The organism is Deltaproteobacteria bacterium (assembly GCA_015233135.1).
Lineage (GTDB): Bacteria > UBA10199 > UBA10199 > JADFYH01 > JADFYH01 > JADFYH01.
Genome location: JADFYH010000005.1, coordinates 1 through 104,580 on the forward strand (window position 1 = coordinate 1; position 104,580 = coordinate 104,580).

94 protein-coding genes, 6 tRNA genes and 2 pseudogenes are annotated in these 104,580 nt (G+C 45.1%); 43 read left to right on the forward strand and 59 right to left on the reverse strand.

The annotated features are described in order from the left end of the window. The first annotated feature begins 225 nt into the window (after nucleotides 1–225). Nucleotides 226–1,170 carry a glycoside hydrolase family 16 protein gene (locus HQM15_02335; GenBank protein ID MBF0491603.1) on the forward strand — a complete coding sequence of 315 codons (945 nt, stop codon included), beginning with the start codon at nucleotides 226–228 and terminating at the stop codon, nucleotides 1,168–1,170. Here HQM15_02335 and HQM15_02340 read toward each other — a convergent pair. Continuing rightward, nucleotides 1,118–2,554 (reverse strand): VWA domain-containing protein, encoded by a 1,437-nt coding sequence (locus HQM15_02340; protein ID MBF0491604.1) that lies wholly within the window; start codon nucleotides 2,552–2,554, stop codon nucleotides 1,118–1,120. The two genes, HQM15_02335 and HQM15_02340, sit on opposite strands and share 53 nt — an antisense overlap. Before the next feature lie 277 nt (nucleotides 2,555–2,831). Between HQM15_02340 and HQM15_02345 the strand changes: the two genes are divergently transcribed. The 6 genes and pseudogenes from HQM15_02345 (at nucleotide 2,832) to HQM15_02370 (ending at nucleotide 12,504) form a co-directional block, all read left to right on the forward strand. Next, entirely contained in the window at nucleotides 2,832–3,557 is a 726-nt protein-coding gene (locus HQM15_02345) for a response regulator transcription factor (GenBank protein ID MBF0491605.1), read from the forward strand. Nucleotides 3,558–3,680: 123 nt separating this feature from the next. Then, complete coding sequence (locus tag HQM15_02350; GenBank protein ID MBF0491606.1) at nucleotides 3,681–5,603, forward strand: HAMP domain-containing histidine kinase; 1,923 nt, start codon at nucleotides 3,681–3,683, stop codon at nucleotides 5,601–5,603. Between the two features lie 96 nt (nucleotides 5,604–5,699). Next, a pseudogene (locus HQM15_02355) lies at nucleotides 5,700–6,033 on the forward strand (endonuclease domain-containing protein). A gap of 141 nt (nucleotides 6,034–6,174) precedes the next feature. Next, nucleotides 6,175–7,341, forward strand: coding sequence for an AAA family ATPase (locus HQM15_02360; protein ID MBF0491607.1), 1,167 nt, complete (start codon nucleotides 6,175–6,177; stop codon nucleotides 7,339–7,341). Between the two features lie 753 nt (nucleotides 7,342–8,094). Further along, a complete protein-coding gene (locus tag HQM15_02365; GenBank protein MBF0491608.1) occupies nucleotides 8,095–8,370 on the forward strand; it encodes a hypothetical protein in 276 nt (91 codons plus the stop codon). A 36-nt stretch (nucleotides 8,371–8,406) separates the two neighbouring features. Further along, nucleotides 8,407–12,504 (forward strand): hypothetical protein, encoded by a 4,098-nt coding sequence (locus HQM15_02370; protein MBF0491609.1) that lies wholly within the window; start codon nucleotides 8,407–8,409, stop codon nucleotides 12,502–12,504. A gap of 103 nt (nucleotides 12,505–12,607) precedes the next feature. Here HQM15_02370 and HQM15_02375 read toward each other — a convergent pair whose 3' ends face one another. From HQM15_02375 to HQM15_02395, 5 genes are all read right to left on the reverse strand, one after another. Continuing rightward, complete coding sequence (locus tag HQM15_02375; protein MBF0491610.1) at nucleotides 12,608–13,069, reverse strand: hypothetical protein; 462 nt, start codon at nucleotides 13,067–13,069, stop codon at nucleotides 12,608–12,610. Between the two features lie 147 nt (nucleotides 13,070–13,216). Beyond that, on the reverse strand, nucleotides 13,217–13,588 hold the full coding sequence (locus HQM15_02380) for a helix-turn-helix domain-containing protein (GenBank protein MBF0491611.1): 372 nt from the start codon (nucleotides 13,586–13,588) through the stop codon (nucleotides 13,217–13,219). Then, the gene (locus tag HQM15_02385; protein ID MBF0491612.1) at nucleotides 13,585–13,863 is read right to left on the reverse strand and encodes a hypothetical protein; all 279 of its coding nucleotides are present in this window, start codon (nucleotides 13,861–13,863) and stop codon (nucleotides 13,585–13,587) included. The genes HQM15_02380 and HQM15_02385 overlap by 4 nt, the downstream gene beginning before the upstream one ends. Before the next feature lie 362 nt (nucleotides 13,864–14,225). Continuing rightward, a complete protein-coding gene (locus tag HQM15_02390; protein ID MBF0491613.1) occupies nucleotides 14,226–14,543 on the reverse strand; it encodes a putative addiction module antidote protein in 318 nt (105 codons plus the stop codon). Next, nucleotides 14,540–14,875 (reverse strand): type II toxin-antitoxin system RelE/ParE family toxin, encoded by a 336-nt coding sequence (locus HQM15_02395; protein ID MBF0491614.1) that lies wholly within the window; start codon nucleotides 14,873–14,875, stop codon nucleotides 14,540–14,542. Before HQM15_02395 ends, HQM15_02390 begins: the two co-directional genes overlap by 4 nt. A gap of 259 nt (nucleotides 14,876–15,134) precedes the next feature. On the opposite strand from HQM15_02395, the gene HQM15_02400 reads away from it, so the two are divergent. Beyond that, a complete protein-coding gene (locus HQM15_02400) occupies nucleotides 15,135–15,758 on the forward strand; it encodes an NYN domain-containing protein (GenBank protein ID MBF0491615.1) in 624 nt (207 codons plus the stop codon). Nucleotides 15,759–16,138: 380 nt separating this feature from the next. Here the strand turns inward: HQM15_02400 and HQM15_02405 are convergent, their stop codons facing one another. The 3 genes from HQM15_02405 to HQM15_02415 form a co-directional block, all read right to left on the reverse strand. Beyond that, the gene (locus HQM15_02405) at nucleotides 16,139–16,606 is read right to left on the reverse strand and encodes a hypothetical protein (protein MBF0491616.1); all 468 of its coding nucleotides are present in this window, start codon (nucleotides 16,604–16,606) and stop codon (nucleotides 16,139–16,141) included. Further along, the gene (locus HQM15_02410) at nucleotides 16,560–16,808 is read right to left on the reverse strand and encodes a hypothetical protein (protein ID MBF0491617.1); all 249 of its coding nucleotides are present in this window, start codon (nucleotides 16,806–16,808) and stop codon (nucleotides 16,560–16,562) included. Before HQM15_02410 ends, HQM15_02405 begins: the two co-directional genes overlap by 47 nt. A gap of 413 nt (nucleotides 16,809–17,221) precedes the next feature. Further along, nucleotides 17,222–17,452, reverse strand: a complete 231-nt coding sequence (locus HQM15_02415; GenBank protein MBF0491618.1) for a transposase family protein — start codon at nucleotides 17,450–17,452, stop codon at nucleotides 17,222–17,224. An 84-nt stretch (nucleotides 17,453–17,536) separates the two neighbouring features. On the opposite strand from HQM15_02415, the pseudogene HQM15_02420 reads away from it, so the two are divergent. The 6 genes and pseudogenes from HQM15_02420 (at nucleotide 17,537) to HQM15_02445 (ending at nucleotide 24,250) form a co-directional block, all read left to right on the forward strand. Then, a pseudogene (locus HQM15_02420) lies at nucleotides 17,537–17,767 on the forward strand (transposase). A gap of 96 nt (nucleotides 17,768–17,863) precedes the next feature. Further along, nucleotides 17,864–18,808, forward strand: coding sequence for a J domain-containing protein (locus HQM15_02425; GenBank protein MBF0491619.1), 945 nt, complete (start codon nucleotides 17,864–17,866; stop codon nucleotides 18,806–18,808). Between the two features lie 174 nt (nucleotides 18,809–18,982). Then, on the forward strand, nucleotides 18,983–20,920 hold the full coding sequence (locus tag HQM15_02430; protein MBF0491620.1) for a penicillin-binding protein activator: 1,938 nt from the start codon (nucleotides 18,983–18,985) through the stop codon (nucleotides 20,918–20,920). 137 nt (nucleotides 20,921–21,057) lie between these two features. Next, nucleotides 21,058–21,999 carry a thiamine-phosphate kinase gene (thiL, locus tag HQM15_02435; GenBank protein ID MBF0491621.1) on the forward strand — a complete coding sequence of 314 codons (942 nt, stop codon included), beginning with the start codon at nucleotides 21,058–21,060 and terminating at the stop codon, nucleotides 21,997–21,999. Between the two features lie 8 nt (nucleotides 22,000–22,007). Then, complete coding sequence (locus HQM15_02440; protein MBF0491622.1) at nucleotides 22,008–23,099, forward strand: class I SAM-dependent RNA methyltransferase; 1,092 nt, start codon at nucleotides 22,008–22,010, stop codon at nucleotides 23,097–23,099. Further along, complete coding sequence (locus HQM15_02445) at nucleotides 23,096–24,250, forward strand: aminotransferase class V-fold PLP-dependent enzyme (protein ID MBF0491623.1); 1,155 nt, start codon at nucleotides 23,096–23,098, stop codon at nucleotides 24,248–24,250. Before HQM15_02440 ends, HQM15_02445 begins: the two co-directional genes overlap by 4 nt. Nucleotides 24,251–24,278: 28 nt before the next feature. Here the strand turns inward: HQM15_02445 and HQM15_02450 are convergent, their stop codons facing one another. The 5 genes from HQM15_02450 to HQM15_02470 all read right to left on the reverse strand — a co-directional run bounded on the left by HQM15_02450 (nucleotide 24,279) and on the right by HQM15_02470 (nucleotide 29,680). Further along, a complete protein-coding gene (locus HQM15_02450) occupies nucleotides 24,279–24,485 on the reverse strand; it encodes a ribbon-helix-helix domain-containing protein (GenBank protein MBF0491624.1) in 207 nt (68 codons plus the stop codon). Between the two features lie 6 nt (nucleotides 24,486–24,491). Then, entirely contained in the window at nucleotides 24,492–25,025 is a 534-nt protein-coding gene (locus HQM15_02455; protein MBF0491625.1) for an SPOR domain-containing protein, read from the reverse strand. Between the two features lie 132 nt (nucleotides 25,026–25,157). Further along, nucleotides 25,158–26,855: an arginine--tRNA ligase gene (locus HQM15_02460; protein ID MBF0491626.1), complete on the reverse strand. Its 1,698-nt coding sequence runs from the start codon at nucleotides 26,853–26,855 to the stop codon at nucleotides 25,158–25,160. Between the two features lie 6 nt (nucleotides 26,856–26,861). Further along, nucleotides 26,862–28,271 carry an insulinase family protein gene (locus HQM15_02465; protein ID MBF0491627.1) on the reverse strand — a complete coding sequence of 470 codons (1,410 nt, stop codon included), beginning with the start codon at nucleotides 28,269–28,271 and terminating at the stop codon, nucleotides 26,862–26,864. A 2-nt stretch (nucleotides 28,272–28,273) separates the two neighbouring features. Further along, nucleotides 28,274–29,680, reverse strand: coding sequence for an insulinase family protein (locus tag HQM15_02470; GenBank protein ID MBF0491628.1), 1,407 nt, complete (start codon nucleotides 29,678–29,680; stop codon nucleotides 28,274–28,276). A gap of 590 nt (nucleotides 29,681–30,270) precedes the next feature. On the opposite strand from HQM15_02470, the gene HQM15_02475 reads away from it, so the two are divergent. Further along, a tRNA-Met gene (locus HQM15_02475) sits at nucleotides 30,271–30,344 on the forward strand. A 67-nt stretch (nucleotides 30,345–30,411) separates the two neighbouring features. On the opposite strand, the gene HQM15_02480 is transcribed toward HQM15_02475, so the two are convergent. After that, a complete protein-coding gene (locus HQM15_02480; GenBank protein MBF0491629.1) occupies nucleotides 30,412–31,311 on the reverse strand; it encodes a zinc dependent phospholipase C family protein in 900 nt (299 codons plus the stop codon). Nucleotides 31,312–31,315: 4 nt separating this feature from the next. On the opposite strand from HQM15_02480, the gene HQM15_02485 reads away from it, so the two are divergent. Then, entirely contained in the window at nucleotides 31,316–32,071 is a 756-nt protein-coding gene (locus tag HQM15_02485; protein ID MBF0491630.1) for a uracil-DNA glycosylase, read from the forward strand. Nucleotides 32,072–32,179: 108 nt separating this feature from the next. Here the strand turns inward: HQM15_02485 and HQM15_02490 are convergent, their stop codons facing one another. Both HQM15_02490 and HQM15_02495 read right to left on the reverse strand, forming a co-directional pair. After that, nucleotides 32,180–33,103 carry a hypothetical protein gene (locus HQM15_02490; GenBank protein MBF0491631.1) on the reverse strand — a complete coding sequence of 308 codons (924 nt, stop codon included), beginning with the start codon at nucleotides 33,101–33,103 and terminating at the stop codon, nucleotides 32,180–32,182. Nucleotides 33,104–33,182: 79 nt separating this feature from the next. Continuing rightward, nucleotides 33,183–34,019, reverse strand: a complete 837-nt coding sequence (locus HQM15_02495; GenBank protein ID MBF0491632.1) for a 3-keto-5-aminohexanoate cleavage protein — start codon at nucleotides 34,017–34,019, stop codon at nucleotides 33,183–33,185. Between the two features lie 101 nt (nucleotides 34,020–34,120). On the opposite strand from HQM15_02495, the gene HQM15_02500 reads away from it, so the two are divergent. Both HQM15_02500 and HQM15_02505 read left to right on the forward strand, forming a co-directional pair. Next, nucleotides 34,121–34,267 carry a hypothetical protein gene (locus HQM15_02500; GenBank protein MBF0491633.1) on the forward strand — a complete coding sequence of 49 codons (147 nt, stop codon included), beginning with the start codon at nucleotides 34,121–34,123 and terminating at the stop codon, nucleotides 34,265–34,267. 20 nt (nucleotides 34,268–34,287) lie between these two features. Further along, complete coding sequence (locus HQM15_02505; GenBank protein MBF0491634.1) at nucleotides 34,288–34,815, forward strand: DUF4143 domain-containing protein; 528 nt, start codon at nucleotides 34,288–34,290, stop codon at nucleotides 34,813–34,815. 177 nt (nucleotides 34,816–34,992) lie between these two features. Here the strand turns inward: HQM15_02505 and HQM15_02510 are convergent, their stop codons facing one another. The 11 genes from HQM15_02510 to HQM15_02560 form a co-directional block, all read right to left on the reverse strand. Beyond that, on the reverse strand, nucleotides 34,993–36,426 hold the full coding sequence (locus tag HQM15_02510) for an AAA family ATPase (protein ID MBF0491635.1): 1,434 nt from the start codon (nucleotides 36,424–36,426) through the stop codon (nucleotides 34,993–34,995). 80 nt (nucleotides 36,427–36,506) lie between these two features. Further along, entirely contained in the window at nucleotides 36,507–36,872 is a 366-nt protein-coding gene (locus tag HQM15_02515; protein MBF0491636.1) for a 3-aminobutyryl-CoA ammonia lyase, read from the reverse strand. After that, the gene (locus HQM15_02520; protein ID MBF0491637.1) at nucleotides 36,865–37,131 is read right to left on the reverse strand and encodes a Txe/YoeB family addiction module toxin; all 267 of its coding nucleotides are present in this window, start codon (nucleotides 37,129–37,131) and stop codon (nucleotides 36,865–36,867) included. The genes HQM15_02515 and HQM15_02520 overlap by 8 nt, the downstream gene beginning before the upstream one ends. Further along, complete coding sequence (locus HQM15_02525) at nucleotides 37,125–37,367, reverse strand: type II toxin-antitoxin system Phd/YefM family antitoxin (GenBank protein MBF0491638.1); 243 nt, start codon at nucleotides 37,365–37,367, stop codon at nucleotides 37,125–37,127. The genes HQM15_02520 and HQM15_02525 overlap by 7 nt, the downstream gene beginning before the upstream one ends. Before the next feature lie 43 nt (nucleotides 37,368–37,410). Beyond that, the gene (locus HQM15_02530) at nucleotides 37,411–38,217 is read right to left on the reverse strand and encodes a cobalamin-dependent protein (protein MBF0491639.1); all 807 of its coding nucleotides are present in this window, start codon (nucleotides 38,215–38,217) and stop codon (nucleotides 37,411–37,413) included. A 33-nt stretch (nucleotides 38,218–38,250) separates the two neighbouring features. Beyond that, nucleotides 38,251–39,861, reverse strand: a complete 1,611-nt coding sequence (locus HQM15_02535) for a D-lysine 5,6-aminomutase subunit alpha (GenBank protein MBF0491640.1) — start codon at nucleotides 39,859–39,861, stop codon at nucleotides 38,251–38,253. Further along, the gene (locus HQM15_02540; GenBank protein MBF0491641.1) at nucleotides 39,858–40,163 is read right to left on the reverse strand and encodes a type II toxin-antitoxin system RelE/ParE family toxin; all 306 of its coding nucleotides are present in this window, start codon (nucleotides 40,161–40,163) and stop codon (nucleotides 39,858–39,860) included. The genes HQM15_02535 and HQM15_02540 overlap by 4 nt, the downstream gene beginning before the upstream one ends. Continuing rightward, a complete protein-coding gene (locus tag HQM15_02545) occupies nucleotides 40,145–40,387 on the reverse strand; it encodes an addiction module protein (GenBank protein ID MBF0491642.1) in 243 nt (80 codons plus the stop codon). The genes HQM15_02540 and HQM15_02545 overlap by 19 nt, the downstream gene beginning before the upstream one ends. A gap of 13 nt (nucleotides 40,388–40,400) precedes the next feature. Then, entirely contained in the window at nucleotides 40,401–41,672 is a 1,272-nt protein-coding gene (gene ablA / locus HQM15_02550) for a lysine 2,3-aminomutase (GenBank protein MBF0491643.1), read from the reverse strand. After that, nucleotides 41,669–42,697, reverse strand: coding sequence for an L-erythro-3,5-diaminohexanoate dehydrogenase (locus tag HQM15_02555; protein MBF0491644.1), 1,029 nt, complete (start codon nucleotides 42,695–42,697; stop codon nucleotides 41,669–41,671). The genes ablA and HQM15_02555 overlap by 4 nt, the downstream gene beginning before the upstream one ends. A 92-nt stretch (nucleotides 42,698–42,789) precedes the next feature. Next, nucleotides 42,790–44,232: a hypothetical protein gene (locus HQM15_02560; protein MBF0491645.1), complete on the reverse strand. Its 1,443-nt coding sequence runs from the start codon at nucleotides 44,230–44,232 to the stop codon at nucleotides 42,790–42,792. Nucleotides 44,233–44,510: 278 nt separating this feature from the next. Between HQM15_02560 and HQM15_02565 the strand changes: the two genes are divergently transcribed. From HQM15_02565 to HQM15_02590, 6 genes are all read left to right on the forward strand, one after another. Beyond that, nucleotides 44,511–45,386 (forward strand): hypothetical protein, encoded by an 876-nt coding sequence (locus HQM15_02565; GenBank protein MBF0491646.1) that lies wholly within the window; start codon nucleotides 44,511–44,513, stop codon nucleotides 45,384–45,386. Nucleotides 45,387–45,505: 119 nt separating this feature from the next. Beyond that, on the forward strand, nucleotides 45,506–48,136 hold the full coding sequence (locus tag HQM15_02570) for a DUF4215 domain-containing protein (protein ID MBF0491647.1): 2,631 nt from the start codon (nucleotides 45,506–45,508) through the stop codon (nucleotides 48,134–48,136). 57 nt (nucleotides 48,137–48,193) lie between these two features. Beyond that, a complete protein-coding gene (locus HQM15_02575) occupies nucleotides 48,194–48,883 on the forward strand; it encodes a response regulator transcription factor (protein MBF0491648.1) in 690 nt (229 codons plus the stop codon). Nucleotides 48,884–48,890: 7 nt separating this feature from the next. Continuing rightward, nucleotides 48,891–50,060, forward strand: a complete 1,170-nt coding sequence (locus HQM15_02580; GenBank protein MBF0491649.1) for a PAS domain-containing protein — start codon at nucleotides 48,891–48,893, stop codon at nucleotides 50,058–50,060. 177 nt (nucleotides 50,061–50,237) lie between these two features. Next, on the forward strand, nucleotides 50,238–50,462 hold the full coding sequence (locus HQM15_02585) for a hypothetical protein (GenBank protein ID MBF0491650.1): 225 nt from the start codon (nucleotides 50,238–50,240) through the stop codon (nucleotides 50,460–50,462). Between the two features lie 66 nt (nucleotides 50,463–50,528). Beyond that, complete coding sequence (locus HQM15_02590; protein ID MBF0491651.1) at nucleotides 50,529–51,629, forward strand: Fic family protein; 1,101 nt, start codon at nucleotides 50,529–50,531, stop codon at nucleotides 51,627–51,629. On the opposite strand, the gene HQM15_02595 is transcribed toward HQM15_02590, so the two are convergent. The 3 genes from HQM15_02595 to cysT form a co-directional block, all read right to left on the reverse strand. After that, the gene (locus tag HQM15_02595; GenBank protein MBF0491652.1) at nucleotides 51,626–52,693 is read right to left on the reverse strand and encodes a sulfate/molybdate ABC transporter ATP-binding protein; all 1,068 of its coding nucleotides are present in this window, start codon (nucleotides 52,691–52,693) and stop codon (nucleotides 51,626–51,628) included. The genes HQM15_02590 and HQM15_02595 overlap by 4 nt on opposite strands. A 123-nt stretch (nucleotides 52,694–52,816) precedes the next feature. Then, nucleotides 52,817–53,692 (reverse strand): sulfate ABC transporter permease subunit CysW, encoded by an 876-nt coding sequence (gene cysW, locus HQM15_02600; GenBank protein MBF0491653.1) that lies wholly within the window; start codon nucleotides 53,690–53,692, stop codon nucleotides 52,817–52,819. Then, nucleotides 53,689–54,516, reverse strand: coding sequence for a sulfate ABC transporter permease subunit CysT (cysT, locus tag HQM15_02605; protein ID MBF0491654.1), 828 nt, complete (start codon nucleotides 54,514–54,516; stop codon nucleotides 53,689–53,691). The genes cysW and cysT overlap by 4 nt, the downstream gene beginning before the upstream one ends. 453 nt (nucleotides 54,517–54,969) lie before the next feature. Here cysT and HQM15_02610 point away from each other — a divergent pair, with 453 nt between their 5' ends. The 10 genes from HQM15_02610 to HQM15_02655 all read left to right on the forward strand — a co-directional run bounded on the left by HQM15_02610 (nucleotide 54,970) and on the right by HQM15_02655 (nucleotide 64,670). Continuing rightward, entirely contained in the window at nucleotides 54,970–56,373 is a 1,404-nt protein-coding gene (locus HQM15_02610) for a porin (protein ID MBF0491655.1), read from the forward strand. 39 nt (nucleotides 56,374–56,412) lie between these two features. After that, nucleotides 56,413–57,423, forward strand: coding sequence for a sulfate ABC transporter substrate-binding protein (locus tag HQM15_02615; protein MBF0491656.1), 1,011 nt, complete (start codon nucleotides 56,413–56,415; stop codon nucleotides 57,421–57,423). 138 nt (nucleotides 57,424–57,561) lie between these two features. Continuing rightward, nucleotides 57,562–58,443 carry a serine acetyltransferase gene (locus HQM15_02620; protein ID MBF0491657.1) on the forward strand — a complete coding sequence of 294 codons (882 nt, stop codon included), beginning with the start codon at nucleotides 57,562–57,564 and terminating at the stop codon, nucleotides 58,441–58,443. A gap of 1 nt (nucleotide 58,444) precedes the next feature. Next, nucleotides 58,445–59,194 carry a Fic family protein gene (locus HQM15_02625; protein MBF0491658.1) on the forward strand — a complete coding sequence of 250 codons (750 nt, stop codon included), beginning with the start codon at nucleotides 58,445–58,447 and terminating at the stop codon, nucleotides 59,192–59,194. Further along, complete coding sequence (gene cysK / locus HQM15_02630) at nucleotides 59,191–60,138, forward strand: cysteine synthase A (GenBank protein ID MBF0491659.1); 948 nt, start codon at nucleotides 59,191–59,193, stop codon at nucleotides 60,136–60,138. Before HQM15_02625 ends, cysK begins: the two co-directional genes overlap by 4 nt. An 88-nt stretch (nucleotides 60,139–60,226) precedes the next feature. Further along, nucleotides 60,227–61,063: a transketolase gene (locus HQM15_02635; protein MBF0491660.1), complete on the forward strand. Its 837-nt coding sequence runs from the start codon at nucleotides 60,227–60,229 to the stop codon at nucleotides 61,061–61,063. Between the two features lie 110 nt (nucleotides 61,064–61,173). Then, a complete protein-coding gene (locus HQM15_02640) occupies nucleotides 61,174–62,112 on the forward strand; it encodes a transketolase family protein (protein MBF0491661.1) in 939 nt (312 codons plus the stop codon). Further along, the gene (locus HQM15_02645) at nucleotides 62,109–63,290 is read left to right on the forward strand and encodes a S41 family peptidase (GenBank protein ID MBF0491662.1); all 1,182 of its coding nucleotides are present in this window, start codon (nucleotides 62,109–62,111) and stop codon (nucleotides 63,288–63,290) included. Before HQM15_02640 ends, HQM15_02645 begins: the two co-directional genes overlap by 4 nt. A gap of 16 nt (nucleotides 63,291–63,306) precedes the next feature. After that, nucleotides 63,307–63,900: a glutathione S-transferase family protein gene (locus HQM15_02650; protein MBF0491663.1), complete on the forward strand. Its 594-nt coding sequence runs from the start codon at nucleotides 63,307–63,309 to the stop codon at nucleotides 63,898–63,900. 101 nt (nucleotides 63,901–64,001) lie between these two features. Next, nucleotides 64,002–64,670 (forward strand): transglutaminase domain-containing protein, encoded by a 669-nt coding sequence (locus HQM15_02655; protein ID MBF0491664.1) that lies wholly within the window; start codon nucleotides 64,002–64,004, stop codon nucleotides 64,668–64,670. Here the strand turns inward: HQM15_02655 and HQM15_02660 are convergent. The 11 genes from HQM15_02660 to HQM15_02710 all read right to left on the reverse strand — a co-directional run bounded on the left by HQM15_02660 (nucleotide 64,667) and on the right by HQM15_02710 (nucleotide 79,595). After that, on the reverse strand, nucleotides 64,667–65,884 hold the full coding sequence (locus tag HQM15_02660; protein MBF0491665.1) for a DUF1343 domain-containing protein: 1,218 nt from the start codon (nucleotides 65,882–65,884) through the stop codon (nucleotides 64,667–64,669). The genes HQM15_02655 and HQM15_02660 overlap by 4 nt on opposite strands. 102 nt (nucleotides 65,885–65,986) lie before the next feature. Further along, nucleotides 65,987–67,768: a carbon starvation protein A gene (locus HQM15_02665; protein ID MBF0491666.1), complete on the reverse strand. Its 1,782-nt coding sequence runs from the start codon at nucleotides 67,766–67,768 to the stop codon at nucleotides 65,987–65,989. Between the two features lie 118 nt (nucleotides 67,769–67,886). After that, a complete protein-coding gene (locus tag HQM15_02670) occupies nucleotides 67,887–69,020 on the reverse strand; it encodes a hypothetical protein (GenBank protein MBF0491667.1) in 1,134 nt (377 codons plus the stop codon). 21 nt (nucleotides 69,021–69,041) lie between these two features. Next, a complete protein-coding gene (locus HQM15_02675) occupies nucleotides 69,042–69,773 on the reverse strand; it encodes a fumarylacetoacetate hydrolase family protein (protein ID MBF0491668.1) in 732 nt (243 codons plus the stop codon). 22 nt (nucleotides 69,774–69,795) lie between these two features. Continuing rightward, nucleotides 69,796–70,560: a 4-hydroxy-tetrahydrodipicolinate reductase gene (locus HQM15_02680; protein MBF0491669.1), complete on the reverse strand. Its 765-nt coding sequence runs from the start codon at nucleotides 70,558–70,560 to the stop codon at nucleotides 69,796–69,798. Between the two features lie 23 nt (nucleotides 70,561–70,583). Then, entirely contained in the window at nucleotides 70,584–71,465 is an 882-nt protein-coding gene (locus HQM15_02685) for a 4-hydroxy-tetrahydrodipicolinate synthase (GenBank protein ID MBF0491670.1), read from the reverse strand. Between the two features lie 8 nt (nucleotides 71,466–71,473). Then, complete coding sequence (locus HQM15_02690) at nucleotides 71,474–72,295, reverse strand: diaminopimelate epimerase (protein MBF0491671.1); 822 nt, start codon at nucleotides 72,293–72,295, stop codon at nucleotides 71,474–71,476. Nucleotides 72,296–72,318: 23 nt separating this feature from the next. Beyond that, nucleotides 72,319–73,500, reverse strand: a complete 1,182-nt coding sequence (gene moeB / locus HQM15_02695) for a molybdopterin-synthase adenylyltransferase MoeB (GenBank protein ID MBF0491672.1) — start codon at nucleotides 73,498–73,500, stop codon at nucleotides 72,319–72,321. A gap of 95 nt (nucleotides 73,501–73,595) precedes the next feature. Beyond that, nucleotides 73,596–76,682, reverse strand: coding sequence for an efflux RND transporter permease subunit (locus tag HQM15_02700; protein MBF0491673.1), 3,087 nt, complete (start codon nucleotides 76,680–76,682; stop codon nucleotides 73,596–73,598). 127 nt (nucleotides 76,683–76,809) lie between these two features. Further along, the gene (locus HQM15_02705) at nucleotides 76,810–78,087 is read right to left on the reverse strand and encodes a TolC family protein (protein MBF0491674.1); all 1,278 of its coding nucleotides are present in this window, start codon (nucleotides 78,085–78,087) and stop codon (nucleotides 76,810–76,812) included. A 56-nt stretch (nucleotides 78,088–78,143) separates the two neighbouring features. Next, the gene (locus tag HQM15_02710) at nucleotides 78,144–79,595 is read right to left on the reverse strand and encodes a DEAD/DEAH box helicase (protein ID MBF0491675.1); all 1,452 of its coding nucleotides are present in this window, start codon (nucleotides 79,593–79,595) and stop codon (nucleotides 78,144–78,146) included. A 232-nt stretch (nucleotides 79,596–79,827) separates the two neighbouring features. Between HQM15_02710 and hpnH the strand changes: the two genes are divergently transcribed. Next, a complete protein-coding gene (hpnH, locus tag HQM15_02715) occupies nucleotides 79,828–80,847 on the forward strand; it encodes an adenosyl-hopene transferase HpnH (GenBank protein ID MBF0491676.1) in 1,020 nt (339 codons plus the stop codon). Between the two features lie 470 nt (nucleotides 80,848–81,317). Continuing rightward, entirely contained in the window at nucleotides 81,318–83,435 is a 2,118-nt protein-coding gene (locus tag HQM15_02720; GenBank protein ID MBF0491677.1) for a S8 family serine peptidase, read from the forward strand. On the opposite strand, the gene HQM15_02725 is transcribed toward HQM15_02720, so the two are convergent. Further along, on the reverse strand, nucleotides 83,432–84,616 hold the full coding sequence (locus HQM15_02725; GenBank protein MBF0491678.1) for an ATP-binding protein: 1,185 nt from the start codon (nucleotides 84,614–84,616) through the stop codon (nucleotides 83,432–83,434). The two genes, HQM15_02720 and HQM15_02725, sit on opposite strands and share 4 nt — an antisense overlap. A gap of 161 nt (nucleotides 84,617–84,777) precedes the next feature. After that, complete coding sequence (gene rnz, locus HQM15_02730; protein MBF0491679.1) at nucleotides 84,778–85,692, reverse strand: ribonuclease Z; 915 nt, start codon at nucleotides 85,690–85,692, stop codon at nucleotides 84,778–84,780. Nucleotides 85,693–85,743: 51 nt separating this feature from the next. Here rnz and HQM15_02735 point away from each other — a divergent pair, with 51 nt between their 5' ends. Further along, entirely contained in the window at nucleotides 85,744–85,980 is a 237-nt protein-coding gene (locus HQM15_02735) for a hypothetical protein (protein MBF0491680.1), read from the forward strand. Nucleotides 85,981–85,997: 17 nt separating this feature from the next. Here the strand turns inward: HQM15_02735 and HQM15_02740 are convergent, their stop codons facing one another. From HQM15_02740 to HQM15_02775, 8 genes are all read right to left on the reverse strand, one after another. After that, a complete protein-coding gene (locus tag HQM15_02740; protein ID MBF0491681.1) occupies nucleotides 85,998–87,272 on the reverse strand; it encodes an amidohydrolase family protein in 1,275 nt (424 codons plus the stop codon). Then, nucleotides 87,269–88,108: a pantoate--beta-alanine ligase gene (locus HQM15_02745; GenBank protein ID MBF0491682.1), complete on the reverse strand. Its 840-nt coding sequence runs from the start codon at nucleotides 88,106–88,108 to the stop codon at nucleotides 87,269–87,271. The genes HQM15_02740 and HQM15_02745 overlap by 4 nt, the downstream gene beginning before the upstream one ends. Nucleotides 88,109–88,166: 58 nt before the next feature. Beyond that, entirely contained in the window at nucleotides 88,167–90,623 is a 2,457-nt protein-coding gene (gene lon, locus HQM15_02750) for an endopeptidase La (protein ID MBF0491683.1), read from the reverse strand. A 65-nt stretch (nucleotides 90,624–90,688) separates the two neighbouring features. After that, nucleotides 90,689–91,942 (reverse strand): ATP-dependent Clp protease ATP-binding subunit ClpX, encoded by a 1,254-nt coding sequence (gene clpX / locus HQM15_02755; GenBank protein ID MBF0491684.1) that lies wholly within the window; start codon nucleotides 91,940–91,942, stop codon nucleotides 90,689–90,691. Between the two features lie 143 nt (nucleotides 91,943–92,085). Next, nucleotides 92,086–92,694, reverse strand: coding sequence for an ATP-dependent Clp endopeptidase proteolytic subunit ClpP (clpP, locus tag HQM15_02760; protein MBF0491685.1), 609 nt, complete (start codon nucleotides 92,692–92,694; stop codon nucleotides 92,086–92,088). 28 nt (nucleotides 92,695–92,722) lie between these two features. Next, nucleotides 92,723–94,009 carry a trigger factor gene (gene tig, locus HQM15_02765; GenBank protein ID MBF0491686.1) on the reverse strand — a complete coding sequence of 429 codons (1,287 nt, stop codon included), beginning with the start codon at nucleotides 94,007–94,009 and terminating at the stop codon, nucleotides 92,723–92,725. A 65-nt stretch (nucleotides 94,010–94,074) separates the two neighbouring features. Continuing rightward, nucleotides 94,075–94,154 (reverse strand) — tRNA-Leu (locus HQM15_02770). A 153-nt stretch (nucleotides 94,155–94,307) separates the two neighbouring features. Then, a tRNA-Lys gene (locus HQM15_02775) sits at nucleotides 94,308–94,380 on the reverse strand. A gap of 156 nt (nucleotides 94,381–94,536) precedes the next feature. Between HQM15_02775 and HQM15_02780 the strand changes: the two genes are divergently transcribed. From HQM15_02780 to HQM15_02795, 4 genes are all read left to right on the forward strand, one after another. Beyond that, a tRNA-Arg gene (locus HQM15_02780) sits at nucleotides 94,537–94,610 on the forward strand. 172 nt (nucleotides 94,611–94,782) lie between these two features. Then, nucleotides 94,783–94,856, forward strand: a tRNA-His gene (locus HQM15_02785). Nucleotides 94,857–94,888: 32 nt separating this feature from the next. Then, nucleotides 94,889–94,962: transfer RNA gene (locus HQM15_02790), tRNA-Arg, on the forward strand. An 87-nt stretch (nucleotides 94,963–95,049) separates the two neighbouring features. Further along, entirely contained in the window at nucleotides 95,050–97,236 is a 2,187-nt protein-coding gene (locus HQM15_02795; GenBank protein ID MBF0491687.1) for an acetate--CoA ligase family protein, read from the forward strand. Here the strand turns inward: HQM15_02795 and panB are convergent. From panB to pal, 6 genes are all read right to left on the reverse strand, one after another. After that, a complete protein-coding gene (panB, locus tag HQM15_02800; GenBank protein ID MBF0491688.1) occupies nucleotides 97,233–98,030 on the reverse strand; it encodes a 3-methyl-2-oxobutanoate hydroxymethyltransferase in 798 nt (265 codons plus the stop codon). The two genes, HQM15_02795 and panB, sit on opposite strands and share 4 nt — an antisense overlap. 39 nt (nucleotides 98,031–98,069) lie before the next feature. Further along, nucleotides 98,070–98,720: a deoxynucleoside kinase gene (locus HQM15_02805; GenBank protein ID MBF0491689.1), complete on the reverse strand. Its 651-nt coding sequence runs from the start codon at nucleotides 98,718–98,720 to the stop codon at nucleotides 98,070–98,072. A gap of 42 nt (nucleotides 98,721–98,762) precedes the next feature. Beyond that, nucleotides 98,763–99,602 carry a ribosomal RNA small subunit methyltransferase A gene (gene rsmA / locus HQM15_02810; GenBank protein ID MBF0491690.1) on the reverse strand — a complete coding sequence of 280 codons (840 nt, stop codon included), beginning with the start codon at nucleotides 99,600–99,602 and terminating at the stop codon, nucleotides 98,763–98,765. Then, nucleotides 99,599–100,624: a tRNA (adenosine(37)-N6)-threonylcarbamoyltransferase complex transferase subunit TsaD gene (gene tsaD, locus HQM15_02815; GenBank protein MBF0491691.1), complete on the reverse strand. Its 1,026-nt coding sequence runs from the start codon at nucleotides 100,622–100,624 to the stop codon at nucleotides 99,599–99,601. The genes rsmA and tsaD overlap by 4 nt, the downstream gene beginning before the upstream one ends. Next, on the reverse strand, nucleotides 100,624–101,451 hold the full coding sequence (ybgF, locus tag HQM15_02820) for a tol-pal system protein YbgF (GenBank protein MBF0491692.1): 828 nt from the start codon (nucleotides 101,449–101,451) through the stop codon (nucleotides 100,624–100,626). Before ybgF ends, tsaD begins: the two co-directional genes overlap by 1 nt. A gap of 75 nt (nucleotides 101,452–101,526) precedes the next feature. Beyond that, entirely contained in the window at nucleotides 101,527–101,976 is a 450-nt protein-coding gene (gene pal / locus HQM15_02825; protein MBF0491693.1) for a peptidoglycan-associated lipoprotein Pal, read from the reverse strand. A 134-nt stretch (nucleotides 101,977–102,110) separates the two neighbouring features. Here pal and HQM15_02830 point away from each other — a divergent pair, with 134 nt between their 5' ends. Beyond that, complete coding sequence (locus tag HQM15_02830) at nucleotides 102,111–102,914, forward strand: carbon-nitrogen family hydrolase (protein MBF0491694.1); 804 nt, start codon at nucleotides 102,111–102,113, stop codon at nucleotides 102,912–102,914. A 13-nt stretch (nucleotides 102,915–102,927) separates the two neighbouring features. Here the strand turns inward: HQM15_02830 and HQM15_02835 are convergent, their stop codons facing one another. Further along, the gene (locus tag HQM15_02835) at nucleotides 102,928–103,590 is read right to left on the reverse strand and encodes an MBL fold metallo-hydrolase (GenBank protein ID MBF0491695.1); all 663 of its coding nucleotides are present in this window, start codon (nucleotides 103,588–103,590) and stop codon (nucleotides 102,928–102,930) included. A gap of 11 nt (nucleotides 103,591–103,601) precedes the next feature. Between HQM15_02835 and HQM15_02840 the strand changes: the two genes are divergently transcribed. Continuing rightward, nucleotides 103,602–104,426, forward strand: coding sequence for a Nif3-like dinuclear metal center hexameric protein (locus HQM15_02840; protein ID MBF0491696.1), 825 nt, complete (start codon nucleotides 103,602–103,604; stop codon nucleotides 104,424–104,426). The last annotated feature ends 154 nt before the right edge of the window (nucleotides 104,427–104,580 follow it).

The following is a 104,580-nucleotide window of genomic DNA, read 5'->3' on the forward strand; positions in this document are numbered from 1 at the left end:
CCGAAATCTTCCGCTAGTTCTATCCGAACGATCAGTTCGTAGCTGATCATAGGCGAGGCTCCTTTCTTGTCCTTTTCAAACCAAGAAATCCTCGCCTTCTTTTTATCTCTAAGCAAAATTAAACTTTTCTTACTTTTTGCTCTTTTTTACCCCCAGTAATTAAATGCATCCTTTTAATTAAAACTTAGCAACATTTTTGGAAACCAGACGATACCTGCTTAGGTTATGAATATTTATGAATCCTTAGGCCTTTTGATTACTCGGGTTGTGTTAAGTGCGAATGAACAGCTGAACCCGCCTCATTCCGTTCACTGCCAGGCTGCGCCACAGCAGAGCAGCAGCTTTTTTACTGATTTTTCCCAAAACAATAGGGCGTGGAATCTTGATTTGCGTGGGGATAGGCAATCTCGCTTTTTTTGGGCTAATCCCGGGCGACTTTATTTGCAGGGGCGCTCCGTTTCGAATCCTTCTCCCGCGCTATCAGGGCCCAGTGGGGGAAGCGAAATTGTGAGTCGAGATTCCTTTGGTTATGGGACTTACCGTTTTCGAGTACAATTTTCCGTTTGTGACCGTGAAATTCGAAATGAAAACCTGATCAATGGACTATTTGTTTATTTGAACGATGGAATGGACCACGATCAAAATCATCTTGTGGACAATCGCGAAATTGATTTCGAGTTTGCTTGCGACGAGCCCCATTCCCTTTATCTCAGCTCCTGGACGGATTATAGCGATGAGACCCATCTGCGGAAAGTGACACGCAGAATTAATTTCGAAACAGGAGAAGTGGCACAAACGGCAAGAGGCGGAGAAGGGGCTTATGGCCTTGGTTCTCGTTTTAGAGAAATCCGGTTTCGACATCCTGAACTTTCACTGAATACCCAATTCAACGAAATGGGATTTCGTTGGACGCCTTCACTTCTGAGTTTTTTTATTGTGCTTGGAGGGCGAGAAGTAAATTTGTGGAATGTAAGGGAGCAGACCTTAATTCCTCTAGCCCCTGCACAGCTGCATTTCAATTTATGGTTCCCCGCTCAACATTGGGATACAGGGCAAGCAGCCCAATTTCCTCGAGAGGACTCCAATTTGTTGTTGGATTGCTTCAGTTTCTCTGCTTTTATCGCTGCTGCTGAATTCCCTCATAATGCAGGCCTTTCCCCAGGCTATTGAGGCTTTCTGCGGGTTTGCCGCTTCCATAAGCCTTGTCCATGTCTGACTTTATTTTATCCGCTGCATTCATTTGACCCGCCAGTGCGCTAGAAGGCGCGGCAGCATTGGCTTCCGAGACCTTCGATTTGTAGTCTTGTATTACTTTGTAGGCCCCTTGTGGATTCCCCTCGGAGATTTTCTTGGCGCTTTCCTGGAGGGCTCGTCCGTAATTGTTTTTGGTCCAGCTGTCTTCATACACCTTTTTGTTGATGGATTCTTCGGCCTCGTAACGTTGTGAAGGGTGCAGGCAGGCCACGTAAAGATCGGAGTTTATAAGGGGAGTCTGATAAAAAATTCCCTGCACATAAAACGAGAGGGCCATGTTTCCGATGGGTCGTGAGGGATAGGTATAAGAGTTGGGCAGGCCGAGGCTGAGGTAAATCACTTTTTTCTGTCCGTTGTAGAGATGCCCGGGTTGAACGGTGTAATGATTTCCCTCACGGCTGATGGGGTATCCGGAGGCATCCAGCAGTGAAATATCGGGAGGTAAATCGATTTGCAGCTGCAGGTTTGAGGCATAAATGGAAGAGGCCACCCGGAATTCTTCCGACAAAATATTGTACATGCCGCTGGGGTTTTGCAGATAGTGATAGCTGCCCCGTCCATGATCGGCAAGGTTGGAGAGCAGGTATTCATTAAAATCCAGCCCCACTCCAATGCTCGAAAGTGAAAACATCCCCTGTTCCTGAGGTCCATAACCATAAACAGATTGGGGAGAAACCAGGTTGGCCAGGGCTTCAGGATTCACAATTCCGCGATTGGCGAGGCCATCCGAAATGAGCAGTATCCTCTCCGAACGGTAGGGGCTGTTGTTTTCGCGTATCATCTGAAGGGCCGAACTTAAGCCCGCGGAGATATTCGTATTCCCCCGGGGATTAATCGCCCAGATCTTTTGCTGGAGCTGGGCTTTTTCCACCGCAGAAACCGGGCTCAAATAATGATGAACCTCGGCCGTATCATCGAAGGAAACCAGTCCGAAGCGATCTTCGGGAGACAGCTGTTGCACCAGCGTTTGCAGGGCCTGGTGAGCATATTCCATTTTATTAGCAGCGCTCATGCTGCCGCTGCGATCCAGTACCACCACGAAATCGGTGGGCCTTCGCTGCGACACAAAGCCTCGTGAATATTCCGGTGCATCCAGATCGATTTGCAGATAGACGACGCCGTCTGATCCTTGCAGGATCTTGCTCTGCGAAAGCGAGGCCCTGGCCCTGATTTGCGGGGTTTCCTTTAGAATCGTGTTTGATGTCTCCCTCACCGTTTTTGCCCCCGCACTGCAAGCCGGCAAAAGCCCTTGGGTGATGAGGAGGGTGAAGAGGCTAATTTTTTTTAATATTTTTTTCATGGTGTTTTCCTTTCTTGTTTTACACAATGCAGGAAGCCGTTTCAAAAAATGAGGCCTTTGATTGTAAAAAGAAGAGAGGGAGTTTTTACAAAGGTTTTACAAAGAGTGAGAATGGAGTTTGCTATATTTTGAGTGTATTTCCGCTTCCACCCCCTCTTGGGCTAAGAGGGGGCAGGGGGAGTTACTGTGAAAGAAAAGTACCTTAATTAAATTGGAATCAAATTGTTCATAACGCCCCCCAACCCCCTCTTAGCTTAAGAGGGGGAGATTAAGGATAATGCTTATGAGAGCCGAAAAAAATAAAATCCTGATCGCCGAAGACGAAGCCAGCATACGCCTGGGTCTCATTGATGTTTTCACCTATCACGGTTACGAAGTGACTGCGGTCGAAAATGGGGCAGAGGCCCTAAAACAGGCCCTTAGCGGAGCTTATCATCTGCTGCTTCTGGACGTGATGCTTCCTGAGGTGGATGGATTCAAGATTTGCGATGAGGTGCGAAAAAAAGACAGGGCCCAGCCCATCCTCCTGCTGACGGCAAAAGGGGATGAAGAGGATATCCTCCAAGGGCTCAAGCTGGGGGCGGATGATTATGTCACCAAACCTTTTTCGGTGCGGGAGTTGCTGGCACGTTGTGAGTCGGTGCTACGCCGGAGTCCTAAACTTCAGGTGGAAAAACAAAAAATTGTTTGGGGAGCTTTAACGCTGGATCCGCTCAATCTCACCCTGCAGACGCCGCAGGCAGAACTCGAGCTCACGCGGCGAGAGGTGGATTTGCTGCGTTACCTCATGAAAAACACCGCGCGTCCGGTGTCTCGGCAGGAGTTGTTGAAAGAGGTTTGGGGTTATCCCAATGCGCAGATGGATACGCGGACGGTGGATATTCATATTACGAAGTTGCGCAAGAAAATTGAGGTGGATGCAGAGAATCCAAAACTGATTATTACGGTGCGGGGGGAAGGATATAGGATGCCTCCATTCCCCTCTCTGCCATCTAAAAATTAAAACTGCAGTTTTTGATGCAATTAGATCTCCCTCCCCTCCTGGGGGGAGGGAGCAAATCAGATAAATTTCGACTGCAGTTTTAAAATTTAGGATAAGGAAAAGTTAATTCCCCTCTCCCTTGATATGAAAAAACTCCGCCTCCAATTTTTTGCCTTCTTTTTGTTGCTGCAGCTGGGCCTCCTCTTTCTGCTTTTGAATTCCTATCGTCAGATGGGCATCGAAGAAAAGAGTTTGTGGGAATCCGAAAGTACGAAGGTCTACAACCAGATGCAGGCGCAGATGAGCGATTTGCTGAATCTGGAGGACGCGCGTTCCTTTAAGGAATATCGTTTTTTTGGTGCGTCCGCCTTGTCCAATCTGGGTTATCCCAAAGGCTGGGTTGGCTATTTTCAGGTGGATCCCGATGGAAGTTTCAGCACGCCTTATCTCCCCGCTTCGGAGGAGGCGAAGGCCTTGCCGGATTATTCCCTGCGCCTCAATAAACAAAAGGAGATTGAAAAAAGCACCTCGGACTTTCGAAAGGGAATGAAGGGCGCCTTTGCCGATCGTTCGGTGAAGGGCGAAGGTAAACCGAAAGCAAGGGTCCTTCCCAATATCTATCCCAATCCGATCCGCAGAAAACAGCTGGAGAGCGCTGCTCCTGCTCCCTCGGCAATTCAGGGAGCAATGAAGGATAACGATAAGAAACTGGATTTTGCCCCTGCAGAGCTTGAGTCGCAAGTGGCCAGGCGCCAAGAGGCGGTGCCTGCGGGCTCTGTGAAGACTTTTGAGCAAAATTTTGTAGAATCCAAAAAGCCGATGCCATTAAAGTCGTTGCCCCTGGAAAAACCAAAACCACAAGTGTTTTTGGGTGATGTAGGCGGGAAAGTGGCTGCAACTGGGCAAGGGCTGGCCGAGGCAACGCCTCTTCGTGAAAAGGCCCCTTCCTCCGTGGTTTGGCTCGACCCCTTTCAGGCCAAGGTTTCGGGGGCCTCTCTCATTTTCTTTCGTCGGGTTTGGGTAGAAGAAAAAATGTATCTGCAGGGTTTTGTGCTGCAGGCCCAGCCCTTTTTTGAAGCGCTGATGCAAGGCAGTTTTGACAATTCCGATCTGCCGCGATTTTCCGGCGCTCGCTGGATGTATGAGAAACAGCCGCTTGCGCAGTATGGTCGTGTGGAGGCCGCTGCCAATCCGCAGAACATCCTCTATTCACACCCCATGGATTATCCCCTCGCCTCTATTCGCTGGGAAATCCTCGGGAGATCCTGGCCGCAAATTTCCACGCGTCTTTACCTGAATCTTTTTTCGGGGGGATTGTTTTTGTTTGCCACCCTGGGCCTGTTCTGGATTTACCGTTCTTCGTCCGAGCACATCCGCCTCTCCCAAAAAAGGCAGGATTTTGTCGCCGCCGTCAGCCACGAACTCAAGACGCCTCTCACGTCCATCCGTATGTACAGCGAAATGCTGGAAGACGGTTGGGTGAAAGATGAAAGTAAACAGCAGGAGTATTACCGCAACATTCACCAGGAAAGCGAGCGCCTGTCGCGTCTCATCGAAAACGTCTTGCAGATGGCCCGGCTTGAGAAGCAGACCTGTCCCCTCAACCTCATCCGCCAAAGCCCGCTACAGGACTTGCAGGCCTGGGAAAGGCAATTTGCCGAACTGGCGGCCCGCGAAGGTTTTGTTTTTCGTTTGAATATAGAAGGGGAGCTTCCTGCCATCCAATACGAGCCCGAGGCCCTCAAAGAGGTGCTGCTGATTCTGCTGGAAAACAGCATCAAATTCTCCCGCGCCTCCGCCGGGAAAAATCTCAGTTTGCAGGTCAAAGGCGGCCCATCCTTTCTGCAGCTGATTTGGAGAGACCAAGGCCCGGGCGTGCCGGCCAGGGAACTGAAGCAGATTTTCGAAAAATTTTACCGCGTTGAAAACGAACTCACCCGCAAAACCAAGGGCACCGGCATCGGCCTGGCTATTGCGCAAGCCACGGTGCAAGCCATGGGTGCCAAGATTGAGGCCAGAAATGCCGAAGGGGGAGGGCTGGAGATTGAGATTCGCTGGGGAGGGTGAGGGGGATAAAATAAAAATTCCCTATATTTCAAATTAAAAGTGAACTAAAGACGATTCCCCTCTCCCCTTGGGGGAGAGGGCAGGGTGAGGGGAAAAATGAGTAAATTGATTTGTCTTTCAAAATCTCTCAGGAAAAACTCAACTCATACAGAAAACGATCTCTGGTATTATTTAAGATCGAGGCGATTAAATGGATTGAAATTTAGAAGACAGCATCCTCTTGGACCATACATTGTAGATTTTGTATGTCTTGAGAAGCTCATTGTTATTGAATTGGACGGTGGGCAACATGCTGCAGCTCAAAATAAAGATAAGAAACGAGATGAATGGTTGAAAGCAGAAGGATACCAACGTATTACATTTTTGGAACTCTGAATTTTATGAAAATCGTGAAGGGGTGTTGAGTCAAATTTTAGCAGCAAGTGAATGAACCCCTCACCCTGCCCTCTCCCACAAGGGGAGAGGGGATTATTAAAAGTCCACTTTTAAAATTTAGCAATTCAACAAAAATAAGTATGTTCGATTTTAACAAATACTTGCAAAAAATCGACATACTTACCTACAATGTTTTATGCCTCACCAACGCGCCAGACATGTCCTTCCTCTCCTCTTGAAACGCCTTAAATTGTGGCCTGTGCTGGGAATTCTGGGCGCTCGCCAGGTGGGTAAAAGCACCCTGTTGCGTGACCAGCTTGCAACCCATATTGAGGCCCTCTATCAAACCATGGACAACAAAGAGTTGCGCAGTCAGGCTGAAAAACGGCCCAATTATTTTCTGGATAGGGAAGTGGAAAAAACGCTCATTATTGACGAAGTCCAAAAAGCCCCCGATCTGTTTGATGCGATCAAGGTACGGGTGGATGAAAAACGCAGACCGGGTCGTTTTCTGTTGTCAGGATCCACCGAGTTTTCGCAGAAAACGGGCATTCGGGAATCGCTGACGGGACGCATTGGCATCTTCAGGCTTTACCCGCTTACCCTGGCAGAAAGTGAAGAAAAAAAGTTTTCGAACCCCTGGGTGAGTGGGCATTTTTCAAGCCCTGCTGTTCCGTTTAAAAATCTTCAGCGAAGAATGCATCAGGGAGGAATGCCCGGGATTTGTTTTTTAAGAAGTGAAGAAGAAAGGCGTGCTGCTTTTGATTCGTGGCTTGAAACCACCTGTTATCGGGATATTCAGCAAATTCGGGGGGCGAAAATCAGCGGGGATCTGGCGATGGAAATTTTGTCCATCCTTCCCCAGCTTGAGGAACCCACGCTGGCTGAGATTTCGCTGGCCTTAAGAGTGGATTCCAGAAAAATAAAAAATCATCTGGATGCACTGGAGAGTGTTTTTGTGCTGAACCGACTGAACGCCCACCGACTCGGAACAGGCAAGGCACAGTATTATCTTTTCGATTCGGGTCTCTGTTATCATTTGGGGGGAAGCCCTCGTCTGTTGCTCAAAACCTGGCTCTTCAATGAATGTCTTGCCCAGTTTGAATATAGCGGAGTGAAGGTGAAGGTTTGCCATTATCGATCCTCCCGAAAATCCAGCATCGATTGGGTGCTGGAACGGGAAAGGCAAAGGAGCGCCTATATTTTAACTGAAGAACAGGCTCCGGGAACCTATGTGTTTCGTGCTGCAGAGGCCTTTCTCAAAAAAGCCCCCCAGACAAAGGTGTTTGTGCTGGCCCCGGTGGATAAACCTTATCCGGAAACAAAAAATATCCAGGTGCTTCCCTATGGAGGCCTGGGGTAAATCACCTAAATCCGTCAGTAGATGGATTTAGCAATCCCCCCTCTCGAAGGGAGAGAGCCCCATTCTATAGTTTTTTCCAAGATGTAAAAAAGCAATGCAAAATTACATTAGTGATGTAATTTTGCATTTATCGTTCACCTTGCGCGATATTTGTAATAACTTGAGTTCCGCAGATTTTAAAAATGAAAACTGATTCAAAGTCCTCTCTCCCTTGAGGGGAGAGAGTCAGAGAGAGGGTGATCCTGAGTGCACTAGAAAGACCCCTCACCCTAACCCTCTCCCTCAAGGGGAGAGGGGAAATGCTTTTCAGATAAGCATTTGCCAAGAATTAGCAAAAAAATGATTCTTAAAATCTGCGGAACTCAAGTAATAACTTGGTTACACAACAATCCCCTCTCCACTTGGGGGAGAGGGGAAGGACTAAATATCCCTTCACCAATTTCCTCCACCCCTTAACAACGGTTAACAATTCCAGGCAGTTCTAGGCAAAAATTTCCTACCTTCTCAAATTCAAAAAGGAAAAATTTTCCATTTTTTCTTTACCCGTTTCCCCTCTGACATTTTCCAAGCAAAAATAATTTTTATTTTTTAGATACTTATTAAACGACAGTTTTTTTTTTTTTGGTATTATTTTTGCTTACTTAAACAGAGAAATTTTTTTTAATAAAAAACTCCCTCCCCCTCGACAGGGGAGGAGAATACGGGAGGGCTGCCTTGAAAAAGCAATATCTTGGTTTACTTGCAATCTCCATTTTGTCCTTTAGTGCCTGCGGGTCTGGGTCTTCTACCAGCAGCGATACTTCCGGTACGGGGACGGGCACGGTGACTGTATCTCCTGCTTCGCCTACTGCGGCAGGGGCTGCCACGGTTTCTTCTTCCACCAATTTTCGGGCAGTGAGTTTGGGTTCTTCCACCGCCCTTCAAGGCGTTCAGCAAAGCGCCCATTATCGGCAAATCGATCCCTCTATAGAAATGAATAAAGAGCGTGTGCAAGGCACGACCGCGACGACGACTACGAATCATAAATAAAAATTTTTATTAACAAACCAAGCCGAGGAGAAAAAAATGAAACTCAAGCGCCACCCGTTATTGTCCGTTACCCTTTTGGGGGTCCTATCGCTGGCCAGCCTTCCCCTGCATTCGGCCAGTTCTGTCTTGCCGGTTCAGGGCTATATTGTTGATGCGACTAGCGGCAATCCCTTAACTAGCGATACTGCCATGGTTTTTAATCTGTACGCCACTTGTGACGATACCGCTCCCGTTGCCACCTTTAGCAAAACCGTCAGCTTCAGCTCGGGGGTTTATAATACCACCTTGGATCTCACGACTCTTGACACCACACATCAAGCCGCTGTGACTGCGGCCGATCATCTTTGCCTGGGCATTGCGGTCGGAAGCGATGCCGAGATGACCCCCCGATCGGAGTATGAATCGGGTGTGTATGCCCTGCATGCGAATACGGCCACCAGCGCCACCACAGCCACCACGGCCACTACCGCTCTCACTTGTTCGGGTGTGGCTTCTACAGTCCCCGATGCCCTGGCAGGTACCGGGCTTACTTCCAGTGGTGGACAAATCAACTTAAACACCGCTTCCAGCCTGAGCTGGTCGGGTTCCAATACCTACAGCGGTCAGGTGATTGTCTCCAAAGCCCCGGCCGACACCACTTCCGCAAACGCCGCTTTTCTGATTCAACCGGGGAGTGGTGCTGTTACCGGTGGAAAATTTTTGGCGGTGAAAGATGGTAGCACAGACCTTCTGACCGTAAATAAAGCCGGTGATCTTTATGCGGCGGGAGCAGTGAACCTGGCGGGAACAGTCACCTTGAGTAAGAGCAGCTATACCACCTGTGGCTCTTTAAGCACCGTTGCTGGCGTAGTCACCTGCGGCGTTGGGGGCTCCGGAATTACGGCACTCACGGCAGATGCTGGTGGCTCTGCAAATGGCTCAACAATTACTTTGGCGGGGGGTACCAATGGAATTGATACCGCTCGCAGTGGTGATATTATTACCCTCAATTTAGATACCACCGAGATTGGTACTAGCACCTTTGGTGCGGGTTCTGCTGATTTCGCCTGGACCTTTAATGTCTCGGGTGCAAACGACCCTCTACTGGCCTTTCTCGATGGTCTTGTTGGCATTAAAGGTTCTGGTGGTGCAAAGGCGGGCTTGGCCCTTTATGATAATGCCGGTACCCATTATGTGGATCTTAAAGCCCCTGATAGCGTAGCAAGCAATATCACTTTCACCCTCCCTGGGACTGTTGGAAGTGCGAATCAAGTTTTAACCACAAATGGAAGCGATGGTACCTTAAGTTGGGCCGCCCCAGTGGTCTCTTCGCTAGATGGTGCTGTGATTGGTGGAAGTACTGCTGCTGCAGGAACTTTCACCACGTTACATGCAACTGGTGCGACTACGTTGGATGGAGATGTTGCAGTCAATACAAACAAATTTAATGTCACGGCATCTAATGGAAATACAGCAGTTGCAGGAACCCTAGGTGTGACGGGAGATGTTGCTATCAACACCAATAAATTTACCGTGACAGGAACAAGTGGAAATACAGTAGTGGCGGGGACTCTCAGCACAGCTGGACAAGCTCTGTTTACTAAAAATCCTGGTGATGGAGGGACAGATACCACCTCTGGTAGTGCCTCTGTACTAATTCAACCTTCGACTGCAGCACAAACAAATGAAAAACTTCTTGCGATTAAAACCAGCGGTGGCATTTCTGAGCTATTCACCGTCGATTATGAAGGGGATACCGTTATTGCGGGAACCCTAAACGTGACAGGAGGTATCACGGGTGCAATTACAGGAAACGCTGATACGGCGACGGCTTTGGCTGCAACTCCTAGCGGCTGTACAAATCAATTTGCCAGCAGTATTGCTGCCAATGGTAACCTCGGGTGTGCATCTGTTATAAACGCCGATATTGGTGTAGGTGCCGCGATTGCTTACAGTAAATTGGCCTCACTAAGTACAGGACAAATTCTAGTTGGAAATTCCGGAACTCCAACTGCAACCACAATGGGAGGTGATGCAAGCATCGGAGCTACGGGTACAGTAACCGTTACAGGTGCCTCTGGAGCTTTTGCTGTAACGGGGCAGACGACGGTTGAATCACCAGGGACAGCACTTGCGCCCTCAATTGCTTTTACAGGAGATGCGGACACAGGAATATACAATCCTAGCTCAAATGTGATTGGTTTTTCGGTTGGTAATTCTGAACAGGTAACCATAACAAGTACAGGTATTAATGCTGCTGCAATTGGAGCAACTACACCAAGCACTGGTAAATTTACGACCTTAGAAACAAGCAGCACAGCCACCATTGATGGGCAACTTTTTGCCGATGGGCAAGCTAAGTTTATACATAATGGAGATGCCTCTGCTAACAATGCCGCTGTACTGATTGAACCTACGGGCACAACCGCAGATCAGATATTGCTTGCGATTGAAAATAACGGTGGATCACCTCTTTTCACCGTCGATTATGAAGGGGATACAGCGATAACAGGAGACATTGCTGTCAACACCAACAAATTTAATGTGACGGGAAGTTCAGGAAATACTGCAATAAATGGCACCCTCGGGGTTATCGGGAACGCTACTTTTGGAGATGTTGCTGGTTCAAACCGTGGCATAATAAAAATGTATTCTAATACTGCTGGGAAATATGTAACCTTTACCCCTGCAGATGCTATGGGTGGGCCTGTCAATTACATCCTTCCTGTCGGTGATGGATCTGGTGTGAATGAATTTTTGAAAACAGACGGAGCTGGTAACTTAAGTTGGGCAGCCCCAGCTGCTGCTACCTCGGTTGCTGCTGACTCGGTAGCTCTGGGAACCGATACTACAGGAAATTATGTGGCGACAATTGCAGCAGGTACAGGCGTTACGGTTTCGGGCTCTGGTTCTGAAACTGCGGCAGTTACCGTAGGATTGAGTTATTCGGATACCTTAGCTTCTAACACTTTCACTGCAGGTCAGGCGGTGTTTGATTCGAGTGATGCACAGGGTGGTGTTTTGTTTGAAGGAGCAACGGTGAACTCATTTCAAACTCTTTTAACGGTTGCCGAGCCCACGGCTGATCGCACTCTCACGCTTCCCAATGAATCGGGAACTATCTTGAGTACTGCAGGTATCAATGCTACTACAATTGGAGCAACTACACCAAGCACTGGTAAATTTACTACGCTAACTGTTTCAAGCGGCCAGACGAATTTAGCCGCAGGCACTAACGCTCTCCCAGGATTAATCTTTGGTGACGCTGACCATGATACAGGGATATTCCAGCCTGCCGATGATGTCCTCGGCTTCTCAGCCGACGGAGTTGAACGGGCAAGGATAACAGCCACAGGGTTAAGAGTGGGTGATAGTAACGGTGGTTACTTTACCGTGGATGGAACTACTGGTAACGCTACCACTCAAGGATACTTAATCTCTCAGGCTGATGTTGGTCATACTAAGGGTGGTTTTCTGCTTGAGGAGTCGACTGGGTACCCTACTTTTTATGTGGCTCATGATGGAGGTTTGGGGATCTTAAATGGTTTACATGCTGGTGGTGATGATTCCTTTGATCCACCCGTTTTTGCTGTGAGTAATCTTGGTGCGTTGAATGCTGTAGCAATAGATAGTACCCCGATTGGAGGAACAACCCCCGCTGCTGGACATTTCACTACCCTAGATGCAACAGCAGGTAATGGCCTTGACGCCGCTTCAGCGGGTGCTTTAAATATAGGCGCTACTACAGCAACCTCAGTGAATGTGGGTAATGCCGGTGCAACAACTACGGTGGTTGGGAATCTAGATGTTGCTAAAAATGTGAGATTAACTCCCCCTGCGTCAGTTATTCACATTACAGCTGATAATCAAGTTGTTGCAGAATCGGGAAATACTGGGCAGTCCTATATTAGATTGGACTCAGATAATGCAGTAGCGGCAAACCGTACCATCGTTCTTACACAATCAACCCGTGAAGGCCAAGTTCTTATAATCGAGTGGGTTGGAGCAAATGCAGGCGAAATCTTGAATAATGGTGCACTATCTGGTGGTGGTGACATTCGCTTAAGTGCGGATTGGACGCCAACACAGTATAGTACTTTGACTTTGATTAGTAATGGTACTGAGTGGTTAGAAACAGCACGGAGTATTCATTAATTTGATCAAATAAAAAAACAGTGACAGAGGAAAACTCATTTTCCTCACCCCAGCTTGCAAAAAAGCCCTCCGAGGATGAATCGGGGGGCTTTTTTTTTTGTGATCAAATTCTATGATCGAGCTCTTTAATTTTAAGATCCTGTTTTTCAACTTTTTCAACTACTTGATCTATCTTGTCATTTAACTCTTCGCGGGTTTCTCCTAATTCTTGACGTGTTTTTTTCAATTCTTCCTCCAATCGATCAAATCTTTTATCTACAGCATCAAATTTTTTATCTACAGCATCAAATCTTTTGTCTATGCTATCAAATTTTTTATCTACTGCCAAAAACCTCATATCCACTTGTTGAAAAGATCTACTTACCTCCATCTTAAACTCATTCAACTCTTTTGAAATTTCTTTCGAAAGCTCCTTTTTTTGAAGATCGGTATTTTCATTCACGGCCTTCAACTGACTTCGAATATCTTCCAGAACAATAGCCAGATAACGGTCTTTTTCAGGAGTATCTTTTAGAGTAGAATTCTTGGTTTTTGATTTTATTTTTTTGTTTTTTTCTGTTGCCATTTTTTACCTCGTTTTTAGCCAATTCTCGGCCATACGAGAATAAAGGGGAGAAGTAAAACGGAAAAAATAAAAAACTCATTTTCCTCACCCCCGCTTACAAAAAAGCCCTCCGAGGATGAATCGGGGGGCTTTTTTTTTGGGTAGTTTTCAGGTGATAACTAATTCCAGAGTGACATGATCTGAAAGTAGAATGGGTTTCACTTGTTTTCTATTGGCTCGTGTCTCTTCAAGCTCTACCAGCCCAACTTCTGAAAGATAAAACAAATCTTGTGATACATTTTTCATGTCTTTGTTCAGAGCTTTGGCAAGTTCGTAGATAGAGCCTGGTTGTTTTTGTTTTAAATAGCGGAGAATTCTGATACGTTCCGGTGTCAGAATTTTTCGAACGGCTTCCAGACTTGAAAAATAAATTCCACTTTTGGTCTTACCCCCCTTGCCATTTTGAGCCTTTTTGAAGGCCTTTGAAAAATCCTTCAGCCCTTCGTCTAATGTTTTAATTCTTATGGTCTTTGCTTTCATATTAAAAATTTCTCCACATCCGTTTTAAAATCCTGAATTAATTTTTGAATACTCATCCATTCATACTCAGTCTCAGTTTTTCCGTAATGCCTATGTGGCCCTTTTGGAAAATGATTGTCATAACCTACCAACACTTCGCCATTTTTAACCAGGTAAAGAGAGTATTTCACTCCCAATGGATAATGAGTTGTTTTCTCTAGCTGCCATATTTTTATTTCTACCACTGAGGCATCTTCGTTAATAATTTTCTCGTGAAGCAATAAACCGGCTTTCATGATCAAACTCCATATAGGGTATCATATACCTATTATAGGGCAACAAGAATTAGATGAAGTTTGATGAAGCAATGACTGTGCCACAGGAATAGGTGCATTAAAATGAAATTTAGATGAACCAAGTGTCCGAATTCTGGACAGGGGAGTTGGATTTTCAGAATAAAAAATAGAAAAAACAAAAAACAGTGACGGAGGAGAACTCATTCGGAGGAGAACTCATTTTCCTCACCCCAGCTTGCAAAAAAGCCCTCCGAGGATGAATCGGGGGGCTTTTTTAATTTCAGGTGATGATTAATTCCCGTGTGGTCGCTGTCTCACATTTGGGGTTTTAGTTTTGTTGAACGTGTGGAATTGTTGGGAAATTAAGCAGCGCTTTTGGATAGAGATTGAATGGACAAACGAAATCCTAACCCCTGCAAAATAGCTCCCACTGTTTCTATTGTGGGATTACCTTTTGCAGAAAGGGCTTTATATAAGTTTTGTCTATTTAATAAGGTGCGCTCGGATAGCCTAGAGAGGCCTCCCTGAGCTTCAGCAACATCACGAATGGCTTGAAGGAAGCTAGCCTTGTCTTGATCTTTTTCATATTCTTCCAAGGCTACCTCTAAGTAAATTTTAGCAGCTTTTTTGGTGTTTAATTTGCCGATATGATACTCTCTAAATTTTTTTAAATTTTTCATTTTTTACCCCTGAGAAAGTTATTCCAATACTCTTTTGCTTTTTTTATATCTTTACTTTGAGAACTCTTATCTCCTCCATTCAAAAGAAGGATTAACTTGTTTTTTTCTCTTCCAAAGTAAATTCTATAACCCGGTCCAAAAAAGAATCTTAATTCTTGGACCCCATCTCCTACAGAAGAATGATCTCCAAAATTTCCCTTTTCTAATCGTGTCAAGCGATGACGAATTCGAGCTTGATCTTTAAGATCTAATCCTTCTAACCAGTCTATAAAATAGGACTTCCCTGATTCATTTTGATAAAATTCAATTTCGAATAAAATATCATCTGCCATGATTGATTGTCTTTTTTAAGCGACAGAGTGTCAATCGAAATAAAAAGAATGGTGACGGAGGAGAACTTATTTCCTCACCAATTTGCAAAAAAGCCCTCCGAGGATGAATCGGGGGGCTTTTTTTTTGTGATCAGCATCCTAAGGATTGACAATAGAGATCATCTGTTGCACCATGATCCTCAATACTACCCCTGTTGCCTCGGCACAGGGCGCAGGCCGCCTTCGGGCGGCTTTTGCTTTTCTAATATAATTTCATTTCATGAAAACAAATATTTACGTAGATGCTTTTAATCTTTATTTTGGAGCTCTTAAGGGAACACCATTCAAATGGTTGAATCTTGCCAACATGTGCAAGGTGATGCTGCCAAAAAATCAAATTCATAAAATAAAATATTTTACAGCCCTTGTGAAACCCAGACCTAATGACCCTCAACAACCTATTCGACAGCAAACTTATCTTCGGGCACTTCGGCTACTACCTAATGTAGAAATTATTTTGGGGCATTATCTCAGCCATGAAGTCATGATGCCATTAGCAGACTCCCCACGTAATAAACCAAAATATGTTAAGGTTATCAAAACTGAAGAAAAAGGATCTAATGTAAATCTTGCAACTCATCTTTTGCAAGATGCCTATAAGAATGATTTTGAAGTAGCAGTAGTGATTTCAAACGATTCGGATTTACTGGCACCTATTCAGATCATCAGAACAGATTTTAGAAAAAAAGTAGGAATATTAAATCCACATAAACATCCGAGCCAAACCTTGTTAAGAAATTCTGACTTTTTCAAAACGATTCGACCTAGCGCTTTGAAAGAATCATTATTTCCTTCAAGCTTAAATGATTCTATAGGCGAATTTCATAAGCCAACCAATTGGTAGCGCCGTACAAAAAAAACGGTGACGGAAGAGAACTCATTTTCCTCACCCCAGCTTGCAAAAAAGCCCTCCGAGGAACCTAGATTCGGCAGTAACCGAATCTAGCAAGCCTTTGCAATTGTCCCAGCTCTTCGTTGGGAGCCATTCCCCCGTCAGTCCACGTAGCGCATGCTACGCCTCCTTCCGGGCGAATGGCCCCCGCCTCAATCTGGAACAATTTCAAAACCTTGACCTGGAAAAAGCGATACAACTGCTTTTTCCAGGATGAATCGGGGGGCTTTTTTAATTAGAAAACAAAATGGTAAGGCAATTTGGGAAACTGTGTGATTTCCCATGAGATTGAAATTCAGCTGTTGCAATCCAGGTTTCACTGACGCGCTGAATTAATCTTTAGAGGACGACTTTTGTAATGCCAATTGTCTTTGAATTTCTTCCAAATAACGTAGATCTTCCAAATCTTTGGGGCGAGCGGCAGCTTTTTTCATTTTGATGAGGTCGTCTAAAGAGGCAAAGTAAGTGGGCTCTCCCTCGAACATACCACGCACTTTATTTTTTAGTCCTTTTTCTGTTTCTATTCCCTTGGCTGTGGGATGAATATCCAAGGCATACCAGTATTGGCGAAAGAGAATTTTTTTGGTCTGGAAATCTTCGAGGCTTGCATCGCTGGTGTCGTAACCAAATTTTTCGAGTGCCTTCCTGGCTCTGCTAATATTTTCTTCGCTTGGATTGATCAGGATGTCGATGTCCTGAGTCGCTCGGACATGACCATGATGGGCACAGGCTTCAGCGCCAATGAGCATATACTCAGTGTGCACTTCGTTTAATAATTTGATAAGGTCTTCTCGTTTCATATTTTCCTGCAAGTTTTAAAACATGTTCGGAAAGTAAGTGAAGTTTCTTGATTCTATCTTCTGGTTTAATTGTCAAAGCGCACTTTACCTCAAATTCCAGCTCTTTTTGAAGGTCCTCTTTATCTAAAATAAGCATGGGCATAGCTTGACTCCTGCTTTGGAGGTGTTCCACTTCGATGTCCGATGCATTTTCATTGTTCAATTTTACGAAGGACTTTTCAACTATAAAAACAAACGGGTGACAGAGGAGAACTCATTTTCCTCACCCCAGCTTGCAAAAAAGCCCTCCGAGGAACCTAGATTCGGCAGTAACCGAATCTAGCAAGCCTTTGCAATTGTCCCAGCTCTTCGTTGGGAGCCATTCCCCCGTCAGTCCACGTAGCGCATGCTACGCCTCCTTCCGGGTGAATGGCCCCCGCCTCAATCTGGAACAATTTCAAAACCTTGACCTGGAAAAAGCGATACAACTGCTTTTTTCAGGATGAATCGGGGGGCTTTTTTAATTAGACCTCTTTTATTAATTTACAGATAAGTTATTGTTTTTTCTTAGTCCAAAACGTGTACGACGATTTCTATAGCGTTCCGATAAAATCTTAAAAATCTTCAAACTGCGAATCAGGCTGAAGCTTCACTTAAACCGTAGTCGAGTCCAATGTGAAAGTAAGTCCTATATTCTCTCCAGTACATCAGCGTCATTAAAAGCTGATCTTCTACTTTCAATTTGCAGGGACGACGACGGTGAGGATGCTTCCGAATTTCCTTCAATCCTTGCTTGATGACTTCCACCATCTTTTCGAAGGTCCGACGGGAAATACCCGTCGCTCGACGGAATGCTGGAGCTTTCAAATTTTGTATATTTTCCCATTTCACCAAGAAATTTTAAACACACGCCTTTTTATTCTCAACACTTATCTGCTTACTAATAAAAGAGATCTATTGTATTTATCTTCCTATTCACCCAATTTGAATTTAATTGAAAGGCTTTGGAAATTTGTGAAAAAGGAATGTTTGTACTCGAAATATTACTCAGATTTTGCAAAGTTTAAGAAAGCGATTGAGGAGTGTTTGTCGCATACACACGACCAGCATAAAGAGAAATTAGATTCTCTACTTACTCTCAATTTCCAAACTTTTAAAAATGAAAAACTTGTGCCCGGTTAAAGTATAACAGCAAAAAAATCCGACTGGGAAAAACGAAAGGCCACACTTGACAGCTTTGTCCTTTACCCAGAAAACTCCTAAATTTAGAACATCCTTATGAAACTTCTCAAATACCTCGAAATCTTGGGCCTGCAAGAAGGAGCCAAACCCGACGATATTAAAAAGGCCTTTCGCGATTTGGCCTTTCAGTATCATCCCGATCGTAATCCGGGCAGCAAGGCGGCGGAAGATCAGTTTAAAAAAATTGCCGAGGCTTATGCGTATCTCACCGACAATGCTGAATTGCTTCACGCGATTCATCGGCCTCAAGCTAATACTTCCAAAAACACCCAATTTTATAGCGATATCTTTGATGAACTTTTTGGGGTTCAAGCTCAAAGTACGGTGCAAAAAGGCAAAGATGTTTTTCAGGTGGCGGAATTGAGTTTGAAAGAGGCCTTTTTGGGTAAAAAAGAGACTTTTGTTTACTGGCGGGAATTGCGCTGCGAAAAATGCCTGGGGCTTGGGGCAGCAGCGGGAAAAAAATCACCCACCTGCAGTTATTGTTTTGGTCTGGGAAATATTCAGACGGCGCATCGCTGGGAAAAAATAGAAAAGAAGTGCCCCAAGTGTTTGGGGCTGGGCCGTATTCCTCAAGATCCTTGCAAAAAATGTCGTGGAAAAGGTCTGCTGCCCCATCAGGAAAAATTAAATTATCTCCTTCCTCCTAAAGTGAGGCACGGCCAGGAAATTCGTGTGGTGGCCAAGGGTTCTTTTGCCCCCCGTGCGGCTTCTGCTGGCGATTTGGTGATTCAAATTTACCTAAAAAAGGAAGCGTCCTTTACGTTTGACGGCCCAAATGTTCTATGCGAGGTTTCCATTTCCCCCGAAAAAGCAGCTCAAGGGGGGAGTCTGATTGTGCCCACCTTAATGGGGGAAAGAGAAATAGAGCTGGTTCCCGGCCAAAAGGGAGAGGCGGTTTACTCCATTAAAGATTATGGCCTTGGAGGGGATCAGTTTGTGATTGTACAGGTGAAAAATTCGAAGAGATTACAGAAATAACTCATGTTACGCAATTTTTATTCCCCACCCTCTCCCTCGACGGGAGAGGGCAGGGAGAGGGTGCATAACAGAAAAGTACAATATTGAATTAAGGTATTTTTTGTTCCCCCTCTCCCCGACCCTCCCCCTCCAGGGGGGAGGGAGCTACATGAGTATAAAATAAAAGGTTTAATCATGAAGAAAACAATCTCATCTATAATCTTAGTACTCATGCTGCTTTTTCTGAACCATTGCGGCACCACAGGAAGCGTCTCTCCCTCCAAAGTGAAATACCCCAATGCTGTGAGCTCCGAGGCCAAAACAGATTTTAATAGGGCTGAAAAATTATTTGAAACTGCCAACTATGAGGAAGCAGATAAGCTCTACAAGGCCTATCTCAAGCAATATCCCTACAATGAGTTGAGTGATAAAAGTGACTTTAGACTGGGGCAGATTTTGATGCTCAGGCAGAATTATGCTCAAGCCGTTCAAAGCTTCAAAGCCCTCATCAAGAAAAGTCCCAGTCTGGAAATTAAATCCAAGTCGAATTTGAAATTGGCCCTCTGTTATTATCGTTTGCAAAAAATGGGTGAAACCCTTTCGAGTTTCGCAATGGTGGAGCCCAAATATGCCGACCCTCGTGAAAAAGTAAAAATGAGTTCGGTGGCCCTGAAAATCTTGGGCAAGGAAGATGTCAATAAAAGGGCATTTTATCTGGCTTTGCTGGTGGATGAATATGAAGGTTTTTCCGACGATGCGGAGATCCAAAAACAATTTGGAAAAGAAGCCCCCTCCAAAGCCGAAGTGGAAAAGCAGTTTCAGGAGTGGGTAAAGCTGGCCACGCCGATAGAGGCGATAGACCGTCGTTTGCTCGATTATCGGGGAAAAAGCAGCGGGGCCTCTCTGGATTTCAAGATTGGGAAATCTTATTACGAATCGAAAAATAATGCCAAGGCCAAGGAATATCTCAAGCGCTATGTGTCGAAATATCCCAAACACAACTTTGTGGAGGAGGCCAACAAAATATTGGCAGGCTTGGGAGCGGCGGCGGTTCCCGTGATCGATAACAAAAACGGGATTAAGATTGGAGTGATTCTGCCCCTGAGCGGAAAGTTAGAGCAGTATGGAAATTACGCCCTAAAAGGGATGGAATGTGCGGCTTCCCTCAAACCCGAATGTAAAGGAGGGGTGAGCAATGTGAAGTTGCTGGTGAAAGATTCGATGGGCGATGCACAAAAATCGGCCACTTTGGTGGAAGAATTGGTGAAGGAAAAAGTGAGCCTAATTTTAGGTCCCTTGCCTTCCGCAGAAGTGGAAACGGCAGCGGCCAAGGCAAAAGAGTTGGGGGTGGTACTGGTGGCCCTTTCCCAGAAAAAAGATATTCCTGCCTTGGGTGAAAATATCTTCCGATTTAGTTTGACGCCAGCCGCCCAGACCAGGGCCATCCTCAAGCATCTTTCGAGCCAGAAAGATCAAAATCATTTGGCCATTTTTTATCCAAACAATAATTATGGGCAGGAATTTTTAAGCGAGTTTGAAAGTCAGGTTTCTGGCTATGGGGTAAAAATTGTATCGAAGCAATCCTTTGCGCCCACAAAGGCCGATCTCACCGGAGAACTCCGTCAGCTCAAGCTGAATAGTACTAATGTTAAAGAAAATGGAAAATTATTTGATTCCATTTTTATCCCTGATTCTTATCAAAACATTGGCAAAATTGCGGCGGGTTTTGAAAAAGCCGAACTTTCGGGCTTAAGTGTCATCGGTAGCAATGCCTGGAACGATGCCTCGATTATTTCCAAGTTCAACAATTCGCTAAACTCCGGTTTGTTTGTAGATCTTTATTTTAAAGATTCTACCAAAGAAATTACTCAAAACTTTAATCGTGAATTTCAAAATGCCTACAGCTATGCGCCTTCCAGTTTGGAAGCCATGGGCTATGATATCGTTCGTTTTGTTTCCCAAGCCTTGGGAAACAAGAAAGTTTCTGCGAAGGATCAGGTAAAGTCTGCCTTGGTTCAAATTCAAAATTACAATGGAGTGACGGGTTTAAAAGGATTTGACGATTCGCGTGAGGCTCTCATCAGCCCTGTGTTTATAGGCGTGGATGCGAATGGGTTTAAGGAAATTCAGTAGCACCGCATCCCAGAAATTCCCTGATCCTTCGTTGTCTTTCGTCGGGATATCCTCGACGTACTATTCAGTACGCCTGCGGTACCCTCCTCAAGACGCCTCGACTCAGGAAATTTCTGGGATGCTAGGTAGAATCAAAGATGCAAACTCTCCAACAATTTGGCGAAAAAAAGCTCCATCGTTTTTTGGGGCAATTCAAAGGGGTGGGGGATGATGCAGCAGTTATTCCTTTTCAAAATTCTCAATTAGTTTTTACGACAGATGCCCTGGAAGAAGAGCTTCATTTTTCCTTTCGCTGGATGGCTGTGACTCAACTGGCCTCCAAACTCTTGGCCGTTAATTTGAGCGATTTGGCCGCCATGGGCGCACAACCCAGATGGGCACTGCTTTCTCTGGCGCTTCCAAAAAAAACACCCATTTTAAAATTGAAAACTTTTTTTAAAGCGCTGCAAAAATATTGTCAGCAATTTGGAGTTCAGCTGATTGGCGGAGACACCGACGCCTCGGATAAATGGCGGCTTTCTTTAACTCTAATCGGGGAAGTGAAAAATGCGATTTATCGATCGGGGGCAAAAGTAGGGGAGGATCTCTGGGTGACCGGGAATCCAGGCCATTCGGCCCTGGGGCTTTATGCCTTGCAACAAAATTTGGATCAAAAAAAATTTCGACCTTATATTCAAAAGCATCTTTGCCCACTTCCTCGATTACAAGAAGGCCATTTGCTTTCCACAAAAAAAATAGCCACCGCGATGATCGACGTGAGTGATGGATTATTATTAGATCTAGAGCGACTTTGTGAGGCGTCCAAAGTTGGGGCTGAAATAAAATTACCACAAAATCCGAGCTGGCCTTCTGAGACAAAAGACAAAGAACAGGAATTTGTGGCATGTGGGGGAGAAGATTATGAACTTTTATTTTCTTCTTCTGAGAAAAATAGGAAAGCTATTATGGGTCTTTTTCAGAAGTTGAAAACCCCTTTGCATTTTTTGGGGAAAATCAAAGTTCAAAGATATGGGATCAGCGCGTTGGACTTAGAGGGAAAAGAAATTAAATTTTCCATAAAGGGCTATCAGCATTTTTAAATTTTAGTATGAAAACTCCCCTTGAAATTTCAATTACTCAACTGGCCTTTGGTGGTGAAGGTCTGAGTGAACTGAATGGGAAAAAAGTGTTCGTCCCTTATGCCGTTCCCGGCGATGTGCTCAAAATAAAAATTATAGAAGATAAAAAAGATTATGCCCGAGCGGAGCTTTTAGAAGTTGTGAAAGCCTCTTCCTTGCGAGTGAAAGTGGAGTGCGAATATTTTTATAAGTGTGGGGGCTGTCAGTGGCAGCACATTCGCTATGCAGATCAGCTGCGTTACAAGCATCAGCTGCTGGAGCAGGCTTTGCAGCGCATTGCTAAAATTGAGACGCCACGAATTTTAGCTCCACTTGCTTCTCCAAAAGAATGGAATTATCGAAACCGTATTCGGCTTCAGGTGACTAAGCAAGGTCGTCTTGGTTTTTATAAACCTCATTCTCATGAAGTGCTGCCTATTCGGCAGTGTTTGATTGCCGAAGATGCAATCAATGAACAAATCCCTCAAGTGAAAACCAGTGCTCACGAAATTGAACTCAGTTCTTTTCCAGGAAAAAATCAAACTTTTGCGAATCAAAAAGAAGAGCACTTCTCTCAGGTGAATTCTTTGCAAAATGAAGTTCTCAAAGAGAGGGTAAAAGAATATTTAAATTTAAATCCAAAAATAAATTTGCTTGAGCTTTATGCAGGGGAGGGGAATTTTAGTTTTGATTTGGCCTCTCAGGTTAAACAAGTAACAGCTGTAGAACTGGGTGAAATTGCGGTGCAGAAGGCGCAGGAAAAAATAAAAAAAGAACATCGCCGTAATATTGAATTTATTCAGTCTTCCAGCTTTCGGGCCCTGGACCAATTTAAAAAAGCGGAGAGGGTTTTTGATCGGGTATTGTTGGATCCGCCCCGCAAAGGCGCCGTGGAGTGTCTGGAAGTGCTTGCTACCTTGAATATTCCTGAAATGATTTATGTCTCCTGCGACCCCGCTACCTTGGCTCGGGATGTGAAAAAGTTGATCGATTTGGGTTACCAGCACGATTTTTCACAGGTCCTTGATATGTTTCCTCAGACTTATCATATTGAATCGATCACTCACTTGGTGAAGATATGAGTACTAACCCACAAAAACGCATTTACTTAGACCATGCCGCCACTTCCTTTCCCAAGGCCCCTGGAGTAGCGGAAGCCATTCAAAATTATTTATCCGAATGTGGCGCCTCAGCCGGAAGAGGGGCTTACCAAGAGGCCTTTGAAGCCAAAGATTTGCTGGATGAAGTGAGAGAAGACCTGGCCGATCTCATTGCTGCAAAAGATCCCAAACGCCTTATTTTTACACTCAATGCCTCGGACGCCCTGAATCTTGCCCTCAAAGGAATTTTAAAATTAAAAGATCATGTGGTGGTTTCTGGTATAGAACACAACTCGGTTTGCCGTCCCTTGCATGAACTGAAAAAACGTTTAGAAATTGAATTTACGAAAATCCCGGTCAGTCTCGAAGGAGAACTTGATTTTAAACTTTTAGAAAAATCTATTCGCCCTACTACCAGGCTTCTGGCTTTTTTGCAGGGGAGCAATGTTTCAGGTACCTTGCTGCCTTTGGAACTTCTCTCAGATTTTTCTTTTAAAAAAGGGATTCCACTTTTAGTCGATGCCTCGCAAACCTTAGGGGCTTACCCTTTGGATGTGACTAAAATCAAAATCGATTTACTTGCCTTTCCGGGGCATAAAAGTTTGCTGGGGCCTTTAGGGACAGGCGGACTTTGGGTTCGCGAGGGTCTAGATCTTCAAACTTTAAAAGAAGGGGGAACCGGTTCTTTTTCGGAAGAAGATACCCAGCCAAAATTCTGGCCCGATATTCACGAAAGTGGTTCGCATAATTTGCTGGGCATTGCGGGCCTGGGTGCAGCACTAAAATTTTTGAAAGCCACGGGAGTGGAAAAAATTCGTCAGCACAAAGAAAACTTGCTCCAGCAATTTATGGAAGGTCTAAAAAATATTCCCTCGCTGAAAGTGATTGCGGCACCGGTCAAACAAAATGCGGGGGTGATTTCTCTGCAACATCCCCGATTAAATCCCCAAGAATTTGCTCTCGCCCTGGATGCGCAATTTCGTATCCAAGTGCGTCCGGGCCTACATTGCGCGCCTTGGGCCCATCAGACCTTTGGCACTTATCCTCAAGGAACGGTGAGGATGAGCATTGGATATTCGAATACGGTTCAAGAAGTGGAAGCGGTGTTGAAGGCGCTGAGGAGTTTTTCTTGATGTTATTGCGAGGAGCGAGAGCGAGGTACTAATTTTTCCGAGATAAGTCTCCGAAAGAATGTAGTAAACTCAGCTGTTCACCCGGTAAATTGGACTGATACTTCTCCAAAATCAAATCAATCCCCTGGCGGATATACTCTGCAGTAGGCACCTTGGTTCTCTCGTGCAAGGTCTTGAGCTTTTCGTTTTGCTCGGGGGTGATATAGATGGTGGTGGTAATTTTTTTTCGGGCCATAATGCACTATTGCTCCGTCAACACGACCTGCGGACTCACATTTTCTTTTTCTTTGATTTTTTTTGCAAATTCAGTCGCCGATTCTTCATCTCCAAAATTTCCAATATTCACTCGATACCATTTCCCACGGTCGTGGATATCTTCCACCGAAAGATAGGCCATATAACCTTTTTGTTTCCACTCACCCACCACTTGTATGGCAGAGCTTTCTTCGGGAAAGGAGGCGATTTGCAGGGTATACTCGGAGTTTGCACTCGATTTGATTCGCACGACGGTGTTGCTCTTCTCAAAAGTATTCAGTTTTTTCGCAGCGGGAACACTTTCCGGCACGACCGCATTTTCCTGGTTTTTTTGAGGCAATAAATTGGAGAGCTCCACATCTTTTTGCACCGCTTTTTTCTCGCCAAACGCAGGGCTGGAATTCCCAAATTTTGTCCCCAGGTAAAAAGCCCCTCCTAAAAATGCGACTTGGAGCAGAAGGAACAAAAGTAATTGGGTGAAAGTGAATTGGAGATTTTTGTTTTCGTTAGTGTTGTTCATTATGAATACCCCCTCTTAAGCTAATGAGGAAAAACGATAACGATTTATCGTTTTTCCAGGGGGTGTTATGACAATTGGATTCGAATTGACCATAACCCCTCCTAACCTCCCCTTAGCTTAAGGGGAGGGACTTCAGGAAAACGATTCAATATTTTGATGCATCTCTTCAGGTGCAGAAATTCCTACAATTTCAAAACCTGCCCTCAGTACTTTTCTCAGCGCAAAAAGTAAACTCAGCTTCGCTGAACTTGCTTCTTTATTTTCGCTCAACACCTTGTATCGCACATCTTGCTTTGCCTTACTATAATAAGCTTGAAAAAGCTTGGCTAAATCCATCAAATAAAAAGCAACGGCATGAGGCTCTAGCTCCAGTGCCGCTTTTTTCAACATTTCAGGATATTCACTCATTTTTTGAATCAGCTCAAATTCTTCGGGAAGTTTTATATTTTCCAAAGAAGAAAAATATTTTTCATCCCCCACAAACCCTTCGGCCTGACCTTTTCTTAAAATGGAAGCAATGCGTGCATGGGCATACTGAATATAAAACACCGGGTTTTCAGAACTTTGCTTTTGCGCCAGATCCAGATCAAAATCCAGTTGGGCAGAGGCTGAGCGCAACAAAAAGAAAAATCTTGTCGCATCAGACCCCACTTCATCCACCACTTCACGCAAAGTCACATAAGTGCCACTGCGTTTGGACATTTGCACACGCTCTGCGCCACGCTTGAGATTCACCATTTGAATGAGTAACACTTTCAACTTTGCCGCATCAAAACCCAAGGCCTGCAAGGCCGCACGAATACGGGGCACATAACCGCCATGATCTGCACCCCAGACATTAATATAAAGATCAAAGTTTCGATCAAATTTATTTTTGTGGTACGCAATGTCCGGAGTGAAATAGGTGTAAGAGCCATCACTTTTTTTCAAGACTCGATCTTTATCATCGCCGCAAGCCGTAGTCTTCAGCCAGACGGCCCCCTGATCTTCAAAAATTTGGCCTTTGCTTTTCAACAAGTCCAAGACCTTGGAAATCTGATCGTCTTCATATAAAGAAAACTCGGAAAAATATTGATCAAAGTGAATATCGATACTGGCCAAATCTTCTTTTACTTTTTTCAGCAGATGTAGCCCTGCTGCCTTTCCCAGCTTTGCGATATCTCCCACAAAAGGCTTAAACTCTTCGGCATGCGCTTCGACCAGTTCTTGCAGGTAAATTCCCTGATAAGACCCTTCAGGAGGGGCATCCAAACTTTGAGAAGGGAAAAATATTTTTTTCAGATAATAATCGACAGAGTTTCCCAGGGTTTTGATTTGCACCCCGTAATCGTTCACATAAAACTCTTTGTGCACCTGGTAACCGGTTTTGGAAAGCAGGCGTGCCAGGGTATCGCCCACCACCGCATTGCGCCCATGGCCAATGTGCATAGGCCCCGTGGGATTTGCGCTGACATATTCCAAAAGCACTTTTTGATTTTGCCCCACCTGAACTTGTAAAAAAGTTGAATGCTTTAAAATTTCTTCTAAACTTTTTTGGTAGGCCTTAGGAGAAAGAAAAAAATTCAAAAATCCAGGCCCCGCAATTTCAATTTTTTCGATAGAGAATTCGCTATCCTGAATATTTTTTTGGAGGAGTTCCGCAATCTCTCGAGGTTTTCGCTTGAGCCTTGAGGCCAAAGCCATCGCGATGTTGCAAGAAAAATCTCCATGAGTTTTTGCTGAAGGCACTTCAATTTGAATAGGGTTTTGCAGGCAAGAGGCCTCCAGCACAGCCTCTGTGACAAGTTTGCAAAGGGTAGTTTTTAAGATATTTTCGACGAGTTGTTTCATAGTCTTCTATTCTTTCCATTCCCGCTTCTCAAACTTCCCCAACTTCTCCAAATCTTTCGCGAGTTTTTCTTCATCTCCCACAATTAAAACGGTGAGGGCATCGGGCTTGAGATATTCTGCGGCCACTCTTTTGATGTCTCCCAAGCTCACTTGAGCCAGCTTCTCTCGAAACACATCGTAATAATTTTCTGGATATCCGTAAAAACTGAGACGCGCACGATCTTTTACAAAATTAAAGCGGGGTTCCCAATCGTTTACCATACGGTTTAAAATGGATTCCTTGGCCTCTTGCAGACGGACCTCACTTAAATCTTCTCCCCGCTGAAATTTTTCGATTTCTTTTTTAATCACGCTGATAACTTCTGCTGTAGCTTCCACACGGGTTTGAGCGGAGGCGAAAAACAAGCCGTAATCACTTTCCAAACCGAAATGCGAATACACAGAATAGGCCAAACCCCGATTCGAACGTATTTCTTCTCCCAATCGGGATGAAAAAACATCTCCCCCCAAAAGATAATTCATTAAAAGCAGGGCAAATTTATCGGGGTTAAAACGTTTGTCGCCCCAATGTCCTATCACTAAAGTGGATTGCGCTGTTTTTTGCGGAATAATAATATTTTGAGCCTTGAATTTTTTCTCTAAAGGCGCTGGAGCGGCTATCGCTTGATTGGCCTTAGGCCAGGCTTGAGTGAGTGATTCTATTTTCTGAACCAATTCTTCTTTTTTAAAATCGCCAGCAATGGCCAAAATAATATTTTCTGGATGCAGAAACTGTTGATGTATTTTTTTAAGGTCGGCCACTTGAACGGATTCTACACTTTTCAAATTTTCACTTCTCGCCCAGACATTGTTTTCCCCATAAATAAGCTTGGGAAATTCTCGAAAGGCAATTTTTTCTGGATCTTCTTTCAATCGTTTTAAGGACTCGATTTTTTTTAGTTTTGCGAGCTGCAAGGCCTTGGCATCAAAACGAGGTTTTTGAAGGATCTCAAAAAATAAATTAAACATCTGAGACTGATCTTTGGCCAGGCAATTCAACATAAACGTGGAATACTCCGCCGCAATGCCCGATTCGATGGAGGCCCCATGATCTTCCAAAAGTTTATCCACTTCTTGCACCGAACGTTTTTCGGTTCCACCCGTACGCATCACGGCCAAACTCAGAGCCGCTTCGCCGAGACGCGCAGCATCTTCCTGATTTTCTCCCCCCTTGATGTAGGCAAAGGCCTTAAGGAGAGGAAGCTCGTGGTCTTCCTGCAAGTAAAGCTTCATTCCATTTTTCAAGTTTACGATGTCGACCGCGGGAGATTTCCAAACTTGCAATTTCTGCGCAGCAAGTTTTTTGACTGCGGGGTCTTGGGCTAGAAGAAGGTGAGGAGAAGAAATAAGAAAAAAGAAAAGAAGATATTTTTTCATAATCAATGCCCCAACACCGAAACCGTTTTATTTTGTGGTGTAAAATATTTTGCTGCCACTTGTTGAATTTGAGTACTAGAGATTTGTTCAATCGCCTTTTCGTGCTCCAACAAATAATGCCAATCCCCTGCGACTACTTCAAAATAGGAAAGCAGATCCGCTAAACCCAAATTGGAGGAAAGCTGAAAAAGCCGGTCGGACAAAAGTTGGTTTTTTGCCCGCTCCATTTCTTCTTGGCTCACCCCGTTTTTAATCATTTTGGAGATTTCTTCATCAATCCCCTGCTCCAATTTTTGAGGAGAAGTTTTTCCCAAGGGAGCCGCATAAATCCAGAAGAGGTTGGACAAACGTGAGCCTGGGGTGGAGGGATCGCAAGACACACCCGAAGCCAAATGCCCTTTCTCGACCAATACCACGTACAAACGGGAAGTTCTTCCTCCGCATAAGATTTGATCGATCATATCAAAAACATAATCGTCTTTTTCTGGGAGAGTGGGCTTGTGATAGGCCATCATCAATTGAGAGCGGGCGGCATCTTTTACCAGGCTGCGTTTTTCCTTCGTTTGAATTTCCATTTCATTCTTGGGCAGAGGAGGTTTTGCTCCCGCTGGAATCTTTCCAAAATACTCCTCCAGAATTTTTTTGGTCTTGGCGAGATCGATATCCCCAACCACTGCTCCCACCATATTTTGCGGCACATAATAAGTGTCGTAAAATTTTTTGAGATCGCTGGCGGTGAGCAAGGCAATCTCATCGGCATAACCAATCGTAGGGAATTTGTAAGGACTGTTTTCAAAAGCAGTCCCTAAAAGATTTTCATAATTTTTTCCAAAGGGACTGTCTTCCACACGCATGCGGCGCTCTTCCATCACCACATCCCTCTCCTTATAGAACTCCCGGAAGACAGGTTCTTTAAGGCGTTGCGATTCTAAATAGGCCCAAAGTTCCAACTTGGAATTGGGAAGTTCCACAAAATAACTGGTGAGATCTTTCGAAGTAGTGGCATTGAAGTTGGAGGCCCCGTTTTGAAGATAGAGGCGAGAAAATTCATCCTTTACAATGAATCCCGCTTCTTTTTTCTGTAAGGCTTTTTGTTGCTTTTCTAGATCTAACAGTGTTGAGTTCGATGAATTTTCTTTCTTCTTTTTCAACTCCATAATCTCTACACCCAATTTTTCGATCTCGTCCAACAAGGGTTTTTCTTTCGAATAATTTTTTGTCCCAATTTTAGAAGTACCCTTGAAAGCCATGTGTTCCAACATGTGGGCGATACCTGTTTGCCCTTGATGCTCATCCGCACCGCCGACATTCACTCGGATATAGCCGGTAAATACGGGAACTCCAGGACGCGAAAGAAGCAAAAAACGCATCCCATTTTTTAAGGTGTAACGCTCTACTTTTGTTTCCAAAAAATCTGCTTCGGCAAATAGATGGGGTGAAAATAAAAAAAAGAGGAAAAACGGGAGAGTTTTTTTGAACATGAAAGATCCTATTGAATTTAAAAGAGGATCTTTTTATGACTTGAAGAACGAAGTTTCAATCTCTTTTTGAAGCAATTTTAGCCAAAAAAAATCCCTATCCGTTTTCACGAACAGGGATTTTTCAATCTCATAAAGAAGACCCTTATTTCTTTTTCTTAGCGACTTTTTTAGCAGGAGCTTTTTTCGCGGGTTTCTTTTTTGCTGCTTTTTTCTTTGTGGTGGCCATTACGCCCTCCTTATTTGGTGTTACGCCCCTCACAAATGAGGAGCCGTTATTTATGTAAACATATTTTATTTATTGCTTAAGGTCAATAACATTTCATTAAATTATATTAAATTTGATTAAAATTTATCTGAATGATGAGAAAATACTCTGTCGAATAAACATGTAGACAAAAACTAATACAAGATCTATACAATCACACGTTTTCAAGGATCAAAAGCGCTTCAATGATAAATGAACGGCAACAACTTTGAAAACTTGAGAAAAAAAACTTGAAATTAAAAAAATAAATTATCGCGGGGTAGAGCAGCCTGGTAGCTCGCGAGGCTCATAACCTCGAGGTCGTGGGTTCAAATCCCGCCCCCGCAATAAAAACCTCATTCATGTGAATGAGGTTTTTTTATTGTGCGGGATTTGAAAAAGAGGAAGAGAGAAATCAAAGAATATCTGGCAACTCTGCAGGCTTGTAGATCCCATCTCTCAAGGCGATACGAATATCTTCTATCAGAAGATCCGCCTGTTTGCTGTTCATTTCCTTACGATGTCTCGCCCTGCGAAACTTTGAGACCATTTCTTTTGCATATAAAAGTTTCAATTTACCGGTAGGATCTGCTTGAAAGGCGAAGGCCTTGTCGGGATGCTTTAAAAAATCGACTGACACTTTGTAACAAAGCCCTTTGAAGTCTTCTACATCTTCCATGTGCAAGGAATAAGTGGAAAGATTGGTTAAGATCTGGGCCGCATTTCGCCAACGTCGGGTGCGTTGAAGCAGTAAAATATTATCGAAAATTTTCTTCGTGGTCTTGAAAGAAAACAGGGCCCTCCGGAGTGTGTTTGATAAAAGCTCATCATTTTTGCTGTAATCTTCTTTTCCAATTTCTTCCAAAACACTCCAAACTCGTTCGGGCATTTTTAAGTCATATCGCATTTCCCAATAAGTATGCCGTAAGGTAAGCGCTTCATAACTTCGAATGATTTGATAAGGGACAAAATAATTATGTGCGACTGTATCCACTGACAAATGCGTAAGGTACCCGTAGATAAAAGCCTTTTGAGAATCCGTTTTGGCTCGATCCAAAAGGGGCAATGCGACATCCCAATGGTGGCAATGATACAATTCTCCTGCAAATTTTTTTCCGAAAATAATATCCGCGGCCAAATTGCCATATAAAAAATCTTTGGGATATTTTTTGAGAAGCAACTTTACCGCAGGAGCCAAGACTGTCAGATGGGACAAGGCATTGAGGGCATATTCCAAATGCGCTCCGGGACCCCAGGCCTGGGCAAGAGTTGAAGAAAAGAAATAGACAAAGAAAACAAATAAGAAATAGAACACGACCATGAATCCCCTTCCAAATAAGATCTTAGAATATCTTAAATTCCAACAAGCCTTGAATTTATTGCCTTCTTTTTTCTGGAAAGAAAACGATTCCTTTCGAACACAGCCTAACAAAGAAAGCGATACTATTACTAGAGGAGAAAATGCCTTGAGCAAGACAAAATCACTTCCCGACATTCACAAATTGATTGGCGATTGCAAACGCTGCAGACTTTCTGAAGGCAGGAGCAACATCGTCTTTGGCGTAGGAAACCCTGAAGCTGAGCTCATGTTCGTGGGGGAAGCGCCCGGGAGGGATGAAGATTTAAAAGCGGAACCTTTTGTAGGAAGGGCGGGACAACTCCTCACCAAAATTATTGAGGCCATGGGGTTTACCCGAAAAGATATTTACATTGCCAATGTTGTCAAATGCCGCCCCCCTGAAAACAGAAACCCCGCTCCCGATGAAATATCTATTTGCTCCCCTTTTCTTTTTCAGCAAATCGAAACCATCAACCCCAAAGTGATTGTCTGCCTGGGAACCTTTGCTGCCCAAACTTTGCTGGCGACTGAAGAAAAAATCAAAACGCTTCGAGGTAAATTTCACCCTTGGCCCAATTCTGTGGTTCAAAAAGTATTGGGAGTAAAAATTCCCCTAGAGAAAATCCAACTCATGCCCACTTACCATCCCGCATTTTTGTTGAGAAATCCGAATATGAAAAAACCCGTGTGGGAGGATATGCAGAAGGTGATGGGGGTTCTTCGTACCTCACCCTAACCCTCTCCTACCCTAGGAGAGGGGACAGAAGGGAAAGTAAAATTGAGGGCCCAGCCTCTTTTATCCCTCTCCTAGGGTAGGAGAGGGCTGGGGTGAGGTATATCCACTTCACACCACTACCACCTGCAACTTCGGCCCCGCTCGGACAATAATCTCTTTTTGCCCTTCCAACATATCTCCGTCGAGGGTATAAGGTTGCGCTTCTTCAAAGACCATTTTCATTTCTGACACGGGTTCTTCAATGAGTTCCGGACATTTCGAGGGTTTGCCTAAAAACATAAAAGGCACATAGCGTAAAATGTTGCGAGGCGGCGTGGAAAAGCCTACGGCGTGGAATTTTCCTGCCATGGCCGAATAATGAAACACCCTGAAGTTCAAACCCAACTGTTCTACCGAGCCCGCATAGATGGCCGAATAATTCTTGAAGGCCCATTTTTTCCCATCGACAAGCACTTCACCTTCATAACGTTCGAACATCTTGCGCGAGTATTCGGTATTAAAAATAGCCGAAAAAATGGAATGGCCCAGAGTTTGAGCGGCGCGGAAAGGGGAAGGCTTCCCTTCGTAATAACTCTTCATGAAACGATAGAGAACTCCCGTCCCAAAGATAAATCCAAATTCGCCATTTACTTCGAGTAAATTAATTTCTTTGATCTTGAGCGTTTCATCCTCGTGATATTTGTAGATGAGATTCGAAAGTATTTTTTCCGGACTGCCGTAAATACCGCAAGAAGCGGCAATAGTATTGAGGGTGCCTCCCCGTAAAAAGGTGATTTTTGGCAAAGGCTGATCTTGATAAATACGAATGAGATACGTCAATACGACATGATTGGTACCATCCCCTCCTCCTATGCCCAACACTTCGATCTGACGTTGTTTGAATTCGCTGATGACTTCCTTGAGATCTTCAAAAGAATGTGTCTGCCTGCAAGAGCCCCTGTCTCCCACAATAAAACCCAAGCGCTCCATACGGCCCGGGTCTTGTTTATGCTTTTTCGAATGAGGATTTAAGATGATTCCAATGCCGGGCATGTAGAAAACATAACCCCTCCCAACCTCCCCTTAGCTTAAGGGGAGGAGCCTATTTTCCCCCTCTTGAGGTAAGAGGGGGTTAGGGGGCGTTATGAAACTCGTCTAGACTCAACATCTCTCTCGCCTCTTCAACACTCGCTACAGGACGAGAATATTTTTTCGCAAGTGCAACAACCTTCGCTACCAACTCTGCATTCGTTTTGGCAAGCACCCCTTTTTCTAAATAGATATTATCTTCAAAACCTACCCGACAATGCCCACCCCATTTTATGGCATATTCCATCATCGAGAATTGAGAACGACCAATAGCCGCCAGGCTCCAAGTGGCTTCTTCAGGAAGTCCATCGACTAAAAATTTTAAATTTCTTTCATTTGCAGACAAGGCCCCTGGAACCCCCAAAACAAATTGAAAATGCCCAGGACTTTTCACCAGGCCTTTTTGAAGCAATCGGATTCCATTTTCCAACATGGCCACATCAAAAATTTCCATCTCGGGTTTGATGTTTTTTTGAAGTATTTCTGAAGCGAGTTTTTCAACAAAAGGAGTGGGGTTTAAGAAGACAGCATTTCCAAAATTGATGGATCCGGTGGAAAGTGAGGCCATATCCGGATTTGCAAGTAGAGGTTGAAAGCGTGCTGCTTCGCTATCTCCCACAGCACCGCCTGTAGACACCTGAAGAATGGCCCGGCTTTGTTTACGGATTTTTTGAATCACTTCAGCAAATATTTTCTCATCACAAGTAGGATGGCCTTGAGCATCCCGCACATGCAGATGGATGATCGCGGCACCGGCATCAATGGCTTCAAGTGCGCTTTGGATAATTTCATCCGCTGTCAGTGGAAGATAAGGCTGTTCCTTGCGGCTCAGTTCTGCACCGACTAGCGCGGCAGTGATGATGAGAGGAATGGAGTTCATTGCAGGATTGTAAGGGGCTGGCTGAAATAATCAAGGGTTTGAATGGAATAAAGCTTCAAATAAAAAACTGACTATTCGGAGGTAGTATTCACAATAGCCCCATGCAACGTTGGTTAGAAAAAGCAATTCAAAAAGACCTAAAAGAAAAAATTGTGCTACTGGCAGGCCCCAGGCAAGTCGGTAAAACCACGGTTTCCAGGTCGCTTTTTTCGAAAAAGTTCGAGACATCAAATCGATTGAACTACTGATCGATTTACTTCGAGGCCGGGTGGGTTCTACGGTTTCTTATGCTTCACTAGCTAATGATCTTCAAGTTTTTGCCCACACTGTGAAGTACTGGCTGCAAATTCTTGAAAATCTTTATGTCATTTTTCCAGTACGCAGCTATCATCACAATATTGCCAGCAGCATTTTAAAAGACAGCAAATATTATTTTTTTGACACAGGTCAAGTGGAAGGAAATGAAGGTCAACGCCTGGAAAACACGGTAGCCTGTGCCTTACTGGCCGAACTTCACAAATTAGAAGACACCCAGGGCAAAAAAACTTCGCTGCATTTTCTGAGAGATAAAGAAAAACGTGAAATTGATTTTTTGACAGTAGTAGATAAACGCCCCACTTGTTTGGTGGAAGTGAAATGGGACGATCAAAATATCTCAAAAAATTTTAATGCCTTCCTGAAGTATTTGGGTCCTCTGCCCGCTTATCAAATTGTTTATCAACTGAAGCGCCCTCTCACAACACCTCAAGTAAGCCTGGTGGCTGCTGAAGATTTTTTGGTGGAACTCAAGATTTAATCTAAATGAAGCCACTGCTCAATTCAATTCAAAGCCCTAAGCCCCTTACAAAAGGAGATTTATAATGCGTTTGGATTAGTCCGAAAACAAAAGGCCACTTTACTGACCGTATAAAAAAGAAAAATGTAGTGCCCCCTTATTTTTATAAGCTATTGTTTTTTAAAGAATCTGTAACCGCTAGTGTGGAAGTCGGGAAAAAATTTCTTGAATAGGCAAAATATGGTGGAAGTACTCAGATTCTTTTACAGCATCTGTTGCATCATTTACACAAATGAGAACTTTTTCGAGAGTATAGGCTCGGGGGATTTTCAGTAGTTTAGTTTTTCTTTCAACTTCTGCAATAATTTTTGTTCCAATCGGTTCACGATTATATTTAATTTCGCAGACCGTGATCACCTGATCTGCACGGGAGTAGATCATATCAATCTGAAATTGACGATCTCCTCTCCCAAAATAAGGTGCCACCTGCAGCACCGCGTCAGAGAATCCCAGCACACGAGCAATGGGGTGAGCATGTTTTATACAGAATCTCTCAAAAGCCAAGCCACACCAAACTTCCCAACTGTCTTTCGTAAGAAGCTCGAAGATTCGCGAAGAAGAACTTTCTTTAATCGTTCTTAAATGAGGGGACATGTATTTAAAATAAAAAAGTAAAAACTCATCGAACAAACGATATTTTTTAAACTTGGTATTCTGGTTTTGATCAAAGGAAATGTAAGAACGGATAAACTCAGCTTCCTCGAGCTGGTGAATATAACGTAATAATCCACCTCCGGAAGAAGTCTTCAAATTTTTACTTAATTCATCCAGGCTAAACATCTTATCCTTGAGGCTCTTAACAATGCGAATATAAGTCTGATAAGTTTTGAATTGGCTGAAGAAAATTTTCTCAAATTCAGTGAGGAGAAGGGCATGGGAATGAAAGCACAGTTCATTCATATTTTGGCCGAAGGATTTTTTCAAATCGATCATTTCCAAATACTTTGGCACGCCCCCGAAAACAAAAAGATATTGAAGAATTTCACCCAGACCACGTTTGTTTTTAAACATCCCAATGGATTCGTGTGGGGACAATCCTTTCAGGTGGATTTCACCCGTAATACGCCCATACAAGGCCTTTGAACGGATAACCTGATGCACCATAAAGGAAGCAATTGAACCACAAAGAATCAACAGGAGTTTTTTCTTTTTCCACTCCTTATCCCAATACGATTTAATGAGACTCACCAACTTGCCCTGGCCCGCAGCCATCCACTGCAGCTCGTCAAAAACAAGCACCATTTTTTCACCCCGAACAGGAATTTTGGCAGTCAGATAATCGAAAGCAGCAATCCAGGAATCAAAATTTACGCTTTCAAGAATGGGATCTTTGAGTTGTTTTTGCAGAGTAGCTGTAAAATACTTGATTTGCGACTTGGTCTGCTCGCCCTCGAGACCTTCAAATTGAAGAGAGTTTTTTTCATTGCAGAATTTTTCGATGAGAACACTTTTTCCTATACGACGTCTGCCTACGACCACAATCATTTCGGCAGAGCTGGAATGATATTTCTTTTCCAGCAGAGCCAACTCTTCTTCTCTGCCAACAAATAGGGGTGGGCTAATAATCCGCATAAATAGTTACTACAACTATTTATGCGGATTTGTAAATTAAAAAACAGTTAATCCGCTCAAATTGTTTTAGGAACGCATATTCACTTCACCACACAAGTGCCCACGGCCTTACACACCAACACGGGAGAAGAAAGTATTTTCGCCTTCGAAGAATTCTGGAGGGCTTCAATTACTTTATAGGCTTCAAACTTCATTTTGCGAGAAGTCTTACCACGAGAAATAATCTCCGCATGGATTTCCAAAAAGTCACCGGCGTACACCGGCGCCAAAAAGTCTACCGATTCATAGGCACGAAACAAGCCTTCGTCGCCTGACTCTTGAATGCAAAGCTCTGTCGCTATATCGCCAAAGCATTGCAGCAGGCGTGCCCCATCCACTAAATTACCACCGTAGTGGGCATCGCTTTGATTGAGGCGGATTTTATGGATGGTTTTATGATTATTCATAATGAGACCAGAGACGAAGAATTTTTATCGATTTGGATTTATCATAGATTTGATAAACCAAACGATGTTGAATATTAATTCTGCGTGAACAACATCCAGCAAGATCTCCTCTTAATTTTTCAAAGGGTGGGGGTTTTTGATAAGGATTACTCTCTAATACTTTTAAAAGTTTTTCCGCTTTTTCTTTTAAACCAGAACGCTCAAGTTTTTTTGAATCTTTACAAGCCTGATCTGTAAAAAATAATTTCCACTTTACCACGGCAGTTTTCTCTTACACTTTTTCAAAGGCGTATCTTTACCCTTTAATATCGATTCCCGCATCCCTGGAATTGAAATCAAATAAAGTGTTTCTTGTACAGATTTCCAATCTTCTTCAGAAACTAATACCGCATTTGCTCTCTTTCCTGAAATCTGAATAGTCTCATGAGATTCAGCAAGTTCATCTACAAGTCGGTAGAGATTAGCGCGAGCTTCTGTAACATTCAAATGATTCATAGTGAATTCCTCAGAGCTGACGTACGTAAAACAGGACGTGAAGTCAATTTGCTTTTTTCGTCAATTCCCCCACAATAAAACTGGCTACTTCACTGGGTAAAGTACCCGTTCCAAAGCCCGCATCAAAGCCTGCGCGTTTTGCAATCGCATGCGTGATTCGTGGCCCACCGACAATTTTAATCAGATGGGGATTCAATCCCTTTTCTTTTTTGAGAAGTAGCGTGAGATCTTTCAAATCTTTCAGATGCTGATCTTGCTGAGTGACGAGTTTGGACACTAAAATGGCATCTGCCTTGAACTCTCGGGCTTTCTTCAGCAGAGTTTCGTTTTCTACCTGGGCCCTTAAATTGTAAACTTTAAAGCCCTGGTAGGATTCTAAACCATAATCGCCCTTATAACCCTTGCGATTCAGGATGGCATCTATGCCCACCGTATGGGCGTCGCTTCCTGTCGTGGCGCCCACCACTACAATTTTTCTTTTGAGGGTATTTTTGATTTTCGATTCGATCTCTTCACGCGAAAAAATTTCAAACTCTGCTTTGGGAACTTTCACCCGGGTGAAATCGAGCACCTGCCTGGAATGTCCATAGACCACAAAAAAACTGAAGGACTCCCCTATGCGTTCCGCACTGGCCACAATCACTTTTTCCAGACCCATTCTCTCCGCATAAATCTTAGCTGCTTCCTTCGCTTCCGGACTCATCGCGAGGGGCAAGGTAAAAGAAAGCTGCATGGCGCCATCCCCCAGGTGATCGCCGTAGGGTTTGATTTTTTTTAAATCGACTTTGGCTTCAGGAGAATTTTTACTTTCGTCTCCAAAAAGCCAGGTTTTTATTTTATGTACGGGCATAAGTTTAGTTACCAGTCGTTAATGTCACATCAATTAATTGCGTCTCTCCTTCTCCTCCTGTGCCAGTCGCCTCAAGTCCTCTGCTTCATTTCCACGCGCATGCTCTTTTTTCTTTTCAAAAAAAGGATTAAAATAACTTCTATCTTTTTGAAACACGCCCTCCAAGCCTTTGCCACCCTCTTTCGCACGTTCCATGTGTGCAAATAATCCTTGTTCAATGGATTGCATCAGCCCCAGTTTTTCTACTTTTTTAAGCAAGATCAAAGCTTGGTCTAACATCTGCCTTGCACGCCTCACAATTTTTCCATTGGGTTTGAATTCGACTTCATCCGCCAAGGCCGAGGCACCCTTAAAAATATAGTTCGCATTTTTTAAACCAACGAATCGATCCATCAAATAAGGATTATGAATGGCCTCGGTCATCATCCCTAAAAGTTGAATACTTTGACCCGTCATGGCGCCCGCCAGATTAAAGAGGCCATCATACAAATTGGCAGAAAAGATATCGCCCGTTTTATGTTTGGTGGGGGGCATGAATTTAATGGGGGAATGAGGAAAGAGTTCTCTTACCAACTGGGCCTGCGCAATTTCGTGGGCAATGTTGTCTTCAAAATCAGGATCCATCTCAAAGGCGTGTCCCAGGGCCAACTGATGCTCGCGCATGCCGGCTCTTTTGGCGAAGGATTCATTGAGCAACTGCGAACTGAGCACCTGAAACCAATAATGAAAAGACTCGGCGGTGGTCAGATAATTGTCCTCGCCCGTCATAATCGTAATATCGGCTGCGGCACAGATCTGGCGTGAAAAATATTGGTCGGTGAAGGTTCGCTTCATGTTGATGTCACGAAATAAAATTCCGTACATCGAATCGTTCAACAGATAATCCAAGCCCTCCAAGGCGCCCATGGCGGCTATTTCTGGCATGCACAGGCCGGAAGAATAATTGGTAAGCCCGATATAGCGTTTGAGTTTGTGGGTAGAATCATTCAGCGCCTCGCGCATGATCTGAAAATTTTTCTGGGTCGCGAAGGTCCCCCCAAAGCCTTCGGTGGTGGCGCCTTCAGGAACAAAATCCAGCAGACTTTGCGCCGTAGAGCGTATCACGGCAATGATGTCGGCCCCCATCTCCGCCGAGGCCTTGGCGTTCACCACATCTTCATGAATATTTCCGGTGGCGATAATAATATATTTTAGAGGCCCCTGAATATTGGACCTGAATTTACTCTTGAGTTGAGCCCTTTTGTTTGCCCTGTCCTTGATTTTTTTAAGGGCCTGATGGGCAAGGTTTTTGGCGATGAGCTCCACCTTGTCGCGTGGAGCTTCTGCTAATTCGCCCAGCCTGATTTTTTTTTCGGCCACCGCCTGAGCCAGTTCTTGAACCGACAATTTAGGATGATGAAACAAACCCAGGCAAAACCAGTACGCAATCCCCCGAGCCAATTTTGGTTTATCAAGAGTATCCACAATTTCATTCACCAAAGGCAGATGAGTTCCATAACCCTGTACACCAAACAAGCGAAGCACTGTACGTTCGATGGAAACCGTGGAATGGTAATCGACGTAGCGCAACACGGGACCGGTAATGTTTTCAGCCAGGTTTCGTGCCTCGTTTATTTTGTCGTGGTCTAGATTGAGTTTGTTCATGAGTGTAGTCTTGAAATCCAATAGTTTGGTTTTCTCTTAAGATGAATAATCGCTAGTATATAGAGAATAGATTCTTCTTTTACAGAATAAATAATCCCATAAGGAAAACGCTTTAATAAAAACTGACGTTGCCCCCCAGGCATTATTTTACCTGTATTGGGGAATTCAACAATGGTACGTATGGAGTTATACAATTCTCCAAGCAATCGATCTCCAAGTTCTTCTTTTTGTAACTCGTAATATTCATAGGCCTCCCAAAGCTCGTTTTGAGCTTTGTCATGTATTAAGATTTTTTTAAGCATTTTATATTCTCATTAATCTTTCCCCAAAACTCTTCTTCACTCAGCCAGCAAGCTTTGTTGTTTTCAATATCTGCAGTCCTTCTTTCAATTTCTTCTTTCCAAGCGTCATCTAGTTCAAAAACCTCTTCGTTCTGATGAATACTATCGATTAAATCCGTTACTAACATCTCCCTTTCATGAATATCCAATTTAAGTGCCTCTTCTTTTAATTTTTCAAAATTCATAATTTCTCCTTTCCTATTTCGTCCTTCCCGTCACCTCATGAGGTTCCAGCATCGCCTGCGAATCACCGAATAAATGAGAAACCCCCGAAGAATCGTCATAGGTATTATTTGCTACCGATTCCGAAGTAGAGCAATGGCAATCGTGCTCTTCGGGTTCGGGATAACTTCCTATCAGGCCTTCGTAATTTCTCAAGATAGATTTATTGTCCGAATGCGAAATCAAATAATTGGGCATCACCGGTACTTTGCCGCCGCCTCCAGGCATGTCGACCACAAATTCCGGAACCGCCAAACCTGAGGTGTGGCCCCGAAGATATTCGATAATTTCAATCCCTTTCCCGAGCGGCGTTCTAAAATGCGAAAGCCCTTCGGACAAATCGCACTGATAGATGTAATAGGGTTTCACTCGAATGCGCAACAATTCTTGCATGAGTTTTTTCATGATCACCGGATCGGAATTGATTTTACGCAACAAGACCGTCTGATTCATTACCGGGATACCATGATCCACCAGGCGTGCGCAGGCCTCTGCAGACTCGGGCGTAATCTCAAAAGGATGATTAAAATGGGTCATGAAAAAAACAGGCTGATATTTTTTGATCATCCTCGCCAATTCATCGGTGATGCGCATGGGCATGACACAAGGGACTTTGGAGGCGATGCGAATAATTTCCACATGAGGGATAGCCCGCAACCCCTTGAGCCAGCTTTCCAAAATGGATCCCGTCACCACTGCATCGCCACCGGAAAGGATGACATCGCGGATTTCCCTATGCTGACCGATGTACTCCAGAATACGTTCTATTTGTCCTCGCTTCAGATGTCCTTCCTTGTCGAGGATGAGGCGTCGCCTCGTACAAAAACGGCAGTAAAGCGAACAGATACTGGTAATCAAAACCAGCACACGATCGGGATAACGATGGGTCAGGCCTGGCACGGGAGAATCCACATCTTCACCCAGGGGATCTTCAAGATCCACTTCCGCCACGCTCAATTCACTGGGCGTGGGCACCGCTTGCAACAGAAAAGGACATTCGGGATTTTTCTCATCGATGAGAGAGGCCCAATAGGGAGTGACGGCAAACTTGTATTTGCTGAGGGTAGAATCGATGCGATCGCGTGCCTCGTCACTGAGGGGAATTATTTTTTGAAGATGGGCACCTGTAGTAATAGTATTCTTCATCTGCCATTTGTAGTCCATCCATTGTTCGCGGGACACCTTGTTCCAGAGGGGAAATTTTTGGAAGTAGAGAGGATTGGTATTGTTGATGTAGGGAAGTTTCATATTTTATATTTCTCCTCAAACCATTTCCTCAAACCCGTATGATTTCGATACACGTCCAGTGCCAACTCCGCATGCCCCTGCGCATAGCCGTTTCCAATAATGAATTCGGCGTCTTTGCCTATCCCTTCAGCACCCAGCGCCACTTTTCCAAACGCAGTGGCCATGCTGAAGAAGAGGATGCGTCCTCTTTCTTTCACGGCCAGGATGGAACTCATTTCTGTGCCGGGAACATTGGCGACGTTGACAACCAGATCATAATTGTTACAGAGTTCGGGCGCGGCGAGCAGCGCCCCTACAGATGTGGCATCTATTTTAAAAATCTCATCGGCCAGTTTCATTTGTTTCATTTCTTTCAAACTCCCTTGAGAGATATCGAGCGCATGAATTTGAATCTGACCTTCCCATTTATTTTTCAAGGCCGCCGCAGAAAGCCTGGCCGACTTTCCGGATCCAACAAAAAGAATTTTATCCCCTGCTCGGGCATAGCGCTGCACCAAAGCCGGTGCGCCGCAGACATCCAAAAGCGCCAGGGCAATGTTTTGAGGGATATCCGCAGGCAAGCTTGCCGCAATTCCGGTTTCAAAAAGAATGGCATGTCCCGAACAAGCAACCTGACCCGTTTTAAAATCGATACGATCAATTTTTTCGAGATGAAGGGGAGTAAGGGTGAGAGAAACCAGCGTGGCAATTTCGTCTCCTGTTTTCAGAGGGAGAGGGCCCTGGTAATTTTTTCCGATTTCCTTCACTCGTCCAATCAGCATGCCACCCGAGTTGGTGACTGGGTTGTGCATCTTTCCACATTGGGTCACGATCTCTAAAATTTTTGCCCGTACTTTTTCTCCGGTAACTTCACTTTTCACAATCTGACAAAAACTGGTCGAATCAATATTGAGTTTTTTTACTTCAATTAAAATTTCGTTGCTAAAGAGGGGAAGTGCCACATTCAGTTGAATGGCCGCTTGAGGCAGTACTCCCCGGGGAGAAATGACGCGATGCGTTCCATAAGGGTTGGGTTCGATGCGCATACCGTAATTATAGCGAGAGTGGAGATTATTGTGTAAACAAAAAAGCCCCCCGATTTATCGAGAGGCTTTTTTTCTTTAAAGAACAACAATCACTACGGATGCGGCTGATGCTGTTGCTGCATCTGATTCTGTGCAGTAAATACGGCATTCATCGCATTTTGTACGGCGTCACTATTACAGAAATTCATGTTCTGCCAATGCTGTTCGCAGGCTGATACAACGGGTGCCATGGCCGTTGTTCCCATATCCATATTGAGTTCAATATCGGGGGTAGTAGAACAATCATAATTACTCAGCGATGCGGTCAAGGTGGTGTCTTCTGCCAGACTCGAATAAAAAGCATCTGTGTCAAAACTAAAGGCTGATACGGCATCATAGTAGGTTCCAGAAGTCACAGGAACATAGTGATCGGTTTGCCATTCGGTTCCAGTACTAAAGGTATTGGAGCTATCCCCCGAACCAAACGTATTTGCAACCCCACCCTGGTAGAAAAACACATTTTTTCTACCGGAGGCGCTAACGGAGGTGCTAATTTGACTCTTCGAATAATTTTTATTGCTTTGAGGGACACCATTAAAGGTATTGGAGTTGTAACTCTTGTTGGTCAACTGATCTCCCAGTACATGAATGCTGGCCTTGAAATCTCCCTGATTGGAAGAAAACATGTCGGAAGAACGCGCCTGATCGGGATCAAAAGTAAAGCTCCCATCACTTTGGGCCAAGAGCGAGGCTGAAAAGATATTTTGATAGATCCCTCCCTTTTCACCATTCACCGAGGTATCGGTCATAATTTTGCTTGTAGAATTGTAGCGAATATTTTCAGCCTGGCCCGCAGCACCGCTTGAACAAAACCACAAATCGGCCGCAAAACCTGCAGAACCTTCAGTAGAGGAAGATCCAAAAATTTTGATGAAGATAGTCTGGGAATTTCCCCCTGGCCGATTACGCCCTGGCATATTGGTTGCGTTTATTTTGATCACCTTGGTATTTGCCTCTTGAGACATGACGGCATCCGCAGCAGTCGCGGGTGTCACCGCATCTGCAGGAATCACAGCAGGCGCCCGCTTCATATAGCAAAGGCTGGTTCCCGAGCTTTCAATATTCTGCATCGAAAATCCCACACCCTGGGCCATGTAGCATTGAGCGCTTTCTCTAAAAAAGTTATTGATGGTTTGCTGATCGGTCAAAACCACCGTGGAAGGAGTTGCATTAATACCGGCAAGCATTCCATTCCAGAAGATGGCATCCGCGTTGGAGCCAGACATATCTTGTATGGCGGGCGTATTGGAGGTACCAGAGACAGCGGATCGGATGAGCGAGCGCGAAATAGAGGCAGAAGAAGTGCTATCGAGCATACTGCTTAAATCGGGCAATTTGGAAAGCGAACTTACCTGAGTTGTTACAGCGGGTGTATTGGGATTATTGACTGGGGTGTCTTGACTTCCCACGTTTCCATCCGAGCTGGCACCACCACAAGCAGCACTTAAAGCTACTATAGATAACACCATAAAACTTCTAGCAAAAGCACTTTTCATAATCCCTCCTTTAATTAATAACAGTTTGTACAAAACCAATTCAGGGTCTCTAACGGCAAAATTTAATGAAACTTTAATGAAATGTGAAAAGTACTCAAAATGGCTTAAAGGTACTCAAAATACTTTGCCTTGCCAACCCAGCTAAAAAATAAAATAAAAAATTTTTATTGTTTTATTTCATGCAGATAGTTAGACGCTAAAAGAATGTTAGCAACACTTTTGCGGGGAGACCGATAATAGTACTGGTTTTGATCAGTATTTTTAACAGGAGATGTTGTATGACTGATAGAATCTCGAGTGTCGCTTCAAACTTTTTTCCCCCTTTACCCCACGTGGAGCTCATTTCCGGAGTTTCTAAGGTCACCCAAACCCTGCACAATGAGGGGCTTCAATTTATTCAATCCTTGCAAGGTTCAACTGAAGGCTTGGGCAATACCGCAAGACGTTTTGCTCCAATTCTCTGTGTTGCAGGGGCAGCGGTAGCCGCTGTTGTTCTGGGCCGAGCTTGCCCAACTTTAATAGCCTCCTTGTCTCGATTTATTTCTTCCTCTCCTCAAAAACTTGTCTTGACTGCTTTAGTAGCGGGGATAGCAGGCTGCGGTGCAACAGCCGTTGGCAGCAACAAAGATTCTGAGGATGCTTCTCCAGCAAATCCCCCTCAAGACGTATCTCATTCAGAAGTTGCGGGTGGCGATGCAGGTGCCGCTGCATGCCCACAAAATCCAGGGGTTTTGTATATGTCGAGCGCCGCTCAGCGTGTCAGCGATGGAATCCTCCTCACTGTGGGTGCAGAATCGTTTAGCCCTTGTGCCAGGGGAATCGCATTATTCAGGTTTGATGGATCTTGTGAGGAAGTCCGGGCAGCCAATGCCGCCAGAACTTATCCAAACTGCTCTATGGATGCACACAGCGCTCTTATTTCATTAGATGACAATCACCTGCAAATACTCCGTGATACTGTAAGGAACCAGCAGATTCAAATTGTAGATCCCATGCCAATAGCTGCCTCCTTGCATAGCGCTTGCTATCTCTTTGTGCCTTACAATGGGCCACTGCCTTCTACTGTTCCGCCCCCACGCAGCCCTGCAGATGGCACGGCCTGCCCACAACCTGAGGCCCCCAGCATTTATTCTCAGTCTGTAACAATTGAATAATAAATGGTTCCCAGAAAAAGGCTTGCTTTACTACTGCAGCTTAAGTTCTATAGCCCCTGTGTAGTCATCCATAACCCCGCATTTACAAATAATGCGAAGACAGCCTGAGAGGCGATTGTATGAAAAAAAATAAACTTGTTGTGGTAGCAGTAAGCGTTTTTTCTTTCATGTTTCTCCCTCATCCGGGATACACTCAAATATTTCAAAACTCAGATACAGCCTGTGAGTCTGTGCCCGTTTTATGCAGTTCGGCTTCCACCGCGCCCTACACCACTTGTACCAGTTATGCGAATTCCATCAGCTGCAAAAGTAAATTTTCAAAAACAGACATGAACAACGACGGCTACACCGATTGTGTTTTATTGAATGCTACAGATCGTATTGCCACTTCGTGGCCCACATTCAGTGTGATGCTAAATGCAGGGTCCTCTCAAAGTGCCTGTGGAACTGCACCCGGCGTTTTTAATAATACTACAGACTACATGGTTGTCCCCATCGACATGAATATACAGGAGAGAAGAAATGGATCTGTTGTAACCGGTCGTCTTGCAAATACAGACCCTGGAGATTACGTTTGGTTCGATAGAAATTATGCTGAATATCCCTCTTACATCGGGGTACTTTTACCTGGTTTCGATTTGACTACTGACGAACCCGCCTCTCCATTAATAGAGCTAATGTCCAATGCCCCTGCAGACTACACCAATGGAGAAGCCTGGCCCAGCATGGTGTTATCAAATTGTGGGGGCCAAGGCCTGGCAACAGATCTTTACTACCCCTTGGTTTACAGACTAAACGCCGAGAAGCTGCAAATTCATGCCCTGAGGTATGGGGCCTATGATACCAATATCAGCACCGGGATTGTTGCATCTCAACACGCAACTGTTTCCATTGCCCTGGGCGATTTTAATGAAGACGGTCAAAATGACGTAGCATTGGCAGTCAATGATGCCGTATCCGATGGTGGGCTTGGGAGTCAATTGGTCATCTGCCTCAGCACTGGAGCCTGTTCTACAGGCAGCATTGGGTTTAATTGCAGCACGGTTCAAATTATGGGCGCTGGCAGTAGCCATACTACAGCAGACGACTTGAAATTGATGTCGATAGTCACTGGGGATTTTAACGGAGACCACCATCAGGATATTGCAATCACAGAATCCGGTTTTGTCGACCCTACCCATAGAGGAGTTCATGTTTTTCAAGGAAAGGGAAATGGCTCCTTTGTTAGCCCGGGAATCCATATCGATGGGAATTTAAATGGCAACCCTAGTGCGGTTCCCTATGCTTTGACCACGGGATGTTTCAACAACGACAACTACGAAGATATTGCCTACAGTTATGACGATGGCGTCAAAGGTGCGGTAGGATTGATTTTGTCCGAAGTGAATGGGTCGGGGGATATTGCTTCCAGCACCCCCAGCAAGCTCTCTTTCATTTCGGGTTCAGCTGCAGCCGCAACGGTAAGAGGGATAGACGCTGCGGACTTCGACGGGCTGGGAGGTGATGATATTGTTGCCTTAGCTACCAATGGTTCTTCTGTCAGATCTGCCTACATCTTCATGAACAAAATAGAACTTGTGCATGCCGATGCAGGCCCGCCAGCCTCGGTGAATGTTGGAGTGAATTTGCCTATTACCGGTGCTTCTTGCAGCATCGACCCTACTGAAACTGTTTCATACAACATCAACTGGTTAACAAGTTCCACGCCGCCGGGTGCAGCAGCCCCCACTTATTCGAGCACCACGACCCTTGCTCCCACGGTTAATTTTTCTTCCGCAGGGACGTACATCTTAAAACTCAGATGTGAGGTCTCGCGCTGTGGAAACAGTGGCAGTAACTTCAGGGGCACAGCCGCCAAGATCGTCAATGTCAGTTCACCCGCTGTTTGCGGCAACGGTATTCCAGAACCTGGTGAGCAATGTGATCATGGAGCTTTAAATGGAACTCCAGGTGACAGATGTTCTTCTACCTGCGCTTCCCTCACATGTGGAGACGGTATTGTTCAGGCAGACCTTGGAGAGCAATGTGATCATGGTGTCGCCAATGGAACTCAAGGAAACAGCTGTTCCTCCACTTGCACTTCCCTAAAATGTGGAGACGGCATTGTTCAAAGAGATCTTGGAGAAGAATGCGATGATGGAAACAACATCAATGGAGATGGTTGCGATCAACAGTGCAGAATAGAAAGATGTGGAAATGGAAGGATTGATCAGGGAGAACAATGCGACGATGGCAACAACATCAGCGGAGATGGTTGCGATTCCAGCTGCAAAATTGAAGTCTGCGGAGACCATATTATAGACGCCCATGAACAATGCGACGATGGCAACACGGTTTCTGGCGATGGGTGTTCTTCTACTTGTCAAACCGAAGGAACCATTCAATGTGGCAATCATATAATAGAAACAGGCGAGGGTTGCGATGATGGCGCTCTCAATGGAACCCCCGGAGATCCTTGTTCTGCCGATTGTAAAGTCATTACAGCAAACCCTGTCTGTGGCAATCGTGTCATAGAAACGGGAGAGGCTTGTGATGATGGGAACACACAGAGTGGAGATGGATGCAGCAGCTCTTGCACACTTGAAAACGTAGCAAATCCACCTCCTGTCTTGCCTTCTGGCTTCGACAGCCAGGGGGGCTGCGCGGCTTCGTTGAATCCTCAGACGCCGTTATCGCCAACGAATTTCATTCTCATTATCAGTGGTGCTGTTATTTTATTGGTGGTGCGGAAAGACAAGCAAAAAAAATGAAGAAGATGAGTGCCGATGCCTTAGTCAATGTTGCTTTAAGTAAGACTGTATAGATACATGCCTATTCAAATCCTCGTCGTCGAAGACGAACCTGATATCGCCGGCCTCATTGCCTTTAACTTAAAGCAAGAAGGTTACCTCTGCTTTTTGGCGATAGATGCAAGGTCAGCCCTTGAAAAAATTAAAAAAGAAAAAATTGATTTTATTATTTTGGATTTAATGCTTCCGGGCATGAATGGTCTCGATCTCTGCCGCAATTTGAAGGCGAATCCTAAAACGCAAAAAATTCCTGTGCTGATTCTTACAGCCAAAGGGGGAGAAATTGATCGTGTTGTAGGTTTTGAATTGGGGGCGGACGATTACATGGTGAAACCCTTCAGCCCGCGGGAACTGATTCTGCGCATTAAGGCAATTCTCAAGCGGATGAGTGAGCCTAAAAACAAAGGGGCTCAATTTTATCAGCATGGGCTGCTGCGTTTGGATACTGATCAACATCGTGTCTGGGTGAAGGAAAAAGAACTGCAATTCACTGCGACAGAATTCAAACTGCTGGAATTTTTTCTCAAGAGTCATTCGCGTATCCTTACCCGAGAAATTCTACTCGACCAGGTGTGGGGTTATGAGGTGGCGGTGACCACGCGAACCATAGACACCCACGTGAAGCGCCTCCGTGAAAAGTTGGGGGAGGCCGGGGAATATATTGAAACGGTCCGCGGGGTGGGATATCGCTTAGCGGAGGAAGCCTGAATTTCTCATGAATTTTATTTCCCTCCTATTTTTATTGATTCTCCTTTTTTTGGTTTATCGCTTGCGAGCCGATTATTTAGGCAAACTGCAGGTTCTGGAACAAGCCAACACCCTCAATATAAAAAAAAATATTACGGATTTGAAGTTGCTCGAGTCAGAAACCCTAAGGCTGAGAGCCGTGCTGGAAGGCATGCAGGAAGGGGTGATGCTGATCGACGAAAATCGAAGAATCAGATTGGTGAATACAAGTCTTTTAAAAATTTTTAATCTTCAGGAAAGCCCTCTGGGAAAAACTCCCCTGGAAGTGTTTAGAAATATCGCCCTGGAAAAAATGTTGGAGAAAATTTTTAGCGATTGTGAATTTTGTGAGCAAGAGATTGTTTTGGAGGGGCCCGTCCCCAGTTATCTTCAGGTGCATTCGGGGCGCGTGAAAAATACTCAAGGGGCCGTGATTGTGTTTCATGATGTGACTCATCTGAGAAAACTCGAACAGGTGCGTCGCGAATTTGTGGCGAATGCCTCCCACGAACTCAAAACTCCTCTGGCGGCCATTAAGGGATACACCGAAACCTTGCTGGCTGGGGCTTACCGGGATGAAACCCATGCACTCAAATTTTTAAAAATCATCGAAACTCATGCCAACCGACTCCATGCGATTATCAACGATTTGCTCGACCTTTCCAAAATGGAATCGGCGCAATATCAGCTCAAGATAGAAAAAATTGAGGTTGCGGCTTTGTTCGAAGAATTGAGAGCTACCTTTGCACAAGCTTGTGAACAAAAAAATATCCGCTTTGAAATTTCTCCTTTTCAACAGCAGCAGGTCTGGGCCGATTTACCCGCGCTGCGGCAGATTCTTTCCAACCTCCTTGAGAATGCGATCAAGTACAGTCCAACGGCTGCGCGCATCAGCTTGAGTTTGGAAACGCAAGGTGAAAAGGTCGTGTTTCAAGTGAAAGATACCGGCCCGGGCATAGCGCCAGAGCATTTATCCCGTCTCTTCGAAAGGTTCTACCGAGTCGACCCTTCCCGCTCCAGAGAGCAGGGGGGCACAGGCTTGGGTCTACCGATTGTCAAACACCTCGTGCAACATCATGGCGGCCGGGTGTGGGTAGAAAGCCACTTTGGAGAAGGGGCTTGTTTTTATGTCGAGTTACCGCAACGGGGGATGATCTAGTGTTTATCTATATATCTTCGCACGGGGTATGAACCCCGCGCTCGACCAAAGGGCGAGCACTACGTTGCTCCCCTTTGGAAACCCCATTGTATAAGGTGCCCATGGTAAGCCACAGGGTAAATAAAATAATCTATTCTAAAAAAATGTGAAGTTACTCCCGTCTACGACATGCTGCCTATGCTGTATGCTCCCCAACAGCATCAATTGGTTTCCAGAGTTTTCGAGCCTGCTCCTCCCAAACTCTCCGAGCTTTCGGTGTGGAATTCTGCTTTAAAAGCAGCCTGCGATTTTTGGCTGAAAGTTCAACGGCATTCGCAAATTTCAGATGCTTTTAAGAAAATGATTGCGGAAAACGAATTGAAGTTGTCCCTGCTTTCTCAAATGAAAGTGCCAGGTTCATAATTATTCACCGCAAAATATGCGGAGATTAATCTTGTTTTCGCGGTGAATATCCCTTATCCTTTTTTCATGTATATTCATGAGAGAAAGCAGTGGCCCCACTTCAGTTGGGATAGTCAAAGGTTAGGCGCTCTTCTTGCGGATGTGCGACATTGGCAGGGGCGTTTACTTGGAAGGATGGAAGCTCTAGGGTTTTCGCTACGTGAAGAGGCGACACTCAAGGCCCTCACGCAAGAGGTAGTTAAAACCAGTCAAATTGAAGGTGAAAGTTTGAATACTGAGCAAGTGCGTTCTTCGATTGCCAGGCGCTTGGGTATTAAGATTGTGGCCCCCAGACCAGTCGATCGTTCTGTCGAAGGCATTGTTGAAGTTTTACTCGATGCTACCCGTCACTTTGAAAGTCCCCTGACAAAAAAAAGATTGTGTGCCTGGCATGCAGCGCTCTTTCCCAGCGGAAGAAGCGGGTTGCGAGAAATTAGTATGGGAGCCTGGAGGGGAAAATCCAGTGGTCCCATGCAAGTGGTTTCTGGCCCCTACGGACACGAGAAAGTGCACTATGAAGCACCCTCTTATAATCGCCTCGCGAAAGAAATGAAAGATTTCCTCCAATGGTTCAATGCTGAAAACGAAACAGATCTCCTCCTCAAATCGGCACTTGCTCATTTTTGGTTTGTTACACTTCATCCTTTTGAAGATGGCAATGGACGAATTGCTAGAGCCCTTGCCGATCTACTGCTTGCAAAATCGGAGGGAAGCCCACAACGCTTCTACAGCCTATCTTCCCAGATCGAAAGCGAACGCGAAGATTACTACGATATTCTGGAAAAATGCCAGAAGGGATCCCTCGATATCTCACCTTGGATGGAATGGTTTTTGAACTGTTTAAAACGAGCGATTTTAAAATCTGAAGAGACGCTTGAAGATGTTTTGGGTAAATCAAAATTTTGGAAAATACATGCTGAAGAATTATTCAATGAACGGCAGCGAGCAATCCTCAATCGTCTCTTAGATGGCTTTCAAGGAAATCTCACTTCCTCCAAATGGGCCAAGCTAGCCAAGTGTTCTCAAGACACGGCCTTGAGAGATCTGAATGATTTGGTGGAACGTAAAATTTTGAAAAAAAATAATGCGGGAGGACGCAGTACTCATTATCGGCTTATCCTCAGTTAGCCCATTCCCTCCAAAAAAACCTTCACTGAGCGCGGCTTCACAAACACTTTTTCCCCTTTTTGAAACAGATCTTTTGAAAATTCATTCTTGTTCATTTCCACTTCAATAAAGGCACCGGTGTCGTGGCGTTTGAGTTCGATGCGCACGCGAGGGCCGACGGCGATGATGCTTTCCACGGTGGCACTCAGGGCGTTTTCGTCGGTTTTTTCGCGAGTGATTTCCATTTCGTGAGGGCGCACGTAAGCGACGGCGTTTTTGGCTTCCTGGATGGCGTTGTTGGGAATCTCCAGGGTCATGCCTTCCAAAACCGCTTTGCCTTCCTGAATTCGGCCATGAAATAAATTCACGTCGCCCAGAAAGTCATATACAAAAGGCGTTGCCGGGTGGTCATAGACTTCCTCCGGAGAACCCACCTGTTCAATCTTGCTTTGGTGCATGATGACGACACGATCGGCCACTTCGAGGGCCTCTTCCTGATCGTGGGTCACAAAAATGCTGGTAATTTTGACTTCATCGTGCAGGCGACGCAGCCAGCGCCTCAGATCTTTTCGAACTTTCGCGTCGAGGGCACCGAAGGGTTCATCCAATAATAAAACAGAAGGCTCTACCGCCAAGGCACGGGCCAAGGCGATACGCTGGCGTTGTCCGCCGGAAAGTTGCGCGGGATAACGATGGGCCAGGCCTTCGAGTTGCACCATTTTTAAAAGATTCATGACGCGTTCTTGGATTTCACTTTTAGAAGGGCGATTTTTTCTGGGGCGCACTTGCAGACCAAAGGCAATGTTGTTGAAGACGCTCATGTGTTTGAAGAGGGCATAATGCTGAAACACAAAGCCCACGCGTCTTTGCCGGGCATCGCGGTAAGTGCTGTCTTCGTCATCAATCATTACCATGCCGCTACTGGGAACCTCGAGGCCGGCGATGAGTCTCAGTAAGGTGGTTTTTCCGGATCCCGAGGGACCAATTAAGGCAACGAGTTCCCCCGGATTCACTTTTAAATTGATGTCGTGAAGTGCGGTGAAGTTGCCGAAGTGTTTGTAGAGATGGACTATATCAATACTCATGTGAAATCCTTAAAGCTCTCTCTCCCTTGAGGGGAGAGAGTTGGAGAGAGGGTGATAATGGATTCAAATTGATTTCCAGGTATTCCCCCTCTCCCTGACCCTCTCCCTCCAGGGGAGAGGGAATTATTTTTTTACAGAAACCTTCACTTCCTTTTCCAAAAGTGTTTTTAAAATTAATGTCACCATCGCCAGCAAGGCCAAAACAGACGCAACGGCAAAAGCGGCGGCGAATTCGTATTCGTTGTAGAGAATTTCAACATGCAAGGGAATGGTGTTGGTCTGCCCACGGATATGGCCGGAGACCACGGAGACGGCGCCGAATTCTCCCATCGCCCGCGCGTTGCAGAGGATGACTCCGTAAAGTAAGCCCCATTTGATATTGGGCAAGGTGATTCTGAAAAAAGTCTGAAGACCGGAAGCTCCCAATACTCGGGCGGCCTCTTCCTCTTCCTTGCCTTGGGCCTGCATCAGCGGGATGAGCTCACGCGCAACAAAAGGGAAGGTGATGAAAAGGGTGGCGAGTACAATGCCGGGAAGTGCAAACATGATTTTGATATTATGCTCGCTCAGCCAGGCTCCAAACCAACCCTGCAAACCAAACAAAAGCACGAAGATCATGCCGGCAATCACAGGGGATATGGCAAAAGGCAGATCAATCAAGGTGAGCAGGATGTTCTTTCCACGAAATTCGAATTTTGCCAGACACCAGGCAGCGATGATTCCAAAGATAGTGTTTACCGACACGGCAAGTCCAGCCGTGAGGAGTGTGAGCTTGATGGCCGAAAGGGCATCGGGCTGAATCAAGGCCGCCCAATAAGCCTCAAGTCCCTTTTGCAAGGCCTCATAAAAAACACTTACCAAGGGGACAATAAGAAAAAGAAGCAGAAAAGAGAGGGCCAGCAAAATTAACAGCAGCCTGAACCAGAGCGGTTCTTTTTCGGCAATGGAGCGAATTTTAGAGGCGCGAACCACTTCCCAATAATGCGGATTTTCACTCATGCCGATCTCCGTGCCTGCCAGGATTGCAGCAGGTTAATGCCAAGCAACAAGGCAAAAGAAGCGACCAGCATCACTAAGGCAATGGCTGTGGCTCCTGCATAATCGAATTGTTCGAGTTTGGTCATGATGAGCAAAGGGGTAATTTCTGTTTTTAAGGGCATGTTTCCCGAGATGAAGACCACCGACCCGTATTCTCCCAATGCTCTTGCAAAGGCCAGGGCAAAGCCGGTGAGCAGGGCGGGAAGAAGATGGGGGAAGATTACAGCGGTGAAGGTCTTGAGTCGACTGGCCCCCAGGCTGGAGGCAGCTTCTTCCATTTCGGGATCCAAATCTTGAATCACGGGTTGCAGGGTTCGAACGACAAAAGGGAGTCCAATAAAAGTGAGAGCCACCATAATTCCCAAGGGAGTATAGGCCACTTTGATTCCCCATTTTTCGAGAAAATGCCCTATCCATCCATGAGAAGAATACAAGTTGGTGAGGGCAATTCCTGCCACAGCGGTAGGCAGGGCAAAAGGCAAATCCACCAAGGCATCAAACACACGCTTTCCGGGAAAGGGATAACGCACCAAAACCCAGGCGACCAGCAAACCCAGGACGGCATTGATACTGGCGGCAATAAAGGAGGCGCCAAAGGTGAGTTTATAAGAAGCGACCACTCGGGCGCTGGTGACGGTTTGAATGAAATCAGACCCACCGAGATGGGCGGTTTTGATGAAAAGCGAAGAAAGCGGAATCAGCACAATGAGGCTTAGGTATAAAACCGTGAGCCCCAGGCTGAGACGAAAACCAGGTAAGATGGATCGGGTTTGGATGCGTTTCATATAACCGTGTCACTTTAGTTCCACACCCCAAGTCCCCTCTCCCTTGAGGGGAGAGGGTTAGGGAGAGGGTGAAAGATCAAAGGCTGCCACGTCGCTTTGCTCCTCGCAATGACAAAATCACTTCTTATTTTTTCTCACTTGACAAAAATCTAACTTTTCCTTTACCCCTGTAAAAGCATGTCGGGTCATTTTACACAAACTCTCCTCTCTAAGCCGTACAACACCTGTTGTTGCCGTTGCTGCATGTGCATGTGTATGTGCATCTGTATCTAGCCGGTTGCTTAGAGAAGCTCAGATTTTTTGTAAAAGTCTCAATTAAAATCCAGTCTCAATGATAAAGAAGCTCCCCTCTAAGAAATCGGCTCCCCGGTCACGGTGGAGCTTTTTTTTATTCTCCACCCTCTTGTTTAAACATCTACATAAACGAAATCTAAAATAAGAAAGAACAAATATATGAAAAAAATCAAATGGCTTTTAGCGGACCTCATCCTGGGCACAAGTTTAATTACCCTTCCCCAAACAGGCTTTGCAAAAAGCAAAAAAACGGTGACAGAAAATACGAGTTCCCTTCAAGAACGCATCAACGAACTGGAACAAAATCAAAAAATTCTCCAGCGCAAATGGGAAATCGAGCAAGAAAAAGCAGAACAAAAAGACAAACCCAAGGAGAGCCTCAATGCCGGCTTCAATAGCAAAGAAGGCTTTTATCTTAAAAGTAGTGAGGGAGGAACCGCCATTCGTTTGAGAGGATTACTTCAGGCCGATGGGCGTTTTTTTCTTAACGATGAAGGAGACAAGCTTGTAAATCAGTTTATTGGCCGACGCCTTCGTCCTATTGTGGAAGGCGATATTGGAAAATATTTTGGTTTCAAGTTTACGCCCGATTTTGGCGGGGGAACCGCAAGCATACAAGATGCCTATGCAGACATCAAACCCTTCAAGGCCTTAAGTTTTCGTGTGGGTAAATTTACAGCGCCTCTGGGTTTAGAAAGATGGCAATCTTCTGCCAATTTACTTTCTGTAGAACTTGGGCTTCCTACCAATCTCGTTCCCAATCGGGATCTGGGAGCCCTGGTATTTGGGACTATTGCGGACGGCGTATTTTCGTATTCTGCCGGGGTGTTTAATGGAACAATCGATGGGGGTTCCAACGACACCGATGTCAGCGACGGAAAAGATGTGGTCGCTCGCCTCTTCGCTCAACCCTTCAAAAACACAAAACTCAAAGCGCTAGAAAAACTTGGAGTGGGCGTGGCTGGAAGCTGGGGGAGCCAGTTTGGATCTGCCACTACGACAAACCTTGCTTCGCAAAAAAGCAGTGGCCAAAATACTTTCTTTTCTTTTAGGTCGGATGGCACCGCTCCCAATACTGTGTTTGCAGATGGCGACCGTTTGAGAATTTCACCCCAAGGCTACTATTATGTGGGCCCCTTTGGATTGTTTGGCGAATATGTCCTTTCTTCTCAAAAGGTAAATCTGGCGGGCGCAAAAACGGACATCGCAAACAAGGCCTGGCAAGTGGCTGCTTCTTATATCCTCACGGGTGAGGAAAGTTCTTTTTCCGGAATCAAAGTCAAAAACCCCATCAATTTCAAAAAAGGAAACTGGGGTGCTGTGGAATTGGGTGCCCGTTATAATGATCTGAAGATTGATGATGCAGCATTTCCCGTCTTTGCCGACCCTGCCAAATCTGCTTCCCATGCAAAAGCCTGGGGTGTAGTGGCCAATTGGTATTTGACCAACAATTATAAATTTACGGTAAGCTATGATCATACAAATTTTACAGGTGGAGCAAGTGGTGGTGCGGATAGAGCGCCGGAGCATGCTTTATTTACAAGATTGCAGGTGGCTTATTAATTCCCAGTATACAATTGGATTCAACCAAAGGAAACTCTTATGAAAAACAAAAAACTAAAACTCATCACCCTCAGCCTCTTAGCCTTGCTAGGATTCAGCTCAACAAAACTCCAAGCGCAAACCAACTTCCTGAACGTCTCCTATGATCCCACCCGAGAACTCTATCAAGACTACAACCAAGCCTTCGGGAAATATTGGAAAGACAAAACCAAGCAAGACATTAAATTCAGCCAATCTCACGGAGGCTCCGGGAAACAGGCAAGATCTGTCATCGATGGTCTGGAAGCCGATGTCGTGACCTTAGCTCTGGCTTACGACATTGATGCCATCGCCGAAAAAGCAAAACTACTTCCCGCCGATTGGCAAAAAAAATTACCTAATAATAGTTCGCCTTATACTTCCACCATCGTTTTTTTAGTGCGCAAAGGAAACCCCAAACAAATTAAAGATTGGAATGACCTCGTAAAACCTGGCATTGCTGTCGTCACCCCGAATCCCAAAACTTCAGGGGGCGCGCGCTGGAACTATTTGGCCGCTTGGGCTTATGCCTTGAAGCAACCGGGTGGAGATGAAACCAAGGCCAAGGAATTTGCTTCGGCACTTTACAAAAATGTGCCCGTGTTAGACTCCGGTGCACGCGGTGCCACCACTACTTTTGTGGAGCGCGGCATCGGCGATGTGCTTCTGGCCTGGGAAAATGAAGCGCTGCTGGCGGTAAAGGAATTGGGAAAAGATCGATTTGAAATCGTCTATCCGAGCATCAGTATCCTGGCTGAACCTCCCGTGGCTGTCGTCGAGAAGAATGCCAGCAAGCATGGCACACTCGATTTAGCCAAGGCCTATCTGGAATATCTCTATACCAACGAAGGCCAGGAGATCGCGGCAAAACATTACTACCGACCTCGCCTGGCCGCCGTGGCGGCTCAATATACAGCTCAATATCCCAAACTCAATTTGGTAACGATTGAGGATACTTTTGGAGGTTGGCAAAAGGCCCAGAAAATCCATTTTGCCGATGGCGGCAGCTTTGATCAAATTTATGGGAAGTAATTTTGTCATGAGAAAAAATAAGCAGGGAGATCAAAAACGACTCCAACTCCAGTCGCCCGCGGTTTTTCACGGAGGAGGAGCTGGATTTATTTTTTGAAATTACAAAACAATTAACAAAACTTTACTTTTGTGAGGGTTGTGGCATTAGTTAAAAAGATTATGGATCTCATCAGCAGCCTTAATCAGCTCAGTTCAGAATTCACACCGGCCTTACTCCCCAAGGCCGATCGGGTTTTTTTCTGTCTTGAATCACTTTGGTTTATACTTTTTCCGGATCATCGTTTTTCGAGTAAATATTTTTTGAAGGATGCCGCCAAAGAGAAAGCCTACTTGGTTTTAAGAGAATGCCGGCAGGAATTGGAAAAACAAGTGAGCCTGGCTTTTCAGGCTCAAAAGAAATCCGAGATGGAAGTGAAAACTCTGGTTGAAGATTTTTTTAATACCCTCCCCTCCGTAAAGAAAAAACTTTTGGACGATGCCCAGGCGGCCCATGAAAGAGACCCCGCGGCAAACAGCATGGATGAAATCATTTTGTGTTATCCGGGTTTTTTGGCGATTCTCACCTATCGCCTCGCGCACGAACTCTCCCTCCGCAAGGTTCCGTTGATTCCTCGCATGATGAGTGAATATGCCCACAGCCTCACCGGATGCGATATTCACCCCGAGGCCAAAATTGGCGAGAAATTTTTCATCGATCATGCCACAGGGACAGTGATTGGACAGACCTCGGTGATTGGAAATGGAGTCACTCTTTTTCAGGGAGTCACCCTGGGTGCCATGGCACTCAATCCGCCGGGTATTCATAAAAGGCATCCCACCCTTGAAGACGATGTGACCGTCTATGCCAATGCCAGCATCCTGGGCGGAGAGACGGTGATTGGCAAAGGCTCTATCATCGGAAGTTTTTGCTGGATCATGAGTTCCATTCCCAAAAAATCCAAAATCAGAATGGCCAAGCCCCATCTCATTCAGAGCTTTAGTGGAAAAACGAAAGAGTGTATTCCGAATTGGGAAATTTGAAATGCATTCACTACTCAAACAAATTGACGAGAAACAGCGTCAGCTAGCTACTTTTCAGCCCTTCACTCCATCGCTTCAAAAAAATATTCTGGACTACGCTCGTATTGAACTCACCTATAGTTCGAATGCCATTGAAGGAAACACCTTAAGTCTGCAAGAGACCGCCCTTGTCGTAGAAAAGGGAATTACGGTGGCAGGTAAAACAATTACTGAACACCTGGAAGCAGTGAATCATGCGAGTGCTTTCGATTATATTTGCACTTTGCAAAATCGGAATAGAAAAGATTTAACTGAAGAAACCCTATTGAAAATTCATGCCCATGTCTTAAAAGGAATAGGCGATTCCAATGCAGGAATTTATCGTCAGGTTCCCGTGCGTATTTCCGGCTCTCGGGTAGTGATGCCCAATCCCCTAAAAGTTCCTTCTTTAATGCAAGATTTTGTGACATGGCTTCAGGGCGATCTCTCTCAACAGGCAGCAACGATTGCAGCGGAGGCGCATTTTAAATTAGTCAGCATTCATCCTTTTGTAGATGGCAATGGCCGGACAGCACGTCTCTTAATGAATTTATTGCTGATGCAAGCTGGATATCCTCCCGCTTCGATTAAACCCGAAAGTCGATTGGAATATATTCAGGCGCTTGAAAAAGCCCAACTCGGAAACGGTATGCAAGATTATTACCTGGTGATTTATAAGGCCCTGATTCAATCTCAGGATGAACTCTTAAAACTATTGGAGGCAAAATCATGAAAATCTATAACGACAATTCCCTCTCCATCGGTTGCACGCCCTTGGTGAAAATCAATCGCATCAACAATACCCAGGCCACGATCCTCGCTAAAATTGAAGGGCGCAATCCGGCTTATTCGGTTAAATGCCGTATTGGCGCGGCCATGATTTGGGATGCCGAGAAAAAAGGCCTGCTCACCAAAGGGAAACGCATCATCGAACCCACCAGTGGTAATACCGGAATTGCCCTCGCTTTTGTCGCGGCTTCCCGCGGCTATCCGATTACGCTGACGATGCCTGAGACCATGAGTCATGAGCGACGCAAGCTTCTTAAAATCTTTGGAGCTGAACTGATTCTCACCGAAGGCGCCAAAGGCATGCCCGGTGCGATTGCAAAGGCCAAAGAGATTTATGAAAGTGATAAAGAAAAATATCTGCTGATGCAGCAATTCGAAAATCCCGCCAACCCGCAAATTCACGAAGAAACCACGGGGCCTGAGATTTGGGAAGATACCGAGGGTAAAATTGATATCCTCATTTCAGGGGTAGGTACCGGTGGAACAATTACAGGTGTCAGTCGCCATATTAAAAATAAACAGAATAAGAAAATTCTTTCGGTAGCCATTGAGCCCGAAGAAAGCCCGGTGATCACACAAACTCTTCAAGGCCAGGAAGTAAAACCCGGTCCGCACAAAATTCAGGGCATCGGTGCCGGCTTTGTGCCGAAAAATCTGGATTTGAGCATGGTTGATCGTGTGGAGCGCGTCAATAGCCTTGATGCCATGGCGATGGCAAAACGCCTGGCAGAAGAAGAAGGGATTATTTCCGGCATCTCCTGTGGTGCAGCGATGATTGGGGCACTTCGATTGGCCAATGAAAACCCCGGTAAAAATATCGTCGTCATTCTGCCCGATTCCGGTGAACGTTATCTCTCGAGTGCCTTGTTTGAAGGGGTGACGGCATAAGAGGTTTAATTAACCAATTTTTTTTTTGACAAGGGGTAGCAATTTGTTATGGCTGCAACCCACCCTATTATCCAGTTTGGACAATTGAATGCCTTCATCCGAAAAAATTAAAGAACTCCAAGAAATTAGTCGTCAGCTACGCATGGATGTCTTGCAGATGTTGCATAAGGCAAAATCCGGTCATACGGGTGGGCCTTTGGGGATGATGGAAATGATGGTGGCGCTCTATTTTTACAAAATGCACCATGATCCAAAAAATCCGCTTTGGGAAGATCGTGATCGCTTTATTCTCGCCAATGGTCACACGGCACCTGCCCTGTATGCCTGTCTCGCTCATGCGGGGTATTTTCCAAAATCTGAATTCCAGAACTTGAGGCAGCTCGGTTCTCCTTTGCAAGGTCATCCCAAACGTAAACCCGAATGGGGAATCGAAATGTCCACGGGTTCTTTGGGTCAGGGGCTATCGATAGCGAACGGCCTGGCCTTGGCGGCCCGTTTGGATAAGCGCAGTACCCGTATCTACAGCATGCACTCCGACGGGGAGGCCCAGGAAGGAATGTTGTGGGAAGGGGCCATGTCGGCCGGCTTTCGCAAGCTGGACAATCGTTGCTGTTTGCTCGATTTCAACAATGTGCAGATTGATGGTTTCAACAAAGATATCAAGGATGTTTCTCCGCTAGATGAGAAGTTTAGGGCCTTTGGGTGGCAGGTCTTCACGATCGATGGAAATAATATGGAAGAAGTGGTTTCTGCCCTGGATGAAGCCGAAAAAGTGAAGGGCAAACCTACAATGATTATTGCTAAGACACTGATAGGAAAAGGGGTTTCGATTTTCGAAAATAAGCCCGCTTATCATGGGGTGACACCGAGTGATGCGGAGTTGGAGTTGGCCCTAGAAGAACTAAACCGAATTACCCCCTCTTAAGCTAAGAGGGAAATTCTGAGAAGAATTTCGGGGGCGTTATGTCAATTTGGATGCAATTAGACATAACTCCTCCCAACCTCCTCTTAGCTTAAGAGGAGGGGAGAAGGAAAATGACTGATTATATTGCTACCCGAGATGCCTACGGAAAAGCCCTTGCCAAACTGGGAGAAGGAGACTCTCGTGTGGTGGTGTTGGATGCCGATCTTTCGGGGTCAACCAAAACGGGTATTTTTGCAAAAAAATTTCCTGAGCGTTTTTTTAATATGGGGGTGGCTGAACAAGATCTAATCGGCACCGCGGCTGGTTTTGCCCTGGCGGGCAAAATTCCTTTTGCCTCCAGTTTTGCGATGTTTGCAGTCGGACGCGCTTGGGAGATTGTGCGGAACTCGGTGGCTTATCCTCATCTGAATGTGAAAATTTGCGCCTCACATGCAGGGCTTACGGTGGGTGAAGATGGGGCCTCGCATCAAATTATAGAAGACCTGGCCCTCACGCGGGTAATGCCCGGCATGACGGTACTGGTGCCTGCCGATGCGACGGAGACCGAGCAAATGGTGAAGGCCGCTGCAGCGCACGAGGGCCCTGTATACATCCGTTTGGGTCGTTCCAAGGTTCCACAGCTCTTTGATTCGTCCTATCAATTCAAAATCGGCAAGGCGAATGTGATTCGCGAAGGGAAAGACATCCTTCTGATTGCTTGTGGAATTATGGTTGCCCCTACCTTGGAAGCGGCAAGAACCTTGGAAACCCAAGGTATTGCTGCAACGGTGGTGAATTGTGCCTCGATTAAGCCTTTGGATGCAGACACGATCATCCCTTTGGCGAAAAAAATTGGAACTGTTTTAACCCTGGAGGAACATTCTATTATCGGGGGCCTGGGTTCTGCCATTTGCGAACTTTTGGGAGAGTTTCCGGGGATTGCAGTCCATCGTCATGGAGTGAATGACGAATGGGGCCAATCGGCGCCTGCAGAAGTTTTACTGAAGCATTATAAATTGATGCCTGAGGATATTGTGGAACGGGTGAAGAAAGTGAGAGGACAAACTTGAAGTCCTTAAAAAAAATATTACTGTTTTCCTTTCTGTTCCTCTCCCTGGCCTTTGCAGCCTCGGTCTACGCCTTTAGCGATAAGATCTACCAGTCTCTCGAACAGTTTTCTAAAATTTTGCATTATGTTGAAGAAAACTATGTCGATGAAGTGGACGAGTCCAAACTCATTTTAGGTGCCATCAAGGGGATGTTGGCTACTTTAGATCCTCATACTTTTTATTTGAGCCCCGATTTTTATAAAGAGCTTCGAGCCGATACTGCGGGGAAGTTTGGTGGTGTGGGTTTGGAAGTCAGTATCAAAGAGGATGTTTTGACGATTGTGTCTCCCATGGAAGGGAGCCCCGCAGATAGGGCAGGGATACAGCCTGGCGATAAAATCATTCGCATTGATGGCAAACTGACTCACGACATGAATCTGGTGGATGCCGTGAAAAATATGCGTGGTTCCAACAAAACCAAAGTGGTGCTCACCTTATTTCGTGAGGGTTGGAAGAGCACCAGGGATTTCACTCTGACTCGGGAAATTATCAATGTGAAGAGCGTGAAGGCTGAATTGTTGGAACAAAAATATCTCTACGCCAAAATTAATACCTTTCAGGAGAGAACTGCGCAAGATTTGCAGAAAGCCATCGAGGTGAATCAAAAGAAATCGGGCGGCCTGCAAGGTCTCATTATCGATTTGCGCAATAACCCGGGGGGCTTGCTGGATGAGGCAGTGAGTGTCAGTGATTTGTTTGTAAAAGAAGGGGTCCTTGTTTCCGTAAAAGGGCGTGTAGGAAAACCCGAAGATCGCAAGGCCACAGGGAAGGCTCCCTATGCCGATTTGCCAATGGTTGTTTTGGTGAATGCAGGTTCTGCCTCGGCCTCTGAAATTTTTGCAGGAGCCATGCAAGATTACGGAAGGGCCTTTGTGATGGGAACCAAAAGTTTTGGAAAAGGTTCTGTACAAACCGTGATGGAACTTGGTAATGGGGCTGGACTTAAACTGACTATTGCCCGCTACTATACGCCCAAGGGTCGCAAGATTGATGGGAAGGGAGTGCTTCCGGATGAGATCGTAGCACTTCCAAAAACAGAAAATAAAAAGGCTGAAGAAGATGAAATTCTTCCTGCTGCCAAAGAAGATAGCCAAAAACAGGCCGCTTTAAGGCACTTGAAACAAATGGAGCAAAAATAAAATGAAACTGTATGAAATGCCAATGTCCCCGTACTGCCATCGCGTTCGTATTGCCTTGGCAGAGAAGCAACTCGATTGCCAAAGTGTTGGGATCGATTTGTTTAAAAAGGAAAATAAAACAGAGCAATTTTTGCGATTAAATCCTCTCGGGAAAGTTCCCGTGTTGGTGGATGAAGGTTTGATCTTGGCAGAATCCCTTGTGATCAATCAATACCTGGAAGAAGAGTATCCTTATCCCGCTCTAATGCCCGAAGACGCCCAGTCTCGTGCCTTGGTACGATTGTGGTCTGCTCAAATCGACGCCATGGTTTTCACTCCCGGCATCCAGATACTCAGGGCAGAATGGGCACGCGACAAAGGTGAGAGTCTCGAAGAGGAAAGCTTGGAAGAATTTCGTGCGATAATTCAGCAATTTTTTGTACATGCCGCTCGTGCCTTAAAGAATCAGGATTTCCTTGTTGGTGCGTATTCCTTGGCCGATATTGCCTTTGCTCCCATGGTTTTCAAATTAGAGAAAATGAAAGTTGCTGTTCCTCAAGAATTGCCTCAGGTGGCTGCCTGGGTGAAACGGTTGGTGACTCGAGCGAGTGTGAACACCACCAAAGCCTAAAATTAGTAACTCATCATACGCGATTTTTATTCCCCACCCTCTCCCTCGACGGGAGAGGGCAGGGAGAGGGTGAAAGAACAATTGGAAATTAAGGACCAAAATTGCCTAGGGATCTTCTCCAATTTTTTGAATCTCAGGTTTACAGCGATTTAGTCACGCTTGAGCATTTGTCTGAAAGCAAACAATGTAATTTTTCTTCGGATGAAATCAAGGCTCTTTCCAAAAGGCTTTTTTCAACGATCGATAAACCTGAAAAAAAAGTTCGACTTGCCTACGAATACATCCGCAATCAAATTCTTTATGCCTTTGAACCCTGGCAGGATAGCGTTCTGCAAACCTTGCAAAAAAAGCGGGGGAATTGCTTTCACAAAAGTAATGTCATGGCCGCTTTGCTGCGTTCGCAAGGTATTCCCTGTGTTTTTTCTGCCTTTTATATTCACAAGAAAAGTTTCTCCTGGTTTTTAGAGCCTGATTTCTTAGAAAGACTTCCGGAAGAAAGCATCCATGTGTATGTAGAGGTTTTCCTGCAAAATGCCTGGCGGCGCTATGTCGACACTTCTCTCGATGTTCGCTTAAAACAAAAAGTTTTTGCTCAAGGCATCGACCCTTTTGATTGTGTGATGCTAGAAAAACCCATCCGGCGTTTTTTTACACCAGAAGAAATTTGCGAATGGATGAAAAAACAAAAGCCGGCTCTGGCGCTGAATGAGTTGTCTCAGGATCTTATTGAGAAGATGAATGCATGTTTTGAGAAGGTGAGAGGAGTCTAATACAACAAATACTCCTTCCTCTGCTTCAAAAACTTCTCCTTCCCCTTTTCATAAAACCCTAAAATATCTTTCCAGCTTTTTCCTTTTTCCAAGGCCAGTCGAAATTGGGCAGAGCCGGTCAGTAGATCGATGGCAGGAATATCTTTTACAAATTCGTAAGGTTTTTCTCTCCATTGAAAATCTTTCGGATAAAGATCCTGCAATGCCTTCACAATCGCCAGCCCCGTCAAATAGGGCCTGAATTTTTTACGATGGGTCACATGCAATTGTAGGCCTCCACAAACTTCATGGGCGTGTTTTTGAAAAGTGGGTTTGAAATACAGAGGACGAAAAAAAACTCCGGGCAATTTAAATTTTTGATCCAGATAGTTTTTTAATTTTTGTGGATCAATAAAAGGGGCACCAAAAATTTCGAAGGGTTTGGTGGTCCCTCGTCCTTCTGAAATTTCTGTGGCTTCGATTAAACACATTCCCGGATAAACCAGGGCCGTGTCCAGCGTAGGCATATTGGGGGAAGGTAGAACCCAAGCGGCATCCGTATCATCGAGGTAATGTTTTCGTTTCCAATCTTTTAGGCGAACAATTCTCAAGTCTGCCGCTTTGTCATTCCCTCGAAGGACGGGATCTTCACGGTTAAACATCTGACACAACTCTCCCACGGTCATTCCATGGCGATTGGTAATCGGAAAGGCCCCCACAAAAGATTCAAAACCTGCTTCAATTAAATTCCCTTCAACGGTCTCGCCCCCTAGGGGATTAGGTCGGTCCAATACATACAACGGAATTCCTTTTGCCGCACAGGCCTTCATCACAAAAGCGATGGTGTATACAAAAGTATAGTAGCGGGCACCCACATCTTGAAGATCACAAATCACTGCATCCAAGCCCTCCATCCATTCGAATTTGGGTTGCAGGCTTTTCAATTCATTTCCATATAAGCTGTGAATGGGTACCGATTTTCCCCCTCCTTGGGGAGAGGATACAGGTGAGGGGAGAGTACAATCTGCCACCGCTTCCATATCCTGCGCCACGCCCCAAAGGCCATGTTCTGGGCCAAAAAGCGCACTCAAAATGGGGCCTCTCTTTGTTTCTTCCAATAATTTTAAGAGATGTTGATATTTGGAGTTGACGCTAGCGCCGTGGCATAAAATGCCAATTTTTTTGCCGGAGAGTTTTTGAAAAAATTTTTGGATTTGATCGATACCGAGTTTCATAAAGTGCGTGATATTTCTTGTTTCCTTATAATATTACAAGTACTTTCACGAGAGATGTCACCGAACATTTAAAAAATATTCAAAGTTCACCATGTCCAAGTGTTACTTCCAATATCCTCTCCACTTCCTCATCGAAGCCGCTATAATCACCAGAGCCAATATCATAATAAACCCTGTCAAACTTAGGTCCACCATGCCTTGGGTGATTTTTGAAGCAATGCCACTCTGTGTGAGGGGATAAAAAATATCGCGGATGCTTTCATAACCGGCAATTAAAGTGGTTACTCCTACAAAAGATAAAGGCAGCAGAGTCACCCACACATATTTTTTCTTTCCCCATTTTAAAAGCAGCGTGGTGCCGATGCATAAGGCTACAGCCGCGAGGAGTTGATTGGAAATGCCAAACATGGGCCAAATGGTTTGTATGCTTCCGGTGTAAATAAAATACGACCAGGCACAGACAATCAGCAAAGATGAAATTATACTGCTGGGTAGCCAATGGGTCTGGCCGAATTTTTTGGAAAACTGTCCGCCAAATTCCTGCAGTAGAAAACGTCCGACGCGGGTGCCGGTATCAATGGTGGTTAAAATGAACATCGCTTCAAACAGGATGGCAAAATGATACCAGTAGCTCATCAGGGATTTCATTCCGGGAATACTTGAAAAGATCTGGGCAATTCCTACTGCCAGCGAAACCGCTCCCCCTGTGCGTCCTGCGATTTTCTCTCCTACTTCCTGGGAAAGTTGCGTGAGGTTTACGGTATGCATTCCCAGTTTTTCAAAAAGCTCAGGAGCCACGTTGATAGCAAAATAATCTCCGGGATGAAGGGCGGCGGCGGCAATGAGGGCCATGATGCCGACAAAACTTTCGAGCAGCATGGCGCCGTAGGCAATAGGTCGGGCCTCGCTTTCTCGGGAAAGCATCTTGGGGGTAGTGCCCGAGGCAACCAGCGAATGAAAACCCGAGATGGCTCCGCAGGCGATGGTGATAAAGACAAAGGGATAGAGCTTTCCTTTGACGATGGGTCCTCCTCCACTAATAAATTCCGTGATCGGCGCCATTTTGAGATCGGGATGAACGAGAATTACGGCGAGGGCCAAAAAGCTGATGGTGCCCAATTTCATATAAGAAGACAAATAATCGCGGGGGCACAAAAGCAGCCAGACCGGCAAAATACTGGCGACGAAGCCATAGAGGGCGATGGCAAAGGTGATCTGATTTTTGCTGAGTTGAAAATAAGTGGCCCAGGAACTCTCCGCGACTTCTTTTCCAAAAATCACGGCGGCAATGAGGGCAACAACTCCAAAGAGAGTGCCTTCGGTGATTTTTCCTTTGCGGATTTTGTAGGTGTAGATTCCCATGAGAAAAGCAATGGGAATGGTCATGCCAATCGTAAAGCAACCCCAGGCACTTTCACTGAGAGAATTGACTACTGCCAACCCTAGGCCCGACAAGGCAATGACAATAATAAAAAGAATAGCAAGAGAAGCGACAATCCCTGGGATGGGCCCCAGCTCTATTTTTGCAATTTGAGCGAGAGATTTTCCGTAGTGTCTGATCGAGGCAGTCAAGATTACAAAATCGTGAACGGCGCCCCCTAAAACGACGCCAATAATCAGCCAGAGCAGGCCCGGTAAAAAACCAAACTGGGCAGCGAGTACCGGTCCAATCAAAGGCCCCGCCCCGCTGATGGCGGCAAAGTGATGTCCAAACAAAACCCATTTGTTGGTAGGGATATAGTTTTGCCCATCAAAATGGGTGTGGGCTGGAGTTTGCCGGCTATCGTCTAAGACCAGCACTTTTGCAGCAATGAAAGCAGAGTAATAACGATAGGCCAGGGTGAAAATACAAATAGTACCAATGACGATGGGGAGTGCATTCATATAGGGTGGAAGTAAGCACATCCAGCTAATCCTTCCATTTGCTGCGGAACTCGCTGCCGCTCAGACAGTCCTCGCAAATTACAGGATTAGCTGGATGTGCTTACTTTTTTAGTTAGTGTTAGTAACAAGAAATTTTCTGACAAATTGAAGTGAGTCTGTCTTCCATCTCTTGTTTGTTTTTTTTAGGAAGACCTTGCACCTGCAAGGCCTGTCTTATTTTTTGAAGCGCTTCAGTATATTTTTGAGAATAAAAGTCAATGTTTGCACTCCAGTAAGAAGCCTCAGCTTTTTGAAGATTATGAAACAGAGGGTTGAATTCGAGGGACTTTGCAAAATATTTTTGGGCCTGATCATTTAAACTGAGGTCCTGTGAAATTCTTCCTGCATGGTAGTAACCTAAAAACGAATACTCTGGATGACAATGATTTGGGTTTTTTTCACACCAAGTACCCAATTTTAAAAAACCACTCAAGCCCTCTGTTTTGTCTTTCTTTTCACTGATATTGGCTCGGTAAAATTTTAATTCCGGATTGTTCGGAAATATTTTTTCCATTTGTGTCAAATATTGAAGGGCCGTCTCATATTGTTTTTCAAAATCACTGTACACATTTACCAGGGCATAGAGACTGTCGTAATAGAAAGGCAATTGGGGATCGAGAGAGTATTTTAATTCTGTTAAACCCAAATCTTTATCGCCTTTAATACCGAGTAAGCCCCGAAAACTTTTCAGCCAGGGAGGTATTTGATCGGCCAGATAATGAAAGCCTCCCAGGGCCAGCAACGCGTCTTTTCGCGAGGGATCCAGCTTAATCGCCTTCTCCAAATACTTTTGACATTTTTTTCCTGTGAGGACGGCATCCAGATTTTTTCCCAGGTCCGAATATTTTCGACCTAAGAAGAGATAGCTGTTTCCCAGATTAATGAGCTTGTCTACATTCTCTGGATCGCTATCCCAGAGATGAAAGGCCAGGTCATTGGCTTGTTTATAAATTTCCAAAATTTCTTTTTGAGAATTTCTTCCTTCCCAATCCAGGGTAGCCTTCCAATCGAGTACCACGGCCTTTACGAAAAGTCCGTTGGGATCTTCAGGATTTTGGGCGATGTAAGCGTTGATGAGTGGAAGGGCTTGGGCAGTCTCAGCTGCATAGGCAAGGCGCGAGGCCTCGAGGAGATTGGGGTTCCAGTCTTTGGCAAAGAGGGGAGAGGGAAAAAAAAGGATGAGGAATAGGATAATTTTTTGGAAATAGATCATTGAGCTTTCGTTCAAAAATAATTAAACCACACTATTCCTCAAACTCCCAATCCCCTCAATTTTCACTTCCACCACATCTCCCGATTTCATCGTGCAAGTCCCTCCAGGAGATCCAGTGCTGATCACATCTCCTGGATATAAGGTCATCATGTGCGAAACAAAGGAGACGAGTTTTGGAACTCCAAAAATCATTTCTTTGGTGTTGGAGTTTTGTTTGAGTTCACCATTCAGGTAAGTTTGAATCGTCAAATTCGACGGGTCCAGTTGAGTTTCTACCCAAGGGCCCATGCAAGCAAAGGTGTCGAAGGATTTGGCGCGACAAAACTGGCTGTCTCTGCGCTGCAGGTCTCTTGCGGTCACATCGTTGAAACAGGTGTATCCCATCAGAGAAGAGAGCGCTTCCTCCTCGGAAACATTTTTGGCCAGTTTTCCAATTACTAAAGCCAGTTCGCCTTCCAGTTCGATCTGATTTGAAAAGGGGGTGAGTTCAATGGGATCTCCGGGATGATTGAGGGCCGACGGTGCTTTCAAGAAAATCAGCGGTTCTACGGGTTGGGGAAGCTTCATTTCGCGAATGTGGTCGTGATAGTTCAAACCCACACAGATAATTTTGGAGGGAAAACTGGGGGCCAGAAGTTTTACATCCGCTAGAGGAACTACATTGTTTTGGGTGCCGTTTAGTGTACGTACGGTTTCATTTTCTAAAACACCATAGCTCTGTTCGTTTTGATACGCGAAGCGGATGAGTTTCATTTGGTTTCCTTTGTTGTAAAAATTACTTCAAGCCCAATACATCTTGCATGTTATAAAGACCTGGTTTTTTGTCCACTACCCATTCTGCCGCCCGCAGAGCGCCTTGCGCAAAGGTGTCGCGTGAAGAAGCGCGATGCGTAATTTCCAGACGTTCTCCAATACCGGCAAAATAGACGGTATGATCGCCCACGACATCGCCGCCGCGCAAGGTTTGGATACCAATTTCTCCTGCCTTGCGTTCGCCTATCATTCCGTGGCGGGAGTACACGGCATCTTTTTCCAAATTGCGGCCTGCCGCTTTGGCCAAGACTTCCGCGGTGGTCATTGCTGTTCCGGAGGGGGCATCTTTTTTCAGGCGATGATGCATCTCCACGACTTCAATATCATAGGCGGGCCCTAAAGCCCGTGTGGCTTGCTCCAACAATTTCCACATCACATTGACGCCGATGCTCATGTTGCTGGAAAAGACGATGGGGATTGATTTTGCGGCCTCTTCGATTTGCTGGCGTTCTTTGAGATTGAAGCCGGTGGTGCCAATGACGAGAGGGACTTTAGAGCTCATCGCAAGCTTTAAATTTTCCAAGCTGGCATCCGCATGGCTAAAATCGATGATGACATTTCCTGTAGAAATGACGTCTTTCAAGTTAGTGAAGCAAATCAGCCCTTCTACTGTTTGAGCTGTTTTTTTATCGACACAGGCGGCTAATGTTATTTTTGGATTTTCTTTTGAGAGTGCCGCAATCCGTTGTCCCATACGACCTGCAGCACCACAGAGAATTAGATTCATAGCATCTCTTTCTTGTATAAAAATTAGATTAATTTATTCTTTTTGAGAATGGCAGATAGTTTCTCTTTATTTTCTTTTTTAAGTGTAACCAGAGGCAATCGAATCTCCTCACCACAAAATCCCATCAAGGCCAAAGCGGTTTTCACTGGGGAAGGATTGGTTTCGACAAACATCACATCGTTGATTTCCAGCAATTGATAATGCAATTCACGAGCGCGTTTCATGTTTCCTTTTTGAGCTTCATTCCACAATTCTGCACATTGCTTCGGAAGAATATTCGCGGTTACCGAAATAGCGCCTTGGGCGCCGATGGCGTACAAGGGCCAGGTGAGGGCATCTTCTCCGGAGTAGACGCCAAAATCTTTGGGACAAGCGGCGATCACTTCGCTCGCTTGAATGAGATTTCCGGTGGCTTCTTTAATGCCGACGATATTTTTTCTCTCCGCGAGTTTGGCAATGGTAGAAGGTAGCAGGTTGATCCCCGTCCGCCCTGGAATATTATAGAGCACTTGGGGAATATCCACTGCATCGGCTATCGCTCCAAAATGTTGAAGCAAACCTTCCTGAGTGGGCTTGTTATAATAGGGACAAATCAGCAAAGCCCCATCTGCCCCAGCTTTTCTGGCATTTTGTGTGAGCCGTATGGCTTCACTTGTGGAGTTGGACCCCGTGCCTGCTAGTACCTTGGCCCGCTTGTGACTGTATTCGACCGTGAGGGCAATCACACGGTCATGTTCTTCATGAGAAAGGGTGGCCGATTCTCCTGTGGTCCCGCAGGGGACGAGGACAGAAGTTCCATTCTCAATTTGAAAGTCGATTAATTTTTTCAATGCCACCTCGTCGAGTTTCCCCTCTTTGAAAGGGGTGATGAGGGCGACCATGCTGCCTTGAAATAAAGTTGTCATAAAGTTTCCTAAATCTCAATTTCCCCATTAAAAACTTCTGTTCCCGGCCCAGTCATATACACCCGATTGTCTTTTTCGCTCCACACAATATCCAGATTGCCGCCAGGGAGCTGGGCTTGTACCTTACGATTGGTAAAACCGTTCAAGATACTTGCGACGACGGCTCCACAGGCCCCTGTGCCGCAAGCCATTGTTGCACCTGCGCCGCGTTCCCACACCCGTAGTTTGATGGTGTTTTTGTCGATCACCTGAACAAATTCAACGTTTGTTTTCTTGGGAAATAAGGCATCGGTCTCGATTTTAGAGCCCATCTTTTTCAGAGGGACTTCCTCCACGTTTTGCACAAAGAGCACGCAGTGAGGGTTGCCCATGCTGACACAAGTAATCGGATGAGTTTCTCCGCCGAGTTCCACATTTTTTCCAATCACCATGCCTTCCAGATTTACTGGAATTTCCGAGGCCTTCAAAATAGGTTCTCCCATATCCACCTCCACCAGATTGCCCACTATCTTGGGTTTCTTGATGCCTCCCAAGGTTTCTACCGTCATGGAATCATTTTTTACCAGACCATGTTTTTTTGCGAATAAAGCCAAGCAGCGGATTCCATTGCCGCACATTTCTACTTCGGAACCATCTGCATTATAAATCTGCATGCGTAAATCGGCGACTTCGGAAGGGCGAACAATTATGAGCTGATCGCAGCCAATCCCCAAGCGGCGTTCGCAAAGAGATTTTGCTTTTTGTTCGATTTCGTTTAATTTCTGACCCACTGCATTGAGCATGATAAAATCATTACCCAGTCCATGCCATTTTTCAAAATGGAGCTTCATGAGGTTTCCTTAATTGAGAGAATTTATTTTAGTGGATCTCCACCCGCCAGTGAACAGAACCACTCATAATCAATCAATTCCTTAATACTTGGATGATCACCGCAGACAGGACAGGCGGGGTCACGGCGGAGTTTTAATTCCTTGAATTTCATTTTTAGGGCATCGAAAGTCAGCAATCTGCCGATTAAAGGTTCGCCTTTGCCTAAAATCAATTTGAGGACTTCAATGGTTTGGGCCGTGCCTAAAATTCCGGGAAGTGCCCCAAATACTCCGGCTTCCTGGCAGGAGGGGGCCATTTCTGGAGGGGGAGGTTCGGGATAGAGGCAGCGGTAGCAAGGGCCTCCATTTGCGGAGTCAAAAACGGTGATCTGTCCATCAAAGCGGAAGATGCTTCCATCCACCAACGGCTTTTTTAAAAACACACAGGCATCATTCACCAAATAGCGGGTGGGGAAGTTGTCGCAGCCGTTGACGATAATGTCGTAGTCTTGGATGATTTCCGTGATGTTATCCCGAGAAAGTTTTTCATTATAGGTGATTACGTTAATATCTGAGTTTAAAGCCTTTAAAGTTTGTTTTGCAGATTCTACTTTTAATTCCCCGACGCGTTCTTCGTTGTGCAAAATCTGTCGTTGAAGATTGCTTTTGTCCACCACGTCGTGATCGATAATCCCAAGGGTTCCAATGCCTGCAGCAGCCAGGTAATAGGCACAGGGAGATCCCAGGCCGCCGGCACCCACCAGGAAAACTTTTGCATCCAATAATTTTAACTGACCTGCTTCGCCCACTTCGGGCATGAGCAAATGCCGCGCATAGCGATCAAGCTGGGATTTATTCAGCGAGCGTTGAACCTTGGTGGGTAGGCCCTGCGAGGCCCAGCCGGAATAACCGCCAATCAAAGAGTGTACTTTTTCGTATCCCAAATCTTTGAGACTCTTCGCTGCCAAGGCAGAGCGATTGCCTCCTGCACAATACAGCACAATCTCGTCGCTTTTATTGGGGACCTGATCTTCGATTTTGAGTTCCAGAAATCCTCTGGGAATCAGCTTGGCGCCTGGAATGATGCCCTTTTCCTGTTCGTCTTTTTCGCGGACATCCACGAGGTGCATGTTCCTCTTTTGGTCTATCCAGCTTTTTAGTTCAGGGGCTTTAATTTCAGAAATTTGTTTTTTGGTCTGGGAGAGTAGTTCTTGAATGTTGGGCATATTTGGCTCCGTGGATTTGTTAAGGTCTCTCGGGATATAGGAAGAGGAGGGGGGCTATGTCAAGATTCCACTCAGTCTGTATCCCTAAGATTTCTCTAGAACTTCTCTTTTTTGAGCTCCATTTTAGAGAAAATCTCATAGGCACAAGGGATGACGAATAAAGTCATCCAGGTAGAAAGAAAAATTCCCCCTATTAAAATCACCGCCATGGGCATGCGCGTTTCATAACCCGCTCCCCGGGAAAGGGCGGACGGGATGGCGGCTGCCACGGTGGCGAAGGAAGTCATCAAAATGGGGCGCAGTCTTTGCGGACAGGCCTCCAGCAAGGCTTCGCGGGTACTCCTGCCTTCTGCCCGTTTGTGATTGGTAAAATCGACCAGCATGATGGAATTCTTTTTGGCGATTCCCATCAGCAAAATCAAACCGATAAAACTGTAGAGATTAAGAGATTGGCCACTGAAATAAAGGGCAATCCAGGCTCCCGAAAGAGAGAAGGGAAGCGCCAGCAAAACTAGGAAGGGATGGATGAAGCTGTTGTACTGGCTGGCTAAAATCATATAAGCGACCACGACGCCCATCCATAAGGCAAAAAATAAACTATTGAAAGATTCCTTAAACGTTTCGGCAGAGCCACTCAAAACAATGCGATAATTGGGAGGCAATATTTCTTTGGCTATTTTTTCTACTTCTTTTAAGGCTTCTTCCTGGGATTTTCCCTGACCTACGTTTGAAAACAGACTGATGGCGCGTTCTCGGTCTTTGCGGGTGATACTCTTGAGCGTTTTGTGCTCCTCGATACGTACGATATCTCCCAGTGAAACCAGTTCGCCCTGCTGATTTCGCACCAACAAATTTTTGATCTGATCGCCTTTTAAGCGTGAACTTTCTTCCAAACGAAGACGAATATCATTGCGTCTTCCTTTCTCGGTAAATTTTCCTTCGCGCACCCCTCCCATCAAGGCATTGATCGTCGTTCCCAAGTCTTGCATGCTCACCCCTCGAAGCGCTGCAGCATCGCGTAGGGGAAAAATTTGAATTTCGGGTTGTCCCAGTTGATAATCACTGTCCACATCTTTAAAGTAAGGATCCGATTTCATTTTCTCACGCAACTGTTCCGAGATTTTAGCCAGCTCGTCCCACTCGGGGCCTCGTACGGAGAATTCGACAGGAAATCCGCGCTGGGCGGTAAATCCCCGTGTAGAGAGGTCTTGCATCACGACACGAAGATCAGGAATTTTGAGTAATTTTTCGCGTAGGTCGTTCATGACTTCTATTTGGGTAATGTGCTTGTGAGTAGCCGGGGAAAGCGGTCGGTCGGGTAATTCTTTCAGGGTGACAAAGGCAATGGCGGTGTTGACGTCTCCTCCTGTAAATCCACCCACCGCAGAAAAATATCGATTGAGACTAGGTTCTGCTGCAATGATTTTTTCTGCTTCCTTAATTTTCTCGTCGGTAAACTGAATGGAAGAACCCAGAGGCGTTTGAAAACGAACCAAGAAAGAACTTTGATCTTGTGCCGGAACAAACTCTTTTTTAACCTGGGTTAGAAACCAGAAAGAAGAGACAAATAGCACCAAAGAAAGAATAAGCACCAGCCAGCGGAACCTTAAGCAGAGGGCAATGGCCGATTTGTAAACCGAAGCCACACGGCTGAAATAAAAGTTAATCATTCTTTCAAAGCGACTTTCATGAATATCGCCCCTCAGCATGCGGGAAGTACGCATGGGCGTAATGGTTAAGGCTTCTATCAGGGAAAGTATCACGGTGGCGGATAAAACAATTCCAAACTGAAAAAAGAATTTTCCGATGATTCCCTTCATAAAAATGACGGGGATAAAAATAGCAATAATCGCCAGAGTGGTAGCAATGGCGGCAGAGCTGATTTCCTTGGCTCCCTCCCGAGCTGCCTGAAGGGCAGTTTTTCCCATCTCTTTGTGACGGATAATGTTTTCCAGCACCATGATGGCATCGTCGACCACAATACCGATCGACAAAATTAAGGCGAGCAAGGTGAAGGTGTTGAGGGTAAATCCGAAAAATAAAATGAGGGTAAAACAACCGACAATGGAAGTGGGAATCGCCAGTAAAATATTGAAGGTAGAGGCCCAGGATCCCAGGAAGAAAAGACAAACCACGGCAGTGAGTAAAGCGGCTAAGGCAAGGTGGTGCTTCATTTGATCGGTGCTTTGCTCAATAAAACGGGTGGTATCAAAGGTGATTCCCAACTTGTAACCGGGAGGAAGAGTTTTTTCAATTTCAGCCATTTTTAATTTAACGGCCTGGGCAATAGCGACGGCATTGGAGCCTCGTTGTTTTTTGATCCCCAGACCCAAGGCCAAATTTCCCTGAGTACGGCTGATGCGGCGTACATCGGCTAACCCTGGCACAATGCGGGCGACTTCTCGCAGTTCAATGGGTTTATAAATGGGGGCCCCGCCTCGTTTGCGAATTTGAATGTGCCCTAGCTCTTCAGGGGTTTTTGCCTCTCCCATGGCCCTTAAATTAATTTCCGTCGAAGAGGTCTCAATGCGGCCTGCAGGAATTTCGATGTGTTCGCGTCGGATGGCCTCCAGCACATCTTCTACCGTCAATTCCTGTTTTTTTAACTGGTCGGGATCAATCCAGATACGAAGATTCAGATCGACGTATCCACTGAGGAGAATTTCTCCCACTCCATTCACGGTTTGAAGTTTGTCTTTCAGGTGATCGCGCGCGTATTCAATCAATTCGCGAAGATCTGCTTTTTCAGCCGACAAGCCCAACCACAGGATGGGCTGATCTTCCGGATTTGTTTTAGTGACGATGGGGGGATCAATTTCATGGGGAAGATTTTTTTGCACTTGTGCAATTTTAGTTTGAACTTCCTGGAGAGAAAAATCGATGTTACGATCCAGGTTAAACTCAATCGTAATATTGGCGCTTCCTTGTTGAGAGGTAGAAGATAAGGTCTTGATTCCTTCGACGCTCATGACGGCATCTTCAATCAGGTCGACCACATCCATTTCCATCACTTCGGGGGCTGCCCCTTCATAAGTGACTTGAACATTCACAACCGGAAAATCCACATCGGGCATTTCACTAATGCCCAGGCTTCGAAACGAGATGGCTCCAAAGAAAATGAGGCCCAGCATGAGCATCCAGGCAAAGACGGAATTTTTGATGGAGAATTCGGAGAGGGACATTGTGTTCCAAAAATCCTCCCTCCCTTGAGGGGAGGGAGTTAGAGGGAGGGTGATACTCAAGTGTTCTCGAGACCACCCTCTCCCTGACCCTCTCCCCTCAAGGGAGAGGGGATTAATTTTTAGGACGTTACTTGGGGATCTCGGCTATCTTCCCCGAACTCATTTTCAGCTTTGCCCAAGCCGCCCACACTTGAACTTGAGCGGTTTGGCTCTGCTCCAAGGCTTGCATCCAGGTTCTTTGGGATTGAAGTACATCGAGATTCGTCACCAGGTTTTGCTGATAATCTTTTACTTGTTGTTGGTAGCTCATTTCAGTCATTTTTGCGGCTAGTTTGTATTTTTTAAGTTGTTCCAAAGAACTTCTCAAATTGACGTAATCCCTTCCCACTTCTTTTTCAGAGCTTCGGTTCAATTCTTCTTTTCGGATTTCTTCCTGTTTGGTTTTGATTCTGGCTTCGCGAATGTTTCCAAAAGTACTAAAATTAAAGAGGGGAACACTGAGATTTAAAGTGGTGTCCCAGAGGATATCATTTTGATAGCCGCTGCGATAGATCCAGGTGTTTGCATTGAAATCGAGTTGAGGCAGTAAATAGGAACGTTGCACTTTAATGTCTTCTTTGGCCAGTTCGATGGCTTTGTTCTGAGCTTGTAAATCGCTGCGTTTTGCCAGGTTGCTTTTCCAGTCTTCGTAATGTCCCAGGACAATATTCAACTCCTCTATTTTGATGGGGGGCTGGGGAGTCAGACCGGTAAGCAAACCCAGAAGTTCGTAGGCAATCCGTAAATCGCCCTTCTTTTTTTCCAGATCGGCTTCGATCAGGCTCAGTTCAGCAGCTTGAGCGGCGTATTCACTGTCGCGGGATTTCCCTAATTGGATGCGGTTTTGAATTTCTGTAATTCTTTCTTTTACAATTTTTTTTATTTTTTGCTGACTTTTCATCTCGGCTTCAAGACTGGCCACGGTAAAAAAGGCGGTCGCGACGTCTCCGTATAAAAGACGTTCTACCTCTTTTTTCTTGAATTCCTTTTCGGCTGCATCAATTTTGCTACTCCGAAGGGCATAGAATTCCCGGAATCCTCGAAAGAGGGTCAGGCTCATGCCGATGCCCGCCTGAGGGCGACGAAACTGAGTAAGGCTACTACTCACAGTGGGATCCCCATTGCTGGAATCATCCTGAAAAAATTCACTGTAGTTCAGATTAATTCGGGGGAGTATTGTTCCTAATGCCTGAAGGAAATGTGCCTCGCTGATCTTGATGTCTTCTTCAGAGAGTTTAAGCGTTTCGGAACGTTTGAGCGTGAGCTGGTAGCAGTCGTTGAGAGTTAGGTGTTCTCCAGTGGGGGAGGCCGACAGCGTAAATGGGAAAAAAAAGAGTACAAAGAAAAACAAGGAAAGGCGCTTCATGTACTGGGAAGTACACTAAAGATTCTTTGTCTGTCAATGAGGTGAAAGAAGTAATTTTACCTTCTCCGTGGGCCGTACGATCGGGTATTCCCCCGCGAAAATCCGCCCCCACTTCTGCTGAAGCCACCTCTTCTATTATTTGAAGACGATCCTCTCCGGGCGGGCCAGAAATTTTCTTCCAGAATTTGTTCTTTTGAATTTTGATTTTCAAGAATGAGTTTTGAAAACCGAAGAGATAAAAAACGTGCAATAATTTCCTGAGGCGAAAAGGTCTCCGCAATTTTTTCCCATTCTATGGGCAGCCATGAAAGCACTTTTTCACTTTTATCGACTGCCAGAAAATCTTCCAAAAAGGTTTCAGTTTGTTTTTTGAAAATTTCTTTTGCGCTGGGGATCTCCCCCTTTTTTAAGGGTACTCGACTCTGTCTTTCAATGGCTCTAAAAAGATGTTCTTCCTGAGGTGCAAAAAAACTGATCGATTTGCCTTTATTTCCAATGCGTCCCGTTCGTCCAATGCGATGGGTGTAAATTTCAGGATCCATGGGAATCGAATAGTTTACGACCACACTGAGTTTATTGACATCCAAACCCCGGGCCGCCACATCGGTGGAAACCATGATTCTGGCTTTTCCATCGCGAAAGGCCTGCATGCTGCGTTCGCGTTCTTTCTGGCTTTTATCACCGTGTAAACATTCCACCGGATAATGCTTCTGCTTCAAGGTTTGATAGATCTCATCCACCCTGATTTTGGTTTGGCAAAAAATAAGACCATAAAAATCTTCTTCGGCATCTAATAAACGGCAGAGAAGTTTGGGTTTATTGCGTTCTTCCACAATAAAATAAAGCTGTTCAATATTTTTGGAGGCTTCTTCTTTTTGGTTGAGCGTAACGGTTTTTGGTTTTTCCAGATAACGGCTGGCTACCTGGCGGAGATCCGCATTGAGTGTGGCCGAAAAAAGCCAGGTGAGGCGATTGTCGGATTCGGTTTGTTTTAAAATGAGTTCCAAGTCGTCCCGAAATCCCATGGAAATCATCTCATCGGCTTCATCTAAAATAACCGTATGAATTTGTTTGAGGGAGAGATTCCTTCTCTCCAAGTGATCGATTAATCGACCGGGAGTAGCAATCACGATGGAGCAAACTTTTAAATCTCGAATTTGTTCCGAGTATCCAGCCCCGCCGTAGATGGTGGCCATTTTAATTTTTTTATATTTGGCGAGGGCCAGGATCTGCTTGGAAACCTGTTGAGCGAGCTCTCGAGTGGGGCAGAGGATAATGCCTTGAATCCCTTTGATCTTGGGATCGATGCGTTCCAAGAGTGGAATTCCAAAGGCCGCCGTTTTACCGGTGCCAGTGGCTGCCAGACCCAAAAAATCGCTGGGCTCTTTCAGGAGGGCCGTCAGCGTTTCAAATTGAATGGGGGTGCAGCTTTTAAAACCCAGCTCTTCTACTGCGCGCTGTATCTCTGGGCTTAAAGGAAATTGATCGAACGTGTGCGTTGTTTGCATAAAGTCTCCGTCGCAGAATAATTTTTTGATCCTGAACTAAGACTGTAACCTGGGTGTGAGAAGGGTAGAGGCTCTGGCAGGACGCCGGGCCCCATAGCTTAGATTGGAGGGAACCACAAGCTTTATTCTTTTCTGGGATAGCCTGCTCTTCTACGGTTTTTTCATTTTAGGCCTTGTCTAGCAGGAGCGAAGTGATTATGAGAGGGCTTCAATTCAAACACGAGGAAATCCTATGTCTGTCCCTGCACATCAGGCCTTTAATATTGCGGTGTATCTTTTCAAACAGAAACTTTTGGGCCGAAAAAAGTATCCGCTCAATTTAATGCTCGAGCCCTTGTTTCGTTGCAATCTTGCCTGTCCCGGCTGTGGAAAAATTCAGTATCCGGAAGAAAAACTCAAAAAACATCTTTCGGTGGAACAGGCCTTGAGTGCGGCCAATGAATGTGGGGCCCCCATGGTGACTATTCCCGGTGGCGAGCCTCTGATTCATCCGCAAATTGAGGAAATGGTGGAAGGACTGCTGGCGCAAAAACGTTACGTGATTTTGTGTACCAATGCCTTGTTGCTGGAGCGCAGTCTCCCCAAATTCAAACCCAATAAACGCCTCACCTTTAGTGTACACGTGGATGGTTATCAGGAACACCATGACCATTGTGTCGATAGAGAAGGGACCTATGAAATCGCCACCAAAGCCATTAAGGCAGCGCTGGAGCAGGGTTTTCGGGTGATCACCAACACGACCGTGTTTGAAGGGTCAACTCTTGAAAATCTGGCCAAACTTTTTGACCACATGACCGAATTGGGGGTGGAAGGTTTCAGTATCGCGCCGGGTTACAGTTACGAGAAGGCCCTGGATCAAGAACATTTTCTTTCCAAAAAACGCACCCATGAATTTTTCGGGCTCTTGCTTACTTACAAAAGAAACCACAAAAAAAAGTGGCCCTTCAACAATAGCCCGTTCTACCTCGATTTCCTCGAAGGCAAACGCGACTATGAATGTACTCCCTGGGGCATGCCTACCTACAATGTTTTTGGATGGCAAAAACCTTGCTACCTTCTTACCAAAGAAGGTTACGCCAAAACCTTCAAAGAATATATGGAACATACCGAATTTGAAAAGTTTGGCAAAGCCTCTGGCAATCCCAAATGCGCCCATTGCATGACCCATTGCGGCTATGAACCCAGTGCGGTTGCTGATGCGCTCTCAAGTGTGGGTAAGATGATACAGATGGGGAAGGCCACTGCAGCGTAATTCCCCTCTCCCTCCAGGGGCATAGGTATCTACACATCTCAGCAAACTATGGTTTTTATTGACTCTGCTGTTCCTCCCCTTAAGCTAAGGGGAGGTTAGGAGGGGTTATGGAAGATCTTGCTGAACTCAAAAATACTGTAATTTGCACGGTTTTCCATAACTCCCCCAACCCCCTCTTAGCTTAAGAGGGGGCAATACCAAAAGATGTGTAGATACCTATGCCTCAAGGGAGAGAGGGCTTTTGACACCCCTGTCAACGCTTTGACTTTTTTCAATATTTTTTCTCCATCAAAATTTAACAAGCTTCCACTCCGGGCTTCAACAGCAGCTGGAACATCCCTTGCAATCAACAAGTCCTAATGCACGCCTGGCGTTTTTTTAAAATTTTGTTTTTTCTGTTCATTTTTCTTTTTCCCTATTTTGAACTTCGAGCAGAGGACTGTGGCGCTTATATTTGCCAGGAAGCCTTAGTGAAATTTTCTAAGCAAGCCAGCGAAGAGGAAATTGGAAATGTTTTTAATCGCCTGGGCATAAAATTTATAAAATATTTTGTGAGCACGCGTTTGTATCATGTGCAACTTTCTGGGAAGCAAGACACCCTAAAAGAAATAGAGACGCTGCGTGCTCAGGACAAGGTCTTGCTGGCTTCTCCCAACGGCAAAATTACAATCGATGCCTTGCCTAATGACCCTTATTTTTCTCAGGAGTGGGGCCTGAGAAACACCTCGGGGAGCACGCTGGCCGATTTGGGTATGGATGAAGTGTGGGATAATTTCACCGATGCCAGTTCCACGATTGTGGCGGTCATTGATACGGGCATAGATTATACACATCCCGATTTGGCAGCAAACATGTGGGTGAACCCTGGGGAAATTCCAGGCAATGGAATTGACGATGATGGCAATGGTTATATCGATGATGTGTATGGCTATGATTTTGCGAATCACGATGGCGATCCCATGGACGACCACTTTCACGGTACACATGTGGCGGGCACTATTGGGGCTGTGGGAAATAACGGAATTGGTGTGAGCGGCGTGGCCTGGAAAGCCAAACTCATGGCCCTCAAGTTTATGGATAGTAGTGGTTCAGGTTCCTATTCCGCCGCCGTAGAAGCCATTGAATATGCCATCCACAATGGGGCCAAGGTGTTGAACAATAGTTGGGGTTCCACTTTCAACGATCCCACCTTAGAAGCGATCCTCAATGCCAGCAATAGTGCGGGCGTGATCTTTGTGGCGGCTGCTGGAAATGATGGAACAGACAACGATATTACGCCGCATTATCCTTCAAGTTATAGTGCCCCAAATGTTATTTCTGTGGCGTCGATGAATGAACAGGATCAACTTTCCTCCTTTTCAAATTTTGGTTTGGTTTCGGTGGATATTGCGGCTCCGGGTGAAAATATTCTTTCAACAATCCCCACGTGGTATTATCCGGGATCTGAAGATTATGGCTTTCTTTCCGGGACTTCCATGGCAACGCCGCATGTGTCCGGCGCTGCAGCGCTCTTGTGGTCTGCCTTTCCCACTAAAACCTATTTGCAGATTATTGATTTGTTGTATCAGGGCGGTACCCCAAAATCTTATTTGAATGGAAAAACCCTCACCGGAAAAATGGTGAATGTGATGAATTCACTTTTTATTGGCAATAATCAGTACGACCATGCCCCACTCGCCAATGCAGGATCCACGCAGCATAAAACGGTGGGTGATCTTGTGACTCTGCAAGCGCAAGTAAGCGATGAAGATGCCGAAACCCAGCTCACTTATGGGTGGACTTTCACAAAACCGAATGGAAGCAGTGCCCAGCTGAGCAGTCTCACAAGTCTCCAGCCCAGTTTTACTCCAGATGTCGATGGAACTTATCAGGCGACTCTCATTGCTTCGGATGGAGTGTTGGAGAGCACGCCTTCTGTCGTACAAATCCTAGTTTCGCCCATCGATAATACACCGCCCACGGTTTCTATCCACCTCTCCCAACAAAATGGCACTCAGCAATCGAGTCTCAACGATTCGAGTCAGGTCGAATTGGGGGCAACAGTGACTCTGGATGCCTCGTCTTCGACGGATAATCAGGCTCATACTTTGGATTATGAATGGACGATTTCAGCAAAACCCCAGGCAAGTGCCGCTACGATCCAAAATGCCAATCAGGCGATAGCGACCTTGCTCCCTGATAAGACCGGCACCTACCACATGATGCTGACTTTGGGGGATGGGCGCAATGAAAGTACCGGAACCGTGACTGTGGTGGTGATACAGACTCCGGTATCGGGGCAACAACAAGGTGGGCAACAGGGAGATGGCTCACAGCAAGGGGGAGCCCAGCAGAGTGGGCAGCAGCAAGGCGGTGGCGGTCAAGATCAGGGTTCTGGACAACAGCAGGATCCACAATCGGGGGGGCAAAACCAGACTGGGACGGATACTCCCGCAGCGGCTGCAGCTCCGGGAAGTTCTGGTGGCTGCAGTCTTTCCCGAGAAAATTCGGTGTCGGTGCTTCCTTACAATCTGTTTGTTCTGCTAGGTTTTTATCTTTTAAAGAGAAAGAGTTCTGAAAGCAGAAAATGCTACCACGGAGGCAGTTAAAAAATAGAGACCCAAGGCACGCAAAGAATTCCGGAATTTGTCCTGAAAAATTTTTTTCCCGCATGAGCTACTAGCCCCAACAAATCTGGAAATTTCTTTTGAGTCCAAAGGAGGCTTTTTAAAGATTTATCTGTGGGATAATCGGTCTCATCCACACAAATTGCAATTTGTCTTCCCGATCGATATTTTATAAAAAAGGGAATATCGACCCCCCCTCGTGTTTGATACGGTTGGAACGTGGCTTCATTTCTTAGAAGATAATGAAGTTGGGAGCGCAGCTCCAGATAAATGAGTTTAGTCCGATCTAAACGCGTCATCGAATTTTTTGAATTATTTTGAAGAAAGAAGGAGATCCCGGCATCTTCAATATAATAGGTGGATCCATAAGGTCGAATGAGAAAAAGTGCTTCAAGGGCATTGAGTATAGAGGAAAGTGTGGGGGGGGAAGTTCCAACCACTTTTGAAAGTTCTGAAATATTTGTGGAAAGCCCTTCTCGTTTAGCGAGTTCTTCCATGAGACGAAAAAGTTTAAGGTAGGGTAGTGTGGTTTTTTTTATAAAATGAATGTCCCTAGCTAAAAGAGTTTCAAGGTGAGCACGGTAGAGCTCATTTCTAATGTTTGCTTCTCTTCTAAAGCAGATCCCCGGTAGCCCACCACTTTGAAAATAATGCAATAATTGTCCTTCTTGGGCCCAATTTTTTTGAGAAAAATTTTCAGAAATTTTTTGAATAGAATCGGAGCAAAGATTTTTTAGAAAAGTGGAAAATGGCTTGGAATGACATTCGGAAAGAGTGAGAGGAAACAAATCAAAGCTCACAATCCTGCCGGTTAAAGATTCTCGAATTTGTTTTTTTGATGAAAAACGAATGGAACCTGTGAGGCAAAATCGACCGGGCTTTTTCTTCTGGTCCACTAAAGTTTTAATAAGGTCGAACACGGGTGGATATTTTTGTACTTCATCGAGACCGATACTCTCGCGTGAAGCATCCAAAATTGACCTCCCTTCACTTTGAAAACGAATTTGAAAACTTTCATCGTCAAAGGTGTAATAAATCTTCACTTGTTCTTTCATGAGAGTCGATTTACCCACTTGTCGCATGCCTAATATTCCCACTACAGGGGAATAGGTAAGTGCTTTTTTGATAAGGCCGGAGGCTTGTCGTTGTCGTAAATGGGGCATCGGATGATCTTGCTGCACAAATAGCACTCTGTCAAATTGAAAGGTATGCTTTTAATTTGACAGAGTGTTAGTTTTAAAAGCAGAAGGGCTGTTTTTGTAGAGTATTTTATGTGGAAAGTTTTTCCTGCTACCCAAGCGTATAAGATAAAAATAGAGATTTCTCACTCCCGATAAGGCACTTCAAACTCCAATAAATCCTGCGCCATTTTGGTGTTTTTGAATTCTGTTTTGGCTTCTTCCAGCAATTGTTTTCCATTTCCATAACGGGGGCTGATGTGCGTGAGCAAAAGTTGGGTGGCTTTGGCTTGGCGGGCGATATCGGCGGCTTGGCAAGAAGTGGAGTGCCCCCAATCTTTCACTTTGCTATTAAGACTGTGGTCAAAAGTGGATTCGTGGATGAGCACATCTGCATTTTCGGCTAAATAGAGATCACTTCGGCAGGGTTGAGTATCCAGACAATGAGCAACATGACGTCCAGGTCGCACCGGGCCCAGCAGTTCTTCGGGTTTGATGATTTGTCCATTTTCCAGCGTAACGATCTTACCTTCTACAATCTCCCGTCGTATGGGGCCGAAAGGGATGTTCAAGGCCTTGGCTTTTTCTTCGTTAAAAATTCCAGGCCGTGTTTTTTCACGAAAGGCATAGCCCCAGCATTCAACCACGTGATTTAATTTTGCACATTCGACAAAATATTTTTTATTTTCTAATAAAACTCCAGCGGCTCGGATCTCTGTGATCTCCAAGGGGTAGCGAATCCAGGAGGTCTTGAGTTCCATCATCACCGCCATATATTTTTTAATCCCTGTAGGTCCAAAAACTTTGAGAGGGGCTTCGCGGTCTTGCAAACTGAGGGTACCGAGTAACCCTGCCAGGCCATGGATGTGATCCCCATGCAGGTGGCTGATAAAAATAGCCTTTAAATTTCCCCAATGGAGAGTCGATTTTGCGAGTTGAACTTGAGTGCCCTCACCGCAATCGAAAAGAAATACCTCACCCTCAAACTCGAGGGCACTTGCAGAGGCAGAACGTTCAATAGTAGGGCGGCCGGCACTGGTGCCTAGAGTTACTATTTTCATAAATAAATTTAAACTTGATGCCTGGCAATTCTGTGATAATAAAACGAGCCTATGACGACACCTAACCGATTAGAAACTCATTGGGAAGAAATCAAACCTTTAATTTTAAAAAAGTGGGACCGATTAACGCTCTCCGACTTTGACTCTATCGATTGCGAGTTCGATCGTCTGGTGGAGGTGATTCGCCAACGCTACAACGGCCCTGTCTACACGGTGTCGGAAGAAAATATTCGTTACGAAGTTCTTAAAATGCTTGCTGGGATAGAAGCGGAAGCGGTTCAAGAATAAGACCTTATTAAGGGCCCTTAAATTTCTTTTCCGGCCACCCAAACTTTAAGTAGCGATTCGGTTTTTGTCTGTTGAATCAACTGTTCTTCGATGTTTTCTATTCTTGCTCCCTGGGGAATTTTTAAGGCAATGAAATCGGCATATTTCTCTTGTTCGAGAGAACCAATCGTTTTGTGCAAGCCTAGTGCCTTTGCACCTCCCAAGGTGGCAATGTGAAGCAGAGTCGCTGCAGGAATGCTTTCAGGTAATCTTTTCGATTCCTCCCATAAAACTCGAAGTTCGTCCCACAAAGAAAGGCTCGAGTTGGAAGCCAGGCTTTCCGAGCCCAGTCCCAGGTTGATTTTGTTCTTCAACAATTTGCCCAAAGGGATATTCCCATTTTTTAAAGTTTTAGTGCTTTGAGGACAGCAAATGACGCTACTTCCGCTATGAGAAAGAATTCCCAAATCGGTGGGTCCCAAATGCAGACAGCCTACCAGGGTGGGTTTCAGGCCTAAAAAATCAATCGAATTTAAATATTGAATGGGTGTTTTTTGATGTGGAGGAGGCAGCTTTTCTGTCCAGCCGATGTAGGGGAATAAGAGGTGGGCGATGTCTCCCTTGGAATCGTAGAAAAATTCCATCTCCGCAAAGCTCTCGCTGGAATGGATCTGCACGGGGATTTGAAGCTGCTTTAGATGCTGGATGAAAATCTTCAGCAAATTTTTGGAGAGTGTATAGGGTGCGAAAGGGGCCAGTCCTGCCTTGATTTTGGGATGATCCAGGGCCATCAATTCATCTACCTGGGCCATGGCCGATTCAAAACGGTCTTGCGCACTTTTTTGGTGGATGTTCATCACCTCGGCAAAAGAAACCACCCGCAGCCCGCTTTCTTCGTAGCAAGCGTGCGCTCCTTCGTAGCTAGTCAAATCGCCCACACAGGTAGTCCCACTGGATTTTAGTTCTTCCAGCCCTTGCGAAATGGCTTCTTTTTTTTGCTGGGCACTTAATTTTTCTTGATACTGCGCAATAAAAATGAGCCAGCGAATAAAATTGGATTCCCCGGAGGCATCCTGATGCAACTTGCCATCATAAAGGGGGGCCTGCGAAAGTTCCAGATGGCAATGCGCATTGACTAAGCCCGGCAGCAAGACCACTTCACCAAGATCAATTTTTTTGGCCTTCGGATATTTTTGAAGTAAAGATGCCGCTGCGCCGACCTCCACAATCGAATCTTTTTCGATTACGAGGGCCGCATTTTCTATGGGATCTTGTGTGATCGGGAGGAGGTATTTGCTGAGGAATATTTTCATAAGGGTCCATTATCAATCAGCCGAGTTTTTCCCAAACGCACTGCGACTAAAACCCGTGCTTCTCTTTCAACTTTTTGAATGGGTTTTAAAGAAACGGCATCCACAATCTCCAGATACTCTATTTTTATTTCTGAAACTTGTTCAATCATTTTTCTGCCCAAGCTTAAGAGTGTGGAAACTTTTTTTTCACCTTCTTGACACTTTTTTCGCATCTTGCTCAGAGTTTGAAAAAGGACCAGGGCTTTTTGTTTTTCTTCTTCACTCAAATACGAATTTCTTGAAGAGAGCGCTAGCCCTTGAGGAGAACGTTCTGTGGGATGTCCCACAATTTCGATAGGCAGATTCAAATCTTTCACCAGCCGCCGAATGACCGCCAATTGCTGATAGTCTTTCTCACCAAAAATTGCGACATTTGCCTGAGTAATATTGAAAAGCTTTAATACTACCGTAGCAACGCCATCAAAATGTCCAGGGCGAGAAGCGCCGCAAAGGCCTTGAGTGATTTCGCTGAGAGAAATTTTGGTCTGAAAACCTTCAGGATACATTTGGTCCGCGTCAGGAATAAAAACAAGATCACAATCTACACTTGCCAGCTTTTTCAAATCTCCTTCTTCGTCACGTGGATATCGCGACAGATCTTCCTGAGGGGTAAATTGAGTGGGGTTTACAAAGATACTGCTGACTACTAGCTCCGCTCTTTTTTTGGCCTCTTTCACTAGAGCCAAATGCCCTTCATGAAGAAATCCCATAGTGGGAACAAAAGCGATGTGCTTGCCCTGATTTTTCAAGCCAAGACAAAAAAATTGAGTTTCAATAATGTTGCGAATAATTTGCATCGAAATTTTGGAAAGGGTTTCAATACTAGGTTGAACATTGGAATATCAGGCCAGAACTCTAGTGAGTTACAATTTCTGAAGAATCCGGCTTTGGAACTTGGGCAAGCTCTGGTTTGGGATAAAGCACTTCACTTAAAACATCTTCGTAAGTTTTTCCCTGTTTATAAAGCTTGCCTGGATCATCCAGGGCTAAAGCCCGCATCCACACTTCATCGATGGTTTCCACCGGAACGACCACCATGTCTTTTAAAATATTTTGAGGGATCTCTTTTAGATCACGCTCATTTTCTTTGGGAATAATAATAGTTTTTATTTTTCCACGATGGGCCGCCAGCATTTTTTCTTTCAAGCCCCCAATGGGTAACACCTTGCCTCGCAACGTGATCTCCCCCGTCATTGCCACGTCCTTACGAACCGGCACACGCAACAAAGCAGAAAGCAGGGAAGTCGCCATTGTAATTCCTGCGGAAGGGCCGTCTTTGGGAATAGCCCCTTCAGGAACATGGATATGGATATCAATGCGTTGATTGAAATCTTTATCTAACCCAAAACCCGTTGCGCGCGTACGCACACAACTGAAAGCTGCCTGAGCCGATTCTTGCATTACATCCCCTAATTTACCGGTGATGGTAACTTTTCCTTTTCCCGGCATGATGGTGACTTCGGTGGAAAGCAACTCACCGCCAAACTCAGTCCAGGCCAAACCTGTCGTAATTCCAATTTCATCTTTTTCTTCAGCTAGACCATAACGATGTTTAGGTTCACCCAAAAATTTGGACAGATTAGAATCGGCCACTCGAACTTTTTTATCCCGGCCCTTCGTGGCAATCTCTTTTGCTACCTTGCGGCACAGGCTTGCCATTTCGCGTTCTAAGTTACGGACACCCGACTCCTTTGTGTAACGGCGAATGATGGTGCGAACCGCAGCGTCGGTGATCTCGATGTTCTCATCGTTAAGCCCATGAGTTTCTTTTTGTTTCTTGATGAGATATTTTTTTGCGATATTGAGTTTTTCATCTTCCGTGTATCCGGGAATACGCAAAATCTCCATTCTGTCCTGCAAAGGAAGAGGAATAGAATGCAGGGTGTTGGCTGTCGTGATGAACATGGTCTTTGAAAGATCATAATCCAAATCCAGATAATGATCATTGAAACTATGGTTTTGCTCGGGGTCCAAAACTTCCAGCAGGGCTGAGCCCGGATCTCCGCGAAAATCCGAACTCATCTTATCAATTTCATCGAGTAAGAAAACAGGATTATTGGAGCCTGCTTTTTTGAGAGACTGAATAATTTTTCCGGGCATTGCTCCGATGTAGGTTCGACGATGACCTCGGATTTCTGCTTCGTCCCGCACGCCTCCCAGTGAACAACGTACAAACTTGCGCCCCATCGCCCGCGCAATAGAACGAGCCAGCGAGGTTTTACCCACACCCGGAGGGCCTACCAAGCACAAAATAGGACCTTTCATTTTATCGACCAGACTCTGCACCGCAAGGTATTCAATGATACGCTCTTTGACTTTATCCAAACCATAATGGTCTTCATTCAAAATCTTTTCAGCTTCCGTCAAATCGATTTTATCCTGGGTAAGTTCGTTCCAAGGGATAGACAAGATCCAATCGATGTAATTGCGAACCACCGTCGCTTCCGCTGACATGGGCGACATCATTTTGAGTTTCTTCAGTTCTTTTTTTACCTTCTTGGTCGCCTCAGCACTCATCTTTTTATTTTTTACTTTTTCTTCAAGCTCTTGCATCTCACCCTTAAACTCATCCCGATCGCCCAGCTCTTTTTGGATGGCCTGCATCTGCTCGTTCAAATAATATTCACGCTGGGTCTTCTCCATCTGTTTTTTCACGCGCGAACGAATCTTCTTTTCGACCTGCAAGATTTCAATCTCGCCCTGCATCAGCTCATAGAGCTTTGCCAAACGTTCTCCCGGGCTTTCCACCTCCAGCACCTTTTGTTTGTCGACGAGCTTCAAATTGAGATGGGCAACAATGGTGTCTGCCAAACGGGCCGGGTCATCAATCACTGCCACCGAGGAAAGCATTTCGGGGGGGATACGCTTGTTGAGTTTGACGTAAGTTTCAAAGGTGGATTTTATGGAGCGCATCAATGCTTCCACTTCCACCGTTACTTCACGATTTTCGTAAACTTCCTCCACTTCGCATAAAAAATAATTGTCGTGGGGGATATAGTTGTGGATGTGAGCCCGCTTTCGACCTTCTACCAAAACTTTCACAGTCCCATCCGGTAAGCGTAAAAGCTGGATGATGGTTCCCAAGGTTCCTACCTTGTAAATATCTTCGGGGCGAGGATCATTGGTTTTGGGATTGACCTGCGCGGCCATCAGGATGTCTTTTTCTGAATGCATGGCCTCTTCAAGGGCATTAATGCTTTTCTCACGCCCCACAAACAAAGGCACCACCATATGCGGAAAGATGATAATATCCCTCAAGGGGAGCAGGGGGACCACTTTAAAATTGGGATTAGAAGGAGTTGTGTTTTGCATGTGGATTAACCTAATTTATGTAATTCTCAGGTTTGTCATTCTGGCGTAAGTCAGGATGACAGGCACTAAGCAGATTCCGCCTTTTTTTCGTACACGATCAAGGGTTGCTCTTTTTTGGTAAAAACTTCTTCGTTGAGTACTACTTCTCGTACATTCGTTTGTGACGGGATTTCATACATCACATCCATCATCACGCTTTCCAGAATTGCCCTCAAACCACGTGCCCCTGATTTTCGCTTGATGGCCTCTTTCGCCACCGCAGACAGAGCACCTGGAGTAAACTTAAGCTTCACTTTTTCGAACTCAAAAAGCTTCTGATACTGCTTTAGCAAGGCATTCTTGGGCTTGGTCAAAATCTCAACCAGTGCGGCTTCGTCTAACTCATCCAGTGTAGCGATGACTGGCAAACGACCCACAAATTCTGGAATCAATCCAAAATGCAATAGATCTTCGGTTTGAACCTGGGCAAAAATCTCTCCTAAGGCATCTTTGTTTTTCACCTTCACTTCAGAACCAAAACCCATCGTCTTCTGAGATAAACGGCGTCGAATGACATCTTCTAAACCTACAAATGCACCCCCACAGATAAATAAAATGTTAGTCGTGTCAATTTGTATATATTCTTGCTGAGGATGCTTCCTTCCTCCCTTTGGGGGAAGATTGGCCACCGTACCTTCGATAATTTTTAATAAGGCCTGCTGCACTCCCTCACCCGAGACATCTCGGGTAATCGAGGGATTCTCTGCCTTCCTGGAAATCTTATCGATCTCATCGATATAAACAATGCCCCGCTCAGCCTTTGCCTTGTCATAATCGGCTGCCTGAAGGAGATACAAAATAATATTTTCAACATCCTCCCCTACATACCCCGCTTCGGTCAAAGTCGTGGCATCGGCAATTGTAAAAGGGACGTTCAAAATTTTAGCCAGAGTTTGGGCGAGTAAGGTCTTGCCGGTACCCGTGGGGCCTACAAGCAGAATATTGGACTTCTGCAAATCCACATCACAACCCGCTTGGCGGGCTTCAATTCTTTTGTAATGATTATGGACCGCAACAGATAGGGCACGCTTAGCTCGTTCCTGTCCCACCACATATTCATCTAGCACCTTTTTGATTTCAACGGGCTTTGGAACGTTGGACTTAGTGCTCAGCAATTCCTGCTTCGAATGTTCCTCGGCAATGATATCATTACAAAGCTCTATGCATTCGTCACAAATGTAAACTGTGGGCCCTGCAATTAATTTTTTGACTTCACGTTGAGACTTGCCACAAAAGCTACAACTCAAGTGGGCCGGATCATCGGTGTAGGCTCTCGCCACAACATTCTCCTTGTTTTAAGGAAGAAAACCCTATTGGAGAACCCAATATCAGGCCTCCGCCTGTTGTAAAGTATTGTCCTATTTCAGGGACCTGTCAAGGAAGGGGGGGTAAAATATTCCCTTTTTTTATAGCAGACTATTCTCTAGGAATTTTTTTTCTTTTCTTTGTCTCGATAATTCAGAACTTCATCGATAATGCCGTATTCCTTTGCCTCCTGGCCTCCCATAAAATAATCACGATCCGTATCTGTTTGAAGTTTTTTCAAGGTTTGCTTGGTGTGTTTTGAGAGGATATTGTTCAACTCCTCACGCAAACGCAGAATTTCGCGCGCCTGAATTTCAATATCTGCCGCCTGTCCTTGGACACCCCCTAAAGGTTGATGAATGAGAATACGAGAATGGGGAAGTGAGAAGCGTTTTCCCGCTGTACCGGCAGCGAGAAGCACGGCTCCCATGGAAGCGGCCTGGCCCACGCACAAAGTGGAAACATCCGGCTTGATGTACTGCATCGTGTCATAAATCGCCAGCCCTGCAGTCACAGAGCCCCCAGGAGAATTGACATATAAATGAATATCTTTTTCGGGATCTTCGCTTTCCAAAAAAAGTAACTGGGCAATAATTACATTGGCCACATCATCGTTTATTTGGGTTCCCAACAACACGATACGGTCTTTCAACAGACGAGAATAAATATCATAAGCACGCTCACCGCGATGAGTTTGCTCAATAACCATGGGCACTAAACCAGACATAGGTCCTCCATTGTGTGTAATAGATATCTTAGTTGGAAAACTTAGCGTTCTGTCGAATAAAATCAAGAATCTTCTCTTCGCGAATTTGGGAAAAGAGCGAACTCATCATCTGACTTTGACGATAATAATTTTCGACCACCTCCACATTTTGCCCAACATTTTTGGCAATTTCGGCAATGCGATCCCTAAGTTCGGATTCGCTTACTTCAATTTTTTCTTGTTTTGAGATGGAATCAAAAAGCAAAAAGGCCTTGATACGACGCAGGGCATTCTCTCGATTCTGAACACGATACTGCTCAAAGACCAAACCCGCTTTTTCAGGGGAAAGACCCTGCTGCTGAAGGTGGCTGAGTGTATTTTCATAGAGCGCCTTCACTTCCTGCTCTATAAGCAATTCGGGCACTTCGATGGAAGAATGTTTTGAAATCAGGTAATCCAAAATTTGGTTCGTTTCATCTCTTTTCTGATCCTGCTCTTTTTTATACTTTAAATTTTCGGCAATCTTTTCTTTGACCTGCGCCAGACTTTCAAACTGACCTAAATCTTTTGCAAACTCATCGTCGAGCTCGGGAAGACTTTTGATTTTTAAATCGTTCAATTGAATATCAAATTCGGTGTTTTGACCTGCAAGTTTTGCATTGGGATAGTCCGTGGGAAAAACAACCTCTATCTTTTTATTTTCCCCTTTTTTCATTCCCAAAACACCCTTCTCAAAATCTTTTAGAAAATGACCGGCCCCCAATTCAATGGACACCCCTTTTCCAGACCCCCCTTCAAAGACTTCCCCCTTTAAATATCCTTCAAAATCCACCAGGGCCACGTGACCTGACTGGGCTTTCACGTCATCCCCTTCTACGGGAACCATTTGAGCTTGGCCAGCCTGCAAGCGGACAAGTTCTTCCTGAATATCGCTATCCTTCACTTCCAGCGAAAAAATCTTTAAGGGAAGTTCTTTATAATCCCTTGCTTCTACTTGAGGAAAAGTTTCAATTTCAGCCACAAAAGAAATAGGCTTCCCTTTCTCCTTTTGGATATCCTTCACAGAAGGGGAGCCAACGGGTTGCAGCTTTTCTTGCTCGAGGGCCTTGATGTAACTGTGCTCAATCAAATGTCCCAAGGCATCTGCCTCTGTTTGTTCTTTGTAATGTCTCTCCAAAATACCCCGAGGGACTTTCCCTTTGCGAAAACCCTTGATGGAAACTTGTTGCCCCAACTTTTGATAAGCCTTCTCAATCTCCTTCAAATAATCTTCATAAGAAACTTGAATATTAAGTTTTTTCTTGATGGAAGAGAGTTCTTCAATTTGGACATCCATAGGTTAACCTTTCAATATTGAGGACCAACAAAGCGGATGAATTTATAAATGCGCCGACAATTTTATGCGAGGAGGGGGACTTGAACCCCCACGGTTACCCACTGGCTTCTAAGACCAGCGCGTCTGCCAGTTCCGCCATCCTCGCGAAACTTTGTTTTTAGCTTATTACGCCCTCTAAATGCTGCGTTGCGGTATCCAAAAAATGCTCATTTACAGTAGTAAACTCCGCTTTTTTGGAACCTCCGCGCCTTGCCTTTAGAGCGCTCATAACAGCTAAAAAACAAAGTTTAAACTATTATGGGCCATGTAGGGGTCGAACCTACGACCTAGCGATTAAGAGTCGCTTGCTCTACCAGCTGAGCTAATGGCCCTCAAAATTCACAAAGGCAGCCTCTGTAACTAAAACAAATCTTCTAGACAAGGGGAATTTAGAAAACATTCTCTAACGAGGCACAAATGCGCTTGAATTTTACTTTTTGTTCATGATACCTCGCCAAAACTCGAGTGTACTACTCGGGATTCAGTTGGCGCCCGTAGCTCAGGTGGATAGAGCATCTGCCTTCTAAGCAGAGGGTCGAACGTTCGAGTCGTTCCGGGCGCATGATTAAGGTTGAATTTTTAGTATTGAATGTTTAGTAGGGCCTAATTGCAGAAATTTCTTTAGGCAAGGCGCGAGCGAAGGAGAGCAACCGCAGCGTAGCAGACGCTACGTGAGGATTGTGACTGAGCAAGCAACGAAGCATAAAGAGATTTCTGCAATTAGGCAATTATTGGTGGGTGTAGCTCAGCTGGTTAGAGCGCCAGGTTGTGGCCCTGGAGGCCGCGGGTTCAAACCCCGTCACTCACCCTAAATCCCGCTCAAAGCGGGATTTATTTTTTGCGCCCGTAGCTCAGCTGGATAGAGCATTGGTCTTCGAAACCAAGGGTCACAAGTTCGAATCTTGTCGGGCGCATTGGTGCTTTTTACTTTTGTCCATGACCTTCTAGCTCACTCCCCTCGAGGGTGGGGAGATACCCTATCCCTAAAAAAGATTAAATTTATGAGAGAAAATATGTTCCATCCCTTAACCCCTTTTTTCAAGCCTCAAAATGTTGCCCTGATTGGTGCCAGCGATAAAGTGGATAGTGTGGGAAGAACGCTGCTGCTCAATCTTTTGGACAAATCCTTTCAAGGCAAAATATTTCCAGTAAATCTTTCTAGAAAAGAAATTTTGGGTCAGCGCACTTTTTCTAAAATTGCGGATATCCCTTATCCTATCGATTTGGCTGTGATTGCCACCCCTGCGTCAGGCGTTCCTTCTCTCATTGAGGAATGTCTTCAGGCCAACGTGAAATCGGTCATTATTATTTCAGCCGGATTTAAAGAAATAGGCCCCAAAGGAATTCAACTGGAATCGGAGATCCTTCAAATTTTAAAGAAAGGAACTCTGCGTGTCATCGGGCCTAACTGCCTGGGCGTGATGAATCCTTTAAATAGCTTAAATGCCACCTTTGCTGAGGCGATGGCTAAACCGGGTAACGTAGCTTTTATCAGCCAGAGCGGGGCCTTGTGTACCTCTATTTTGGATTGGAGCCTTCAGGAAAATGTGGGTTTCTCTGCCTTCATTTCCATTGGATCAATGCTGGATATCGATTGGGGAGACTTGATCGAATATCTGGGAGAAGATCCTGACACCCATAGCATCGTCATTTATATGGAGTCGATCGGCAATGCCCACTCCTTTCTCAAGGCTGCCAAAAAAGTTTCTCCAAAAAAACCGATCATTGTCCTCAAGGCAGGCCGCACTCAAGCGGCCGCAAAGGCTGCAGCCTCGCATACGGGGAGTATTACCGGCAGCGATGAAGTTTTAGATGCTGCCTTTCGAAGAGTGGGTGTCTTGCGAGTCAAACGAATTGCCGAACTTTTTTATATGACGGAAGTGTTGGCCAAACAGCCTCTTCCCAAAGGCCCCCGTCTTACGATTGTTACAAATGCAGGAGGACCGGGAGTGCTCGCGACAGATAGTCTTATCTCCGAAGGAGGAAAGCTCTCAGAACTCTCGGAGGATATTTTGAAAGAGTTGGATGAAACTCTTCCTGCTGCCTGGAGCCATCATAATCCAATCGATATATTAGGTGATGCCGATCCCGAGCGTTATTCCCGGGCTTTGCAGATCGCTGCGAAGGATACAAAAAGCGACGGCCTTTTGGTGATCTTAACTCCTCAGGCGATGACGGAGCCCAGTGATACGGCCCGTCAGCTTATTCCTTATGCGAAAAAAACAGACAAACCGGTTCTGGCTTCCTGGATGGGAGGCAAGGATGTCGCCGAAGGCAATGCGCTGCTCAATGCCGCAGAGATTTCTACTTTTCTTTATCCGGATACGGCCGCCCAGGTTTTTCATTACATGTGGCAATACAGCGAAAATCTTCAATCTCTCCAGGAAACACTTTCTTGTTGTGGCCAGGGGGTTTCTGAAAAAACTGATCCCAAAAAAGTCTCTTGTCAAATTCAAGCGATTCGTAAAACCGGGCGTTTACTCCTCACAGAAGTAGAATCAAAAGAAGTATTAAAAGCCTACCAAATTCCGACCAACGAGACTCGAATCGCTCACAATGAAACTGAAGCGGCTCAAATAGCTGAAGAGATTGGATTTCCGGTCGTGCTTAAAATTTATTCGGAAACCATTACTCACAAGACCGATATCGGAGGAGTAAAACTTAATTTGAATACGCCGGAAGAAGTCCGTACAGCCTTTCAGGAAATTAAAACTTCTGTGAGCGAAAAAGCAAAAGCGGGTGATTTTTTGGGAGTGACGGTTCAGGCCATGATTCAGAAAGAGGCCTATGAGCTTATTTTGGGAGCCAGCCCCGATCCTCAATTTGGTCCTGTCATGCTCTTTGGCATGGGAGGACAACTGGTCGAGATTTTTCGCGATCATGCTTTGGGGCTTCCACCTCTAAGCCCCAATTTGGCTCGACGAATGATGGAACAAACAAAAATTTATAAAGGTCTGCAAGGAGTGCGCGGACGAAAAGCGGTGGATCTTGAAAAATTGGAATGTCTTTTGGTGAATTTCAGTCAGATGATTATCGATCAACCCCTCATCAAAGAAATTGATATCAATCCACTTCTGGTTTCATCCGATTTGATTTTGGCGGTGGACGCGAGAATTGTTTTATACGATCAAAACATTTCTGAAAAAGAGTTGTCGAAATACCAAGGTGTGTTTTTCAGAGGCGACTAAAAACTTTCCTCTTCACTCGGAAATTTTCCACTTTGGACATCGCGAATATAATTCCCAATTGCCTCGCTTACCGTCTGATGCAGCTCTGCATAGCGTCGCACAAATTTGGGTTTGAGGTCTTGGTACAAGCCCAACAAATCATAAATGACTAGCACTTGGCCATCACAGCCAGCTCCGGAGCCAATTCCAATGGTTGGGATTTTTAGACTTTTTGAAATCTTGGCCGCCAGTTTTGCAGGAATGCCTTCCAGCACGAGGGCGTAAATTCCCGCTTTCTCCAAGGCTTTGGCATCGTTCAATAATTGTCTTTCACCTTGAGCATCGCGGCCCTGAATTTTATAGCCGCCCATCAAATGCACGTGGGTAGGTTTTAAACCAATATGCCCCATCACCGGGATACCCACATTTTTGAGACGAGCAATCAGAGGCGCCAATTCTTCCCCACCTTCCAGTTTTACTGATTCCGCATGGCCTTTTTTCATCACCAGCCCACAATTTTTTACGGCTTCGTCCAGAGAGGCCTGGTAGCTCAAAAAAGGCATGTCACACACGAGATGCGCCTGACGGGTGGCACGGGAGACACAACGGCTATGGTAAATCATTTCTTCGAGCGTAACGGCCAAGGTGTTCCGTCGGCCCTGCACCACCATTCCCAGGGAGTCGCCCACCAGGAGGATGTCGATGCCGTTTTGATCCAGAATTTTGGCAAAACTATAATCATAGGCGGTGAGCATGCTGATTTTTTCAGCGCGTGATTTTTTTTTGAGAAGTTCGGGAATGGTTATTTTTTTCATGAAATTTATTTCTGATTGTGGGCGCAGCAAGCAGCGCCCCTACTTGCTGCTAATTGTGACGTAATGTTTTTCTAATTTATTCGTTTTCATGTGAAGGATTTCTCTCAAGATGATTTTATAATCTTCCGGTTTTTCCACAAAATCCATTTCACTGCAATTGACGACCAGCAAGGGGGTTTCCTGATAACTGAAAAAAAATCTCGAGTAGGCATCGGAAAGTCTTTCCAGATATTCTTCATCCAGATTTTTTTCATAATCGATTTTTCTTTTTTTTACGCGATTCAACAAGATATCCGTTGAGGCCTGCAGGAAGACGACCAGATCGGGTTTTAAAATACGGCCATCCAACAGATTGTAGACCGATTCGTAGAGGCGAAGTTCATCCTCCAAAAGATTCAAAAGGGCAAAAATTTTATCTTTTGCAAAGATATAATCAGTGACCACGCCTTGTTGAAATAAATCCTGCTGCAGCATTTCCTTTTGTTGCTGATAGCGTGAAAGCAAAAAGAAAAGCTGGGTTTGAAAGGAGTATTTCGAACGGTCTTTATAAAAAGTGGAAAGGAAAGGATTGTCCTCGGCACGTTCCAAGGCGGCCCTGTAATTAAATTCTTCGGCCAGGAGTGAGGCCAAAGAGGTTTTCCCTACTCCAATAGGGCCTTCGACCGCGATGTAGTGCAAGCCTTGAGTCATCCACATTCCCTAGCATATTTTCAATAAAGGTCTAGTGTCGCCTCAAAAAAAAGATAAAGCCAGCTTGATGAAAGTGGCTAAATCCAAACTTTCCGCTCTTTCTTTTCCCGAGAGGCCCAAGGGGTTTAAGTGTTGGGTCGCCCTCTCTTTATTTCCCTCGAAAAATCCATTCGCACAAAGGCAGTTGAGCAAGGTCTTGCGGCGTTGACTGAAAGCGGCCTGGATCAGCTTTTCAAAAAAAGAGAGTTCTAATTCAGGACAAAGACTGGTGGGGTAGGGGCTGAGTTGAACCACGGCGGAATCAATTTTCGGTCGGGGATCGAAAGAAGAGGGGGGGATGGGCAGTAAAATTTTTGCTGAGGCCAAAAATTGGGTGTAGAGACTCAACGAACCATAGGCCTTGCTGTTAGGCTTGGCACACAGACGTTCGGCCACTTCTTTTTGAAACATTAAAAAAAATTGCGAAAAAAAAGATCGATGCTCTAATAACTTTTTTAAGATGGCCACCGAGACGTGATAGGGAAGATTTCCCACGGCAAAGAGGGGAGAAGGGCAATCTTTTAGAATTTCTGTTAAATCACAATCCAGAAAATCGGCCAGAATGATTTTCACCTTTTCAGCAGGGCTTAAAATTTCTTTGAGCAGTGTTGAAAATTGGGCATCCTTTTCCACCACTATCATTTGTTCCACTTCGGGAAGCAGCCATTGAGTGAGCGAGCCTGGGCCAGGGCCAATTTCCAAAATGGTTTTGGGCTTTAGTCTTAGAATTTTTTCACTGAGTGTTTTCAGGGTAGGGGTGTGTACTAAAAAATTCTGGCCAAAACTTTTTTTGGCGATGAAGTCGAAGCGTTTTCGAAGGGCATTGGGGTGTTGGAAGTTCATATTTGTTTGTCATTACTCGTCGCATTCAAATCCCAAGCGGATGAAATTCCTCTTTCCAAATATTGGCCCCCCACATAAGCGATCATAGCTGCATTGTCGGTACAAAATTCAGGCCTTGGAATAAAAAGTTTAACTCCGCAGGCTTCTGCGGCCTGAGTCAAACGTTCGCGGATGGCCGAATTGCAGGCCACTCCACCCGCAATCACCCAGGGATGCTTGGGAAAATTTTCATGAGCCCGCTTGAAAAGTCTTTCAATCGATTTTACTAAGGTGTTTTGAAAGGAAGCAATCAAGTCCAGTACTTCAGGAAAATCTTCGGGGGCATGCCGAAGAAAAATATCCCGCCACTTATTTTTCTGGATGACTTCCAGCACGGCTGTTTTTAATCCAGAAAAGCTTGTATAGAGTTCACCTTTTTTGACTTGAGCAGGAGTAAAATGGAATCTTTTCGGATTTCCCTGTTTGGCAAGTTGATCCAAAATTGGGCCGCCGGGATAGGCCAGGCCCAACATTTTTGCGACCTTGTCATAGGCCTCGCCCGCGGCATCGTCTACGCTGCAACCCAGTAATTTCCTTTCTCCAATGTCGCAAACTTCAAAGAGATGGGTGTGTCCTCCAGAGAGCACCATCCCTAAAAAAGGAAGGGAGGGAATTTCATCCTCCAGAAAAGTGCTCATCAAATGTCCTTCAAGATGACTCACTCCGATAAAGGGGATGTTTTCTGCCAAGGCCAAGCCTTTCGCAAAATTAAGACCTACCAAAAGAGAGCCAATCAGACCGGGTTTGACGGTGACGCCAATGCCTTCCATTTTTTTTTTTGCGTGTTCCAAACTCTGGAGCGTACTTTGAAAGAGCGAAGAGATGGTCTTCAAATGCTCACGGGAAGCCACTTCGGGGACAATGCCTCCAAATTGGGCGTGTAGATGTTGGGAGGCGACTTGATGAGCAAGAATTTTTTTTGGCGTTTCCAAAATACAAATTGCCAGATCATCGCAGGAAGATTCTATCCCCAAGATTCGCATTAGTTGTACATCCCCCCACTCATGGGCTTGTTGACCGGGTTGCTGTTGGGCGGGACGGGTTGTGAAGCGGGAAGGCTTGTGGGCGATTCGGCAGAGAGCTTGTCGATTTCTTTGATCTTTACATTCGATCGACTCGCTTCGCTACTGTTTGGATAAGTGGCGACAATTTTTTCAAAGAAGGCCTTGGCTTCAGGATACATCTTGAGGCCCATAAAAGAGAGCCCTTGCTTGAAAATGGCAGATTTGACTTTGGAGGATTTGGGATATTTTTGTATCAAAGTTTGGTATTCGGTAATGGCCTTTTTGTAATCGGCCAAGGCATACAGACTTTCCGCCATCCAATATTGGGCATGGTCGGCCAAATTACTTTTCGGATATTTTTGTAGAAAATCCTGAAACCCGGTGAGGGCCTTGGCATAATCTTCCGCGTTGATGAAATCGAGCAGTCTTTGAAATTCTTTGGTCTGGGCTTCATCCGCAGCAAGCGTTTTTTCGGAGCCTCTATTTTCTTTAATCTCGCTGAGGAGAGTCATGCTTAAATTCAATTTATCTTCCAGGGTGGCGATGCGTTGATCGTAATCCTTCAAGGTTTTATTTTGTTGATCATAGAGATGACCCTCACTTTCCGAAGCTCCCTTGAGTGTATTCACTTCTTGTTGAAGGGTCAGCAGGCTATTCATGGCGTCGGCGAGTTTAAGATTGGAGTTTTCTACGCTGCTTTTAAGTAAGGCCATTTCGTTTCGAATTTGATCCAGTTCCCCTGCGGCAAAGAGTGGGGTGCTGATGAGGAGAGTGAGGGGGATAGCAAGGTTGAGTATGCGTTTCATAAAACTCCTTTCAATAAAAAAAACCACAGAGGCTTTGTAGCACTCTGTGGTTTTAAAATTCAAAGAGAAATTTAATTACTTTTTACGGACAACAAATTCGGCACGACGGTTGGTGGAGTAAGCTGCCTCATTATGACCAGGATCTAAAGGTTTTTCTTCCCCAAAAGAAACGGTTTCAATAGAAGAGGTGACTCCTAGGTTTACTAAATAATCCTTGGCGGCTTTTGCGCGGCGTTCTCCCAAGGCCATATTGTATTCGTTGGTTCCAATTTCATCGCAATGCCCTTCTACAATCACATGGGTGTTAGGATTGGATTTTAACCAGCTTGCATTTTCTTTCATGGTAGGGATTGCATCCGAACGAACATTGTACTTGTCAAAATCAAAATGGATCCGCTTCAAGTTGCTGTTTGCTTCAGTGACGACATCGCCTCCATTGTTGGCTTTCTTTTTGGAACAAGCCGCCCCTGTAGAAAGCACGACTAAGGCCATCAAGGCAGAAACTAAAAGTTTGTTTTTGTTCATAAGGCATCCTCCTCAGGATTATAGACAAAATATTAAAAACTTAAGAGATGAAATTTAATATCTTTTAAGTAAAATTAGACTAATAGTGGGATAACATTTCTTATATTAGCCTCTTTAGTCAAGGAGTTTTTCCAGTGCCAAATACAAAATTGGAATTTCATAATATTTTAAATGTTTGTCTCATGCAGCTTGCTCCTCAAAAAAAAGACAAGAGCAGCATTCCTACTTCCTTCCTGAAGTTATTAAAAAAAATTCCTAAAAATGTAGATTGGATTGTGCTCCCTGAAATGTGGAGGACCTCCTTCTACAATCAAGATCCTAAAGCTGAATTAAAAGAAACTAAAGAAGCCCTCAAGTTTTTAAAGGTCTATGCTAAAAAAAATCGGGTGAATTTTAGCGGTTCACACCTTGTCAAAAAAGGAAATTTTTATACCAATACTGCTTTTTTGATCAATATTCAGGGAGAAATTCAGGCGCTTTATTCGAAGCTTCATCTTTTTAAAATGGGAGAAGAACATAAAAAATTTATTTCGGGTTCTGGTTACAAGGTTTTTTCCAGCATTTATGGCAAGTTTGGCTTTGCTATTTGTTATGATATTCGCTTTCCCGAATTTATTCGAAGTCTGGTTTTAAAAGGAGCACGCTTCCTAATTATTCCCTCAGCCTGGCCCAGGGAAAGGCTGGATCATTATCTGACTTTGCTGAGGGCGCGCGCGATTGAAAACCAATGTTATGTCATCAGTTGCAATAAGGTGGGTAAAAATGAAAAGGGGATTATTAACGGGGGACACAGTGTGGTGTTTGATCCTTGGGGAACCAAACTTTTAGAGTTGGGCAGTTCAGAGTCTTTTGGAGTCGTTTCGATTGATTTGAATAGGGTAGAGGAGGTTCGAAATGCATTTCCGGTGCTTCAGTGCCGGCGTGGAGATTTGTATTAGTAGATAGGAAGGTTTATTGTCTTCCTTTACCCATCCTCAAACTCAAAAAATCTTTCATCGAATATGCGGCCATTTTCAAATAAGGATTAGTCCGTTTTTGTTCTTCAAAGGTAGCGCTTGAAGCTGCTGCATAATGATGACCCGGATATAAAGTAGTATCCCCCGGAAGTCGCATCAGTTTTTGAGTGAGGCTGTAATACATTTGTTCAGGATCGCTATCCTGAAAATCGCAGCGCCCGCAACCGTTGATGAATAAAGTATCTCCTGACACTAAACTGTCCTTCACTCGAAAACACTGTGAGCCTTGGGTGTGGCCGGGCGTGTGCAAACATTCGATTTCAATATTGCCAACTTTTATTTTTTGAGCATGGTCCACAGCGGTTAAATGAGAAGAGGGGATCTGTATTTTTGCTAAATCGTTTTTATTGACATAAACCGGAATATTTTCTCGTTCCAACAGTTCTTCAATGCCATTGGTATGATCGTGGTGATGGTGACTAATGAGTGCGCCTTTGATCTTCAAATTGTCTTCATCTGCTTTTCTGAAAATCGTATCGATTTCCCAGGCGGGATCGACCACCAGCACTTCGCGAGTTTGGGCATCGCCTATCAAGTAGACGAAATTTTCCATGGGGCCGACTTCAAATTGTTTGAGCAGAAGAGAAGATTGTTGCATACTGAAATCCTATGAAAATTAAAACTCAGATTCAACATCTGCTGACTTATCTAAATCAATTTGCTCCTCCCAGTCTAGCGGAAGATTGGGATAATATCGGTTTGCAGCTGGGTTCGTTAGAGGATGAAATTCGGGGGATACTAATTGCTTTGGATGTGACCGAATCCGTGCTGGAAGAGGCAAAGAGACTGAAAACCAATGTGCTGATTACTCACCATCCCCTTTTTTTTAAGGCCATCAAGAGTTTAGACGATTCCAAATCAGTTCAACGTCTGGCCAAAATGGCCATCAAGCAAGACTTGAATATTCTCAGTTTTCATACCAATCTCGATGCGACCCTGCAGGGCCTGAATGATCTGCTTGCCGAAAGGCTGAAATTAAAATTCATTCATCCTTTCATTCCTTCGCGTGATCCCAAAATTCCTTATGCAGGGTTGGGACGAATCGGAAATATCCAAAAAATGAATTTTAATCATTTTCTCACGCATGTTTCTCAATCCCTGCACCTGAAACACTTTCGATATGTGGGGGATCTTCGCGCTTCCATTTCCACTGTGGCGGTGATGACCGGCAGTGGAGGGGATTTCTTTTGGGAGGCCAAACGAAAAAAAGCGGATGTGCTGGTGACGGGGGATGTGAAATACCATTCTGCCCTGGATTCGCTGGCCGAAGAGATTTGTCTGGTGGATATCGGCCATTTTGCAGGAGAAATTGGCATGACGACTTTGATGGGCGCTCAGATTAGAAATTTTCTCAAAAAGCAAAAAGTGCTCGTGCCCGTTTTTGAGACGAAGTGTCAGCGGGATCCATTTGAGTTTTTTGGAGGGATGGAATGAAACAAAAACGAAAAACTATTATTTTAGTGCGAAATCGCAAGACAGGGACCCAGTGATCCGCAAGGATAGGGACCCACTCGGAGCGTAGCGACGGATCTTATTTTTTCTTTTTATAGGTGGGTCCCTATCGATGCAATTTGTTTTTTTCTGGGCT

Coding starts and splice junctions, on each gene's coding strand:
- HQM15_02690 (MBF0491671.1), bottom strand. CDS start 72,295: ATGAAGCTCCATTTTGAAAAATGGCATGGACTGGGTAATGATTTTATC.
- HQM15_02625 (MBF0491658.1), top strand. CDS start 58,445: ATGCATTCACTACTCAAACAAATTGACGAGAAACAGCGTCAGCTAGCT.
- HQM15_02840 (MBF0491696.1), top strand. CDS start 103,602: ATGAAAATTAAAACTCAGATTCAACATCTGCTGACTTATCTAAATCAA.
- HQM15_02465 (MBF0491627.1), bottom strand. CDS start 28,271: ATGAAAAAATATCTTCTTTTCTTTTTTCTTATTTCTTCTCCTCACCTT.
- HQM15_02610 (MBF0491655.1), top strand. CDS start 54,970: ATGAAAAAAATCAAATGGCTTTTAGCGGACCTCATCCTGGGCACAAGT.
- HQM15_02700 (MBF0491673.1), bottom strand. CDS start 76,682: ATGTCCCTCTCCGAATTCTCCATCAAAAATTCCGTCTTTGCCTGGATG.
- HQM15_02575 (MBF0491648.1), top strand. CDS start 48,194: ATGCCTATTCAAATCCTCGTCGTCGAAGACGAACCTGATATCGCCGGC.
- ybgF (MBF0491692.1), bottom strand. CDS start 101,451: ATGAAACGCATACTCAACCTTGCTATCCCCCTCACTCTCCTCATCAGC.
- cysK (MBF0491659.1), top strand. CDS start 59,191: ATGAAAATCTATAACGACAATTCCCTCTCCATCGGTTGCACGCCCTTG.
- HQM15_02740 (MBF0491681.1), bottom strand. CDS start 87,272: ATGAAAATATTCCTCAGCAAATACCTCCTCCCGATCACACAAGATCCC.
- HQM15_02675 (MBF0491668.1), bottom strand. CDS start 69,773: ATGAAACTCATCCGCTTCGCGTATCAAAACGAACAGAGCTATGGTGTT.
- HQM15_02725 (MBF0491678.1), bottom strand. CDS start 84,616: ATGCCCCATTTACGACAACGACAAGCCTCCGGCCTTATCAAAAAAGCA.
- hpnH (MBF0491676.1), top strand. CDS start 79,828: ATGTCTGTCCCTGCACATCAGGCCTTTAATATTGCGGTGTATCTTTTC.
- HQM15_02340 (MBF0491604.1), bottom strand. CDS start 2,554: ATGAAAAAAATATTAAAAAAAATTAGCCTCTTCACCCTCCTCATCACC.
- ablA (MBF0491643.1), bottom strand. CDS start 41,672: ATGAAACTTCCCTACATCAACAATACCAATCCTCTCTACTTCCAAAAA.
- HQM15_02710 (MBF0491675.1), bottom strand. CDS start 79,595: ATGCAAACAACGCACACGTTCGATCAATTTCCTTTAAGCCCAGAGATA.
- HQM15_02650 (MBF0491663.1), top strand. CDS start 63,307: ATGCCAATGTCCCCGTACTGCCATCGCGTTCGTATTGCCTTGGCAGAG.
- HQM15_02540 (MBF0491641.1), bottom strand. CDS start 40,163: ATGCTTAAAAAAATCTTAATACATGACAAAGCTCAAAACGAGCTTTGG.
- HQM15_02370 (MBF0491609.1), top strand. CDS start 8,407: ATGAAACTCAAGCGCCACCCGTTATTGTCCGTTACCCTTTTGGGGGTC.
- HQM15_02565 (MBF0491646.1), top strand. CDS start 44,511: ATGACTGATAGAATCTCGAGTGTCGCTTCAAACTTTTTTCCCCCTTTA.
- HQM15_02570 (MBF0491647.1), top strand. CDS start 45,506: ATGAAAAAAAATAAACTTGTTGTGGTAGCAGTAAGCGTTTTTTCTTTC.
- HQM15_02640 (MBF0491661.1), top strand. CDS start 61,174: ATGACTGATTATATTGCTACCCGAGATGCCTACGGAAAAGCCCTTGCC.
- HQM15_02635 (MBF0491660.1), top strand. CDS start 60,227: ATGCCTTCATCCGAAAAAATTAAAGAACTCCAAGAAATTAGTCGTCAG.
- clpP (MBF0491685.1), bottom strand. CDS start 92,694: ATGTCTGGTTTAGTGCCCATGGTTATTGAGCAAACTCATCGCGGTGAG.
- lon (MBF0491683.1), bottom strand. CDS start 90,623: ATGCAAAACACAACTCCTTCTAATCCCAATTTTAAAGTGGTCCCCCTG.
- HQM15_02425 (MBF0491619.1), top strand. CDS start 17,864: ATGAAACTTCTCAAATACCTCGAAATCTTGGGCCTGCAAGAAGGAGCC.
- HQM15_02805 (MBF0491689.1), bottom strand. CDS start 98,720: ATGACTCAAGGCTTGCACTACATCGCGGTCGAAGGCCCTATTGGAGTA.
- HQM15_02705 (MBF0491674.1), bottom strand. CDS start 78,087: ATGAAGCGCCTTTCCTTGTTTTTCTTTGTACTCTTTTTTTTCCCATTT.
- HQM15_02595 (MBF0491652.1), bottom strand. CDS start 52,693: ATGAGTATTGATATAGTCCATCTCTACAAACACTTCGGCAACTTCACC.
- HQM15_02350 (MBF0491606.1), top strand. CDS start 3,681: ATGAAAAAACTCCGCCTCCAATTTTTTGCCTTCTTTTTGTTGCTGCAG.
- HQM15_02500 (MBF0491633.1), top strand. CDS start 34,121: ATGCAACGTTGGTTAGAAAAAGCAATTCAAAAAGACCTAAAAGAAAAA.
- panB (MBF0491688.1), bottom strand. CDS start 98,030: ATGAAAAAAATAACCATTCCCGAACTTCTCAAAAAAAAATCACGCGCT.
- HQM15_02485 (MBF0491630.1), top strand. CDS start 31,316: ATGAATCCCCTTCCAAATAAGATCTTAGAATATCTTAAATTCCAACAA.
- rsmA (MBF0491690.1), bottom strand. CDS start 99,602: ATGAACTTCCAACACCCCAATGCCCTTCGAAAACGCTTCGACTTCATC.
- tig (MBF0491686.1), bottom strand. CDS start 94,009: ATGGATGTCCAAATTGAAGAACTCTCTTCCATCAAGAAAAAACTTAAT.
- HQM15_02445 (MBF0491623.1), top strand. CDS start 23,096: ATGAGTACTAACCCACAAAAACGCATTTACTTAGACCATGCCGCCACT.
- HQM15_02545 (MBF0491642.1), bottom strand. CDS start 40,387: ATGAATTTTGAAAAATTAAAAGAAGAGGCACTTAAATTGGATATTCAT.
- HQM15_02535 (MBF0491640.1), bottom strand. CDS start 39,861: ATGAACAAACTCAATCTAGACCACGACAAAATAAACGAGGCACGAAAC.
- moeB (MBF0491672.1), bottom strand. CDS start 73,500: ATGCCCAACATTCAAGAACTACTCTCCCAGACCAAAAAACAAATTTCT.
- HQM15_02835 (MBF0491695.1), bottom strand. CDS start 103,590: ATGCAACAATCTTCTCTTCTGCTCAAACAATTTGAAGTCGGCCCCATG.
- HQM15_02455 (MBF0491625.1), bottom strand. CDS start 25,025: ATGAACAACACTAACGAAAACAAAAATCTCCAATTCACTTTCACCCAA.
- HQM15_02665 (MBF0491666.1), bottom strand. CDS start 67,768: ATGAATGCACTCCCCATCGTCATTGGTACTATTTGTATTTTCACCCTG.
- HQM15_02380 (MBF0491611.1), bottom strand. CDS start 13,588: ATGAAAGCAAAGACCATAAGAATTAAAACATTAGACGAAGGGCTGAAG.
- cysT (MBF0491654.1), bottom strand. CDS start 54,516: ATGAAACGCATCCAAACCCGATCCATCTTACCTGGTTTTCGTCTCAGC.
- HQM15_02375 (MBF0491610.1), bottom strand. CDS start 13,069: ATGGCAACAGAAAAAAACAAAAAAATAAAATCAAAAACCAAGAATTCT.
- HQM15_02390 (MBF0491613.1), bottom strand. CDS start 14,543: ATGAAAAATTTAAAAAAATTTAGAGAGTATCATATCGGCAAATTAAAC.
- HQM15_02685 (MBF0491670.1), bottom strand. CDS start 71,465: ATGACAACTTTATTTCAAGGCAGCATGGTCGCCCTCATCACCCCTTTC.
- rnz (MBF0491679.1), bottom strand. CDS start 85,692: ATGAAAATAGTAACTCTAGGCACCAGTGCCGGCCGCCCTACTATTGAA.
- HQM15_02495 (MBF0491632.1), bottom strand. CDS start 34,019: ATGAACTCCATTCCTCTCATCATCACTGCCGCGCTAGTCGGTGCAGAA.
- HQM15_02555 (MBF0491644.1), bottom strand. CDS start 42,697: ATGCGCATCGAACCCAACCCTTATGGAACGCATCGCGTCATTTCTCCC.
- HQM15_02405 (MBF0491616.1), bottom strand. CDS start 16,606: ATGAAACGAGAAGACCTTATCAAATTATTAAACGAAGTGCACACTGAG.
- HQM15_02560 (MBF0491645.1), bottom strand. CDS start 44,232: ATGAAAAGTGCTTTTGCTAGAAGTTTTATGGTGTTATCTATAGTAGCT.
- HQM15_02515 (MBF0491636.1), bottom strand. CDS start 36,872: ATGAATAATCATAAAACCATCCATAAAATCCGCCTCAATCAAAGCGAT.
- HQM15_02745 (MBF0491682.1), bottom strand. CDS start 88,108: ATGCAAATTATTCGCAACATTATTGAAACTCAATTTTTTTGTCTTGGC.
- HQM15_02660 (MBF0491665.1), bottom strand. CDS start 65,884: ATGAAACTCGGTATCGATCAAATCCAAAAATTTTTTCAAAAACTCTCC.
- HQM15_02360 (MBF0491607.1), top strand. CDS start 6,175: ATGCCTCACCAACGCGCCAGACATGTCCTTCCTCTCCTCTTGAAACGC.
- HQM15_02440 (MBF0491622.1), top strand. CDS start 22,008: ATGAAAACTCCCCTTGAAATTTCAATTACTCAACTGGCCTTTGGTGGT.
- HQM15_02525 (MBF0491638.1), bottom strand. CDS start 37,367: ATGAATCATTTGAATGTTACAGAAGCTCGCGCTAATCTCTACCGACTT.
- HQM15_02615 (MBF0491656.1), top strand. CDS start 56,413: ATGAAAAACAAAAAACTAAAACTCATCACCCTCAGCCTCTTAGCCTTG.
- HQM15_02585 (MBF0491650.1), top strand. CDS start 50,238: ATGCTGTATGCTCCCCAACAGCATCAATTGGTTTCCAGAGTTTTCGAG.
- HQM15_02450 (MBF0491624.1), bottom strand. CDS start 24,485: ATGGCCCGAAAAAAAATTACCACCACCATCTATATCACCCCCGAGCAA.
- HQM15_02510 (MBF0491635.1), bottom strand. CDS start 36,426: ATGCGGATTATTAGCCCACCCCTATTTGTTGGCAGAGAAGAAGAGTTG.
- HQM15_02400 (MBF0491615.1), top strand. CDS start 15,135: ATGAAAACAAATATTTACGTAGATGCTTTTAATCTTTATTTTGGAGCT.
- HQM15_02530 (MBF0491639.1), bottom strand. CDS start 38,217: ATGCCCGTACATAAAATAAAAACCTGGCTTTTTGGAGACGAAAGTAAA.
- HQM15_02590 (MBF0491651.1), top strand. CDS start 50,529: ATGTATATTCATGAGAGAAAGCAGTGGCCCCACTTCAGTTGGGATAGT.
- pal (MBF0491693.1), bottom strand. CDS start 101,976: ATGAACAAAAACAAACTTTTAGTTTCTGCCTTGATGGCCTTAGTCGTG.
- HQM15_02460 (MBF0491626.1), bottom strand. CDS start 26,855: ATGAAACAACTCGTCGAAAATATCTTAAAAACTACCCTTTGCAAACTT.
- HQM15_02580 (MBF0491649.1), top strand. CDS start 48,891: ATGAATTTTATTTCCCTCCTATTTTTATTGATTCTCCTTTTTTTGGTT.
- tsaD (MBF0491691.1), bottom strand. CDS start 100,624: ATGCGAATCTTGGGGATAGAATCTTCCTGCGATGATCTGGCAATTTGT.
- HQM15_02670 (MBF0491667.1), bottom strand. CDS start 69,020: ATGATCTATTTCCAAAAAATTATCCTATTCCTCATCCTTTTTTTTCCC.
- HQM15_02395 (MBF0491614.1), bottom strand. CDS start 14,875: ATGGCAGATGATATTTTATTCGAAATTGAATTTTATCAAAATGAATCA.
- cysW (MBF0491653.1), bottom strand. CDS start 53,692: ATGAGTGAAAATCCGCATTATTGGGAAGTGGTTCGCGCCTCTAAAATT.
- HQM15_02680 (MBF0491669.1), bottom strand. CDS start 70,560: ATGAATCTAATTCTCTGTGGTGCTGCAGGTCGTATGGGACAACGGATT.
- HQM15_02735 (MBF0491680.1), top strand. CDS start 85,744: ATGACGACACCTAACCGATTAGAAACTCATTGGGAAGAAATCAAACCT.
- HQM15_02345 (MBF0491605.1), top strand. CDS start 2,832: ATGCTTATGAGAGCCGAAAAAAATAAAATCCTGATCGCCGAAGACGAA.
- HQM15_02795 (MBF0491687.1), top strand. CDS start 95,050: ATGAGAGAAAATATGTTCCATCCCTTAACCCCTTTTTTCAAGCCTCAA.
- thiL (MBF0491621.1), top strand. CDS start 21,058: ATGCAAACTCTCCAACAATTTGGCGAAAAAAAGCTCCATCGTTTTTTG.
- HQM15_02385 (MBF0491612.1), bottom strand. CDS start 13,863: ATGAAAGCCGGTTTATTGCTTCACGAGAAAATTATTAACGAAGATGCC.
- HQM15_02430 (MBF0491620.1), top strand. CDS start 18,983: ATGAAGAAAACAATCTCATCTATAATCTTAGTACTCATGCTGCTTTTT.
- HQM15_02490 (MBF0491631.1), bottom strand. CDS start 33,103: ATGCCCGGCATTGGAATCATCTTAAATCCTCATTCGAAAAAGCATAAA.
- HQM15_02335 (MBF0491603.1), top strand. CDS start 226: ATGAATATTTATGAATCCTTAGGCCTTTTGATTACTCGGGTTGTGTTA.